Genomic DNA, 115,343 nt, shown 5'->3' with positions numbered 1-115,343 from the left:
CAGTGCCACCGCGGCGATCAGCAGGTTCACGAACAGCGTCCAGCGCCAGTTCAGGTACTCGGTGAGCAGGCCGCCGACCAGCAGGCCCACGGCGCCGCCGGCGCCGGCCACCGCGCCGTACACGGCGAAGGCCCGGTTCCGCTCGGCCGGGTGGGTGAAGGTCGTGGTCAGCGCGGACAGCGCGGCCGGAGCCAGCAGCGCGCCGAACAGGCCTTGGAGCGCGCGGCCGGCGATCAGCACGCCGACGTTCGGCGCGATGCCCGCCAGCGCCGAGGCGATGGCGAACCCGACCAGGCCGCTGATCAGCGCGGTCCGGCGGCCGAACAGGTCGGCGAACCGGCCGCCGACCAGCAGCAGCGAGCCGAAGGCCAGGGCGTAGGCGGTGACGATCCACTGCCGGGAGTCGTTGGAGAATCCCAGGTCCTCCTGCGCCGACGGCAGCGCGATCGTCACGATCGTGGCGTCCAGCACCACCATCAGCTGGGCCAGACTCACCACCGCGAGGATCATCCACTCGTGCGGCACCCGGGGCCCGTACTCGGAGTCCTCCAAAGCCTGCTTACCGGCTTTGGAGGACTCGGTCGCGCTTTCCGGCTGGGGCATGTCGGTCCCCCTTCCTGAGCGAAGAAGATCATCCGTCCCGACGCTATGTCGCTCGTCGTCGCGCCGCGACCGGAAGCGATCAGCGTGCCCCGATCAGGTGTGCGTAAACGATGATGTTGTCGGAGTAGCCATTGCGCTGGTCATAGCGGCCGCCGCAGGTGATCAGCCGCAGCGCCGCGTAGCCGGTCGGGCCGTAGACGGCGCGGGTGGGGAACCGGTCCTTGGGCACCAGCGCGACCGCGTCGACCGTGAACACGGCGATCCGCCGGTCGGCCCGGGCCACCTCCACCGCGTCCCCGGGCCGCACGGCGCCGAGCGCGTAGAACGCGGCCCGGTTGTCCGGGACCTCGCGGGAGTCGACATGGCCGGTGATGACCGCCGGGCCGGCCTGCCCCGGGGCCGGTCCCCGGTTGTACCAGGCGGCCTTCAGCGCTTCCCCCGGCTGCGGCACCCCGACGCCGCCGCCCTGTCCCAGCCCCAGGGCCAGGACGTCGGCGTGGATGCCGACGCGTGCGATCGAGACCCGCGTCGGGCGCGAGAAGGCCAGCGGCGGGGCGTGGTGCGCGGTGGCGGGGACGGCGCGGGCGGCCCACGGCGGCGGCTGGGGCGGGGAAGCGGTGCCGGGGGTGGTGAGCGCCTGGTGGACGAAGACCGAGCCCACGAGGGAGGTCAGGACCGAGGCCGCTGCCAGGACGCGGCCTGGACGGCTGCGGCGGCCGGGGGTGGCCGGGGTCCTGACGGTCGGGGGCGGGCGGACAGCGGCTGTGCTGGTCGGGATCGCCACGACCGTGGCGGACTCCCCGCTCACTCGCGGGTGCCCGCTCGTCGTCGGCGGACGACGGACGCGGTGGCGAAGCCGATGCCGCTGAGGACGAAGGCTGTGCCCAGGGCGGCGTCGCCGATGCCGAGGTGGTCGGAGGCCGAGCCGTCGCCGGTGTCGGCGGCGCCGCGCGGGGCGACGCTCCCGGCGGCCTGGGCGGCGGCGACCACGTGGATGGTGGCGGTCACGGTGCCGCCGCAGTGCAGCGTCAGCGTGTAGGCGCCGCTGATCAGGTCGTCGCGGAGGGTGCCCTGGCCGTCGGGCCTGGTCGCCGTCATGGTGATCGGCGCGGTCAGGGCCGGGGAGGTCGCGGTGCCGGTGGCCGTGGGACAGCCGGCGGCGGAGGCGGAGACCCAGATCCGGCCGCCGGGGGCGGCGGGGTCCGGCTGGATCGTGGGGGTCGGCTTGGTGATGGTGGTCGAGCCCTGTGTCGCCGAGCCCTGTGCCGCCGAGCCCTGTGCTGCTGAATCCTGCGCTGCCGAGCCCTGTGTCGCCGAACTCCGCGCCACCGGGCCTCCAGTGCTCGCAGCACCCGGCGCGGCGGTTGTCCCGGGGCCCGTGACCGTGCCGGTGGACGCCGCCGCGACCGCCGGCCCCATCGCCACCGCCAGAGCCGTCACCGTCATCAGAATCCTCATGCGCTCCCTCATTCCAACCCCGCCAGCCAGGTGCGCAGCGTGTCCAGCACGAACGCCCGCGTCGGCTCGGCCTCGTTGAACAACTCGTGGTACGCCCCCGGGAACTCCGCGATCCGCGTGCTTCCCCTCGGCAGCGCCGCGCCGAAGCGGCGGGCCCCGGCCGCGTCGATCAGCCGGTCCGCGCCGGCGATCAGCACCAGCACCGGACAGGGCACCCGGCCCGCGTCCAGGACCGCGCGCTCGCCCTCGGTGAAGATGAAGCGGGCCAGGGCCGCGGAGATCCGGTCGTGGCAGAACGGGTCGGCGCGCAGCGCCGCCGCCACCGCCGGGTCGTGCGACAGGCCGTTCTTGGGCAGGCCGTTCGGGACGGTCAGCCCGCGCGGCAGCAGCTCCGCCGCCCGCAACGCGACGCCGCGGACCCCGTTCGGGCTCTGCCCCACCGCCGGCGACGACAGCACCACCGCCCGCGGGTGCACGCGGCCGCCGGTCAGGGCGCGCGCCACGACGCAGCCGCCGAGGCTGTGCCCGAGCACCAGCGGCGGCGGCGCGCCCCGGTCGTCGGCCCGGACTGCGGCGTCGAAGTCCTCGAACACCGTCGCCAGGTCGTCGACCAGGGCCGACGGCCGCCGGACGTGGCCGCGCGGGCCGTCGGAGCGGCCGAACCCGGCGTGGTCGTAGGCCCGGACCCGGTATCCCAGCTCCGTGAGGAACTCTGCGAGCGTGCGATAACGGCCGCTGTGCTCGCCGAGGCCGTGCACGAGCAGGATCGCGCCGCGCTGCGCGACGCCAGGTTCGGGCCTCCAGTCCCGGACGAACAGCTCCACGCCGTCCGGGGTCGCGGCCAGCCGCACTTCCTCGCGGACCGGTGTCAGGCGCGGCGGTGCCGACGGAATCGGGGCCAGGACAGGGGATACAGGGGACATCGTCATGAGAAGCGGCTCCTCAAAGACGGCGAGGACGCGAGGGCCGCTCGCTCCACCGCGACTCCACCACGGCTCCTGCATGGTGCGCGCCAAGGTGGAGAAAGGTTCCAGATATCGGTGGCTGGCCGCAGTCGGGCATCGCAAGGCTCCCATCGTCGCGCACCGGACATCGCGACCGTAACGCCGCAAAGACGGCGGCGCTCGGCGGGTGGTCCAGTGGGGCGGCGCGAACGAGCACGGACGGATCGGAAAAAGGGGCGGTGTGCGATGGGGGATCGGCGAACCCGGAGGCGGGTTCTCGGTCTGGCGCTGGTGACGGCGGCGAGCGTCGCGGCGCTGTCGACGGTGGCGGGGTGCGGCAAGAGCGCCGCGAAGACTCCGACCGCGCTGCGGCTGAGCATCGACAAGACGCAGGGGCTCGCGTACGAACCGGTCCACATCACGGTCCTCGGCGGAGCCCCGGGCTCCACGGTCACGGTGCGGGCGACGGCGGTCGACGACCGCGGCGTGCACTGGAGCAGCCAGGCCGACTTCCGCGCGGACGCCGCCGGGACGGTCGACCTCGCGGCGCAGGCCCCGGTCCGCGGCAGCTACGGCGGCGTGGACGCCATGGGGCTGTTCTGGTCGATGGACCCGCCGGCCGGGGACCCGTCCGAGAAGTTCCCGACGACCGGCTTCTCGGTGGACGTCACCGCGACGGACCAAGGCGCGACGACCACGCAGAGCGTGAAGCGCGTGTTCCAGGCGCCGGGGGAGACCGTCCAGGAGCTGACCGTCGCGCACGACGGCTTCGAAGGCCACCTGTTCCTGCCGCCGGGGCTCGTCAAGCCCACGCCGGCCCTGATCATGATCGGCGGCTCCGAGGGCGGCGAGTCGACCTACGGCGCGGCGATGCTCATGGCGGCGAAGGGCATCCCGGCGCTGTCGGTCGGCTATTTCGCCGTCACCGGCACGCCCCAGAACCTCCAGAGCATCCCGCTGGAGTACTTCGTCAAAGCCGCGACCTGGCTGGAGCAGCAGCCGCTGATCGACAAGCGCCACGTCCTGCTGTTCGGCGTCTCACGCGGCTCGGAGGCCGCTCTGCTGACCGCCCAGTACTACCCGGACCTGGTGCACGGCGCGGTCCTGATCGCGCCCAGCGCCGAGGTGTGGGGCGGCCTGCCCGACTCCGACGTCGCCTGGACCCGGGCCGGCGACCCCGTCGCCCCGCCCGGCGCCGACATCCCGGTGGACAAGGTCGACGGCCCGGTCCAGGCCTTCGCGGGCACCGACGACAAGCTCTGGACCGCGCCGGCCTGGGCCCGCCAGATCGACGACGAGCTGAACCGGGCCGGCGTCGCCCATCCGCACGCGGCGCACGTGTACCAGGACGCCGGGCACATGGTCGGCGCCATCCCGTACCTGCCGCTGCTGACCACGTACACGCTGAGCGGCCGGACGTTCCAGCTCGGCGGCACCCGCCAGGCCAACGCGGCGGCGCAGGCGCAGACCTGGAAGGCGGTCTTCGACCTGATGGCCGGGCTGTCGGGCCAGTCGGGCTAGCCGGGCTAGTCGGGCTTGCCGAACGTGCCGGGTCGGCAGGGCTGGCCGGGCCGTCGAGAAAGCGATGGCGGCCGGTGCGAACCGCTGCGCACCGGCTGCCGTCCGCCCGGCCTCACGCCGCGGCGAAGGCCTCCTCGATCACCTTCAGGCCGTCCTCCAGCAGCTCCTCGCCGATCACCAGCGACGGCAGGAACCGCAGCACGTTGCCGAAGGTGCCGCAGGTCAGGATCACCACGCCGGCGGCGTGGCAGCGCTTGGCGACGGCGCCGGCCAGCTCCGCGTCCGGCTCCTTGGTGCCCGGCTTGACCAGCTCGACGGCGATCATCGCGCCCCGGCCGCGGACCTCGCCGATCCGCGGGTCGGCGGCGGCGAGCCTGCCGAGGCGGTCCTTCATCACGGCCTCGATCTTGCGGGCCCGGCCGGCCAGGTCCTGCTCCTTCATGGTCTGCAGGGCGCCGAGCGCGCCTTCGCAGGCCACCGGGTTGCCGCCGTAGGTGCCGCCCAGGCCGCCGGGGCCGGCGGCGTCCATGATCTCGGCGCGGCCGGTGACCGCGGCCAGCGGCAGGCCGCCGGCGATGCCCTTGGCGGTGGTGATCAGGTCCGGGATCACGCCCTCGTGGTCCACCGCGAACCAGTCGCCGGTGCGGCAGAAGCCGGACTGGATCTCGTCGGCGATGAACACGATGCCCTGCTCGCGGCACCACTCGGCCAGGCCGGGCAGGAAGCCGTCCGGGGGCACGATGAAGCCGCCCTCGCCCTGGATCGGCTCGATCAGGACCGCCGCCACGTTGTGCGCGCCGACCTGCTTCTCGATCAGGGTCTTGGTCTGCGCCAGGGCCTCGGCGGCGGCCTGGTCCGGGCCGGTGGGCCAGCGGAACGGGTAGGCCATCGGCACCCGGTAGACCTCGGGGGCGAACGGGCCGAAGCCGTCCTTGTAGGGGGCGACCTTGGCGGTCAGGGCCATCGTCAGGTTGGTGCGGCCGTGGTAGCCGTGGTCGAAGACCACGACGGCCTGGCGCTTGGTGTACGCCCGGGCGATCTTGACCGCGTTCTCGACCGCCTCGGCGCCGGAGTTGAACAGCGCCGAGCGCTTCTCGAAGTCGCCGGGGGTGAGCTCGGCCAGCGCCTCGCAGACCGCGACGTAGGACTCGTACGGCGTGACCATGAAACAGGTGTGGGTGAACTTCGCCAGCTGCTCGGAGGCGTTGCGGACGACGTTGGTGTCGGCGTGCCCGACCGAGGTCACGGCGATGCCCGAGCCCAGGTCCAGCAGCTGGTTGCCGTCGGCGTCGAGCAGGATCGCGCCGTCGGCGTCGGTGACGAACACCGGCAGCGTGGTGGACACGCCGCGGGCGACCACCCGGTTGCGGCGCTCGAACAGCTCGCGGGACTTCGGGCCCGGGATCTCGGTGACGAGACGCCGTTCCTGCTTGAGCTCGGTCATGGTGCCTCCTGGCGGGGTAGTCGCGGTTCTTCCGCAGCCTAAGCGCGCCGTGCCGGAGCGGCACAGGACGCGGTGGCGGGTCCAGGTTCGGCGTTGGGCCGAATTGGCGAGTGCGGGGGCCGGCCGGGCTCCGCGCCGCTCCCTTTCGCCGAGTCGTAGTTCTGATACACAGAACGTGTGACGACTCAAGGCCAGGCCCCCGCCCCCGGACCTCTGCCGCCGGGCTGGTACGCCGATCCCGCGGGCCACCCGCAGCTGCGCTACTGGACCGGCACCAAGTGGACCGAGCGCACCCGGCCCGACGTGCAGGCCTGGGTCCACGGCCCGCGGCTGGTGGACGTGCCCGGAGTCTTCGCCTACGGCCGCGACCCGCGGCAGGCGGCGGCCGCGCGGGTCGGCCGCGAGTCCCGGCAGCGGGCTCTGCGTTACCTGATGTACGCCCCGCTGGCCCTGGTGGTGCTGGCGGTCCCGGCCGGCATCATCCTCACCTCGATCGGGCTGCACGGGTTCCCGCTCTGGGTCGTCTTCATCGTCCTGGTGCTGGGGGCCTGCGGCTGGGCCGGCGGCTGGGTGCCGGTCGGGCGGGTGCTGTGGGAGCAGCACGGCGACCGCTTCGGCGGCGCGGCCCGCCGGCGCAAGGCGCTGCCGCCGCCGAAGCCGGACATGTGGCGGGACCTGCGCAGCGCCGGGCACGTCGCCGCGGCCAGCCGCCTGGACGCCGCGGCCGACCACGGCGAGCTCACCGACGTGGACTACGTCCGGGTGACCCGGGTGATCCGGCAGGCGCAGGGCGACGACGACCGCCTGGCCGCGGCCGCCGCCGAGATCGAGGACGCCGGGGCGCACGCCTGGCTGCACGCCTCCGGCCAGCGCGACCTGCCGGCCCGGCTCGGCGAGCACGACCTGATGACCGGGCAGGTGCGCCTGGGCGTGGCCTCCAGGACGGGCAAGAACCCGGCCACCCACGCCGGCCAGACCTTCGCGCTGGACGCCGAGGTGCTGCGCACCTCGCTGCTGGTGATAGGGCCGCCCGGAAGCGGCAAGTCGCGCAGCTTCGCGCGTCCCATCGTGGAACTCCTCGGTTTGCAGACCCTGACCAACATGGCCTCGGTGGTGGTCATCGACCCGCGCGGCGACTACGCCCTGCCCGGCTTCTTCGACGTCGACATCGACCCCGGCAATCCCGAGTCGCCGTGGGGCTTCGACCTCTACGGCGGCGCCCGCAACCCGGCCGAGGCCGCCGACCGGCTGGCCGGCGCGCTGCTGCCGCCCGGTGTGGAGCCGGAGGCGGACGCCGCCGCGCACAACGCGCTGGACGCCGCGCTGAGCTGGTTCCGCGAGCGCGAGAGCCGCTACCCCACGCTGCGCGAGCTGATCGCCGAACTGGACCAGGGCGGCCCGCGGCTGCTGGTCGAGCGGCTCCGGCTGCTGGACCGGCCGGCCCTGGTCGACCTGTTCGACGGCCCGCCGGACCGGCGGTTCTCGATGCGCGAGATCGACAAGCCGCTGCGGGTCCGGATCGCGCTGCCCGAGGGCGCGCACCCGCAGGCCGCCCGGATCCTGGCCCGGCTGGCCGTGTCGCAGTTCGTCCAGACCGTCTCCGCGCCGGACGTCGACCGCTCGATCTTCAAGGGCCTGGTGGTCGACGACGCCGGGCGGTTCGTGGACGAGTACGTGGTGCAGGGCCTGCAACGGGCGCGCGCGGCCAACGCCGGCCTGATCCTGCTGGCCCAGTCGATGCGGGAGTTCCCCGAGGACCTGCGCGCGACCGTGTTCGCGAACACCGGGTGCAAGGCGGTCTTCGCCGGGATCGACCCGCAGGACGCCGCCTACATCGCGGATTTCTGGGGCAAGCAATGGGTTCCGGAGACCACGGTGACCACCGGGCAGGAGCACACCACCCGCTCGGGGACCATCACCGGCCCGCCGGAGCGGCGGCGCAGTGCGCAGTCCTTGGGGCGCAACACCAAGCGGCCCGGGCAGCTGCTGGCGCTGACCGGCGGGTCGTCGGTGGCGCATCAGCGCTCGGTGTCGACGCGGCCGGTGGAGCGGTACGTGTGGTCGCCGTCGGAGATCATCAATGAGATTCCGACCGGGCACGCCCTGATCTCGCTGGCCACGGCGGACGGCTTCCGGACGCCTCCGGTCCTGGTGGACCTGCGGGGATAGCCAGAGTCTTGACCACAATCGGCACGGCGACAGGCAGTAGCCGTACCAATGGTTCTCAGTACTCGATTTCAGGTTCGTAATCCATTTGTGATGAGGTGGTTATCGGTCGGCCTGAGGTCGGCTGGAATCTACTGATGGGGTTTTACCTATGAGCAAGAACCGTCCGCTGGCCGTCTCCGCCCTCATAGCATCGGCGATGGCCGCCGGCGCCGTCGCCGCGGCTCCGGCGATGGCCGCCGACACCGGCACGTCAACGGGGTCCAACGCAGGCACCACGAACTCGAACACCGCGAACTCGAACACCGCGAGCACGAACACCGCGACCACCAACGCCGCCCCGGTCCTGGACCGCGTCGGCGGCTCCGACCGCTACCTGACGGCGCTCAACGCCTCCCAGACCGCCTTCAAGGCCGGCGGCTCCGCCAAGGGCGTCGTCATCGCCCGCGGCGACCTCTACGTCGACGCCCTGGCCGGTACGCCGCTGGCCGCCAAGTCCGGCTCGGCGCTGCTGCTCACCGACTCCAAGTCGCTGACGCCCGGGGTGGCCGCCGAGATCAAGCGGGTGCTCGGCACCGGCGACGCGGCCAAGGGCAAGAAGATCACCATCCTCGGCGGCGAGGCCGCCATCACCCCGGCGGTCGAGAACCAGCTCAGGGCCCTGGGATACGGCGTGGAACGGATCGGCGGCTTCGACCGCTACGCCACCGCGCTGGACATCGCGCACTCCAGCACGCTGAACGCCAAGAACGCGATCGTCGCCACCGGCGCGAACTTCGCCGACGCCCTGTCGGCCGGCCCGCTGGCCGCCGCCGCGCCGGACTCGGCGATCGTGCTGTCCAACGGCACCACCGTCACCGACGCCGCCACCGCCGCGTTCATCAAGGGCGCCGGCACCGTCACCTCGGTCGGCACCCCGGCCGTGACCGCGGTGAACAAGCTGGGTGTCAAGGACACCGAGCTGGCCGGGGCGGACCGGTACGCCACCGCCGCCGCGGTGGCCACCAAGTCGATCCTGAAGGACAGCAGGACCGCGGTCGTGGCCAACGGCCTGACCAGCTTCGCGGACCCGCTGGTCGGCGGTGTCTTCGCGGCGTCCAACCACGGCGCGCTGCTGCTCACCGACCCGGCGCACCTGCCGCCGACCACCGCCGCCGCGCTGGTCGGGTTCTCCGCGCCGCTCCAGCACGTCACCATCTTCGGCGGCCTGCAGGCCGTGTCGCAGGGTGTGCAGACGCAGATCCAGCTCCTGCTGAACGGCGGCTACACGGTCTACATCGACCAGCTCAAGGCGGCCGTGGTCAAGGCCCAGGCCGATGTCGCCACCGCCCAGAAGGGCTACGACGGCACCGTCGCCGACACCGCCGCGCCGGGTGCCGCCCTGGTCGCCTTCGACACCGCCGTCGCGGGCGGGAGCGACAACGCGGTGAAGACCGCCGAGAAGCAGCTGTTCGACGGCGCGAAGGTCTCCACCGACGTCAAGGTCAAGACCGCCTACACCGGGTACGGCCAGGCGCTGGCCGCGTTCCAGGGCGCCGGCGCGCACCCGAGCCAGGCGATCGTGGACGCGCTGTCCGTCGCGCGCTGGAACCTGGAAGTGGCGATCGACGCGCCCAGCACCGACGCGGCGGTGACCAACGCCGCCGCCGCGCTGGACGCCGCGGTCAAGGCGACCAGCGACGCGACGATCACCGCCGCCGACGCCGCCTCCACCAAGGCCGCGCAGGGCTACGCGGTCGCGGTGAAGGCCGCGAGCGACAAGCTCACCGCCGCGCAGGCGGCCCTGGCCGCGGCGCAGAAGGCGCTCGCCGACGCTCAGGCCTGAGCTTCGCGAGTGCTCGGCCTTGAGCCCTGAGCTCTGGCCCCTGAGTCCCAGAGCTCCGGGTGCGCCGACGCGCTGACGCGTTGAGAAAACCCCTCGGCCCGGCGGTCCCCCCGCCGGGCCGAGGCATGCTCGAGCCCGGTTCCGCCCATCACGCGGAACCGGACCCCGGTTCGTTCAGCTGTGCTTCCAGGCCACGGAGAAGTTCCCCGCGGACGAGAGCGCGCCCGGCACCGCCTTGGTGGTGCTGCCGGTGGCCATGGTGATCTTGTCCGGCGAGAAGGACGACAGGGCCGCGCCGTTGGCCTTGGAGGCGCTGAAGTTCACGGTGCCGAACTTCGCCAGCGGCAGCACGCCGCTGCTGCTCGACGGCGCCTCGGCGATCACCTCGGCGGAGGCCAGCGCCGGATTGCTCAGCGTGGAGTGGATGGTGTGCGACCAGTTCTTGGTCTTGTCGGTCAGCACCAGCGTGAACTTGTTGCTGCCGTTGTAGGTGACCGAGGCCTGGAAGACGTCGCCGGGGGAGACCGGGTTGGAGAAGTTGACCGGGTAGGCCGGGTACATCTCGTACCAGGACGAGTACACCGCCCGGCCGCCGGAGCAGTCGGCCTCGGTGCCGGTCTGCTCGACCGAGTTGCTGCCGTCGCCGTCCAGGCCGACCCAGAACGACGAGTAGGTGGTCTGCGACCCGCAGCTCACCGCGGGCTGGGTCCAGGTCGCGCTGACCGAGGTGAAGCGGGCGCCGGTCGCGGCGTAGCCGGACCAGTTGCCGGAGGTGCTGTGGAACGGGTGGGAGAGCCCTTGCGCGCTGCCGTTGAACACCGCGGCGGAAGCCGGGGACGTCAGGACGGCCGCGGATATCGCTCCGGAGAACGCCAGCGCGGCCGAAGCCCATCGACGGGCAGAAGACATCCTGTGTCTCCAATCTCTGTGGGGTGAGATGGAGACTAGGAAAGGGTCCGACCCGTGTCTGCCCCAGAAATGGCAAAATCCTGATTCGCCGTGATGCGCGGTGGTTCGCCACCGCCCCGCCCGGTTTCGCACAGATCTTCTGATCCGGGTCCGGCGGCCGGCCGCGCGGGCGTCCGGCTCCGGCTCAGGACCAGCTCAGGACCAGCTCAGGGCCGGCTCAGGGCGGGTCCAGGCTGATGCGAGGACGGTTCAGGGCTGGTTCAGGTCTGACTGGGTGCCGACTCGGTGCTGATTCAGGGCTTGTTCCGGGGTGAGAACGACGCGAGCCCGCGCAGCATCAGGTCCAGCCCGAACTCGAACCGGCCGTCCGGGCCGCCGGACTCGAACATCGGGTCGGCCAGCGCCACCAGGTTCGGGAACACCGCGACCGGCAGGGACTTGATGTAGTCCTTCATCTGCCCGGCCCAGACCTCGATGTCCTCCCGGGAGCTGTCGCCGTGCTGGGAGAACCGGATGTCCTCCTCGAAGACGCTCGCCACCGTGTACAGCGAGAGCACGTCGCCGGCCCAGGCCGCCACGTGGTCCGGCAGGTCGCCGGCCCGCAGCACCGCCATGAAGCCCTCGACGATGCGCAGCCCGCTCGGGCCGAAGGGCACCTGGCCGAGCATGGCGCGGGCGATGCCCGGGTGCGCCTGGAGCACTCGCCGGGTGCCGCGCATCGTCTCGCGCACCTGCTCGACCCAGCGGTCGGGGTCCGGCTCGGGGAAGTCGACGCTGCCGAAGACCCGGTCGATGACCAGCTTCAGCAGCTCGTCCTTGTTGGCGACGTGCGCGTAGAGCGAGGCCGCCCCGGTGCCCAGCTCGGCGCCGAGCCGGCGCATCGACAGCCCGTCGTAGCCGTCGGTCTCCAGGACGTGCAACGCGGCCTCGACGATCGCCTCCTGGCTCAGCGGGGCGCGGGCCGGAGTCTTCGCCTTGCGGCTGCGCTCCCACGGGGGGACGGGCGCGTCCGGGACCTCGTTCGGGGCTTGTGCGTTCGCCATCAGGGTGGCTCTCCCTTCCTTCTCCCGAACACTGTACGCCTCTCGAACGCTGTTCGTAAGCACGAACGACGTTTGACACGAACGCCGTTCGAGGGTAGAACGGTGTTCGTAGAACGGCGAACGCTGTTCGACGGGCCGTTCTTCCGGCCCGGAGTTCGCGATATAGCTTGACATCGCGGCAACGAGATATATCGTAATCTCTGCCGAACGGTGTTCGCAGCCACGAACCACGTTCCACCCACACTGACGTTCCGCATGCCGTGCAGCTCCCGGAGGGGGATCTCCATGACCACCACGCTCGACGACACCAGCGACCACTCCGCCCAAGACCTGGCCAAGAACGCCGGTGCGCCACCGGACCCGGGCGGCCCGGCCGGGCCCGAAACCGGGCCCGAAACCGGGTCCAAGGCCAAGACCAAGCTCGCCAAGGCCGTCATCTTCGCGCTGTTCGCGATCATCGGCGCGGACATCATGGACCTGCTGGACACCACGATCATGAACATCGCGGGTCCGGTCCTCCAGAAGGACCTCGGCACCTCCACCTCGGCCCTGCAATGGATCGTCGCCGGCTACACCCTGACCTTCGCGGTCATGCTGACCACCGGCGGCCGCCTCGGCGACGTCTTCGGCCGCAAGCGGATGTTCCTGATCGGCATCGGCGGCTTCCTCGTCGGCTCGATCCTGTGCTCGCTGGCGCAGAACTCCGGCGAGCTGATCGGCGCGCGCATCCTCCAGGGCGGCTTCGCGGCCGTCATGATCCCGCAGGGCCTGGGCATGCTGCGGGCCATGGTGCCGAACGAGCAGATGGGCGCGGTGTTCGGCATCTTCGGCCCGATGATGGGCCTGGCCTCCACCCTCGGCCCGATCCTCGGCGGCTGGCTGGTCGGCGCCGACCTGTTCGGCCTGAGCTGGCGCGCGATCTTCCTGGTGAACGTGCCGATCGGCCTGGTGGCGCTGGTCGCCGGCGCCCGGGTGCTGCCCCACGACGACCACATCGAACAGGGGAACAAGGCCAAGCTCGACATCGTCGGCATGCTGCTGGCCACCGCCGGCATCATGATGCTGGTCTACCCGCTGGTCCAGGGCCGCGAGGCCGGCTGGCCGGCCTGGATGTTCGGCCTGATGGCCGCCTCGCTGCCCACCTTCGGGGTGTTCGCGCTGCACCAGCGCCGCCGCAACAGCGTCGGCCGCGACCCGTTCGTGGTGCCGACCCTGTTCCGCAAGCGCTCCTTCAACAGCGGCATCAGCGTGCTGTTCGCCTTCGGCGCGGCGATGAGCGGCATGTTCTTCGTCTACACCCTGTTCCTGCAGATCGGCCTCGGCTACAGCGCCCTGCACGCGGGTCTGACCATGGTGCCGCTGTCCGTCGGCATCATCATCTCCATGGGCATCTCGCAGGCCGTGATGCCGAAGATCGGCGAGCGGCGCACGCTCCAGACCGGCATGCTCGTGATGGCCGCCGGCACCGGCATCGCCTCCCTGCTGGTGCACAACTACGGCATCACCACGACCAGCTGGACCCTGATCGCGCCGCTGCTGGTCTCCGGCCTGGGCATGGGCATGATCTTCGGCCCGATCTTCGGCACCGTGCTGGGCGACCTGGAGGACCACGAGGTCGGCTCGGCCTCGGGCCTGCTGAACGCGGTCCAGCAGCTGGCCGGCGCCTTCGGGATCGCGGCCCTGGGCACCGTGTTCTTCGACAAGGCGGGGACGATGATGACCGCCGTCCCGGACGCCGCCACCCTGGTCTTCGGGATCAGCGCCGGGATCCTGGTGCTGGCCTGGGGCGCGGCCTTCTCGATGTCGAAGCAGTCCAAGGAAGCCGAGCACTGAGCTCGTCCCAGCAGCACTGAGCTTGCTCCAGCAGCACCGAGCTCGTTCCAGCAGCGCTGAGCTCGCTCTAGGGAAGCGGATCCGCTCTGAGAAGTCCGAGGAAGGCCTGGCCTTCCTCGGACTTCTCCCATTCCGCATGGCCGAGGAACCAGTCGCGATACGCGATCTCGGCGTTCTTCTCGCTGCCGCCGGGGACGACCGTCAAGAAGTAGTCGATCTCCGAGAGCTCGTACTCGGCGTGGGCGAGCGGGAACAGGGCGGGCAGCGCGGCCAACTCGGCGGCGGCTTCCGGCCGGCGGGCCCGGTAGGCATTGAGGAACCGCCGCACCTGGGCGTGCGGGATGTTCGCCGGGCCGCCGTCGCGGATCGACAGCCAGTCCACCGCGAACCGCTCCAAGGCGATGGCGACGTCGTGGACCGCCGTGGTGCGGTCGGCGAGGCCGAAGTCCAGCACGGTCGGGCTCCCGGCGCCGCGCCACAGCAGGTTCGCGCCGTGCCAGTCGTTGTGGGTCCACAGCGGTTCGAGACCGTCGAGCATCGGCAGCACGCGCTGATGCGCCGGAAGCAGGAGGCGTTCGACGTCGGACCGCCAGTCCCGGGCGGCCAGGAAGCCGCCGAGCAGGGGGCGGCGTGCGGCGAGGTGTTCGATCGCGGCGATCGGGTCGGCGCTGCCGAAGATCCCGAAGCCGGCGCTCAGGGGGCGGAAGGGCCGGGCCGGGGCGTCGTAGCCGACCGAGGCGGAGTGCAGATCGGCGAGCGCGGCGCCGGCGATCTCCGCGTGCGCCGCTTCCTTGTAAGGACACCAGGAGAAGGAGTCCTGGTAGAGGTCCTCGCCGTCGCCGAGCGCCTGGACCTCGTAGGTGAATTCGCCTTGAGCCCCGGCGGTCCAGGCATCGGGGACCGACACTCCGCGTTTGCGGACGTGGTCCATGAAGCCGTGCTCCTCGGCCAGGGCCTCGGGTGTCCGCAACGCCCGCGGCAGCCGCTTCACGATCAGCCGGCGGCCGTCGGCGGTCCGGATCCGCGCCGTCGTGGACAACGGACGCGGGCTGCGCCACTCGATCGCGGCGACCTCCTCGCCGAGCGCCGTCCCCACCTCGGCGAGCGTCAGACTCGGCCAGTCGCGCTGCACGACCGGCTCGGACCCCATGCCGAACACGAGGTCCTCGCCGCGGTCGCCGTCGCTCACGCCGGGCGCCTCCGGTCCAGCAGCACCAGGGCCCAGGTGGCGAGCGCGGCCGCCGCGAACGAGTACAGCGAGGCCGAGGCCCACCAGCCGGGGTGCACACCGATCCAGTCCTGGACGTGCGTCCAGATCCGCGCCCACCAGCTCACCGAGCCCGGGTTCAGCACCTGGTAGACCACGAACCCGACGGCCCACGGCAGCAGCATCGCCGGCCGGGCCGGCGAGCGCTCGGACAGGTCCCAGCGGCCCTCGCGGCCGCGGCCCAGGAAGTAGTCGACGCCGACCACCGCGGCCAGCGGGACGAACACCGAGCCGATCAGCCCCAGGAAGTTGGAGAACCCGCCGAGGTCGTGCACGAACAGCGCGATCACGGTGACCAGGGCGCCGACCGCGCCGGCCAGGACCCGCCGGTCCACCCGGGGCAGCAGGTTCTGCACCGACATCGCGGTGGAGTAGACGTTCGCGAAGGACTGGTCCGACTCGCGGAGCACCAGGACCAGGAAGAAGACCCAGCCGGCGGAGACGCCGAGCATGGTGTGGAAGACGTCGCCGTCCGGCCCGGCCTGGAGCAGCGCCACGATGCCGATCGCGTAGCACCAGAACTGCGTGATGCTGTAGCCGAGCACCGCCGCGCCGCCGGCCTGGCGGGCGTCGCGGGCGTGCCGCATGTAGTCCGCGGCCATCGGCAGGAACGACACCGACAGGGCCAGCGCGGCGTCCACCGCCGGGAAGAAGCCGCTCCAGGAGGTGCCGGTCTGGTGCGGGATCGGGTTCCGCAGCAGCTGCACCGTGAAGTAGAGCATGGACACGCCGACCGCGGCGGTCACGTATTTGCGCAGGATCCGCAGGATCGACAGGGGCCAGATCGCCATCGCCGTGCACAGCGCGCCGGCCGCCACCACGACCAGCGGCCGGGGTATCCGGCCGGTCATGGCGTCCACGCCCTGCACGATGACGGTGAGCTCGTACACGCCCCAGCCGATCAGCTGGAAGATGTTCGCCACGCTCGGCAGGAAGGACAGCCGGGTGCCGAACAGGCCGCGCAGCACGGCCATCGCCGGGGCTCCGGTCCGGGTGCCGACCACGCCGGCCAGCGCGGTCATCATCATCCCGGCCACCGTGCCCACGGCGATCGCCAGCAGCGAGGCGGGGATCGGCAGCGGGGAGTAGCCGATGGGGACCAGCACCACGGCGGCGCTGGAGAAGCCGATCAGGCTGACGCCGAGGTTCGCCCAGAACGCGGCCTGATCGCTGAAGGTGAGGGTGCGGGGCGCCTCGGTGGTGAGGCGCAGCGGCGCCTCGGCGGGGGCGGCGTTCGCCGGCGGGGTGGTCGTCGTCATGGCGTGCCCCATCGTACGGTCCCCGCCGCATCGCTGTTCGAGAGCGCTCACGCGCTGAACAGGCCGGACGGCGGCGGGGCCGTGCGACGTAGGCTTGGGCCGTGCCCCCCACGATCGCCTCCCTGCTCGCCGACCGCCCCCTCGGCCTGCGGTTGCTCACCGCCGAGGGCCTGGCCGGCGACACCGCGCGTGAGATCCGCTGGGTGCACACCACCGAGCTCAACGACCCGGCGCCGTTCCTTGAGGGCGGCGAGTTGCTGCTGACCACTGGCCTGCGCCTGGACGACCCGGGCTTCGACCTGGAGGCATTTCTGTCCGGCCTGGTCCGCGCAGGAGTGGCCGGACTGGGCTTCGGCGTCGGCCTGAACAACGCCACCGTGCCCGAACGCTTCGTCGCCGCCGCCGAGGACCACGGCCTGCCGGTGCTCGAAGTCCCCAAGGCCACACCCTTCATCGCGATCGCCAAGTCGGTCTCCAAGTCGCTCGCGGCCGAGGAGTACCGCGCCATCACCGAGGGCTACCGCACTCAGCAGGAGCTGGTGAAGTCGGCCCTGGCTGCCGAGCCGCAGCGGTCCCTGGTCCGGTCCCTGGTGCGCGGCCTGGGCCCGGACGCCTGGGCGGTGCTGTCCGCCGCCGACGGGACGGTGCTGCACAGCGCCGGTCCGACCCCCCGCAGTGTGGACCTCGCCCCGGAGCTGGCCCGCCTGCGCGGCCGCTCGCTCCCCAGCAGCTCCTCGATCCTCACCGACTCCGGGCACGTGGAGGTGCACGCCCTGGGCGCGGGCAAGCGCGTGATGGGCTTCCTGGCCGTCGGCCTGCTGGGCCGCACCACCGGTCCGGACATCACCGGGCGCCAGATCCTGGCCGTCGCGCTGACCCTGCTGACCCTCGGCGTCGAGCAGCCGACGAAGGACGGGACGGTCGCCGAGCTGACGCTGCGCCGCACGGTGGTGCGCCTGCTGCTCGGCGGCCACGTCGAGGCGGCGCGGGAGGCGGCGGGCGAACTGCGCGTGCCGCTGCCGGCCGAACCGGTGCGGATCGCGCGCGACTCGGTGCGCGAGGACGCGGCGCCGGACCGGATGTTCGTGCTCGAAGAGGAGGCCGAGCGGGTGCTGATCGCCTCGGCCGACTTCGAAGGCTTCACCGGCGGAGTGTCCGACGCGGTCGGCTATGCGGACTTCGGACGCGCCTACCGGCAGGCGGGCGAGGCACTGGCGACGGTGCGGCGGACCGGCCGCTCACCGGTCTACTTCGCCGAGGCCGGATCCGGCCTCACCGCTCTGTTCGGCGACCTGGCGGTCCGCGACTTCGCCGCCGGGGTGCTCCGCCCGCTGGCCGACGGGGACCGCTCGGCCCTGCTGCCGACACTGCGCGCCTGGCTCGCTCACAACGGCCAGTGGGACGCCGCCGCCGCCGAGCTGGGGGTGCACCGCCACACGGTGCGGGCCCGGATCGCGCGCGCCGGGGAACTGCTCGGCAAGGACCTGACCGCGTCCGACTCGGCGGACGCGCGGATGGAGCTGTGGCTGGCGTTGCGGGTGCGGGAAGGACAGTGATCGTTCGGCAGTGCGGGCAAAAGCGCACGGAGTCCCCGATGCTGGCGCGGTGGTGATGGTGGGGTGGTGATGGCGCGGCGGTCTGAGTTCGGCGGCGCGAGTTCCCATCTGCCGGTCCGGCGGTGCGGGCGAGAGCGCGCGGAGCTGGCACGAAGTCGCCACTGACCTGGCACAAAGCCGCCATCGAGGCTCCGGCGCGTCCGCCGTGACGCCGGTACCTGGCCGACCGGCGCGCAACCGGCTCCCGAATCACCCCCGACCGGGCGCCGTGCTGGCCCGAACGGCCTGCCCGCCACGTCCGACTGGCCATCGCGTACACCGCGCCGGCGATCGCCCCGACCTACCCTGTGTCCATGACTGAGCAGGCAACGCCGTTCTGGATCGGCTCCAAGCAGGCCACCGGCACCGACAGCTACGAGGTGTACTCGCCCTACGACGGCGCCCACGTCGCCACAGTCTCCATTCCCACCGAGGACCAGGTCGAGCAGGCGGTCGCGCTGGCCGCCGCGGCCGCCAAGGAGACCGCCGACCAGCCCGCGCACGTCCGCGCCGCCGCCCTGGACCACGTCTCGCGCCGCATCGGCGAGCGCGCCGACGAGATCGCGGCGCTCATCACCGCCGAGAACGGCAAGCCGCTGAAGTGGGCCAAGGCCGAGGTCGGTCGGGCCGTCTCGGTGTTCCGGTGGGCCGCCGAGGAGGCCCGCCGGTTCGGCGGCGAGGTGCAGCGGCTGGACACCGACGCCAACGCCACCGGCCGCACCGCGATCGTCCGGCGCTTCGCCCGCGGGCCGGTGCTGGGCATCGCGCCGTTCAACTTCCCGCTCAACCTGGTCGCGCACAAGGTGGCGCCGGCCATCGCGGTCGGCGCGCCGATCATCGTCAAGCCGGCCCCGGCCACCCCGCTGACCGCGCTGCTGCTCGGCGAGCTGCTCGCCGAGACCGACCTGCCGGCCGGCTCCTGGGCGGTGCTGCCGGTGCCGAACGACCGGATGGCCGCGCTCACCGCCGACCCGCGGCTGCCGGTGGTCAGCTTCACCGGCAGCGGACCGGTCGGGGCCATGATCGAGCAGGCCGTGCCGCACAAGCACGTCACGCTGGAGCTCGGCGGCAACGCCGCGGCCGTCGTCACCGCCGACTACGCCTCCGAGGCGGACCTGGACTGGGCCGCGCAGCGCATCGCCACCTTCGCCAACTACCAGGCCGGCCAGTCCTGCATCTCGGTGCAGCGGGTGTTCGCCGACCACGCGGTCCACGACCGGCTGCTGGAGAAGGTGGTCGCCGCCGTCGAGGCCCAGCGGACCGGCGACCCCTCCGACCCCGGCACCGACGTCGGCCCGATGATCAACGTCGCCGCCGCCGAGCGGGTCGAGGCCTGGGTCCAGGAGGCGGTCGGGGCCGGGGCCACGCTGCTCACCGGCGGCTCGCGGGACGGCGCCAGCTACGAGCCGACGGTCCTGGTCGGCGCTCCCGAGGACGCCAAGGTCATCACCGAGGAGGTGTTCGGCCCGGTGCTGGTGCTGCGCGCCTTCGACGGATTCGACGAGGCCGTCCGCCTGGTCAACGACTCGCAGTTCGGCCTGCAGGCCGGCGTTTTCACCCACGACCTGGCCACCGCGTTCCGTGCGCACCGGGATTTGGAGGTCGGCGGCGTCATCATCGGGGACGTTCCCAGCTTCCGGGCGGACCAGATGCCGTACGGTGGGGTCAAGGGTTCTGGCGTCGGCCGCGAAGGCGTCAAGAGCGCCATGGATGACTACACCTATGAGCGGGTGCTGGTGCTGACCGGGATCGCCTTGTAGATCCTCGGTTCCAGCCCGGCGCGCGCTCAGCCCTCTGATCCGACTCCCTCACCGGATCAGAGGGCTTAACCCTTTTCCGCGGCTGCTACAGCCCGGCGGCTTTGGCGTCCGCGCGCACGCCCTCCTGGATGGACGGGAACGCGGGCATCCAGCCGAGCTCCCGCTTCGCCTTGTCGTTGGCCATCAGGTAGCGCCCGGTCACGGCGGCATGGAGGTAGGGCATCGGCTTGGTCGTCCAGGCCGGCAGGGTCCGGGGCTTCTTCGTCCCGTAGTCCTCGGCGATCTCCAGCACGATGGCCGAGAACGGCACCGGGACGTCGTCGACGATGTTGTACGCCTCGCCGCCCCGGCCCCGCTCCAGCGCGGCGACGGTCGCGCTCGCGGCGTCCGCGAGATGGACGAAGGACGTCGTGCCCGCCTTCACGATCGGGAGCTTGCCCGCCTGGAGCAGGTCCACGTAGGCGTTGGTCGCCGGGCCGCCGTAGAAGAGGCCGTAGCGCAGCGCGATCCCGTCGATCCCGGGCTCGGAGAAGGCGATCTGCTCGTTGCGCAGCATCGCCTCGCCGTGCTCTGCGAAGCCCTTGCGCGGGGACGGTCCGAACGCCCTGTTCTCGGTGACCGGCACCGGGCCCAGGTCGCCGTAGCCGTAACCGAAGATCATCGACTGGGTCAGGAACCGCGTCGCGCCGACCGCCTTGGCCACGGCCATCAGGTTCTCGGTGCCGACGGTGCGCAGGACGTTGGTGGTGTGCATGTCCTTGTTGCGCAGCGGCGGCTTCTTCAGCGCTGTCAGCTGGCTGATGACGGCGTCGAAGTGTTGGCCGTGGACCGCGGCGAGCAACTGGTCGCGTCTCATCACGTCGGCCACGACGGCGGTGGCGCCCATCGCCTCGATGCTGCGCACGCCGCCCTGCGAGCGGGTGATGCCGACGACCTCGTGCCCGGCGTCGAGCAGGGCCGGAGCGAGGACGCTGCCGAAGACGCCGCTGGCGCCGGCGAGGAGGATACGCATGATCTGCTCCTTATGTCAGGTGAGCTACGGTTTCCCGTGTCTTCTGACCACAAGGACGGAGCCGTGCCGGGTCCTGTGACACGGCTCCGTGTGACCTGGGTCACGCCAGGTCGACCCTCCTGTCACCCCTCCAGCGCGCGGACTCCGTCGAGCTTGGAGGGGTTGGCCATGCCGAAGACGGTGCGGATCCGGCCGTCCTCGTCCAGGTCGAGCGTGTAGACGTAGAGCAGCTTGCCGTCGACGAACGCCACGATCGCCGGCGCGCCGTTGACGCCGCCGACGACGACCTCGATGCGCAGGTCGGCGCCCTCTTCGAGGAACTTGGAGTACTTCTCGACAATGCCGAGCAGGAACCGCGCGACGTGGTCCCGGCCCTCCACCGGCCGCCGGGCCGCGGTGACGAAGCCGCCGCCGTCGGCGATCAGCGTGATGTCCGGCGAGAGCAGCTCCAGCAGGGGCCTGATGTCGCCGCCGACGCAGGCGTTGAGGAAGCGGTCGGCGACGCTCTGCCGCTGCGCGTCGTCCATCGGGTAGCGCGGGCGCTTCTCGTGGACGTGCGTCCGGGCCCGGACCAGCAGCTGCCGCACGGCGGGCTCGCTGCGGTCCAGCATCGCGGCGATCTCGGCGAAGCTGTAGTCGAAGGCCTCGCGCAGCACGAACACCGCGCGCTCCAGCGGCGACAGGGTCTCCATCACCAGCAGCATCGCCAGCGAGACGGTGTCGTCCAGGACCACGCGGTCGGCGGCGTCCGGGGCGCTGTCCGCGCCGTCCCGGGTCAGCACCGGCTCCGGCAGCCACGGCCCGACGTAGGACTCCTTGCGGGTCTGGACCTTGCGCAGCTGGTCGATGGCCAGCCGGGTGGTGACCGTGACCAGGAAGGCCTTGGGGTCCTCGATCTTGGCGTAGTCCGAGCCGTTCCAGCGCAGCCACGCGTCCTGCACCACGTCCTCGGCGTCGCTCCAGCGGCCCAGCACCCGGTAGGCGACCGAGGTCAGCAGCCCGCGGTGCTGGTTGAAGACGTCGGCGGCGGCGGTGTCGTCCCGGGTCGGGAGGTCCTGGTCCACGGAAGGCAGCCTATTACCCGTGTCGATGGGCATGGACGCCTGGTGCCGCCTGCCCTACGGTGCGCGCATGCTGGCACAGGGAAAGATCGCGTTGGTGACCGGCGGCGGCAGCGGCATCGGCCGTGCCACCGCCGAGCTGTTCGCCGCCGAGGGCGCGGCGGCGGTCGTGGTGGTGGACGTCGCCGAGACCGGGGACCACTCCGGACCGGAGACGGTGGAGCTGGTGCGCAAGGCTGGCGGGACGGCGCTGTTCGTCCGCGCGGATGTCGCGGTGGAGGCGGAGGTCGAGGCCGCCGTGGCGCTGGCGGTCGCCGAGTTCGGGCGCCTGGACGCGGCCGTGAACTGCGCCGGCGTGGCCGGCAGCGGCGCGAAGATCGCGGACATGGAGCTGGCGGAATGGAACCGGGTCCTGGGGATCGACCTGACCGGCACCTTCCTGTCGTTGAAGCACGAGATCCGGGCGATGCTGCCGAACGGAGCGGGGACGGTCGTCAACATCGCCTCGGCCGCCGGCCTGGTGCCGGTGCCGTATCTGTCCCCGTACTGTTCCGCCAAGCACGGGGTGCTGGGGCTCACCAAGACCGCGGCGAAGGAGTACCGCAACGCCGGGCTGCGGATCAACGCGATCTGCCCTGGTGTGGTCGACACGCCGATGATCCGTGCCTCGGCCGCAGAACGGCCGGAGGTCGCCAAGCAGTCCCGGGATGCCGCCGGGGGAGTGGCGGCCGGGGGTGCGGCAGCCGGGGGTGTGGCAGCCAGGGGTGCGGCGGGCGGCGGGGCCTTCCTCGGGCAGCCGGAGCAGATCGCGTCGGCGGCGGTGTGGCTGTGCTCGGAGGCGGCGTCGTTCGTGAACGGGGAGTCGATGGTGGTCGACGGGGGAACGGTGACGCGGTAGGCGGGCCGGGGTTCGCCGGCCGGTAAGCCCACCGACCTACCGGTCGCGCGCTCTGTAGCGTGGGCGTATGCGTATCGATCTGCACGCCCACACCACTGCCTCCGACGGGACCTACGACCCGGCCGAACTGGTCCCGATGGCCGAGGCCGCGGGCCTGACGGTGGTGGCCATCACGGACCACGACGGTGTCGGCGGCTGGGCGGAGGCCCATCGGGCGCTGACCTACGGCCGGGAGGCCGGGGTCTGGTCCTCGATCCGGCACGTGGTGCCCGGCGTGGAGATCAGCTGCAAGATCCGCGACATCGGCCTGCACCTGCTCGGCTACCTCTTCGACCCCGAGGACGCCGCCCTGGACGCCGCTCTCGGCGACATCCGCGACTCCCGTACCCACCGCGCCGAGGCCATGGTGGCCAAAGCCCGCGAACTCGGCGCGCCGATCACCTGGGAGCGGGTCCAGGAGATCGCCGGCGACGGCGTCGTGGGCCGCCCGCACGTGGCCTCGGCCCTGGTCGAGGTCGGCGTGGTGGCCTCCGTCGACGACGCCTTCGGCCCCGACTGGCTCGGCGAGAACGGCCGCGCCCGCGTGGACAAGAACGACATGGACCCCTTCCGCGCGATCGACCTGGTCCGCGCCGCCGGCGGAGTGACGGTGATGGCCCACCCGCTGGCCTGGCGCCGCGGCCCGATCGTGACCGACGACGACATCGCCGCCTTCGCCGAAGCGGGCCTGACCGGCATCGAGATGAACCACCCGGACCACGGACCGAAGGAGCGCGACCAGGTCCGCGGGCTGGCGACCGAACTCGGCCTGCTCACCACGGGTTCTTCGGACTGGCACGGCTCCCGGAAGTCGACTCCGCTCGGCGCCGAGACCACGGATCCGGAGGTCTATGAGGAGCTGGTTTCGCGGGCGAGCGGTATCAAGCCGTTCTGAGTTCGAAGGTTCGGGAGCGCGGATCCCGAGGTGCACGGATTCCTAAGGTCTGGAAGGAACTGGTTTCGCGAGCGAGCAGCAGTTGGCTGTTCCGGGTCCAGGACTTCGGCAGCATCGATCCCGAGGTCTTGGACCAACTGGGTTCGCGGGTGAGCGGAAGTCGGCCGCTGTGGGTTCGGGAGCGCGGGCCTACGGATCCCGGGGGCTTTGGCGAGTTGGTTTTCGCGGGCCGACGCTTGGTGGCTGAATGGGTCGGAAGCGTTGGCGCGCGCGGGTTATGCGTGCCCGGTTAGCTGTTCTGGTTCCAGAAGTCTGTGAGGATCTGGGCGGTCAGGGCGGGGTTCTCGGCAGCCGGTGAGTGTGCGGCGTTCTCGATGAGGACCAGCTCTGTGGCGAGTCGCGTCGCCATTTCCTTCTGGAGCGCGACCGGCCAGGCGTCGTCGCCGACTCCGGCCGCCAGCAGGAGCGGGAGTCCGGCGGCGGCGAGTTCGTCGGTGCGGTCCGGGGCTTCGAGGATCGAGGTGCCCATGCCGATCAGCATTCCGAGGTCGTTCGCTTCGAAGCGGCGCTGTAAGAACGCGCGCACAGCGGGGTCGGGATGCTGTGGTGCTCCCTCGGCGGCGGCCAGCTTTTGTATCTCCACCCAGATCTGCGCCGTACTCAGGAACCCGGCCGCGGCCACCAGCAGCTTCGCCTGCTCGGCCGACCGTCCTGGCACCGCTGCCGGTCCGGAGTCGAAGATCGCCAGACTTCGCACGCGCTCGGGCAGGGCCAGCGCGTACTCCCGGGCCACCAGGCCGCCGAAGGAATGGCCGAGCACGTGCACTGCGTCGGCGTCGAGCCCGTCGATGACTTCGGCGAGGTCTTCGGACAAGCGCGCGAGTGTGTACGCGGCGGGGTCGTCGGGCCCGGCGGACTCGTTCTGTCCCCGCTGGTCGACGGCGATCGCCTCGAACCCGGCCTCCGCCAACGGTGCCAGCACCGCGATGAAGTCCTCCTTCGACCCGGTGTATCCGGGCACGAGCACCGCGACACCCCGCTGCGCGACGCCCGCCGGCGGCACCGCACGCAGCGCGGCGAGCGGACCGCCGGTGGTCGGCAGCTGTACCGCACTGGTGTGGGGCGGCAGGTCGACGAAGGGCGGGGTGCTCATGAACACGAGGGTAGTGGCCCGGGCTGGGCGGTGCTTGAGCTGCCCACTCCACGTCGTCGGGGTGAGGAGCCCCAGCACGCCACCGGCCCGGAACCTGGGTCAGGTTCCGGGCCGGTGGCGTGCGCGATCAGGAGTTGTAGTTACCGGTGGCGGCGACGCCGGTGGAGGTCAGGCCCGCGGTGTCGGCGAGGGTGCGCCGGCTCCGCTTCGGCTTCTCCGCCAGGTCGACGGTCGGCACCTCGGCGGCTTCCGCGGACTTGCGGGTCCGCGCGCGCTTCGGCTTCTCCGCCGGTGCCTCGACCGCGGCGATCACGGTCTCCGGCACGGTCTCGGTGACGGTCTTGGACCGGCCCCGCGCCCGCTTCGGCTGCTCGGCGTCCGCCGCCGGGTCGACGGCCTCGGTGTTCGTGGTTGCCCGGCTGCGCGTGCGCTTGGGCTTGTCCTCGGCCTCCACCTCGGTCACCGCACCCGCCTGCACGGCGTCGTCGGCGATCGTGGTCTCGGCGGTCAGAGCGGTCAGGCCGGTCTCGGCCCTGGCGCCGCTCCGCGACCGGCCGCGGGTCCGCTTCAGCGGCTCCGCCTCGGCCCCGGACACCGCGGTGTCCGCCGCTTCGACTGCGTCTTCAGCGACCGCGCCTTCGGCGCTCACGAACGCCGCCTCGGCCCTCGCGGCGCCGCCGCGCGTCCGACTCCGCGTCCGCTTCGGCCGCTCCGCGCCCTCACCGGCCCCGGCGCCGCCGGCGCCCGCCTCGCTGCGCGAGCCGCCCAACACCTCCGCGCCGAGTGCCTCGTCGCCCAGCGCCTCCGCGCCCAGCGCCTCGTCACCGAGCCGCTGCCCGCCGCGCGTCCGCACCCGATCGCGCTTCGCACGAGCCGGCCGCTCCGCGCGCTCGGACCGCTCGGACCGCTCCGGACGCTCCGGCCGCTGCGACGCACGGGCCCGCGTGCCCGCGCCGCGGCCGGTCTCGCCGAGGTCCTCGACCTCTTCGGCGGCCAGCCCGGCCCGGGTCTGCTGCGACTTCAGCAGCCGGCCCTTGGAGTCCGCCGGGATCCCGAGCTCCTCGAAGAACCACTCGGAGGTCGAGTAGGTCTCGCGGGGCTCGTGGTAGTCCAGACCGAGCGTCTTGTTGATCAGGTTCCAGCGCGGCACCTCGTCCCAGTCGACGAAGGTCACCGCGGTGCCGGAGGCGCCGGCCCGCGCGGTGCGGCCGATCCGGTGCAGATAGGTCTTGTCGTCCTCGGGGCACTGGAAGTTCACCACGTGGGTGACACCCTCCACGTCGATGCCCCGGGCCGCCACGTCGGTGGCCACCAGGACGTCGACCTTGCCGTTGCGGAAGGCGCGCAGCGCCTGCTCGCGGGCGCCCTGGCCGAGGTCGCCGTGCACCGCCGCGGCGGCGTAGCCGCGGTCGTCGAGCTCCTCGGCGACCTTGGCCGCGGTGCGCTTGGTGCGGCAGAACACCATGGTCAGGCCCCGGCCCTCGGCCTGGAGCATGCGGGCCAGCATCTCGGTCTTGTCCAGCGCGTGCGCGCGGTAGACGCGCTGCGTGATGTTGGCAACCGTGGTGCCGGAGTCGTGCGGGTCGGAGGCCCGGATGTGCGTCGGCTTGGTCATGTACTGCCGCGCCAGCGCGATGACCTGGCCCGGCATCGTGGCCGAGAACAGCAGCGTCTGGCGGTCGTTCGGGACGTGCTTCACGATCCGCTCGACGTCGGGCAGGAAGCCCAGGTCCAGCATCTCGTCGGCCTCGTCCAGGACCAGCATGCGCACGCCGGACAGGTCCAGGTGCCCCTGCTTGGCCAGGTCGAGCAGCCGGCCGGGGGTGCCGACGACCACATCGACGCCGGCCGACAGGGCGGCGATCTGCGGCTCGTAGGCGCGGCCGCCGTAGACGGACTGCACACGGGCGGCCATCACCTTGCCGGCCGCCGAGAGGTCCTCGGTGACCTGCACGGCCAGTTCGCGGGTCGGCTCGACCACCAGGCCGAGCGGGCGGCCCGGGGCGCCGGTGGGGGCCGCGGCGGCGGCCAGCTTGCGGCCGCCCCGGCCGCGGGTGCGGCGACCGCGGCCGGAGGGGCCGGCGGCGGGCGCGGCGGCGGCCTCGGCGGCCTCGGCGGCCTCGTCGGCGTCGGTGGCGTCAGTGGCGTCGGTGGTGCCGGCGGTGTCCACGGAGGCGGTGACGGTGCCGGACGGGGCGGCGGCCGCGGCGGTCGCCGTGCCGTCGGAGATCGCGGACTCCTCGGCGCGCGCGGTGGCGGCCGCGAGTTCGCGGACCATCCGCTGCAGCACCGGGATGCCGAAGGCCAGGGTCTTGCCGGTGCCGGTCTTGGCCTGGCCGATGACGTCGGCGCCGGTGAGCGCGACCGGGATGGTGGCGGCCTGGATCGGGAACGGGGTCACGATCCCGCCGGCCGCCAGGGCCTCGGCGATCCGCTCGTCCACGCCCAGGTCGCGGAAGGTCTGGCGGACGGGTTCGGGGGTCTGCGTGCCGGTCGTGCCGGGACGCTCGTCGGTGTCGGTGGTGACAGCGCTGATGATGTATGCCTCTTCTGTCGAGCGGCACTGCGCGAGGGGGGCAGCACGGTGCTATTGGTGCTGTTTGCGTACGTACTCGCGTCGACCCCAGCGATGAGACTTCTGGAGGAGCGAGCGAACCTCGCGGCTTTTGGGGGACTCGGAATGAGTCCGGAGTTGCCGCAGTTGGTCGGAGCCGATCGGGCCACCGACCGGGCATCCTGCTAGTCACAGTCAGTGTACCTGACGGAAAACACCTGAATAAACTGCCCTCATGACTTCTTCGGCGACCACCGAGTCCTACCGGACTGCCGTCACGGATCTGCTGGGGTTGGTGGCCTACGGGGAGCTCACCGCGTTCGAGCGGCTGGCCTCCGACTCCGGGCTGGCCCCCACCCTGGCCGGGAAGGCGCAGGTCGCGGGGATGGCGGCGGCGGAATTCGACCACTTCCGGAAGGTCCGCACCCGGCTGGAGGAGGTCGGCGCGGAGTCGACCGCGGCGATGGCGCCGTTCGTCGGGGCCGTCGACGACTTCCACGAGCACACGCGGCCCGCCGACTGGCTGGAATCGCTGGTCAAGGCCTATATCGGGGACACGCTGACGGCCGACTTCTACCGGGAGGCGGCGCGGTTCCTGGACGCCGACTCGCGCGCGGTCGTGGAGTCGGTGCTGGAGGACATGGGGCACGGCGCGTTCGTCGTGGAGCACGTGCGGGCCGCGATCGCCGCCGATCCGAAGGTCGCCGGGCGGCTGGCGCTGTGGGGCCGGCGGATCATGGGCGAGGCGCTGACCCAGGCCCAGCAGATCGCGACCCGGCGGCCGGCGCTGGCGGCGCTGCTGGCCGGGCTGCTGGTGGCGCCGGACGCGCCGGCGAACGACGACCTGGCGCGGGTGGGGGAGATGCTGACGCGCCTGGCCGAGGGGCACGGCGCGCGCATGGCGTCGCTCGGTTTGAGCGCTTGAGGTTCCGATCGGTTCCCGGCTCCGGTGCGCCGGGCCTCCCGGCAAGTGTGCGGGCGCTCGGGGCGGACGGTGTGCCGCTCGGGGCGCATGGTGCGCGGGATGCGCGGCCCGGCCCGTTCAGGACTCGCCGCGGGTCCGCTGCCAGCCGGTGATTGCCATAACCAGCAGCGCGGCCATGGCGACGCCGAGCAGGGTGGCGACGAACATGTGGCCGTCGCCGAGGATCGCGTGGATGACCGAGCCGCCGCCGACCGCGCCGACCACGCCCACCACCGCGGTCATCCAGGTCGCCATCGGGGTGCCGTCCTTGACGACGGCGCGGCCCAGGGCGCCGATGCCCAGCCCCAGGGCCGCCAGCCACAGCAGTGAGAAAAAGGACATGCGTCCCTTTTACCCCACCGTCAACTCCCGAACCGGGTCAGATCGCCCCGAACCCGACACGGCGGCCGGTGGGCTCGCCGAGCTCGATGTAGGCGATCTTCTCGGCCGGCACCAGGACCTTGCGGTCCTTGTCGTCGACCAGGATCAGCAGGCCGCCGTCCTTCAGCGCGGCGGCGATGGCCGCCTCGACGTCGGCGGCGGTCAGGTTGGACTCCAGGTTCAGCTCACGCGCGGAGTGCTGGATACCGATCTTGATTTCCACGAAGGCTTCTTCCTTAGGTGCTCGAAGCGGTGTGTGCCAGATGACTGGTGCCACTAGCCTGCCAGCTATCTAGACAGAATCCTTGCGCGGGAAGTTCCCGATGCCGCGCCACGCCAGCTGCGACACGATGCGCGCCGCGGCGTCGCGCGGGATGCGGCCGCCCTCGGTGGACAGCCAGTACCGGGCGGTGACGTGCGCCACCCCGGTCAGGCCGACGGCCAGCAGCATCGCCTCGTCGTCGGACAGCCCGGTGTCGGTGGCGATGACGTCGCGGATCGCCTCGGCGCACTCCTGGGTGACGCGGTGGGTGCGCTCGCGCACCGCCGCCTCGTTGTTCAGGTCGGACTCGAAGACCAGGCGGAAGGCGCCGCTCTCGTGCTCGACGTAGTCGAAGTAGGCGCCGATGGTGGCGGCCACCCGCAGCTTGTTGTCCGTGGTGGAGGCCAGTGCCGTGCGCACCTGGGTGACCAGCTGGTCGCAGTGCTTGTCCAGCAGGGCCAGGTAGAGCTCCAGTTTGCCCGGGAAGTGCTGGTACAGCACCGGCTTGCTGACCCCGGCGCGCTCGGCGATGTCGTCCATGGCGGCGGCGTGGTAGCCCTGGGCGACGAACACCTCCTCGGCGGCACCGAGGAGCTGGTTGCGGCGGGCACTCCGAGGCAGCCTTGCGGACCGCTGCCGGGACGTGGCGGCCTCTGCGTAGGCGGCGTCGGTCGTGGTCATGGTCAGCAGTCTACGCGCGGGTAGCTTGATCCGAACTGGTCGGTCGCGGGTCTCGGAGAATGGACCCCGCGTCCGGGAATCGAAGCGGCCGTGCGACGGTTGTCGTTGAATGCCGCGGATTACCCCCAGGCGCTTCGAAGACATCTCCGGGAGACGTTGTGAGCAACCTACCCCCGCTGGTCGAGCCGGCCGCGGACCTGAGCGTGGAAGAGGTGCGCCGCTACTCGCGCCACCTGATCATCCCCGACGTCGGCATGGCCGGCCAGAAGCGCCTGAAGAACGCCAAGGTGCTGTGCGTGGGCGCCGGCGGCCTGGGCTCGCCGGCCCTGCTGTACCTGGCCGCGGCCGGCGTGGGCACGCTGGGCATCGTCGAGTTCGACGTGGTCGACGAGTCGAACCTGCAGCGCCAGATCATCCACGGGCAGAGCGACATCGGCCGGTCCAAGGCCGAGTCGGCGCGCGACTCGGTCAAGGAGATCAACCCGCTGGTGCAGGTGAACCTGCACGAGGAGCGGCTGGACTCGACCAACGTGATGGAGCTGTTCGCGCAGTACGACCTGATCGTCGACGGCACGGACAACTTCGCCACCCGGTACCTGGTCAACGACGCCTGTGTGCTGCTGAACAAGCCGTACGTCTGGGGCTCGATCTACCGCTTCGACGGCCAGGCGTCGGTCTTCTGGTCCGAGTACGGACCGTGCTACCGCTGCCTGTACCCCGAGCCCCCGCCGCCGGGCATGGTCCCGAGCTGCGCCGAGGGCGGCGTGCTGGGCGTGCTGTGCGCCTCCATCGGCTCGATCCAGGTCACCGAGGCCATCAAGCTGCTGGCCGGCATCGGCGAGCCGCTGGTCGGCCGGCTGATGATCTACGACGCCCTGGAGATGACCTACCGCACGGTGAAGGTCCGCAAGGACCCCGACTGCGCGGTCTGCGGCGAGCACCCGACCGTCACCGAGCTGATCGACTACGAGGCCTTCTGCGGCGCCATCTCCGAGGAGGCGGCGGACGCGGCGAAGGACTCCACGATCACCGTCACCCAGCTGAAGGAGTGGCTGGACACCGACGAGAAGATCCAGCTGATCGACGTCCGCGAGCCGAACGAGTACGAGATCGTCAACATCCCGGGCGCGACGCTGATCCCCAAGGGCGAGTTCCTGATGGGCGGCGCCCTGGAGAAGCTGGACCCGACCAAGCGCATCGTCCTGCACTGCAAGAGCGGCGTCCGCTCGGCCGAGGCCCTGGCCGTCGTGCACGCGGCGGGGTACAAGGACGCGGTGCACGTCGGCGGCGGCGTGCTGGCGTGGGTGAACCAGATCGAGCCGGAGAAGCCCAGCTACTGAGCTTCGCCGCAGCGCGTTCATCGATGTGAGCGGAATCGGCCGCCGCCCCGGACCGGGGCGGCGGCCGATCGGCTTTTCACGACTCCGGTTCTCTACAGCTCCCCGCGCCGCGTCATGTAGTTGTACGCCAGCCAGCCCGGCAGCACCGGCAGCCAGAACGTCATCAGGCGGAACAGCAGCACTGCCGTCGTCGCCAGGCCGGTGTCGAGGCGGCCGAAGGTGGTCAGGGACAGCGTCAGGGCCGCCTCCACGCCGCCGACGCCGCCCGGGGTCGGGACGACGGAGCCGGCGGCCTGGGCGGTCAGGAAGATGACGGCCACCGTGGCGAAGTTGATCTTGGCGGCGTGGTCGTCGGTGGCGGCGGCCTGGATGGAGGCCCACAGGGCGAAGATGTAGAGCAGGGAGAGCAGTACCGTGCCGCCGAGGCCGGCGGCCAGCTTCAGGGGGTTCTGGGCGACCTCGATCAGGCGGGGGAGGGCGCCGGCCACCAGGGGGCGCAGGCGGTTGACCGCGAAGTGGCGGAGCTGGGGGATGGTGCCGATGAGCAGCACCAGCAGGGCCAGGGCCAGGATGATGGCGATCAGGGTGGCGCTGGAGGCGTGGGAGCCGCCGCCGCTGTTGTCGCCGGAGCTGCCGGCGATCACGCCGAAGACCAGGATCAGCAGCAGGTGCTGGACTAGGCCCACGACCTGCTGGGCGCCGACGGCGGTCACCGCCGCGCGGGTCGGCAGGCCGGTGCGTTGCAGGTAGCGGGTGTTCACCGCGACGCCGCCCACCGCGGCCGGGGCGACCAGGGTCACGAAGGAGGCCGCGACCTGGGACAGGATCGTGCGGCCCCAGCGCAGCTGCTCGGGGACGAAGCCGTCGAGGGCCATCGCCGCCGCCGCGTAGGTGCCGACCGAGGCCAGGGCCGCGGCGCCGGTCCACCACCAGTTCACCGCGGTCAGGCTGGACCAGGAGCGGTTGGTCGCGATCAGGGCGTAGGCGGCGAAGGACAGGCCGACCACCGAGAACAAGGTCCGGGGGCTGAACCTCTCCAGCTTCACCGGCTCCGGCTCCACCGAGGGGTGCAGGGCCTGCACCGCCTCCTGGATGTTGCGCAGCAGGCCCTTGGACTTCTTCAGCGCGGTGCGGGTGTTGCGGGTCAGGATCACCGGCTGCAGCATCGGCAGCGCGGCCGCGACGTCGTCCTCGCCGAGCCGGTCCACCGCCGCGGCCACCGAGCGTTCGTAGCCGAAGTGCAGGCTCATCACGGTGAGCATCTCGGCGGTGTCCAGGCGGCGGGACAGGGTGCCGGCCGCCACCTCGCCGAGGCGCAGGTCGGTCAGCCACGGCCGGCCGCCGCCGTCGACCAGGAAGGCGTTCGCCGACAGCCGGCGGTGCGCCAGCTGGTGCTCGTGCAGTTCGGCCAGCATCTCCCACATGTCGTCGAGCAGGCCGTCGGTCAGCTCGGCCGGGTCCAGCTGGTCCAGGGTGCGGGCCGGGATCAGCTCGTAGGCCAGCATCCCGGTGTCCGGGCCCAGGTCGCGCACGGCCAGCAGGCGCGGGGTGCGGATCTCGGCGGCGGTCACCGAGTACGACATCAGCGCCTCCTGCTCCAGCATCCGGCGCAGCGAGAGCAGGTTGCGGCGCTGGGCCGGGCCGCGCAGGCGCAGCCGGCGGTAGAGGCGGTAGACCAGGCCGGCCGCCTGCTGGTCGCGGTCCAGCACGATCACGTCGAGGTCGCCGTGCTCGCGGGTGGCCACCCGGTAGCGCCGCACCTCCTCGACGTCCGGCACCCGGCGGCAGGACAGCGGGCCCAGCCCGGCCGAGGTCAGGGCGGCGCAGACGGCCTCGCCGGTGGGCCGGTCGTTGATCACGCCGCGGGCCCAGCGCCAGCCGGAGGCGACCAGGCGGCCCAGCAGCACCGTCTCGGCCAGGCTGATCAGCGTGGCGTCGCCCTGGATCAGGGTGACGACGCCGTAGGCGACCAGCGCGATCCAGGTCGCGGTCTGGAAGTTGTGCCGGTTCCCGAAGCCGATGATCGTCAGATAGGCGACGACCGTCGTGAGGTAGATGTGGAACGCCGCGGTGTTGCCCGCGGCGTTGGTCGGGAGGGTCAGCGCCTCCCTGATCGCGCTGGGGGCGTGCGGCGAGGACACCAGCGCGTTCAGGCCGACCGCGGCCAGGTAGGCCATCGCGGCGGCCAGCACCGAGTCCACCACGCGCCGCGTGTCGCGCCGGAAAAGCCGGTCGATCGCCAGCACGATGGGAACCACCGCCAGCAGAACCGACGTCACCCCCAGTACCAGCCCCAGGGGCAGCTTCTGGTCGGCGGACAGTTTGGAGATGTCCGACTCGGCGCCTCGGGTGGTGCCGCCGGCGACCATCCCGATACCGAGGAACAGCAGCATGAACACGAAGCTGGCCACGGCCCGCAGCAGGTCGGCCGGTCGGCGTATGCGCCGCGGCTCGGGCGGCTCGTCGATGACCGGGGTGCGGCCGGGCGGCGGGACCGAGGCCCCGGGGGAGCTGGGGGAGCCGGGGTTGCCCGGCGGTCCGGGCGTCCCGGGCGGGCCTGGCGGCCCCGGGGGTCCCGGCAGCTCGGAGAGCCGGGACCGGCCCGGCCTGGACCGTCGCGGGCGGGTCGGCTCCGGACCGGCCGCTTCCAGGTTCGCCGTCTCCCGGCCCGACGCCTCGGGGCCGGCTCCGGACCCGGCCGCCGGTTCGGAAGACCCGGGCGCGGGCAGGCCGACGGCCGGCGTGACGGCCCCGACCGGGCCCGGTCGGGCCGGTGAGGCGGTGCCGGGCTCCCCTGCCACTGTCCACCTGTCTTCTGGTCTTGTGTTCATGTGTTGCGCCCTGCCGGACACAAGGACGATAGTCCCTGGCGCCCGGTGCATGCGGCGACTGTGGTTGATCGTCCCACGACGGGGTCGCCGCGAGCGCGCGGGATTACATCGACGGGAGTGATGGAAGTGGTCAAACCACCCGAACTGCCTCCGTACGTGGAGCGGGTGTTCGACGTCGTCGACCGGATTCCGCCGGGGCGGGTGATGGCCTACGGCGACATCGCCGAGTACCTCGGGGCCGGCGGCCCCCGTCAGGTCGGCACCGCCATGGCCCGCTACGGCGGCGAGGTCGCCTGGTGGCGGGTGGTGCGCAGCGACGGCGCCTTCCTGCCCCGCCACGAGCGGGAGGCGCTGGCGAACTACCGCGAGGAGGGAACCCCGCTGCGGCCGGCCGGCGACCGCGTCGACATGGCCCGGGCCCGCTGGTGGCCGCCGGAGGGGGAGAACCCGGAGGGCCCTCCAGCCGGCTTCGAGGCCGGGTGAGGCCGCGGACCACCGGCGTGACGCACATGACAGAAAGCCCGGGGGCGGTACTCAGTCCCCGTCCCCGGGCGCCACGAGCCCGGTCTCGTAGGCGACCACCACGGCCTGGGCCCGGTCCCGCAGCGACAGCTTGGTGAAGATGTGCGCGACGTGGGTCTTCACCGTCGCCTCGGACAGCACCAGCTCCCCGGCCAGTTCGGCATTGGACCGGCCGCGTCCCATCAGGGTCAGGATCTCCCGCTCCCGGGGGGTCAGCGCCGCCAGGTCGCGGTGGACCGCCGGGGTCCGCGGTCCGGCCCCGGTTCCCGTTCCAGCTCCGGCTCCGGTACCGGCCTCGGCCGGCGCGGCGAACTTCTCGACCAGCCGCCGGGTGATCGACGGCGCCAGCAGCGCGTCGCCGGTGTCGACCAGGCGGACGCTCGCCACCAGGTGCTCCGGCGTCACGTCCTTCAGCAGGAAGCCCGACGCCCCGGCGGCCAGCGCGTCGTAGACGTACTCGTCGAGGTCGAACGTGGTCAGCATCAGGATCCGGCAGTCCGGGCCGGCGGCCAGGATCCGGCGGGCCGCCTCCAGCCCGTCCAGGTTCGGCATGCGGATGTCCATCAGCACCACGTCGGGCCGCAGCCGGGCGGCCGCCTCGACGGCTTCCAGGCCGTCGGCCGCCTCACCGACCACCTCGAGGCCGTTCGCGGTCAGGATCATGCGGAAGCCGGTGCGGACCAGGGCCTGGTCGTCGGCTATCAGGACACGGGGATTCATCGGGCACCAGTGACGCGCAGCGTCTCCTCGGCGGGCGGCGGTGTGCGACGGGCGGGCGCGTCCAGCGGAATCTTCGCGCGGACCCGGAACCCGCCTCCGAGCCGGCGGCGGGCGTCCAGGTCGCCGCCGTAGACCGCGGCCCGCTCCCGCAGCCCCAGGAGGCCGCGGCCGGTGCCGAGTCCGGACCCGCCGGAGTCCCTCGATCCGCCGGAGTGCCTCGACCCGCCGGACTCCGCGGCCCCGAGCGCCTGCAACGTGCCGGTGCCCGCGGTCAGCACCTCGATCCGCAAGTAGCGCTCGTCGTAGCGCACGGTCAGCTCGGCGCTCGCGCCGCCGTGCTTCAACGCGTTGGTCAGCGCCTCCTGCACGATCCGGTACGCCGTCGCGTCGATCCCGCCGGGCAGCGGCCGCGGCTCGCCGGAGATGCGCACCTCCACCGGCAGGCCGGCGAAGGCGATCTTGTCGACCAGCGCCGACAGCCGCGCCATCGTCGGCTGCGGCGTCAGGCCGGAACCCTCCTCGTCGCGGCCGTCGGGGGCCGGGGCCAGCACTCCCAGCAGGTGGCGCAGCTCGGTCATCGTCGCGCGCCCCGCGCCTTCGACGGCGAGCAGCGCGGTCTCGGCCTCGTCCGCCCCCGCCGGACCGCCGATGCTCCCGGCGCCGCCGGCCTCGCCGGCGTCCCCCGGGCCGCCCGAGGCCGCCGCTCCCGCGGCCAGGACCTGGCGCGCGGCTCCCGCCTGGATCAGCATCATGCTGACATTGTGGCTGACGATGTCGTGCAGCTCGCGCGCGATCCGCGCGCGCTCGGCGTCCACGGCGGTCTGCGCCACGGCCTCCCGCTCCTTCTCCAGCAGCCAGCCGCGCTCCTCCAGGGAGCGGGCATGGCGCCGCCGCTCGCGCCGCAGCTCCACCGTCGCCCATGCCGCCGTGCCGCAGGCCGCGGCCAGCGCCCCCACCAACAGCCAAAGCATGACTACATCCCCAGGATGAGAGGCCTCGACGATTACCACCACGGACCGATGAGCGGCCGTGGATCCTCACCTTACGTTGATCACATGACCTCCACCGAGCCCGTCGTCCGCCTCGACGCCGTCCGCAAAGACTTCGGCGACACCGCCGCCCTCGACGGCGTCACCCTGCACATCGCGCCCGGCGAGGCCGTCGCCGTGATGGGCCCGTCCGGCTGCGGCAAGTCGACGCTGCTGAACCTGGTCGCCGGGCTGGACCGGCCGAGCTCGGGGCGGGTCGAGGTGCACGGCGAGGACCTGGGCCGGCTCTCCGAGACCGGGCTGGCGCTGTTCCGCCGCCGCCGGATCGGGATGATCTTCCAGTTCTTCAACCTCATCGACGACCTGCCGGCGGTGGACAACGTCGCGCTGGCCGCGCAGCTCACCGGCACCCCGGCCGGCCAGGCCCGGCGGCGCGCGCTGGAGCTGCTGGGCGAACTCGGCGTCGCCGACCGCGCCGACGCCTACCCCCAGCGGCTGTCCGGCGGCGAGCGCCAGCGGGTCGCGGTGGCCCGGGCCCTGATGAACCGGCCGGCGCTGCTGCTGGCCGACGAACCGACCGGGGCGCTGGACAGCCGCTCCGGCGAGCAGGTGATGGACCTGCTGATCGACCTCAACCAGCTCGGGCAGACCCTGCTGATGGTGACCCACGACCCGCGCCTGGCCACCCGCTGCGCCAGCCGCCTGGTCGAGGTCGCCGACGGCCGGATCGTGGCCGAGCGCGCGCTGGAAAGGGCCGCGTGAACGCCATGAAGCCGTTCCGGATGTCCGGGTCCCTCCGGTTCGCCAAGGGACCGGTGTGGCGCGCGTCCCGCGCCATCGTGAAGCGCCGCAAGGTGCAGACCGTGGTCATCGGCCTGGTGGTCTGCGTGTCCGCGCTGAGCGCGGTGCTCGGCGTCGGCCTGCTCCAGGCCTCGACCGGGCCGTTCGAGCAGGCCTTCGGGCGGGAGCACGGAGCGCACGCCGTGGCCTCGTTCGACGTCGCGAAGGCTTCCGAGGCCCGGCTGGCGGCCTCCGGGCACGCCGCCGGGGTCACCGCTTCCGCCGGGCCGTTCCAGGCCGCGTCGGCCTCGCTGGTGCTGGGGCCGGGCGACGACCGCGGGCTGGCCATGACCGTGGTCGGCCGTCCGGACCCGAAGGCCGGCGACGTGGACCGGGTGAACCTCTGGCACGGCCGGTGGGCCCAGGCGCCGGGCGAGATCGTGATCGACCTGCCGCCCGGCGAGCAGCTGCCGCCGCTGGAATCGGGGCAGAGCCCGGACCAGAGCTCGAACCAGAGCTCGAACCAGGGCGCGAACCAGAGCGCGAACCAGAGCGCGAACCAAAGCTCGAACCAGAGCTCCGGCCAAGGCCCGGCCCCGGTCCCCGACCGAGGTGCGAACAGCGTCCGGACCGTCACCGGCCCCGGACTGCCGACCTTCACCATCGTCGGCTACGCCTACTCGGTCTCCCACTCCGCCGACGCGTGGGTCGCGCCGAGCCAGATCGCGGCGCTGCACCCCGACCACTGGCAGATGCTCTACCGCTTCCAGCAGGCCGACACCGACGACCAGGTGAAGGCCGACCTGGCGCGGGCCACCGCGGACCTGCCGGCCGGCGCCCTCACCGGGTTCCAGTCCTGGCGCACCACCCGCGCCTCGATGCTGGCCAAGCTGGAAGCGCTGCTGCCGATGCTGGTGGCGTTCGGCGCGCTGGCGCTGTCGGTGGCCGTGCTGATCGTGCTGAACGTGGTCAGCGGCGCCGTGGTGGCCGGCTACCGGGACATCGGGGTCTACAAGACCATCGGCTTCACCCCGCGCCAGGTGGTGAACGTGTTCGTGGCGACCATGGCGGTCCCGGCCGTGGCCGGCACCGTGATCGGGATTCCGCTGGGCAACCTGGTCGGGCAACCGTTGCTGGCCAAGGCCTTCGCCTCCCTCGGCGGACAGCAGAGCATCACCCTGTCGGCGAATCTCGCCTGCCTGCTCGGGGTGCCGCTGCTGGTCGGCGTGGCGGCCTGGATCCCGGCCCGGCGCGCGGCGGGGCTGTCGGCCAACGCGGCGATCTCCGCGGGTTCGGCGCCCAGGCGCGGCCGTGGCCTGCGGATCCAGCGGAAGCTGGCCGGTACGCGGCTGCCGCGCCCGGTGAGCATGGGCCTGGGCCTGCCGTTCGCCCGTCCGGCCCGCAGCTTCCTGACCCTCGCGGCGGTGCTGCTCGGCGTGACCACCGTGGTCTTCGCCAACGGCCTGGCCCGCGCCATGACCGGCGTGACCGCGGCCTCCGACCGCATCGGCGCGGTGACGTTCGACGTCGGGCACGACCCGCAGACCGGAACCGCCGCGGACTCGGCGGCGTTCGGGCAGGCCATGCGCGCCACGCCGGGCGTGGCCGCGGTGGCCGGCCGCAGCATGGACCTGGTCCAGGCGGCCGGGATGACCACCGCGGTCAACACCCTTTATTACGACGGCGATTCCGGCCGGATGGGCTGGGCCATGGTGAAGGGGCACTGGCTGAACGGGCCGAACCAGATCGTGGCCCCGGCCCGCTTCCTGAACCGGCACCACCTGGCGGTCGGCCAGACGCTGACCCTCCAGCTGAACGGTCGCAGCGCGACGGCCGCCATCGTCGGCGAGGTGGTCACCGGCGGCGACTCCAGCATGTACGCGGACTGGAGCACGCTCCAGCAGCTGTCGCCGGGCCGCCGGCCCGACGCGTTCGAGGTGCACGCCGCCGACGGCGCCGACCGCCAGGCGCTGGCCGCGAAGCTGCACGCCCTCGATCCGGCCTGGTCGGTGACGGTGCGCGACTACGGCGACCCGAACGCCGAGCTGCGGATCTTCTCCACCATCATCACCGTGGTGCTCAGCCTGGTCGCGGCGCTGGGAGTGTTCAACACCGTGCTCCTCAACACCCGGGAGCGGCGCCGGGACCTGGGCATGCTGAAGTCGGTCGGCATGACCCCGCGCCAGGTGGTGGCGATGATCGTGACCTCGATGGGGCTGTTGGGCCTGGTCGGCGGCGTCATCGGCATGCCGCTGGGCTACCTGCTCTACCGGGTGGTGGTGCCGATGATGGAGCGGGCGCAGGGCATGGATCTACCGGCCGGCCTGGCCGATGTGTACTCGGCGCCGCTGCTGGCCTGGCTGTTCCTCGCCGGCGTGGGGATCGCGGTGCTCGGCGCGTTCGTGCCGGCGAGGTCCGCGGCGCGGCTGTCGATCTCGGAGGTGCTGCGGAGCGAGTAGCCTTCCTCCCTTGACAACAGAGGCCGGATCGCCGGTCGGATGAACGGCGGAGGACCCGTGGGTGACATCCCACGGGTTCCTTTGCCTGAATGCGGCCGTGACAGTCGGTGGTCTGTGTTGTCATAGAGGACCGTGGTGTATCAGCCGGGTATACCCGTTGGCGAAGGATTCGAAACCTTGTTCGACGTGCAGACTCCGCCACTGGTCAGCGGTCCTCCGCTGGACCCGGCGCAGCGCCGCGTCGTCGAACACGCGTCCGGTCCGCTGCTCGTGCTCGCCGGTCCCGGGACCGGCAAGACCCACACGCTGGTCGAGGCCGTCGTCGCGCTTGTGTCCGATAGCGGCTCCGCCGCGGGCCGACCCGGGCAGCGCCGAATTCTGCGGCCGGACCAGGTCCTGGTCCTCACCTTCAGCCGGAAGGCCGCCACGGAGCTGCGCGACCGCATCGGCCGCCGCCTCCCGAACAGCGGCGTCGCGCCGCTGGCGACCACCTTCCACTCCTTCTGTTACGCCCTGGTCCGCCGGTTCCAGGACCCGGAGTTGTTCACCGAGCCGATCCGGCTGCTGTCCGGCCCCGAACAGGACGTGTTCGTCCGCGACCTGGTGGCCGGCAGCATCGACGTCGGGATAGGCGGCGGCCAGCTCGGCGAGCGCATCCACTGGCCGCAGGACCTGCGCGCCGCGCTGGGTACGCGCGGCTTCGCCGAGGAGCTGCGGACCGTGCTCGCCCGGGCCCGGGAACTCGGCCTGGACCCGACCGAGCTGGCCCGGGCCGCCCGGCGCGCCGAGCGCGGCGACTGGTACGCCGCCTCGGCCTTCTTCGAGGAGTACCTCGACGTGCTCGACGTCCAGGGCGTCCTGGACTACGGCGAGCTGGTGCACCGGGCCGTGCTGCTCGCCGGGCAGGACGACGTGCGGCGCGAACTGCGGCACGACTTCCGCGCGGTGTTCGTGGACGAGTACCAGGACACCGACCCCTCCCAGGTCCGGCTGTTGCAGGCGCTCGCCGGCGACGGCGCCGACCTGGTCGTGTTCGGCGACCCGGACCAGTCGATCTACCAGTTCCGCGGCGCCGACGTCCGCGGCATCCTGGACTTCCCCGAGTCCTTCCGCCGCCTGGACGGCTCGCCGGCCGACACCGCCGTGCTGCGCACCTCGCGCCGCTGCGGGCCCGCGCTGCTGCGAGCCTCCCGCGAGCTGACCCGGCGGATGCCGATCCCGCTGCTGCCGGTCGACAAGGTGCGCGAGCACCGCGACCTCGAAGCCCGCGGCCCCGAGGCGGACGGCGAGCCGGTCGAGGGCTCGATCCACGTCTTCACCTTCCCGACCCCGAACACCGAGCTCGACAACATCGTCGACATGGTGCGGCGCGCGCACCTGGAAGACGGCATCCCCTGGGACGAGATCGCCGTGCTGGTCCGCTCCGCCACCCGCTCGATCCCGGCCCTGCGGCGCGCGCTGATCACGAACGGCGTCCCGGTCGACACCTCCGGCGACGAGCTGCCGCTGGCCGCCGAGCCCGCGGTCGCGGTGCTGCTCCAGGCGCTGCGGGTGGCGGACAGCGAGCACGCGCTGACCCCGGAGGTCGCGCGCTCCCTACTGTCCGGCCCGCTCGGCGGCATGGACGCGTTCGAACTCCGCAAGCTGGCCCGCGCGCTGCGCGCCGAGGAGCGGGTGGCGAACCAGAACGCCGTCGCCGCCGAGCCGCGCGAGGTGACCGACGCCACCGTCACCGGCGTCCGCCCCAGCGAGGTGCTGCTGCGCGAGGCGCTGGCCGAGCCCGCGCGCCTGATCGCCATGGACGAGGACGTCGCCCGGCCCGCGCACCGGCTCGGCATGCTGCTGCTGCGGACCCGCCAGATCCTGCGCGGCGGCGGTTCGGTGGAGCAGGCGCTGTGGCACCTGTGGCGCGGCGGCGAGGATCCGACGACCCGTAACCGGTGGCCCGAGCGGCTGGAGCGCGCCGCGCAGCGCGGCGGCAGCACCGGCCGCGCCGCCGACCGGGACCTGGACGCCGTGTGCGTGCTGTTCGACTACGCCGCGCGCGCCGAGGACCGCGCCACCGGCCGCGGCGTCCGCAACTTCATCGCCGACCTGGAGGCCCAGGAACTCGCCGGCGACACCATGGCCGCGCAGTCCTCGCGCGGCGGCGCGGTCCGGCTGATGAGCGCCCACAAGTCCAAGGGCCTGCAATGGCGCTTCGTGATCGTGGCCGGGGTGCAGGACGGCCTGTGGCCGGACCTGCGGATGCGCGGCTCGCTGCTCCAGGCCGACCTGATCGGCCGCCACGGCCTGCGCTCCCCGGAGGACATCCCGACGGCGTCGACGCTCCTGGCCGAGGAACGCCGGCTGTTCTACGTGGCCGCCACCCGGGCCCGCGAGCGGCTGGTGGTCTGCGCCGTCGACAGCGCGCTGATCGGCGACGACGCGGCGGCCGAGGCGCCGTCGCGGTTCGTGTACGAGCTCGGCGTCGACGTGCAGCCGCTGCCCGGGCTGCGCAAGCGGGCCCTGGCGATCCCGGCCCTGGTCGCCGACCTGCGCCGGGCCCTGACCGACCCCAAGAGCTCCGACCAGCTGCGGCAGGCCGCCGCCGAGCGGCTGGCGCGGCTGGCCGACGCGCAGGCCGGGGACGGCCGGCCGCTGGTGCCGTCGGCGCACCCGGACAAGTGGTGGGGCCTGCTCGCCGACACCGACTCCGAGCAGCCGGTGCGCGACCCCGACAAGCCGCTGCTGCTGTCCGCCAGCCAGGTCGCGGCCATAGACGAGTGCTCCCTGCGGTGGTTCCTGGACCACGAGGCGGCCGCGCACGAGCAGAAGACCGTCGCGCTCGGCTTCGGCAACGTGGTGCACGTGCTGGCCGACGAGGTGGCCAAGGGCGACACCCCGGCGCGGCTGGACGTGCTGATGGAGCGGCTGGACCGGGTCTGGGACCGGCTGTCGTTCGAGGCCGAGTGGCAGTCGCCGCAGCAGAAGGCCGAGGCGCGCGCGGCGCTGGAGCGGTTCCTGGCCTGGCACGTCACCGACCGCGGCCGGCTGCTGCACTCCTCGGAGCAGGACTTCGACGTGCGCATCGACGTGGAGGAGTTCCAGCTGCGGATAAGGGGCTCCTTCGACCGGGTGGAGACCGACGAGGCCGGGCTGGTCTACGTCGTGGACTTCAAGACCGGCAAGAACGTCCCGACCAAGAACGAGGCGCAGGAGCACCCGCAGCTGGCGGTCTACCAGCTGGCGGTGCGGGAGGGCGCTATCAAGGGCGTCTCGAACGAGTCCGGCGGTGCCGAGCTGGTGTTCCTGCGCGAGGGCGACGCCGCGGGCCTGCCGAAGACCGCCGACCAGTCCCCGGCGCCGGAGGGCCCCGGCGACACCCCGATCGAGAAGAAGCTGGCCACGATGGCGGCGCGGGTGCTGGACGAGAACTTCGCCGCCTACGGCGAGAAGCAGTGCGGCACCTGCGTGTTCCGCAAGTGCTGCCCGAAACAGCCCGAGGGAAAGCAACTCCTTTGATCCGGGACACCGAAGATCTCAAAGCACTGCTCGGGGTTCCGTACACGGAAGAACAGCTCGAAGCCATCACCGCGCCGCTGGAGCCGGCCGTCATCGTGGCCGGCGCCGGGTCGGGGAAGACCACCGTCATGGCCGCACGCGTGGTGTGGCTGGTCGGGACCGGGCAGGTCGGGCCGCACCAGGTGCTGGGGCTGACGTTCACCAACAAGGCGGCCGCCGAGCTGGCCGAGCGGATCCGCAAGGCGCTGCGCAAGCTGGAGGACGAGGAGCTCGACGACCCGGCGAACGAGGCCGAGGAGTCGGTGGGGGAGCCGACGGTCTCCACCTACCACGCCTACGCCGACCGGCTGATCAAGGAGCACGGCCTGCGGCTGGGCCTGGAGCCCTCGGCCCGGCTGCTCGCCGACGCCACGCGCTACCAGCTCGCGGTCACCGCGGTGCGAGGTCCCAAAGAGCTGCGCTACTTCAAGGGCAAGGTGGCCGACCTCGCCGACAAGGTGCTGGCCCTGGACGGCGAGCTCAGTGAGCACCTGGTGTCCCCGGCCGAGCTGCGCGAGCACGAGGAGGCGTTCATCGGGCAGGCCGAGTCGTTCCGGGACCCCCGCAACGGCAAGGCCAAGCGCGGCTACACCGACTTCCTGAAGGCCGCCGAGATCGCCAAGCAGCGGATCGAGCTGTCGGAGCTGGTCGAGCGCTACCGGGACCTGAAGCTGCGGCGCGACCTGATCGACTTCGGCGACCAGATGGTGCTGGGCGCGCGGCTCGCCGAGGAGCGGCCCGAGGTCGGAACGATCGAGCGCGAGAAGTACAAGGTGGTGCTGCTCGACGAGTATCAGGACACGTCGGTGGCGCAGCGGCGGATGCTGGTCGGGCTGTTCGGCGGCGGGCACCCGGTGACGGCGGTCGGCGACCCGTGCCAGTCCATCTACGGCTGGCGCGGCGCGTCGGTGGCGAACCTGGACGACTTCCCGGAGCACTTCGCGCGCGCCGACGGCGCCCGTTCGCGCGGCTACGCGCTGACCGAGAACCGGCGCAGCGGCGGACGGCTGCTGGAGTTCGCGAACGTGGTGTCGGAGCCGCTGCGGCAGAAGCACACCGGGGTGCGGCAGCTGCGGCCCTCGGCGGAGAAGGCCGACAAGGGCTGGACCCGGATCGGGCTGCTGGAGACCGCCGAGGACGAGGTGAAGTGGGTCGCGCGGATGGTCGCCGACGCCCACTACCGGGGCGGGATCGCGCTGCGGGAGATCGCGGTGCTGGTCCGCAAGGGCAACCAGATCCCGCCGCTGTACGAGGAGATGCACGCGCAGGGCCTGCCGGTGGAGGTGGTCGGGCTGTCCGGGCTCGTGCACCTGCCGGAGGTGGCGGACCTGATCGCGATGCTGGACGTGCTCGACGAGCCGATCGCCAACGCCTCGCTGGTGCGGCTGCTGACCGGGCCGCGCTGGCGGATCGGGCCGCGGGACCTGGCGCTGCTCGGGATGCGGGCCCGCGAGCTGGTGCGGGACCCGGCCGAGTACGCCGACCGGACCGGCCGGGACCGGCTGGCCGAGGCGGTCGCCGGCTCGGACCCGACCGAGGTGGTGTCGCTGTCCGACGCGATCGCCGACCCGGGCCCGGACCTGCCGTTCTCGCCGGAGGCGCGGGTCCGGTTCGCGCGCTTCGCCTCCGAGATCAGGATCCTGCGGCGCCGGCTGTCCGAGCCGGTGCTCGACGTGCTGCACCGGGTGATCTCGGCGACCGGCCTGGACGTGGAGGTGGCGGCCTCGCCGAAGCTGGTGGCGCAGCGCTCGGCCGAGACGCTGGCGGCGTTCCTGGGCCGGGCCGCGGACTTCCAGGACCTGGAGGGCGACCAGTCGGTGACGGCCTTCCGGGCGTACCTGCGGGCGGCCGAGCGGCACGAGCGCGGGATCGACGCCTCGCTGCCGTCGCAGGGCGACTCGGTGAAGCTGCTGACCATGCACAAGTCGAAGGGCCTGGAGTGGGACGCGGTCTTCGTGCCGCACCTGGCCGGGGGCGGGCAGAAGCCGCGCGAGTCGTGGGTCGGCTCGGGCGCGGTGCTGCCGTACCCGTTGCGCGGCGACGCCGAGCACCTGCCGCGGTTGGACGACTCCGGCAACACGGCGGCCTTCAAGTCCTTCAAGGAGCAGGCCAAGGAGTACGAGTCCTGGGAGGATCTGCGGCTGGAGTACGTGACGGTGACCCGGCCGCGCTACGACCTGGTGGCCTCCGGGCACTGGTGGGGCCCCACGCAGAAGCGGCGGCGCGGCCCGGACACCTGGCTGGCCGGGCTGCACGAGCACTGCCAGGACGGCCACGGCGAGGTGGTGGCCTGGGCCGCCGAGCCGGAGCCGGAGGCGGTGAACCCGAGCCTGGGCGCGATCGAGGCGCGGTGGCCGGTGCTGCCGGACGCCGAGGCGGCCGAGCGGCGGCGGGTCGGGGCCGAGATGGTGGTCGGCGCGCTGTGGCGGCGGCAGGCGGCGTCAGTGCCGCGTCAGGGTGGGGACGCGGATACGGATACGGACGCGGGCGCGGGCGCGGACGTGGTGTCGGGGGCGGTGGTGGTGGACGCCGGGGCCGGCCTCCCCGCCCAGCGGGCCGCCGATCAGCAGGCCGCCGATCAGCAAGCTGTCGATCAGCTGGCCGCCGATCAGCTGGCCGCCGAGGCTGCCGCCTCCGCCGAGGACCGCGCGGCCATGGCGTCCTGGGACCGCGACCTCGAAGCCCTGCTGGAGGAGCTTCGGCGGGGCACCTCGGTCCAGCGGCAGGCGCCGCTGCCGCCGTCGATGTCCGCCTCGCAGCTGCTGCGCTACCGCACCGATCCGGCGGCGTTCCGGCGCGAGCTGGCGCGGCCGATGCCGCAGCGGCCGGCGCCGTCGGCCCGGCTGGGCACCAAGTTCCACGCGTGGATCGAGTCGCTGTTCGGCCAGCAGGCGCTGTTCGAGTACGAGGACCTGCCCGGCGCGGCCGACGAGGACATCGACGACGAGGTGGATCTCAAGGAGCTGCAGGACGCGTTCCTGCGGACCCCGTGGGCCGCCTCTGTTCCGGCTGCGGTTGAACAGCCGTTCCAAGTCGTTCTCGCGGGCCGGGTGGTGCGCGGGCGCATCGATGCCGTATATAAGACTGCTGACGGTTGGGAAGTCGTCGACTGGAAGACCTCGCGCGGGCACGACGCCGATCCGGTGCAGCTGGCCGTCTATCGGCTGGCCTGGGCCGAGATGCGCGGGGTGGCGCCGGAGGCGGTCTCGGCCGCGTTCGTGTACGTGCGCGACGGCCAGACCGTGCGCCCGACGGACCTGCCGGGCCGGGCGGAGCTCGAGGAGCTTTTCTCCGAGGGCTGAGAAAGCAGCCGGTCACACGTTGTTCAATCAGGGGTCGCACCCCCCGCGTTGAAAGCGCTTTCCGTAAACCCGTACCTTGATTCCATGCCTTCGCAGTCCAGGGGAATACATCAGAGACGGAACATAGCCGTGACAGCTGCGGCCATGGTCGCGGCCACCGGTATGACAGCTTGTTCCAGCAGCACCTCGACGACGCCCGCCGCGGCGGGCGCGTCGAAGACCTTCACGTACTGGTCCATGTGGAAGGACAACGAGCCACAGGCGAAGGTCATCCAGGAAGCGTTGGCGAAGTACAAGGCGGAGACCGGCGTCACGGTCACCGTCGAGTGGCACGGCCGCACGGTGCTGGACGACGTGGCGGCCGCGATCAAGGCCGGCAAGCCGGTTCCGGACCTGTCCGACGGCAGCATCAACACCATCCTCGGCGCCGCCGCGAACGGCGTGCCCGTCGCCGATCTGACCCCCGTGTACCAGCAGCCCGTGCCGGGGGAGAACCAGAACCTGGGCGACGTCGTGCCGGACAAGTACCTCCCGCTGCTCAGCGACGGCACCGGCGCGGTCGTGATGGTGCCCTACGAGGTGGCCTCCGAGGCGGTTTTCTACGACAAGACCAAGCAGCCGCAGCTGGGCGTCAACCCGCCCCGCACCTGGGACGACTTCATGAAGCTCCTGGACTCGGTGAAGGCCAAGGGGCAGACGCCGCTGGCGCTGGACCCCATCCCCGGCAACTGCGCCTACTGGGTCGAGTGGATGTTCGAGCGCGAGATCGGTCCGGGCCAGTTCAAGCGCACGGCCGAGGAGCGGGACTCCAGCCTGAACGACGGGGAGAGCCGCTGGGACGACAGCCGGCTGCTGGACGGCGCCCGCAAGCTGGAGACCCTGGTCAAGGGCGGCTACTTCGCGTCCGGCTACGCCACCGAGGACACCGGCGCGAACAGCACGCACGCCAAGGACCAGCAGAACGCCTGGGCGCAGGACAAGGCCGCATTGATCCTGGGCGGCACCTGGACGCCCAGCGAGACCCAGCGGACCGACGACGTGGACAGCTTCGTCTTCCCGTCGATGCCGGACCAGGGCGGGGTGCGCTCGGACAACTCCGCGGGCGTGAACTTCTTCGGCTTCGCCGTTCCCAAGGCCGGCAAGGACTCCGCGGCCGCGGAGAAGTTCGTCCTCTACTTCATGGCCAAGGACCGGCTCGCCGCGATCTCCACCGAGGCCGGCAACATGACGCCGCGCACCGACATCAAGGCGCCGCAGGTGCTGGCCTCGGTGCAGCTGGCGCTCACCAACCGCACGGTGTTCCCGGACCAGGACGCGCTGATGCGCGACGACTCCAAGTGGTACACCACGGTGTTTCAGAAAAACTCGGTCGATTTCATGACCGGGAAGCTGACCGCGCCGCAGTTCATCGCCAAGCTGAAGGCGGACTCCGGTACCTTCTGGCAGGGCATGGCGCCGACCGACTGACCCCGGGGCGGGTACGGGCCGGACGGGCGGGGCGGTCCGCCGTCCGGCCGGGCCTTGGGGCCGCGCCCGGACCGGGTTACCCTGGGTCGGTGACATATCACACGACACTCGACGGCGCGGTCGCGGCGGCCGCCGCGGCGGCCGGACCCTACGGTTCCTGGAGCGCCGCCCGCCGGCGCGACCTGCTCCACGCCTGCGCCGACGCCCTGGAGGCGGCGCGGGCCGAACTCGTCGACCTGGCGCGGACCGAGACCGCGCTCACCGCGGAACGGCTCGACGGCGAGGTCACCCGCACCACCGGCCAGCTGCGGCTGTACGGCGACCACGTCGCGGCCGGCCGCCACCTGTCCGGCCGCACCTCCCCGGGCGCGGCCCCGGGCGGCGCGGACGTGTGGACGGTCGACGTCCCGCTGGGCCCGGTCGCGGTCTTCGCCGCCTCCAACTTCCCGTTCGCCTTCGGCGTCCCCGGCGGCGACACCGCGTCGGCCCTGGCCGCCGGCTGCCCGGTGGTCGTGAAGGGCCACCCGGCGCAGCCCCGGCTGTCGCGGCGGATCGCCGAGGTGCTGGCCGGGGCCGTCGCCGGCGCGGACGCCCCGGACGGCACGTTCGGCTTCCTGGACGCGGAGTCCGCCGGCGGCGACCCGGCCCGGCTCGGCATCGAGCTGGTGCGGCATCCGGCGATCAAGGCTGTCGGGTTCACCGGCTCCTTCGGCGGTGGCCGGGCCCTGATGGACGCCGCCGCCGCGCGGCCCGAGCCGATCCCGGTCTACGCGGAGATGGGCAGCGTGAACCCGGTGTTCGTGCTCCCGGACGCGATCGCGGACGAGGCCGGCCGGGAGAAGTGGGCCACGGCGCTGGCCGCCGCGGTCACCGGCTCGGGCGGGCAGCTGTGCACCAAGCCCGGCGTGGTGTTCGTGCCGGAGACCGACGACGGCGAGGCGCTCGCCGACCTCACCATGTTCCGGATCGCCGACACCGCTCCGATCCCGATGCTCACCGAGGGCATGGCCGCCGCGCACCGGACGTGGAGCGCGAAGACCGCCGAGGCCGGTGCGCCGGCCCGCGGAGAGTCCGCCGTGCCGGACGGGACGGAGCCCGACGCCCGCGCCGGCTATCCGTTCGCGGTGCAGATCACCGCGAAGGATTTCGAGGGCGACTACCGCGAGGAGCACTTCGGCCCGGCGGCCGTCCTCGTGCGCGCCGATCCGGCGGACTACCCGGCGCTCGCCGACTCGCTGGAGGGGCAGCTGACCGCGACGGTCATCGCCGACGACGCCAGTGCGGCCGACCGCGCCGCCGCCCGCGCGCTGCTGCCGAGCCTGGTCGCCAAGGCCGGGCGGGTGGTCTGGAACGGCGTGCCGACCGGGGTGGCGGTGGTCGAGGCGATGCAGCACGGCGGTCCGTGGCCGGCCACCTCGGCGGGGTGGAGCACATCGGTCGGGACCGAGGCGATCCGGCGGTTCACGCGCCCGGTGGCGTTGCAGGGCGTGCCCGCCGACCTGGTGGGTTGAGCGGCCCGCCGGGGCGGACGGCGATGAAGGGTCCTGGTAGGCGCCGGAACCATCCGGCGCTTACTACACCCGCGCCCCGGGCAGGGGTTCCCCCGGTCCGGGGCGGAATGATCGTCGGACCTGCGGCAGAGTAAGGTCTCAGGCATGACTTCTCCTTCGGACAAGGCCGTCCGTCCGTATGTCGTCGAGCACGCCGACGAGTTCTTCGCGGAGCTCACCGAGTGGCTGCGCATCCCGTCGATCTCCTCCGATCCGGCCAGTGCGCCGGAGGTGCGGCGGTCGGCCGAGTGGCTGGCGGCGAAGCTGCGGGAGGTCGGGTTCCCGACCGTGGAGATCTGGGAGACCGCCGGCGGTGCCGGCCTGCCGACGGTGTTCGCCGAGTGGCCGTCCGGGGACGAGGGCGCGCCGACCGTGGCCGTCTACGGCCACCACGACGTGCAGCCGGTGACGCCGCTGGAGCTGTGGGACACCCCGCCCTTCGAGCCCACGGTCAAGGGCGAGCGGCTGTACGCCCGAGGCGCCGCCGATGACAAGGGGCAGCTGGCCTTCCACCTGCTGGGTCTGCGCGCGCACCTGGCCGCTACCGGCCGCACCGCCCCGGCCGTGAACCTGAAGGTCATCGCCGAGGGCGAGGAGGAGTCCGGCTCCCCGAACTTCCGGGCCCTGCTGGACGAGCGCGCCGACCGGGTCAAGGCCGACGTCGTCGTGGTCTCCGACACCGGCATGTGGGACCGCGAGACCCCGTCCACCTGCACCGGCATGCGCGGCATGATTACCGGCCAGGTCGACCTGCGGGGTCCGGCCAACGACGTGCACTCCGGGTCCTTCGGCGGCGCGATCCCGAACCCGCTGACCGAGCTGGTGCGCCTGCTGGCCCGGGTCCACGACGACGACAAGCGGGTCACCGTTCCCGGGTTCTACGACGGCGTCGTCGAGCTCACCGACACCGACCGCGCGCTGTTCGCCAAGCTGCCGTTCGACGAGCAGGCCTGGCTGGCCAACGCCAAGTCCTCGGCCGCCGTCGGCGAGGCCGGGTTCACCACCCTGGAGCGGGTGTGGGCGCGGCCGACCTTCGAGCTGAACGGCTTCTGGGGCGGGCACACCGGCCCCGGGCACAAGACCATCGTCCCGGCCGCCGCGCACGCCAAGATCTCGATGCGGCTGGTGGCCGGGCAGGCGCCGCTGGACGTGGCCAGGAAGTTCGAGGACTGGTTCCGGGCCGCCGTCCCGGCCGGGCTGACCGGGTCGGTGCACTGGGAGTCCGACGGGGTGAAGCCCTGCATGACGCCGCTGGACCACCCGGCGGTGCAGGCGGTCACCCGTTCCCTGGGCAAGGCCTTCGGCGAGCCGGAGATCCCGCGCGAGGTGCTGTTCACCCGCGAGGGCGGCTCGGGGCCGGAGGCCGACCTGCAGGAGGTCGTCGACGCGCCGGTGGTGTTCCTCGGGGTGTCGCTGCCGTCGGACGGCTGGCACTCGCCGAACGAGAGCATGACGATGCCGCTGCTGCTCAAGGGCGCCGAGGCCGCCGCCTATCTGTGGTCGGACCTGGCCGAGCAGGGCTGAGCGGGCCGGGGCGGGGCGAGGAGGACACGGCGATGAGCGAGCAGGCACGGTACTTCGAGGGCGAGCTCGGACGGATGCTGCTGGCCCGGTCCGTCGTGGACCGGGCCGCCGAGCGGCGCGGCGACGAGGAGTGGCTGGCGGCGGCCTGGGCCGACCCCGGCACCCGGGTGTTCGGGGTCGACGACTCCCGGGCCGAGGCGGTGCTCGACCCGCGGGCCGGGCTGGTGTTCCGGGACGGCGCGTTCTTCGACGCCCGCCACCCCGGCGCCGAGCGGTTCTTCCTGGGCGTGGCCGAGGGCGTGGCGTACTTCGCGGTGGGCGTCGGCGCGCCGGGCCCGGACGGGGAGCCCACGGCCTCCACCGCCGGCTCGGCGTCCACCCCGGGCGTGGCGCTGACCTCGCCCCGGCCGCCGGAGGCCGAGCACGTGCCGGCGCTGGGCGAGCTGCGGCACGTCCGCGAGATCGCGGCGCTGCTGCCGGACCGCGACGGCGGGCTGCTGGCGCATGCGGTCGGGCTGGACAACTGGCACCGCACGCACCGGTTCTGCGGCGTGTGCGGGCATCCGACCCGGACGGTCTCGGCCGGCTCGGTCCGCAGGTGCGACCAGTGCGGCACCGACCACTTCCCGCGCACCGACCCGGCGGTGATCATGGCCGTCACCGACCCCGACGACCGGCTGCTGCTGGCCCGCAACGCGTCCTGGCCGCCGAACCGGGCCTCGGTGCTCGCCGGCTTCGTCGAGCCCGGCGAGACGCTGGAGGCGGCGGTGGCGCGGGAGTGCGAGGAGGAGGCCGGGCTGCGCGTCACCTCGGTGCGCTACCTCGGCAGCCAGCCCTGGCCGCTGCCGCGCTCGCTGATGCTGGGCTTCACCGCGACCGTCGACGACCCGGAGCTGAGGCTGGACGGCACCGAGCTGCACTGGGGCCGGTGGTACAGCCGCGCGGAGCTCAAGGAGGCGGTGAGCACCGGCGACCTGCTGATGCTGCCGCTGGAGATCTCGATCTCCCGGCGGCTGATCAACCACTGGTACGGCGGCGACCCGGCGGCGGGCTGAGGGGCGGAAAGACGAGCGAGTCAGGCTCCTTGCAGAGAACCAGTTGGTAGGGTCGGGGCGTCGAAGGGAGGGGAGGGAGCGCCATGCTGATACGCCCGCGAGGACAGCGGTGGGACAACGCCCGAGTGGTTTCGACGCTTCTGGCGCTGGCCGCCGCGGTCGCGCTGTTGGCCGGCTGCGCCGAGAGCGGTGTGGTGGGGCAGTCCTCCGACTCCGCGGACATCGTGGGCTCGGTGCTGAACCCGGCCAAGCAGCCGACCGCGTCCGGCGGCGCCCGCCAGGGCCGGGACGGCGGCCTGACCGGCACCTCCCTGCCGTCCTTCGACAACGCGCCGCTGCCCAGCCCGGTGGCGGCCCGGCAGATCGCCGGGCCGTACACGAACAAGGCCGGGGCGGTGACCGGCAAGCTGTTCTTCTACCGGTCCGGCGACCAGAACTCGGGCAACTACTACGTGTGCTCCGGCACCGTGATCAAGAGCAAGAACCGCAGCCTGGTCTGGACCGCGGGGCACTGCGTCCACGACGGCAAGGGCGGCACCTGGCACCTGGGCATGGTCTTCGTCCCGGCCTTCGACAACAGCGCCGGCGACCCCAACGTCGACCCCTCCGACCTGTCCCAGTACGCCCCGCTCGGCACCTTCGCCGCGGTCCACGTCTGGACCTCCCCGGAATGGGTGAAGACCGGCGACGAGCACGGCGGCGACCTGGCCCACGACTACGCGGTGATCGAGGTCGGCCGCAACGACGACGGCCAGACCCTGGACGACGCGGTGGAGTCCGCGGGCGCCAAGCCGGTCCCGGTCTGGTTCAACGCCCCCACCGGCCAGGACAAGGCCCCGGCGATGACCATCCGCGGCTACCCGGCGGCCGAGCCCTTCAACGGCATGGCCCAGTGGGGCTGCTCGGCCAACGTGGTCCAGCTGCTGAACGTGACCGAACTGGGGCCGGACGCGAAGGAGTACCGCGCCGGCTGCGACCTGACCGGCGGCGCCTCCGGCGGCGGCTGGTTCGCCCGCGGACCGGGCCAGACCGGCGACGACGTGTCGCTGGTGACGAACACGTCGGTGGGCAGCGCGCACAATGCGCACGGGGGCAACTGGCTGGCCGGGCCGTACTTGGACGCCAAGGCGAAGCAGTTGTTCAATATCGCGGACGGTTCGGCGGCCCCGTAGGCGGGTTACTTGCCGGCGGATTTGGTGCTGGTGTCAGTGCTGGTGCTGGTGCTGGTGCTGGTGCTGGTGCCGGTGTCAGTGCCGGTCGCGGTCGGCTTCGCCGGCGCCGGCGTCGACCTGGGCGCCACCGACGACCCGACCGGGCAGGCGGGCCGCGCGACGTGCGAATGCGTGGTCGCGATACCGACCACGATGAGAGTGATCAGAATCCCCGCGGCCTTGGTCATCATGGTTCTGATGTAGCCCGCCCGGGCGCGGTCCTCACGCGCGGCGCCGATACGCCACTCGAAGGTGGGTGGAACAGGAAAACGGGCCGGGCCGCCGCTACCGGAAGTTCCCCAAAGGCGAGCCGCTCGGGCCTCCGGCCGACGAGCCGGAGGCCCGAGCGGACACGGCTGCCGCGCGGGTGGGAGATCAACCCGCGAGCGCTGCCTTCACCTGGGCCAGGCTCGGGTTGGTCATGGCGACCAGCTCGCCGCCGCCGAGCGGCTTGACGACCACCGTCGGGACGGTCTGGTTGCCGCCGTTGACGGACATCACATAATCGGCGGCCTCGGGGACCTGCTCGATGTCGACCTCGGCGAATCCGATGCCCTCGCGCTCGAGCTGGCTCTTGAGCCGGCGGCAGTAGCCGCACCAGGTCGTCGAGTACATCGTGATCTGGTCGTTCATCTTCCACTTCCTGTCGGCTGTCGGGGAGCGTCCGCCGTGTGCAACGGTGGCGGGGCCCCGATTCTTCCGCACCGGGAAGCGGGGTGTGTCGGGGGATTCTGAGAGCATGGGCGAATGGCGCAGACTCCGCCGGCCGCCGGCCTTCCTCCCGCAGCGCTGCTCGACGCGCTCGATCCCGAGCAGCGGGCGGTCGCCGAGGCGCTGCACGGGCCGGTGTGCGTGCTGGCCGGGGCCGGGACGGGCAAGACGCGGGCCATCACGTACCGCATCGCGTACGGCGTCGGCACCGGGGAGTACATCCCCTCGCAGGTGCTGGCCGTCACCTTCACCCAGCGGGCGGCCGGGGAGATGCGGGGGCGGCTGCGGCAGCTGGGGGCCGGAGGGGTGCAGGCGCGGACCTTCCACGCCGCGGCGCTGCGGCAGTTGCAGTACTTCTGGCCGAAGGCGGTCGGGGGTCCCACGCCGCAGCTGATCGAGTCGAAGATCCCGCTGGTGGCGGAGGCGGTGCGGCGGTTGCGGCTGCACGCCGAGCGGGCCGAGCTGCGGGACCTGGCCGGGGAGATCGAGTGGGCCAAGTCCACGCAGATCGTGGCCGACGACTACGCCGGGGCCGCCGCCAAGGCGCTGCGCACCCCGCCGCGGGACGCCGCCGAGGTGGCCAAGGTCTACGCCGAGTACGAGAGCGCCAAGCGGGACCGGAACGCCATCGACTTCGAGGACGTGCTGCTGCTCACCATCGGCATCATGGAGGACCGCCCGGACATCGCCGCGACGGTGCGCAACCAGTACCGGTACTTCACCGTCGACGAGTACCAGGACGTCAACCCGCTCCAGCAGCGGCTGCTGGACTGCTGGCTCGGCGACCGGGCCGACGTCTGCGTGGTCGGCGACGCCAGCCAGACCATCTACTCCTTCACCGGCGCCGACCCCCGCTACCTGCTGGACTTCGCCGACCGCCACGACGACCCGACCATGGTCAAGCTGGTCCGCGACTACCGCTCCACGCCCCAGGTCGTGGCCCTGGCCAACGCCCTGCTGGACCGGGCCGAGGGCCGCGCCGCCAAGGCCCGGGTGCAGCTGATCGCGCAGCGCGCCGACGGGCCGCGCCCGAAGTTCGCCGAGTACGCCGACGCCGAGACCGAGGCCCGGGAGGTGTCCCGCGAGATCAAGAAGCTGGTCGACGCCGGGACCAAGCTGTCCGAGATCGCGGTGCTCTACCGGATCAACGCCCAGTCCGAGGAGTACGAGCAGGCCCTCAGCGACGCCGGCGTGCCGTACATACTGCGCGGCGTCGAGCGCTTCTTCGAGCGCCCCGAGGTCCGCGAGGCGATCCAGGTCTGGCTGCGCGGCGCCGCCAAGGCCCGCTCCGACCACGCCGCGGACACGCTGCCGGGCTTCGGCGGTCCCGGCGGTCCCGGCGGCGGTCCAGGCGGCCCGGGCGGTTCCGGCGGCTCCGCCGACCCCGGCACCGCCCCCGGCGAAGACCTCGCCGCCGAGGTCCGCGCCATCTTCTCCAGCCACGGCTGGAGTCCGCAGTCCCCCAAGGGCGCCGGCCGCCTGCGCGAACGCTGGGAGTCGCTGGCCGCGCTGGTCGCCCTGGCCGAGGAGTACGGCCGCACCCACCCCGACGCCGGCCTCGACCGGTTCAGCGCCGAGCTGCGCGAGCGCGCCGACGCCCAGCACGCCCCCACCGTCGAGGGCGTGACCCTGTCGACCTTCCACGCCGCCAAGGGCCTGGAGTGGGACGCGGTCTTCCTGGTCGGCATGACCGAGGGCATGATGCCGATCACCTACGCCGAGACCCCCGAGCAGATCGAGGAGGAGCGGCGCCTGCTCTACGTCGGCGTCACCCGCGCCCGCGAGCGGCTCATCCTGTCCTGGGCGCTGGCCCGCTCCCCGGGCGGCCGCGCCAACCGCAGCCCGTCGCGCTTCCTGGACGGCCTGCGCGGCGGCGTCGGCCGCGACTCCCGCGAGGGCGCGGCGGGCGGGGTCATAAGGGGCGGCGGCGCCGGACGGCGGCGCGGTACCGGCGGCCCGGGCTCCCGCTCCGGTGATGGTGACGGCGACGGCACCGGAAGCCGCCTGCGCCGGGTCGCCGACCCGATCGTCTGCCGGTCGTGCCACAAGGCCCTGATCGACCCGGCGGAGCGCAAGATGGGCCGCTGCGAGGACTGCCCGAGCACCCTGGACCCGGAGCTGTACGAGACGCTGCGCGAGTGGCGCTCGGCCCGGGCCAAGGAGCAGAAGCTGCCCGCCTACTGCGTGTTCACCGACGCGACGTTGATCGCCATCGGCGAGGCGCGGCCGGCGACGCCCGCGGCGCTGACGAAGATCGCCGGCGTGGGGAAGGCGAAGCAGGACCGCTACGGGGCCGAGGTGCTGGAGCTGATCGCGGCGTCGGACGGGGCGAGGACCTCCGAGGCCTGAGACGGCCTCACGAGTCCGGCCTCACAAGTCCGGCCCCACAAGCACAGCCCCACAAGCACAGCCCCACAAGCACAGCCTCACAGGTTCGGACAAGCGGCCGCGATCTGCTCCAACAGCGCGTCCTCGAACCCGCTCATCCTCCCCGACTGCGGATCGAACGCCTCCAGCGCGGCGTCCGACGGCGTCGACGTCACGAACCGCTGGTCGGTCGGCACCACCGCCACCGGCGACGCATAGCTCAGCCACAGCGTGGCCGTGGCGGCCCCGCCACGGATGGCCAGGAAGTTCCCGAACGCGGTGCAGTCGGTGATCCGGTCGGTGACCGCCACGTCCACGCCCTCGTTGCCGATCGGCTGGGTCGAGTGCAGGTCGGTCTCGGCGGAGACGCCCGGCACCTGCGGAGGCGACGCCGGAGGGGTGACCGCCTGCACCGAGCCGGGGGTCCCCGCGACGTGGACCGTGTACCGCACCACCGGGTTGTCCGGGCCGGCGCCGGTCGACGGGTTCTTGACCGTGAGGCCCACGGGCATCCGCGCCAGGACGCTGCCGCACAGGTGATAGAAGTTCTTGGTGACGTAGGAGCCGATGAGGTAGGTGCCGGTCTGGCCGGCGCCGCTGGGCGGTTCGTCGAACGCTCCGCCGGTGAACGTCAGCGGGAGCTCCGTCGGGTCGCCGGCCGGCCGGCCGTGGTCGGCCAGGGTGTGGACGGACAGCGTGACCCCGCTGGGGGTCTGCGGCAGGTCGGCGGCCGTGCACTGGACCGCGACCCGGGTGGTGAGCGCCACCGAGGCGCCCGGCTTCACCGTCGCGGTCGGGGCCGGCGTCACGACCCGCACCCCCGGCTGCCGGACCGTCACGCCGGTGATCTCGACCGGCAGCGCGCCGTCGTTGCGCAGGCCGATGGTGAGGTCGGTGGCCAGCGGGGCGGCGAAGCTGTCCGGTACGGACACCCCGTCGCGGGCGCCGGTGCCGGCGTAGGTCAGCGAGGCGCCGCCGCCCAGCAGGTGCAGCAGCAGCCGGTCCTGCACCCGGGCCTGGTCCCGGTGCAGGTCGACGCGGTGCACCGCGACGCCCGCGGCCCCGGCCCCGGCGGCCAGGGCCAGCGCCAGGGCGCCGGCCCGGAGCAGCCGCTGCCGGCGCTGCGGATCGGCGCCGTCCGGGTCGTCCGGGTCACCCCCGAGCGGTGTGCCCGCGCGCAGCCGCCGGGCGGCGGCGGCCAGCCTGCCCAGTGCGGAGGGCCGGTCCCGGTCCCTGGATCCGGCCGCCGGACCCGGCAGCGGCCGCGGCAGCGGATCGAGCAGTTCCTCGTCGGACTCGACCAGGTCGGTCATCCGCACACCGCCTTGATCTGTCGGGAGGCGTCGCCGGCCAGGTGCAGCGAGCCGGTCATCAGCTGGTCGGGGGAGATCGGCAGCGAGGCGCCGGAGGCCGGGTCGTCGACCTGGAGCAGCGCCTCGGCCAGGGTCGCGACGTTGATCCGGCCGCCGAGGCCGGCCTGCACCGAGCCGCAGTCGCGGACTTCCACCGTCAGCCGCACCTGCTCGGTCTGCCCGGGCGCGATGTCCAGCCGCGCCGGCAGCCACGTGGTGTGCAGCGCCGGGTCCTGGATGTAGCCGGCGTCGACGCGGGTGGACAGCGTCAGCGGGTTCTGCGTGGTGTTCCGGACGTCGACCGCCAGCGTGAAGGACTTGTTCGCGGCCGGGGTCACCACCTTGTCGTAGGTGAGCACCAGCCCCGCGGAGCCCCGCTCGGGATCGTTCTGGGCCGGATCGGCGAGATCCCGCTCGCGCACCTGCTGCTCCCGGTCGGTCTCCCACTGCGAGCAGGCCCCGGCGTCGGCGGTGACGATCTGCGGGGTCGGCTCGAAGCCGCTGCCGAGGAAGGTCAGGCTGCCGTTCTCGCCGTGCAGCAGGGAGTCCACCGTGATCCGGGTCGCCAGGGTCACGGTGCGCTCGTCGCCGTTGCCGTCCAGCACCTTCACGTCCAGCGCCGGGAACGGCATGGCGGAGGAGCCGTTGACGCCGCGCCCGCCGGCGCCGAAGTTCCCGGTCTGCACCCCCATCACCACCATCGGGCAGAACAGCCGGACGGTGAGCGTGATCCTGGCCGTCGCCCCGGCGGCGATCCGCGGCGAGCCGCCGGCCGCCGGCTTCCAGCCGGTGCTGGACATCAGCGTCCCGGCGTCGAAGCCGACGGAGGCCACGGTCACCGCGGTCGGGCTGTTGTTGGCGAGCTCGACCACGTACTGCGCGGTGGCCGAGGTGTTCGCGGCGTCGTACCGGGCGGCCGCCGGATCCCCGTCCACCACCGAGTCCACGGCCAGCGCGACCACGGCGGCCCGGTCGGCGGCCCCGGCCACGCCGTCGAACCAGGCGGTGCAGGCGGCGCCGATGGCGGCGGCCAGCAGCAGGGAGACCGCGACCGCGCCGATCCGCCGGCGCGCACCGCGCAGCCGCGCCGCACCGGCGCGCAGCGCCAGTACCCGGTCCCGCAGGCCGGGGGCCGGTTCCCGGGGTCCGGCCCGGTCGGCGCCGTCGGGGAACGGATCGTCGTCGTCGATCCATTCGAAGACTTCCTCGCCGTCCTCGACCGGTCCGAAGACGTCCTCGTCGTCCCGGCCCTGCGGCCCGCCGCCGACGGCGTGTGGGTTCGCGTCCATCCCGCCCTGTTTCCCTCGCGTTCCCTCGCGTGCCGCCGGGTGCGCCCGCCTCGGTCCCATCCTGGCAGGCAGTTTTTCAGAAAGTTAGCGTGAAAGGGGTGACAGTGGGGTTTGCTTCTGACACGATGGTCAGCGTCGAGGTTGGGGGCAACTATGTCGACCAGAACGCGGGGGCACGGGGTTCGAAAGTCCGACCCACAGGGCATCACCGCAGGTCAAAAATAGTTTGCGGCCCTGAACAGGGATCACCTAACCTTCCGATGCGGGCGAGAGATCGCCGGCCGCACCACTGTGTGTCAACTTAATAAGCAATCATCAGACGAGATCGTGCGGAGCCGACTGCCATCGGCACCAGCCGCACCGAGACGAAGTGAGGAGGCGAGTCCCGTGGAAACCATGACCACCGTCGTGTTCGGCACGCAGGCGAACTATTGCCCTGCGCCGCTGTTCCGTGTTGTCGGCGGGGCGGTCGTCCCCTCTTACCGTCCGGTGTCCGGGCAGGAGTGCTCCGGCTTCGGCGACGTCGTCCTGCCGGTGGTGTCCGTCTCCGGCGTGTTGGTGACCGGCGCGGCCCAGGCCTTGAGCCTGCGCGGGATCGCCGGTGCCGTCGCCGGTGCCCCGGGCGCCGTCCTGACCGCCGAGCGTCCGGTCCGCCCGGGCCTGGCGGCGCGGGGTCTGGCGGCGCGGGGTCTGGCCGAGCAGCGCGCGGCCCTCCTGGCGCAAGTCGACGGCGACGAGCACGGCACCACCAGCTTCACCGACAGCAGCAGCGACCAGAACAACGGCTCGAAGCCGATGACCCCGTGGGGTTACCGCAGCTCGAGTCCACCCGGATGAGGAACTCTCTTCAGCCGGCAGGACTTGAGGCCGCGGAACCCGTAAAGGGATCCGCGGCCTTCGTGTTTCAGCACGACAGTACGGCCCGGCGCGGCGACCCCGCGGCGGGAGCGGTACCGCAAGACCCGGCCTGAAGAACTCATGCCGGGAAGACATCTCCTGATGAGGTGACTCACAGTGCAGAACGTGTTCGACACCGCAGTCGAGCAGACCGACATCGCGACCCTTCCCTGCCGCGCCTACGACCCCGAGGTCTTCTTCGCGGAGAACCCGGCCGACGTGGAGTTCGCGAAGGCGATCTGCGTCGAGTGCCCGGTGAAGTCGGCGTGTCTGGCCGGCGCGCTGGAGCGGCGTGAGCCGTGGGGCGTGTGGGGCGGCGAGCTGTTCGTGCAGGGCGCGATCGTGGCGCGCAAGCGGCCGCGGGGCCGTCCGCGCAAGGACGCGGCCCTGGTCGAGGCCCGGATCGCCGCGGACGCGGCCGCCGCGGTCGAGGCCGCCAAGCTGGTGGCGATCCCGGCATGAACACCCGAGGTCTGAGCCGTCAGCGGCTGATCCGGCCGGCCCACCGGCCCGGCACGGCCACCGATGGCGGAGAAGTTCAGCGCGACAGAACCGCGAAGCAGTACCCGAAGAAGATTTCAGCGACCGCCGAGACCGGCGATCCCACGAGGAGTTTCCAGATGCTATTCCAGTACGAAGAAGCCGCACGATACCGATCACAGGAGCTGCGCGACGAGGCCGAGCGCGTGCGCTTCGCCAAGGAGGCGAGCCGCCTGCGCCGGCAGGGCGAGCGCGGTGCGCGCCGGGCCCGGCGCGGGCTGGCGGGTTTGTTCCTGAACTGAGGACGCGAGCGTCCGCGGTCCGGACCGCGCAGCACTGAATCACGCCGGAGGGGCCGGTTCCCAGTGGGGAGCCGGTCCCTCCGGCATTCGGCCTTCCCGGCCTTCGGCATCCCTGCCCCGGCGTCTCCCGCCGGGCCCGCGAGCCAGGTCCGCGCCACTCCCGCGCCGGGCCGGCGCCGGGACGAAGCAGATGGACAGCCTGTTGTCTCAGAAAACTGATTAAACGTAGAGTCGTCCCGCCGCAGCTGTGGGTAACCTCGGTGAGTGAGGTGCCCGGGTCGTCGAAGTGACGGGGGACGTGCATGCCCGAGCACCGTGTGATCGAGGACGGGGTCCCGGCCCCGCGGCCGGCCGACGGCTGGTGGATCCTCGGCCTGGCGGCCGATCCGGCCCCCGGGGACCCGGAGGCCGCGCATCTGCTGGCGACGCGGTTGCACGAGGCCGCCGACGCGCTGGACGGGCTGGTCAAGGTCCTGAGCGAGGCGCGGGCCGACGCCGGCGCCGCGTACCGGCGGGCGCGGTCGGCGCTGGCCACCGCCGGCCTGACCGACGAGGACCTGCACGGCGTCGCGGGGTTCGAGGGTGCGGGCTACGCCGCCGAGATCCGCGGCATCCTGATGGCGGCCCAGCGGCGGCACCGGCTCGCGCCGGACGACACCGGGTTCGCGCCGCCGCGTCCGTCCGCTGCCGCCGAGCCGGGCGCCAACCACCGTGCTGCTCCGCTGAGCAACGCCTACCAGCAGGCGTTGGACGCCCTGGTCCAGGGCCACGACCGCGCGACGGCCGCCGCCGAGGCCTACGACGCCGCGATGGCGCGCTGCGCGCGGGCGCTGAAGCGGGTCTCGGAAGTCGCGGTCCCCGCCGTCGGGCCCTCGGAGGCGGTCGGCACCGCCGGGCGGCGGTTCGCCGCGCCCGGCCGGAGCGGGACGGACCGGCGCGCCGCCCGGATCGGGTTCGAGGCCGCCGAGGGCGCGAGCGCGGCCAAGGCCTGGCAGGCGGCCAAGTCCAGTCCGGCGGCGCCGGACTCGGTCGGGGTGCTCTTGCAGACCGGGGCGAGACTGGCCGCGCACCGGGGCGACCCGGCGTACTTGAAGGGCTTCGCCGACGCCTCGCCGGACGGGATCACGGCCTTCCAGGGCCTGGCGGCCGTCGACGCCGACCTGCTGAACCGGATCCGGCTGGCGGAGGCGGTGGGCCAGCCGGACTGCCCGCGGGCGCTGAAGGATCTCCATGCGGGCCTGGACCAGGGCTTCGACTCCGTTGTCCCGGCCCGGGACGTCTATCTGCTCGGGTTCGACACCGCCGGAGGCGGCCACGTCGCCGTCTCCTTCGGCAATCCCGACACCGCCGCCACCACCACGATGTACCTGCCCGGACCGGCGGCGACCCTGGACGGCGCGCGGGGCGACCTGGCCCGGGTCCAGCGCCACCACGCCGAGGCCGACTCCGGGGCGGTCGGCTCGCGAGCCTCGGTCTACTACCTGGGCCCGGCCGCCACGACGCGGTTCCCGGCGTCCGGCCAGCGCGCCGGCGGCCCCGGCTTCGCGGCGTTCGTCAACGCGCTGAACGCGCAGCACCACGGGCCGACGAACGTGGTGATCAGCCGCCTCGGCCGGCCGGCGTGAGCTGTCCGCGGCCGGTCCGCGCGCGACCGGCGCGGCGACCGGACCAGCTCGAACCAGCCACCACGCCGTCCGCCACTGCCTGACCGACTGCTTCCTGACCGGCTGCTTCCCGACCGGCTACTTCCGGACCGGCTGCTTCCGGATCGGCTACTTCCGGACCGGAGAAACGCTCAGCGACATGCCGACCAGCCCGCGCGAGCGGGTGGCGATCTTGTCGGCGATGCCGAGCAGGACCTTCGCCGCCGGGGAGTCCGGGTCGGAGGCGGTGATCGGCTGACCGTTGTCCCCGCCCTCGCGCAGCCGCACATCGATCGGGATCTGGCCGAGCATCGGGACCTGGGTGCCGGTGGCCCGGGTCAGGGCCTCGGCCACGGTCTGCCCGCCGCCGCTGCCGAAGACGTCCACCTGCTCGCCGCAGTGCGGGCAGGGCATCCAGGACATGTTCTCGATCACGCCGGTGATGCGCTGCCGGGTCTGCACCGCGATGGTGCCGGCCCGCTCGGCCACCTCGGCCGCCGCCTGCTGCGGGGTGGTGACCACCAGGATCTCGGCGTTGGGGACCAGCTGGGCCACCGAGATCGCGATGTCGCCGGTGCCCGGGGGCAGGTCCAGCAGCAGCACGTCCAGGTCGCCCCAGTACACGTCGCCCAGGAACTGCTGGATCGCGCGGTGCAGCATCGGCCCGCGCCACACCACCGGGGAGTTGCCGGGGGTGAACATGCCGATGGAGATGACCTTCACGCCGCTGGGCGCGGTGGGCGCCAGGATCATGTCGTCGATCGGCGTGGGCGGCTCGGTGACGCCGAGCATGCGCGGGATCGAGTGGCCGTAGATGTCGGCGTCCACCACGCCCACCTTCAGGCCCTTGGCGGCCAGCGCGGCGGCCAGGTTGACGGTGACCGAGGACTTGCCGACGCCGCCCTTGCCGGAGGCGACGGCGTAGACCCGGGTCAGGCTGCCGGCCTGGGCGAACGGGATCTCCCGGTCCACCTGCCCGCCGCGCAGCTTGGTCTTCAGCGCCTCGCGCTGCTCCGAGCTCATCACGTCCAGCTCGACCTCGACCGCGGTGACGCCGGCGATCGCGGCGACCTCGCGCTGGATGTCGCCGGTCAGCCGGTCCTTCATCGGACAGCCGGCCACGGTGAGGAAGATGGCGACCCGCACGGCGCCGTCGGCGGCCACGTGGACCGATTTGACCATGTCCAACTCGGTGATGGACCGGTGGATCTCAGGGTCCTGGACCTTCGAGAGCGCCTTGTGGATGGCGTCCTCCGTGATCCCGTGTTCGACGGCGATACTCATAGGGTCGATGCTACGTCTTCCCGCGCGCGGCACTGAGTGTCAAGGGCTATGCCCTGCGTCACGCGGCACGGCTGAAAACCCGCGCCATCTTGTCGACCTGACACTCCATCTCATTACGCGATGGAGGGCCCGGGACACGGCGTGCAAGGTCTACACTGAGCCGGGTACAGCCCACATCACAGCGTCGTGGATCCGGGCGAATTCACCTCCTGACCTGCGTGAAGGAACTGCTGTCATGACGAAGCCTGTGGTGTCTGAAAAGCCCGTCGTGCTGATCGCCGAGGAGCTGTCGCCGGCGACCGTCGACGCGCTCGGCCCCGATTTCGAGATCCGGAACTGCAACGGCGCCGACCGCGCCGAGCTGCTCGCCGCGCTGCCCGAGGCCGACGCCCTGCTGGTGCGCTCGGCGACGCAGGTGGACGCCGAGGCGCTGGCCGTGGCCGGCCGGCTGAAAGTCGTGGCCCGGGCCGGCGTCGGGCTGGACAACGTCGACGTCGGCGCCGCCACCAAGGCCGGCGTGATGGTCGTCAACGCCCCCACCTCCAACATCACCTCGGCCGCCGAGCTGGCCATCGCGCTGCTGCTGGCCACCGCCCGGCACATCCCGCGGGCCAACGCCTCGCTGAAGTCCGGCAAGTGGGAGCGCAGCAAGTTCACCGGGGTGGAGCTGGACGACAAGGTCGTCGGCATCATCGGCTTCGGCCGGATCGGCCAGCTGGTGGCGCAGCGCCTGGCGCCGTTCGGCGTGCGCCTGCTGGCCTACGACCCCTACGTGCAGCCGGCCCGCGCCGGGCAGCTGGGCGCCAAGGTGGTCGGCCTGGACGAGCTGCTGGCCGAGTCCGACTTCATCACCGTGCACCTGCCCAAGACCCCGGAGACCGTGGGCCTGATCGGCGAGGAGGCGCTGGCCAAGGTCAAGCCGGGGGTCCGGATCGTGAACGCGGCCCGCGGCGGCATCGTCGACGAGGCCGCGCTGGCCATCGCGATCAAGGAGGGCCGGGTCGGCGGCGCCGGCATCGACGTGTTCGTCACCGAGCCGTGCACCGAGTCCCCGCTGTTCGACCTGGACCAGGTGGTCGTCACCCCGCACCTGGGCGCCTCCACCGACGAGGCCCAGGAGAAGGCCGGCGTCGCGGTGGCCAAGTCGGTCCGCCTGGCGCTGGCCGGCGAGCTGGTCCCGGACGCGGTCAACGTCCAGGGCGGCACCATCGCCGAGGACGTCCGCCCGGGCCTGCCGCTGGCCGAGCGCCTGGGCCGGGTGTTCACCGCCCTGGCCGGCGCCGCGCCGACCCAGCTCGACGTGATCGTCCGCGGCGAGATCACCCAGCACGACGTGAAGGTGCTGGAGCTGGCCGCGCTCAAGGGCGTGTTCGCCGACGTCGTCGAGCACTCGGTGTCCTACGTCAACGCCCCGCTGCTGGCCACCGAGCGCGGCATGGAGGTCCGCCTCACCACCAGCTCCGAGAGCCCGGACTACCGCAACATGACCACGGTCCGCGGCGTGCTGGCCGACGGCTCGGTGGTCTCGGTCTCCGGCACCGTCTCCGGCCCCCGCCTGGTGGAGAAGATCGTCGAGGTCGACGGCTTCCAGCTCGACGTCACCATCGCCGAGCACCTGCTGTTCCTGCGCTACACCGACCGCCCCGGCGTCGTCGGCCAGCTCGGCGGCATCCTCGGCGCGGCCGGGATCAACATCGGCGGCATGCAGGTCGCCCGCGCCGCCAAGGGCGGCGAGGCGCTGGTGGCGCTGACGATCGACTCGGTGGCGCCGGCCGGCCTGCTGGAGGAGATCAAGGCCGCGATCGGCGCGACCGCGGTGCACAACATCTCGCTGGAGAACTGATCCCGCCGGCGAATCGATCCGGTCGGGGGACCGGCGCAGGGTACTGAGTACCGAGCGCCGGTCCGCCGAAAAGCGGCCCCGCCTGCCAAGGCGGGGCCGCTCCTGCTTTCCAAGGGTCACGCGGGCTTGCGACCCCAGGCCGTGACCAGTGTCAGCGACAGATCCACCGCCTCGGGGTCCTTCAACAGCCGCCGCGCCTCCCGGTAGACCTCCTCGTCCAGCTCCATCCGCGGCCACAGCTGGTCCCACGTCCGCAGCCAGAAGTCGTTCGCCGCCGTCCCGGCCCGCAGCATCGGCGTCGAGGCGTCCACCGCCACCTCGGTCAGGCCCAGGTCGCGCAGGCGGCCGACGTAGTCGCGGGCGAAGTGGAAGTCCGTGCCCAGCGTGGTGTTCAGCATCCGGCGCATCGCCGCGAAGGTCTGGCGCAGGGCCGGGTGCGGCGACGAGTGCGTCGCGAAGTCCACGTGGTCGCCGACGATCAGCCGGCCGCCGGGGCGGACCCAGGACGCCAGCCGGGCCAGCAGCTCCGCGCGCTGCGGGAGGTGCATCAGCAGGATGCGGCAGTGGACCAGGTCGAACCGGCCGTCCGCGCCGCGCCCCGCGCCGCCCGGGGCCGCGCCGTCGTTCAGTACCTCCTCCAGTACCTCCTCGCTCAGCACGTCGGCCGCCAGCGGCTCCAGGTTCGACGGGTTCTCGTAGGTCCGGAGCAGCCGGGTGTCCCGGTCCAGCGCCGTCACCGCGCCGTCCGGCCCGACCCGGGCGGCCAGCCAGCGCGCCACGTGGCCCGGGCCGGTCCCGACGTCCAGGCAGCGCCATCCGGGGGACACCCCGAGCGCGGTCAGGCAGCGGACGGTGTCGGGGCCGTGCATGGCCGCCAACGCGGACAGGCGGGGGAGCTCGGTGGCGACGCGTTCGGGCTTGAAAAGGCGGTCGCCGTAACGCTCGCGGGCCGGGGCCAGGCTCATACCCCCAGATTCTCCGCCGGACCCGGTGAAACGGCACGCCGATGCCGAAGCGGGCATGGCGGGGCGAAGAAGACGGTCTCACATCGTAAGAACATCGGGTCGCGGCGCAGACAAGATTTACTTGGATGTCCTAGTGTTTTGCTTGCGCCGCAGGCCACCCTTACCGCGGCAGTCTCGCTGTACTCCGGCACCCTTCGGAGTCGTCCTCCCCTCAAGACGACAATCCGCTTCTGTTCTTCCTGTCTGGAGTCCTGCCATGACCCGTACCCGCCGCCCCCGTCCCGCTTCCGCCGGCCCGGCCTCCGAGGCCGCCAAGGCCGCGCGCGAGGCGCTGCAGGAAGCGCTGGACCGCCGCAGCCGCTGAGCCGGCGCCGTCCGCATGCTGAACGCTCATCGCTTGCCCACTGAGACACGGATTACCGTAGGACCATGACCGCACCCTCCTCCATCCGGCTGGCCGTGATCCCCGGCGACGGCATCGGCGTCGAGGTCACCGCCGAGGCCCTCAAGGTCTTGCAGGCCGCGCTGCCCCAGGACGTCAAGGTGGAGGGCACCGAGTACGACCTCGGGGCCCGCCGCTACCACGCCACCGGGGAGACCCTCCCGGACGAGGTGCTGGCCGAGCTCAAGGGCTACGACGCGATCCTGCTCGGCGCGATCGGCGACCCGAGCGTGCCCTCCGGGGTGCTGGAGCGCGGGCTGCTGCTCAAGCTCCGCTTCGCCTTCGACCACCACGTGAACCTGCGGCCGTCCCGCCTGTTCCCGGGGGTCCAGGGTCCGCTGCGGGCGCCCGGCGAGATCGACTTCGTCGTGGTCCGCGAGGGCACCGAGGGCCCGTACACCGGCAACGGCGGCAGCATCCGGCAGGGCACCGAGCACGAGGTGGCCACCGAGGTCAGCCTGAACACCGCCTACGGCATCGAGCGCGTGGTGCGCGACGCCTTCGCCCGGGCCCAGGCCCGGCCCCGCAAGAAGCTGACGCTGGTCCACAAGACCAACGTGCTGGTCTTCGCCGGCTCGCTGTGGAGCCGGGTCTTCACCGCGGTGGCCGCGGAGTTCCCCGAGGTCGCCACCGACTACCTGCACGTCGACGCCGCCACCATCTTCCTGGCCACGCAGCCGGAGCGGTTCGACGTCATCGTCACCGACAACCTGTTCGGCGACATCATCACCGACCTCGCCGCCGCGGTCACCGGCGGCATCGGCCTGGCGGCGTCCGGGAACCTGGACGTCACCGGCACCTTCCCGTCGATGTTCGAGCCCGTGCACGGCTCGGCCCCGGACATCGCCGGCCAGGGCAAGGCGGACCCGACCGCGGCGGTGCTCTCCGCGGCCCTGCTCCTGGACCACCTCGGACGGACGAAGGCGCTGCCCGCGCTGTCCGAGGCCGCGCGCGCGATCGAGGCCGCGGTCGAAAGCGACCTGGCCGAGCGCGTGGCCGACCCGACGCCGCGGACGACCTCCGAGATCGGCGACGCGCTGGCGGCGAAGGCAGCCGCCTGACCCACCGACGCTCCACCATCAGAATTCCGGTCCGGCTCGGCGACGTCACGTCGCCGAGCCGACGTGCAAGTGCGGCACAGAACGCGGGCGGGCCGGTCACCGGGCCGCCGGCCGGCCGGCGGCCGGCCCGCGCGGACTATGCCGCGCTCGACGAGGTATGCCTTGCCGCGCTCCTGAGGTAACGTCTCAGATAATGGGATTGTCCCCGGGAGGGGCGCTGCGAGCTGCGCACCTCGGCCGCACACCGGGCCCGAGCAGGCCGTCGAGGCCGTCAAGGAGGACGCGCGATGTCATCGACCATCGAACTCAAGCCCAGCAGTACCCCCAAGTCCGCCGAGGAGCGCGAGGCCCTGAAGGCGGTCGGCGGTTTCGGCCAGATCTTCACCGACCACATGGTGACGATCCGCTACACCGAGGGCCAGGGGTGGCACGACGCCGTGCTGGAGCCCTACGGTCCGGTGAGCCTGGACCCGGCGGCCTCGGTCTTCCACTACGGCCAGGAGATCTTCGAGGGGCTGAAGGCCTTCCGCACCGCCGACGGCCAGATCGTCTCCTTCCGCCCGGAGGCCAACGCCGCGCGGTTCAACCGCAGCGCCCGCCGGATGGCGATGGCGGAGCTGCCCGAGGAGCTGTTCCTGGCCGCGATCGACGCGCTGGTGAGCACCGACCAGGAGTGGGTGCCCGAGGCCGAGGGCCACAGCCTGTACCTGCGGCCGTTCATGTTCGCCACGCAGGTCGGCCTGGGCGTGAACTCGCCGAGCAAGGAATACCTGTTCATGCTGATCGCCGGTCCCGCCGGCTCCTACTTCGCCGGCGGCGTCCGGCCGGTGACGGTGTGGCTGACCGAGGACTACGTGCGCGCGGTCAAGGGCGGCACCGGCGAGGCCAAGTGCGGCGGCAACTACGCGGCCAGCTTCCTGGCCCAGGCCCAGGCCGTGGAGCAGGGCTGCGACCAGGTGGTGTGGCTCGACGGCGCCGAGCACAAGTACGTCGAGGAGATGGGCAGCAACAACCTGTACTTCGTGTACGGCAGCGGCGCCGACGCCCGGCTGATGACACCGGCGCTGACCGGCTCCCTGCTGCCCGGCATCACCCGCGACTCGCTGCTCACCGTGGCCGCCGACCTCGGCATCCCGGCCACCGAGGGCACGATCACCGTGGACCAGTGGCGCGACGGCGTGGCGAGCGGTGAGATCACCGAGGTGTTCGGCTGCGGCACCGCCGCGGTCGTGACCCCGCTGGGCAAGGTCAAGGGCAAGGACGGCGAGTTCACCATCGGCGACGGCCAGGCCGGACCGGTGACCCTGCGGATCCGCGAGGCGCTGCTCGGCATCCAGACCGGCAAGGCGCCCGACCTGCACCACTGGCTGCGCAAGATCGCCTGAGGCGGCCGCCGCGGCGACTGCGGGCCCGCTCCGTGGAGCGGGCCCGCTTGAGTGTCGCCTTTGAATCGCCGCCCGCCGTCGGGCATGGTCGGGGAGTGACAGACACCGCGGTCGGCGGCACGCCCCGGCGTTCGCTGTGGCACCACCGGGACTTCCTGCTGCTGTGGAGCGGTCAGGCGGTCAGCGAGCTCGGCAGCGCGATCACCGTGCTGGCCGTGCCCCTGGCCGCCGTGGTGCTGCTGGAGTCCAGCACCTTCCAGGTGGGCCTGCTCACCGCGATGAGCACCCTGCCCTTCCTGCTGGTGGCGCTGCCCGCGGGCGCGCTGGTGGACCGGGCCGCCAAGCACCGGCTGATGATGTGGTGCGATCTGGGCCGGCTGCTGCTGCTCGGCTCGGTGCCCCTGGCCACGCTGCCCGGCCTGCACCTGACCTATCTCCACCTGCTGGTGGTGGCGCTGCTCACCGGGGTGCTGACCGTGTTCTTCGACGTCGCCTATCAGAGCTATCTGCCGGTCCTGCTGGCGAAGGAGGACCTGGTCGACGGCAACGGCAAGCTCGGCACCACCGCGGCGTTCGCGCAGTTCGCCGGGCCCGCGGTCGGCGGCCTCCTGGTCGGGGCGCTCGGGGCCGCGCGCTCGCTGATCGCCGACGCTGGCACCTACGCCGTCTCCGCGGTGACGCTGTTCCTGATCCGGACCCCCGAGTCGCCGCCGCATCCGAGCCATCGGGAGCGCCGGATCCGGGACGACATCAAGGAAGGGCTGCACTTCGTCGTCAAGCACCCGATCCTGCGGCGGATCGTGGCGTGCACCGGCACCGCGAACCTGTTCAACGCCATGATGCTGGCCGTCGAGATGCCCTTCATGGTCCGGGTGCTGGGCCTGCGGCCCGGCGGCGTCGGGCTGGTGCTGACCCTCGGCGCGCTGGGCGGCATCGCCGGCGGCCTGATCGCCAAGCCGTTGGCCACCCGGTACGGCAGCGCCCGGATCATCTGGCTCGCGCCGCTGGTGATCGGGCTGCCGACGTTCCTGGCGCCGCTGGCCACGCCGGGCTGGGGCGTCCTGCTCTACGCCGCCGGGCTGGCGTTCTACGGGATGGGGGCGGTGGTCTACAACGTCGCGCAGGTCTCCTACCGGCAGGCCATCACGCCGCACGCGCTGCTCGGCCGGATGAACGCCAGCGTCCGGTTCATCGTCTGGGGCACCATGCCGCTGGGCGCGCTGCTCGGCGGCGCGCTGGGCACCTGGTTCGGGCTGCGGGCCGTGGTGTGGATCGCGGTGTTCGGCAGCTACGCGGCGGTGCTGTGGGTGGTCTTCTCGCCGCTGCGCACCCTGCTCGACGTTCCGACACCCGATCCCGGATGACGAGACACACTGTCCCGGCCCGGTCGGCTGTGGCAGGGTAGGGGCCATGCAGCAGCAGCCGCAGATTATTACGGCGTGCGCGCAGGCACCGGAGCCGTCCTGAACGACGGCCCACCGCCAGCGCGCAGACCTCTCGTGGACTCCACGAGGGGTTTTCTGTTTTTCGAACGCTTTGAAGCCGAGGAGCCCCGCCGCATGTCCGTGACCGACGATTTCCACGTCTACGACACCACCCTGCGCGACGGCACGCAGCAGGAGGGCCTGTCCCTCGCCGTCGCCGACAAGCTCGCGATCGCGCGGCACCTGGACGCCCTCGGCGTCGGCTTCATCGAGGGGGGATGGCCGGGGGCCGTCCCGAAGGACACAGAGTTCTTCCGGCGGGCTCGGACCGAGCTCGACCTGAAGCACGCGCAGCTCGCGGCGTTCGGGGCGACCCGCCGGGCCGGCGCGAAGGCCGCCGACGATCCTTTGGTGGCCGCGCTGCGGGAGTCCGGGGCGCCCGTCGTCACGCTGGTGGCCAAAAGCCATGTCCGGCATGTCGAACTGGCGCTCCGGACCACCTTGGCGGAGAACCTGGCGATGATCCAGGACACGGTCTCCCACCTGCGGGCCGAGGGGCAGCGGGTGTTCCTGGACGCCGAGCACTTCTTCGACGGCTACCGGGCCGACGCCGCCTACGCCCTGGAGTGCCTGCGCACCGCCGCCGAGGCCGGGGCCGACGTGGTCGTGCTGTGCGACACCAACGGCGGCATGCTGCCGCCCCAGCTCGCCGACATCGTGCACGAGGTGCGCGAGGCCACCGCGGCCCGGATCGGCATCCACACCCACGACGACGCCTCCTGCGCGGTGGCCAACGCGCTGGCCGCGGTCGACGCCGGCGCCACCCACGTGCAGGGCACGGCCAACGGCTACGGCGAGCGCTCGGGCAACGCGAACCTGTTCAGCGTGGTCGCCAACCTCCAGCTCAAGCTGGGCCGCGAGGTGATCCCGCCGGCCGGGCTGGCCGAGATGACCCGGATCGCGCACGCCGTCTCCGAGGTCACCAACCTGGCGCCGAACCCGCAGCAGCCCTACGTCGGCGTGTCGGCGTTCGCGCACAAGGCCGGGCTGCACGCCTCGGCGGTCCGCGTCGACCCGGACCTGTACCAGCACATCGACCCGCAGCTGGTCGGCAACGACATGCGGATGCTGGTCTCGGAGATGGCCGGCCGGGCCTCGGTCGAGCTCAAGGGCAAGGAGCTGGGCTTCGACCTGTCGGCCGACCCCGGGACGCTGAGCCGGGTCACCAACCGGGTCAAGGAGCTGGAGGCCTGCGGCTACTCCTTCGAGGCCGCCGACGCCAGCTTCGAGCTGCTGCTGCGGGCCGAGCTCGGCGAGCCGGCCCGGTTCTTCGACGTGCTGTCCTGGCGCACCGTGGCCGACCAGCTGGCCGGCGGCGCCGTGGTGAACCAGGCCACGGTCAAGCTGCGGGTCAAGGGCGAGCCGGTGCTGGCCGCCGGCGAGGGCAACGGCCCGGTGAACGCGCTGGACATCGCGCTGCGCGCGGCGCTGGCCCAGGCCTATCCGGCGCTGGCCGGCCTGGAGCTGGTGGACTACAAGGTGCGGATCCTGACCGGCGACCACGGCACCGCCTCCCGGACCAGGGTGCTGATCACCACCAGCGACGGCGCCGCCGAGTGGGCCACGGTCGGGGTCGGGGAGAACGTCGTGGCGGCCTCGTGGCAGGCGCTGGTCGACGCGGTCACCTATGGACTGCTCGTGAAGGGGGAACCAGTTCTCTGACGGGGCTGGTGAGAAGTCCGCCGAACGGGGCGGAGATTGACCCGATCGGTGGTGATTCCGGCTCTCGTCCCGGTTATCTCCCGCTAATATGACGGTGCGTAAGGGGTCAGTGCCCTAGAGTCAGCCTTCCGTCGACGTCAGCGAGGGTTGGTGACGCACTGCCATGGGATGGGACAGGCGAGGGCCGATTCGGGGGCTGCCCGGGGTGCGCCTCCACAGCGCGCCGCCGGGCTATGCCGCCGCCGCCGTCCTGATCGCCGCGCACGCCACGCTGGCCGGCGCCGGGCTCGGCGGGCCGGCGCCGGCGCTGCTCGGGGACGCCGGCCTGACCGCCGCCGCCGGCCTGGCGGCGGCGGCCTGCATCGGGCGCACCATCCTGATGGTGCGCTTCTACCGCAGGGCCTGTTTCCGCTGCTACTCCTGGCTGCTGGCCGGGCTGTCCTGCCTGGCCGCGGCGGTCGGCAACGCGGTCTGGGCCTGGTACGAACTGGTGCTGGACGCCACCCCGCCCAGCCCCTCGGCGGCGGACTGGGCGTTCCTGTTCTTCGGGCCGCTGGCGCTGGCCGCCTTCGTCACCGCGCACGGCGAGGACGTGCGGCTGTCCACCCGGGTCCGGCTGCTGCTGGACACCACGCTGGTGGCCGGCTCGCTGTTCGTGGTGGCCTGGGTGCTGGCCCTGGCGCTGGCCATCGAGCGGGTGGACTCCCCGGTGCGCACCTTCCTGGTGCTCGGCTACCCGGCCTTCGACCTGGTGCTGGTCAGCCTGCTGCTGGCGCTGCGGGCCCGCACGCCGGGGGAGCGCGGCGGGATCGGCACCGGGGTCCGGGTCGGCTACCTGATGATCGTGGTCTGCGACTCGATCTTCACCATGCCGGCGGTCCGGGACGGCTACCGCTCCGGCGGGATCCTGGACACCGGCTGGTTCGCCGGGTACCTGGTGATCGCGACCGCGGCCTGGTACGGCGACGGCTTCCGGCCCGAGCGGGTGCGCCCGGCCGCCGCCGCCGTCGCCGTGCCGGCCCCGGCCCGCTGCGCCGCCGGCTGCTCGACGGCGCGGCCCGAGTGCGGGTCCGGGGCCGGCTGCGTGGGCGCGGCGGCCCCGGCGGTCACCGTGATCCCCGGCACCCTGGCCCGATCGGCCGAGCCGGCCCCGCCGGCCTGCTCCGCGCTGCGCACGGTGCGCGCCATACTGCCGTACCTGGCCGCCGCCTTCTGCCTGGCCGGCGTGCTGGCCGACGGCCTGGACACCAACCGGCGGATGGACCCGGTGGTGCTGATCGCCGGCGCTGCGGTGCTGGTGGCCCTGGTGGCCCGGCAGAGCCTGACCCTGTACGAGAACCAGCGGCTGACCGAGGACCTGCGCCGGGCCGCCGAGACCCTGCAGCACCACGCCTACCACGACCCGCTCACCGGCCTGGCCAACCGGGCGCTGCTCACCGACCGGCTGGAGCACGCGCTGACCCAGCGGCAGGCCGAGTGGGAGCCGGTGGCGGTGATCTTCCTGGACCTGGACGGCTTCAAGGGCGTCAACGACTCGGTCGGCCACGAGACCGGGGACCTGGTGCTGGTCGAGGCGGCCGGCCGGATCTCCGGCTCGCTGCGGGTCGGGGACACCGTGGCCCGGTTCGGCGGGGACGAGTTCGTGATCGTGCTGGAGGTCGGCACCACGGTCGGCGGCGCGCTGGTGGTCGCCGAGCGGATCCGCGGCCGGCTGTGTGAGGAGTACCGCATCGAGGAGCTCACCCACCGGCTCGGCGCCTCGATCGGCGTGGCCTTCTCCGAGCCCGGGGGCACCGCCTCCAACCTGCTGCGGCGGGCCGACGCGGCGATGTACCGGGCCAAGACCGGCGGGCGCAACCGGGTGGTCGCCGAACCGCTGGCGCAGGCCTGGGCGGTTTCGCATGGCGAGACCACGGCGATCAATGCTTGACACAAGTGCGGGGCCGGGGAGAGGGTTACCACCATGACGACACGAAAGTCGATTCTCGTACTTGACCGGCGCGTAGGCTGATTCTCGAAACCAGCCACGCGCCTCCCCTCGTTGAGCCTTCAGGCTCCGAGGGTTTTTTGTTGGCCAAGTACGAGTCCGGAAGAAGAGAGAAAGCCATGACAGACCGCAGTGATCAGCAGGCGATGTCCGGCGCCGCCTCGTTGATCCGCGCGCTCGAGGAGAGCGGGGTCGACACCGTCTTCGGAATCCCGGGCGGAGCCATCCTCCCGGCCTACGACCCGCTGTTGGACTCCACCCGGCTGCGCCACATCCTGGTCCGGCACGAGCAGGGCGCGGGTCACGCCGCCACCGGCTACGCGCAGGCCACCGGCCGGGTAGGCGTCTGCATGGCCACCTCCGGCCCCGGCGCCACCAACCTGGTCACGCCGATCGCCGACGCGCACATGGACTCGGTCCCGCTGGTGGCGATCACCGGCCAGGTGGCCAGCACGCACATCGGCACCGACGCCTTCCAGGAGGCGGACATCGTCGGCATCACGCTGCCGATCACCAAGCACAGCTTCCTGGTCTCCAAGGCCGACGAGATCGCCCGCACCGTCGCCGAGGCCTTCCACATCGCCGCCACCGGCCGCCCCGGCCCGGTGCTGATCGACATCACCAAGGACGCCCTGCAGTCGGCCACCTCCTTCTCCTGGCCGGTGGAGCTGAACCTGCCCGGCTACCGGCCGGTCTCCAAGCCGCACGCCAAGCAGGTGCGCGAGGCCGCGCGGATGCTCGCCGAGGCCAAGCGCCCGGTGCTGTACATCGGCGGCGGCGTGCTGAAGGCCCGGGCCACCACCGAGTTCCGGGTGCTGGCCGAGCTGACCGAGGCCCCGGTGGTGACCACCCTGATGGCCCGCGGCGCCTTCCCGGACAGCCACCCGCTGCACCTGGGGATGCCCGGGATGCACGGCACGGTGGCGGCGGTCACCGCGCTGCAGAAGGCCGACCTGATCGTGGCCCTGGGCACCCGCTTCGACGACCGGGTGACCGGCAAGCTGTCCAGCTTCGCGCCGAACGCCAAGGTGGTGCACGCCGACATCGACCCGGCCGAGATCTCCAAGAACCGGACCGCCGACGTGCCGATCGTGGGCGACTGCCGGGAGGTGATCGCCGACCTGGTGGTGGCGGTGCAGGCCGAGCACGCGGCCGGCCGGCGCGGCGACTACGCCGGCTGGTGGGAGCAGCTGAACGCCTGGCGGCGCACCTACCCGCTGGGCTACGAGCTGCCGGCCGACGGCTCGCTGGCGCCGCAGCAGGTGATCGAGCGGATCGGCCGGCTGTCCGGGCCGGACACGATCTTCACCGCCGGCGTGGGGCAGCACCAGATGTGGGCCTCGCAGTTCATCTCCTACGAGAACCCCTACACCTGGCTGAACTCCGGCGGCGCCGGCACCATGGGCTACGCGGTCCCGGCCGCGATGGGCGCCAAGGTCGGCATGCCGGACCGCACGGTCTGGGCGATCGACGGCGACGGCTGCTTCCAGATGACCAACCAGGAGCTGGCCACCTGCGCCATCAACGGCATCCCGATCAAGGTGGCGGTGATCAACAACGGCACCCTGGGCATGGTCCGGCAGTGGCAGACGCTGTTCTACGGCAAGCGCTACTCCAACACCGACCTGCACTCCCGCCGGATCCCGGACTTCGTGAAGCTGGCCGAGGCCTACGGCTGCGTGGGGCTGCGCTGCGAGTCGCCGGACGATCTGGACAAGACCATCGAGCAGGCCATGGCGGTCGACGACGCGCCGGTGGTGGTGGACTTCGTGGTGCACCAGGACGCGATGGTGTGGCCGATGGTCCCCGCCGGGGTGTCCAACGATGAGATCCTGGCGGCGCAGGACGTGCGCCCCGACTTCGGGGACGGCGAGGAATGAGCCGGCGGGCAGACCCCAGGTCCATCCAACACAGCGGCGACGGCGAGGAGTAAAGACTCATGTCACGGCACACCCTCTCCGTGCTGGTGGAGAACAAGCCCGGGGTCCTGACCCGGGTGGCCGGGCTGTTCGCCCGGCGCGACTTCAACATCGAGTCGCTGGCCGTCGGGCCGACCGAGCACGAGGACGTCTCCCGGATCACCCTGGTGGTGACCGTCGAGGAGCACCCGCTGGAGCAGGTCACCAAGCAGCTCAACAAGCTGGTGAACGTGCTCAAGATCGTCGAGCTGGACGCCGGCGCCAGCGTGCAGCGCGAGCTGCTGCTGGTCAAGGTCCGCTGCGACCAGGAGACCCGGGCCGAGGTGCTGGCCACCGTGCAGCTGTTCCGCGCCAAGGTGGTCGACGTGGCCACCGACGCGGTCACCGTGGAGGCCACCGGCAACCGCGAGAAGATCGAGGCGCTGCTGCGGGTCCTGGAGCCGTTCGGGATCAAGGAGCTGGTCCAGTCCGGCATGGTGGCCATCGGCCGCGGCTCGCGCTCCATCGCCGACCGGCCGCTGCGGGCGGCGAGCCCCGAGGACGTCCGGACCCACCACGAGGGCGGGTCCCACAGCACGCACAACGGCCACAGCGCCGCGCGCGACACCCACAACCGCACCCACAGAAAGCAAGTGAGCGACCACCATGGCTGAGATGTACTACGACGACGACGCGGACCTGAGCATCATCCAGGGCCGCAGTGTCGCGGTCCTGGGCTACGGGTCCCAGGGCCACGCGCACGCGCTGTCCCTGCGGGACTCCGGCGTGGACGTGCGCGTGGGACTTCCGGAGGGCTCCAAGTCCCGGCAGGCGGCCGAGGAGGCCGGGCTGCGCGTCGTCACCCCGTTCGAGGCCTGCGAAGAGGCCGACGTGATCATGGTGCTGGTGCCGGACCCGGTCCAGCGCCAGGTCTACGCCGAGGCCATCGAGCCGAACCTGGCCGAGGGCGACGCCCTGTTCTTCGGCCACGGCCTGAACATCCGCTACGGCTTCATCAAGCCCCCGCCCGGCGTCGACGTCTGCATGGTGGCCCCCAAGGGCCCCGGCCACCTGGTGCGCCGCCAGTTCACCGAGGGCCGCGGCGTGCCGTGCCTGATCGCGGTCGAGCAGGACGCCACCGGCAACGGCACCGCCCTGGCCCTGTCCTACGCCAAGGGCATCGGCGGCACCCGGGCCGGCGTCATCAAGACCACCTTCACCGAGGAGACCGAGACCGACCTGTTCGGCGAGCAGGCGGTGCTGTGCGGCGGCGCCGAGGCGCTGATCAAGGCCGGCTTCGAGACCCTGACCGAGGCCGGCTACCAGCCCGAGGTGGCCTACTTCGAGTGCCTGCACGAGCTCAAGCTGATCGTCGACCTGATGTACGAGGGCGGCCTGGAGAAGATGAACTGGTCGGTCTCGGAGACCGCCGAGTGGGGCGGCTACGTCACCGGCCCGCGCGTCATCACCGAGCAGACCAAGGCCACCATGAAGCAGGTGCTGGCCGAGATCCAGGACGGCACCTTCGCGAACAGCTGGATCGCGGAGTACGACGCCGGCCTGCCGAACTACAAGAAGTACGTCGAGGCCGAGGCCGCGCACCCGATCACCGGGACCGGCAAGCAGCTGCGCTCGATGATGTCCTGGATCCGCGAGGACTGATTCCGCGCCGGACCGGCGTGGAGAAGGCCGGCGCCGCACACCTGTGCGGCGCCGGCCTTCGGCGTTCCCAGGGGCCTGAAATCCCTCTTGTCACTCTTTCGCCACTTTCAATCTGAAGGTCGTGATTGTCGGGAATAGAGTGGCGAACGCGCTCCCAGCAGCGCGTTCGCCATCGTGTGTCCCGACAGGAGGAGAAAGATGGGCGTCAGCAGGAGGACACTCGCGCTGCGGACCGGTGCGATCGCGGCGGCGGTGGCGCTGGCCGCGAGTGCGTGCGGCAGCAGCAAGAGCAACGGCGGCGGATCCGGCTCCGGGTCCGGCGCCACCAGCGGCGGGGACAAGAACACGGTGAACTCCGCCAGCGTCAAGCAGGGCGGCAAGGTCACCTGGACCATCGAGAAGACGGTCCAGGACTGGAACCCGCTGACGTCCAACGGCAACACGTTCGACTACGCGCAGGTCACCAACGGCATCTACCCCACGGTCTACATCGGGCAGCCGGACTACTCGGTGAAGCTGAACACCGATCTGATGGACGGCGACCCGCAGGTCACCGACGCCACCGCCGACGCCCCGCAGAAGATCGTCTACAAGATCCAGCAGAACGCCAAGTGGTCCGACGGGACCCCGATCTCCGCCGACGACTTCGTCTACCTGTGGGAGGCGCAGAACGGCACCAACCCGAACGTCGACGCGGCCAGCACCACCGGGTACTCGCAGGTGGAGTCGGTGGTCGGCAGCGACAACGGCAAGACGGTGACCGTCACCTTCAAGAAGGGCGCGCCGTTCTCGGACTGGAAGTCGCTGTTCTCCTCACTGCTGCCCAGCCACATCGCCAAGCAGCACGGCGACGTCGCGGCCTCCTTCACCTGGCTGGACGCCAACCCGCCGACCGTCTCCGGCGGCCCGTTCCAGATCGCCCCGGGCGGGGTGTCGGCGGACAAGAGCCTGGTCAAGACCGTCCGCAACGCGCAGTACTACGGCAAGGCGGCGAACCTGGACGAGGTCGACTTCCGGGCCATCACCGACTCCGCGCAGGAGCCGACCGCGCTGGCCAACGGGGAGGTGGACGGCATCTATCCGCAGCCGCAGCTGGACCTGGTGAACCGGGTCAAGAACATCAGCGGCGTGGACTACCACATCAACCAGGGCCTGGTGTTCGAGCACATCGACCTGAACATGCGCAACACCGCGTTCGGCGGCCCGGCCGACGCCGACCAGACCGCGCCGGCCAAGGTCGCGCTGCGCCAGGCCATGTTCACCGCGTTCGACCGGCAGGGGCTGGTCAACCGGACCATCAAGCAGTTCGACGACCAGGCCAAGGTGCTGAACAACCGGATGCTGATGCCCGGCCAGCCCGGCTACCAGGACAACGTCACCAGCTCCTACCCGGAGGCCGGGGACCTGGCCAAGGCCAAGCAGATCCTGACCACGGCCGGCTACACCGGCGTGGGCACCGCGCTGGTCGACCCGTCCGGCAAGCCGGTGCCGGCCTTCAGCATGCGCTACACCGTCGGCAACCAGCTGCGCCAGGACACCAGCAACCTGTTCGCCCAGGCCATGAAGGAGCTGGGGATCACCGTCAACGTCAGCTCCACCGACGCCCTGGGCAAGACCCTGACCCAGTCCGACGCCCAGCACCAGTGGGACGTCATCGTCTTCGCCTGGGTGGCCACGCCGTTCCCGAACTCGTCGAACCAGCCCATCTACACCACCGCCAAGCAGGGCAGCCCGCAGAGCAACTACGGCTACTACAGCAACGCCAACGTCGACAAGTGGCTGGCCGACGCCGCCACCAACGCCGACGAGAAGGTCCGGGAGAGCGACCTGAACCAGGCCGACGCCCAGGTCACCAAGGACGCCTACACGCTGCCGCTGTACCAGAAGCCGACGATGATCGCCTACAAGAACACGCTGGGCAACGTGCGCGACAACGCCACGCAGATCGGCCCGACGTACAACATCCAGGAGTGGGGCTTCAAGTCCTAGTCCGCGCCGGCCGGCCGGGCCCCGCGCTCCGGCCGGCCGTCCCGGGCCCCGACGGCCCGCCCGGTGTCCACCCCTGACGAAGAAGGCCCGACATGCTCGCCTTCACCATCCGCCGCCTGCTGGTGTCCATCCCCATCCTGATCCTGTCCACGTTCCTGGTCTTCATGCTGGTGGCCTGGGGCGCGGACCCGCTGGGCGACTTCAAGTCCAAGAACCCGCCGCCCTCGCCGGCCCAGATCGCGGCCCGGGAGCACGAACTGGGCCTGGACCAGCCGCTGCTGACCCAGTACTGGAACTGGATCAAGGGTGTGCTGCACGGCGACTTCGGGCCGTCGGTGCAGGGGTCGGCGTTCAACATCAACGAGGAGCTGGGCCGCCGCACCTGGGTCACCTTCCGGCTGGTGATCTGCGCGATCATCATCGCGCTGATCCTGGCGGTGATCGTCGGTGTGATCACCGCGGTGAAGCAGTACAGCGTCGTGGACTACGTCGGGACCCTGGTCGGCTTCTTCTTCCTGTCGCTGCCGGTGTTCTGGTTCGCGATCCTGCTGAAGATCTGGGCCACCAACATCAACAACTCCCTGGGCACCAACATCAAGACCCTGGGGCCGCCCGGCGGCGAGTGGGGCGGCATCGGCTCCTGGGCCGGGTTCCTGGTGCTGCCCACCATCACGCTGGCGCTGAGCTCCTACGCCACCTGGGCCCGGTTCCAGCGGGCCTCGATGCTGGACGTGCTGAACAGCGACTACATGCGGCTGGCCCGGGCCAAGGGCCTGTCACCGCGCCGGGTCATGGTCCGGCACGGCCTGCGCACCGCGCTGATCCCGATGACCACCCAGGTCACCCTGGACGTCGCGGCCATCATGGGCGGCACGGTGATCACCGAGCAGATCTTCCAGTGGCAGGGCCTCGGGACGATGTTCCTCAACGGCATCCGGACCCAGGACACCAACGCGGTGCTGGCCTGGCTGCTCATCTCGGCGACCCTGGTGATCGTCTTCAACCTGATCGCGGACCTGCTCTACGCGGTGCTCGACCCGCGGATCCGGCTGTCGTAGGAGGGATGACCGATGCCTGAGAACCCCTTGCCCAGGGACGTCAACGACGAGCCGGCGGGCGACGGACGGCCGCCGGTGGACCGCAACGCCGAGTTCCTCGGGGACCAGGGCCAGCAGCCCGGCCTGATGATAGACGCCGTCACCCCGGGCGGCGAGGACATCCTGGTCGGCGGCGGGCCCGATCCGGACGCCGACCACGAGTTCTCGGTCGAGGCGCGCAGCCAGTGGCAGCTGGTGCTGCGCCGGTTCCGGCAGCACAAGCTGGCCGTGGCCTCGCTGTTCGTCCTGCTGCTGGTGGTGCTGTTCGCCTTCCTCGGGCCGGTGCTGTGGCACTACAAGCCGACCAAGTTCACCGACGACTTCTCGGTGCCGCCCTCGCTGAAGCACCCGTTCGGCACCGACAGCAACGGCGCGGACCACATGGCCCAGGTGATGGCCGGCACCCAGCTGTCGCTGAAGATCGCCTTCGCGGTGTCGATCACCGCCACCGTGTTCGGCTCGATCTACGGCGCGGTCTCCGGCTACTACCGGGGCATCACCGACACCCTGATGATGCGCCTGGTCGACCTGGTGCTGACCATTCCGGCGCTGGCCGTCGGCGCGCTGCTGGGCAAGCGGTTCGGCAGCAACTGGTGGCTGCTGGCCGCGGTGCTGGCCGCGCTGCTGTGGACCGGTTCGGCCCGGGTGGTGCGCGGCCAGGTGCTCTCGGTCCGGGAGAAGGAGTTCGTGGAGGCCGCGCGGGCGCTGGGCGCCAGCGACCGGCGGATCATCTTCCGGCACATCCTGCCCAACGTGGCCGGTCCGATCATCGTGCTGTTCACGCTGCTGGTGGCCACCGCGGTGCTGACCGAGACCGCGCTGAGCTATCTGGGCTTCGGCGTGCAGTTCCCGGACATCTCGCTGGGCTCGCTGATCACCGCCGGGGAGACCGCGGCCACCGGCGGGCGCGGCTGGCTGTTCTACTTCCCGGGCCTGTTCATCATCCTCATCGCGCTGACCGTGAACTTCATCGGCGACGGCCTGCGCGACGCCCTCGACCCGACGCAGACGAAGGCCCGCGCATGAGTGCTGAGAACTCCTCTCCCGCCTCCGGCCCGGGCTCCGGGCCCGGTTCCGGCGCTCCCGGTTCCGGTACCCCTGGTTCTGGCGGTGGCGGGGCGGTGCTGTCGGTCCGGGACCTGACCGTCACCTTCCCCAGCGACGCCGGCCCCGTGCAGGCCGTGCGCGGCGTGTCCTACGACCTGCGGCCCGGCGAGGTGCTGGGGATCGTCGGCGAGTCCGGCTCGGGCAAGTCGGTGACCTCGATGGCGGTGATGGGGCTGCTGCCCAAGACCGCGCGGACCACCGGCTCGGTGCGCTTCCGGGGCCGGGAGCTGCTCGGGCTGGCGGAGAAGGAGATGACCTCGGTCCGGGGCAAGAAGATCGCGATGATCTTCCAGGACCCGATGACCTCGCTGAACCCGGTCTACAAGATCGGCTGGCAGCTGTCCGAGGCGGTGCTGGCGCACAACGACGTCTCCAAGGAGGTGGCCCGCAAGCGGGCGCTGGACCTGCTGGAGATCGTCGGCATCCCGTCCCCGGACAAGCGGATCGACCAGTATCCGCACGAGTTCTCCGGCGGTATGCGGCAGCGCGTGGTGATCGCGATCGCGATGGCCAACGACCCGGACGTGATCATCGCCGACGAGCCCACCACCGCCCTGGACGTGACGGTGCAGGCCCAGGTGCTGGAGGCGCTGCGGGCGGCCCAGCACGAGACCGGCGCCGCGATGGTGCTGATCACCCACGACCTGGGAGTGGTGGCCGGGCAGGCGGACCGGGTGCTGGTGATGTACGCCGGCAAGCCGGTGGAGATCGGGCCCATCGACGGGATCTACTACCAGCCGCGGATGCCGTACACGGTCGGCCTGCTCGGCTCGCTGCCCCGGCTGGACCAGCGGACGCAGGAGAAGCTCACGCCGATCCCGGGCACCCCGCCGTCGGTGGTGAACCTGCCGCCGGGCTGCCCGTTCGCGCCGCGGTGCCCGCTGCGGACCGACATCTGCCTGGACCGGGAGCCGGCGCTGCTGCCGGTGCTCGGCGCCGAGCACCAGGCCGCCTGCCACCACAGCGACCTGCTGACGCACGCGGACGCGATGGACATCTTCAGCACCGACCCCAACGCGGCACCGGGCGCGGCGCCGACGGACGCGCCGCTCGCCGGGGGTCCGGCGGCGGCGGGCCTCGGATCGGCGACGGACGCGCCGCCCCTGGGAGGCCCGGGCGCCGAGGCGAGCCCCGGACCGGTGGGCGGACCGGGCTCCGACCCGGGCAGCACGTCGAGCACTGATCCGAGCACTGATCCGGGCGCTGATTCGAGCGCTGGTCCGAATGCTGCTTCGGGCGCTGGTCCGAATGCCGGTCCGGGCGCTGCTCCGGGCACCGCTCCGCCGCCCGGCCCGAAGCCCGATCCCGACCCCGATTCCCACCCCGGCCAGGACCCGCAGAGCGGAGCCGCGCAGTGAGCACCACGACCCCGAACCCGGCGCCGGCCCCGGTCCAGGACGCCGGCGGCACCCCGCTGCTGTCGGTCCGGAACCTGGTCAAGGAGTTCCCGATCCGCTCCTCGGGCCTGATCCGCAAACAGGTCGGGGTGGTGCAGGCGGTCTCGGACATCTCCTTCGACATCGCCGTCGGCGAGACCCTGGGCCTGGTCGGCGAGTCCGGCTGCGGCAAGTCGACGACCTCGCGCGCGGTCCTGCACCTGCAGCCCGCGACCTCCGGCACGGTCCTGTTCGACGGCGTGGACCTGACCGCGATCGGCAAGAACGAGCTGCGCCGCCTGCGCCGCGACATGCAGCTGGTGTTCCAGGACCCGTTCGCCAGCCTGGACCCGCGGATCACGGTCAACGAGATCATCGCCGAGCCGCTGCGCATCCACGGGCTGTACGGCGACCGGGGCGGCGGCCGCAAGAAGGTCGAGGACCTGATGGCCACCGTCGGCCTCAAGCCCGAGCACGGCAACCGCTACCCGCACGAGTTCTCCGGCGGCCAGCGCCAGCGCATCGGCATCGCCCGGGCCCTGGCCCTGCGCCCGCGGCTGCTGGTCCTGGACGAGCCGGTCTCGGCGCTCGACGTGTCCATCCAGGCCGGCGTGATCAACCTGCTGGAGGAGCTCCAGGACGAGCTGGGCCTGGCCTACCTGTTCGTGGCCCACGACCTGTCGGTGGTCCGCCACATCGCCGACCGGGTGGCCGTCATGTATCTGGGCAAGATCGTCGAGATCGGCCCGCGCGACGACCTGTTCGACCGGCCGCAGCACCCGTACACCCAGGCCCTGATCTCGGCGATCCCGATCCCCGACCCCCGGCGCGAGCGCAGCCGGGAGCGGATCCTGCTCCAGGGCGACGTGCCCTCCCCGGCCAATCCGCCGTCCGGCTGCCGGTTCCGCACCCGGTGCCCCAAGTTCCTGACCCTGACCGACGACCAGCAGCAGAAGTGCGTCACCGAGGAGCCGCCGCTGGTCGGGCGCGGGCCCGGCGGGATGGCGACGAGCGCGGACGCCGCGCACAAGGCGGCGTGCCACTACGCGGAGTCGCTGCGGGTGCTGTGAACGGGAGAAGGGTCCGGGCCGGGCGGCGGGAACACCGCCGCCCGGCCCGGACCCTTTGCCCGCCGGAGCGCTACTGCTGCACGATCCTCGTCGGCCGCACGCCGATCTTCACCCGGTCCGCGGCGTCGCCCGGGGTGACGGCGGTGCCGTCGTACCACTCGGACAGCGTCTGGTACATCGTGGCCTCGGGGTCGTCCTCGACCGTCTCGACGACGCCGCGGACCTCCATGTAGCCGTACGGGTTCTCCGGGTCGAGGAAGGCGATGGAGACCCGGGGCTCGTGGGCGATGTTCTTGTACTTCTGGCGATAGCTGGTGTGCGTGAACCACAGAAGCTCCCCGTCCCACTTGAACCACATGGGGTTCACCTGCGGGGCGCCGTCGGGGCGGACGGTGGCCAGATTGACCAGGACCGGCTTCTCCAGCAGGGCACGGGCCTTGTCGGAAATCTCAAGCGTCATGTGCGATCCCAACCTTTCATGCGGGTAGTGGCATTCCCGATCATCGGGCCTGCGCCGCGTAGGCGTCGATCTCAGCGGCCAATCGGTGCTTGGCCGCGGCGTCCAGGAACGAGGACCGGACCGCGTTCTTGGCCAGGTCGGCCACGCCCTGCTCGTCCAGGGCCAGCAGCTTGGCGGCGACCTCGTACTCGGTGTTCAGGTCGGTGCCGAACATCGGCGGATCGTCGCTGTTCACGGTGATGGACAGGCCCGCCTCGGCCATCCGGCGGACGGGGTGCTGGTCCAGGTCCGCGACCACGCCGGTGGCGATGTTCGAGGTCGGGCAGACCTCGATCGGGATCCGGTGCTCGCCCAGGTAGTCGATCAGCTCCGGGTCCTGGACCAGGGAGGTGCCGTGGCCGATGCGCTCGGCCTTGAGGTGGCGCAGCGCGTCCCAGACCGTCTCCGGCCCGGTCGACTCGCCGGCGTGCGGCACGCTGTGCAGCCCGAGAGCCAGGGCGCGCTCGAAGTACGGCGCGAACTGCGGCCGGGGCACGCCGATCTCCGGGCCGCCGAGGCCGAAGCCGACCAGGGCCTCCGGCTGCCGGGTCTCGATCAGCGCGATCGTCTCCTCGGCCGCCTCCAGCCCGGCCTCTCCGGGGATGTCGAAGATCCACTTCAGGGTGAGCCCGAAGTCGCGGAGCGCGGACTGCCGCGCGTCCTCGATCGCCTCCAGATACGCCATGCCGTCGATGCCCCGCCGGATGTGCGAGCGCGGGGTGCAGGTCAGCTCGGCGTACCGGATGTTCTGCGCGGCCATGTCCTGCGCCACGCCGTAGGTCAGGTCCCTGATGTCCTCGGGGGTCCGGATCAGGTCCACCACGTTCAGGTAGAGCTCGATGAAGTGCCGGAAGTCGGTGAAGGTGAAGTACTCGGCCAGGCGCTCCGGGTCGGCCGGGACGTCGGTCGCGCCCTCGTGGCGGGCCGCGAGGCCGGCGACGACGCGCGGTGACGCCGAGCCGACGTGGTGGACGTGGAGCTCGGCCTTGGGCAGGCCCTGGATGAAGTCGCGCATGCGCGCGATTCTGCCAAACCGCGCGCTGCCCCTCGCCGCCGCAGTTGGATCGCGGTGTCAGCTCCGCGCCGCCGCGGCCGGACCCCGCCGGGTGCTCAGTGCTCGCTCAACCGCAGCACCGCGTTGTCCCGGCCGGCCCCGAGCACCGACAGCACCACCCCGACCGCGGCGTAGGCGGCCAGCACCCAGATGGCGGTCCCCAGTCCTTGGGAGTGGAAGTACGCCACCCCGCGCACGGCGTTGGTGCCCTGGAAGTTCGGCAGCCAGGGCCCGATCTCCCGCCAGAACGTCGGGATCATGTTCCGCGGCCACGGACCGGCCGCCGAGGGATTGCCGAGGATCACGAAGATCGCGATGCCGATCCCGGTCCCGATCAGCCCCAGGAAGGTCTGGAGCCCGTTGGCGAACACCGAGACCGCGAACACCACCAGCGTCCCGATCAGGGCCTGGAGCCACCAGCTGCCGCCCAGGAAGCCCATGATCGTGTGCACGATCAGCGTTCCGCCGATCCCGCCGAGCACGCTGTACCCGGCCAGCAGCCCGATCCGCTCCAGCGCCACGCCGGGGCTGCTGCTTTTCATCCCGGCCATCAGCCCGACCAGCGTCGAGGCCAGGTAGCCGCCCACGGTCCAGGCGATGACCAGGTAGAACGGCACCAGTCCCGAGGGGTCCCCGCGGTGCGGCGGCACGACGTCCCGCAGCCGCAGCGTGTGCTGCTGGGCCTGCGCGGCCTGGGTGAACGCCAGCTGCATCGCCTGCGGCGCGGCCGGGCCGAGCGCGGTGGTGACCAGCAACTCGTCGACGGTCCCGGCAGTCGCCGGAACGTAGGCGCCGAGCACGTCGCGGTGCTGCACCGCGTGCTCGGCCTCGGCCGCGCCCGGCTCCGGCATGAGCGTGAACAACGGCCCGGCCTGGTCGGAGGTCTTCTGCAACTCCTCGACCACCGGCGCCGGCGCCACCACCCCGACCGGCATCCGGTGCGGCCGCTGCGGGCCGTGCATGGCGCCGGTGTAGGAGATGACGAAGGCCAGCTGCATGAGCAGCGCCATGAACAGGAAGAAGCCGATCCGCAGTTTCCGCCCGTACTCGTAGCGGTTCGAGTTGGCGGCTTGCAGGGCGGCACGGTTCATGCCGGGCGGATACCCGGAGTATCGGGCGGAATGCCGGGAATCTGCCGATCGGGTGGCGGCCCGGCTCCGGGGCCGTCTCCGGCTCTGCTCCAGGTCGCAGCTTCAAGCCCTGCTCAAGCTCAGCTCAAGCGCTGCTCAGGCCCTGCTTCCGCCCTTGCTTCAGGCGTTGCTTTCGGCCTCGCATCAGATCTTGCTTCCGCACTTGCTTCGGGCCTTGTTCCGGACCTTGCCTTCGGCCTTGCTTCCGACCTGCTCCAGGTATCTGCTTCCGGTTCTGCTCCCGGTACCTGCCTCAAGCCCTACTTCAAGCCCTGCTTCCGACTCTTCTTGCGGTCCTTCTGCTGGGACTTCGGCGGCTTCGGCGGCTTGGGCACCCCGCCGATCATCCTCGGCATCCGGCCCAGCGTGGTGGCCGGCGAGGGCAGGGGCGGCGCCGCCTCGGAGCCGCCGTCCGGCGCCACCGCGCCGCCGAGCGGGCGCATGCGCAGGATCGCGGACTCGCGGGCCCAGCGGCGCTGGTGGTCGTCGCCCTCGGCGAGGTTCAGGCGCTCGGCGTGCAGGGCCGCGGCCGCCGCGCCCCAGTCCGGGGTGCCGGGCACCACCAGCTCGACCTGGCTCAGCCAGCTGATCACCCGGCCGCCGTCGTCCTTGCTGCGCATCCCGACCTCGACCACCCGGCCGGGCACCGCCCACATCGGCAGCGGCTGCTCGGCGCCGCCGGCCACGATCGTCACCGCGCCGTCGTGCCACACGTGCCAGACCGCCTGCGGGCCGCTGCGCTCCGGGCCCTTCGCGGCCTCGGACAGGCCGGCCGGGCTGAGCCAGACCAGACCGGACTTGCGGGCCGCCTCCTCGATCAGGGCGGCGTCGAAGTCCGGCTCGGGGACCCAGGGCGCGTCGGGGGCGGCGGTGGCGGCGGGCTGCTCGGGCATGGCCGTAGCGTCTCATATCTTGTGCGGCGCGATCGCCTCCGTCGGCCACCCGGTCACGCATAGTCCGCACGTGCCGCGATCGGCGGCCCCGCGGCGGGGCCGCCGCCTTCCGCATGGTGAGCAGGGGAGTGACTCCCTTGCGTCCGCGATTACGCTGATAGCCGCTGACATGAGCGCGTTGCGGGACAGGGGCTTACACGTGACCGGAATACACAGGTGACCGCGGACAGTGTGGCGTCCGCCGGGGCGGCCGCGGCGTCGGCGATCCCGGTCCGGGTGTCCGCGGTCCACCGGCCGCCGAAGGCCGACATGGCGGTCCTCGGGGTCGCGGTCACGGCCGTCGGCACCTCCGGGCCGCTGATCGCCGCCGCCGCCGCGCCGGCCATGGCGATCGCCTTCTGGCGCAACGCCATAGCCACCGTGGTCTTCGCCCCGTACGTGCTGGCCAGGCGCGGGCTCCGCGCCGAGCTGCGCGGGCTGGGGGCGCGGACCACGCTGCTGGCGCTGGTGTCCGGACTGGTCCTGGGGGCGCACTTCGCGACCTGGACGCCGTCGGCGAAGCTGTCCTCGGTGGCGTCGGCGACGGCCTTCGCCGCGACCCAGCCGATCTTCGCCGCGATGGTGGCCCGGGCGCTGGGGCACCACGTGCCGCGCCGGGCCTGGGCCGGGATCGTGGTGGCGTTCGTCGGGGTGATCGTGCTGTCCGGGGTGGACTTCCACGCCTCGCTGCGGGCGTTCGAGGGGGACCTGCTGGCGCTGACCGCCGCCGCCTTCGCCGCCGTCTACATGTCGATCGGCCAGGAGGTGCGCAAGACCGCGAGCCTGCCGACCTACGCGCTGCTCTGCTACGGCGCCGCGTCGGTGTTCCTGATCGGCGCCGCGCTGGTCACCGGCTCCTCGCTGGTCGGCTTCAGCGGCAACGCGTGGGCGAAGATCGGCGCGCTGACCGTGCTCGCGCAGTTCCTCGGGCACACCCTGTTCAACCGGGTCGTGAAGACGACCAGCCCCACCGTCATCTCCACGGCCATCCTGCTGGAGGTGCCGATGGCGGCGGTGATCGCGGCGGTCTTCCTGCACCAGGTGCCGTCGGTGTGGGCGATTCCGGGGGCGGTGCTGATCCTCGCCGGACTGCTGCTCGTGGTCACCGGGAACCGGGGCGGCGCGGCGGACTGAGCGCGGGGGAGGATCCCCACAAAACCGGGCCTGGAAGTGGCGCGCGTCATGATGACGCCCTAGGTGACCCGCCAGTAACGTGACGGCTGTATCAAGCGGTCCGTACCCACTCCCGGGAGGGAACCCACCCATGTCCGAGTCCGCACGACCCCAGCGCCCGCGCCGCTCCTGCCTGGCCGTTCCCGGCTCCAACCCGCGCTTCCTGGAGAAGGCGCAGGGCCTGCCGGCCGACCAGGTGTTCCTGGACCTGGAGGACGCCTGCGCGCCGCTGGCCAAGCCCGAGGCCCGGCACACGATCGTGAAGTTCCTCAACGAGGGGGACTGGACCGGCAAGGCCCGCGTGGTGCGCGTCAACGACTGGACCACCGAGTGGACCTACCGCGACGTGGTGACGGTGGTCGAGGGGGCCGGGCCGAACCTGGACTGCATCATGCTGCCCAAGGTGCAGAACGCCGCCCAGGTGCAGGCGCTGGACCTGCTGCTCACCCAGATCGAGAAGACGATGGGCTTCGAGGTCGGGCGGATCGGGATCGAGGCCCAGATCGAGAACGCGGCCGGCCTGGTCAACGTCGACGAGATCGCGGCGGCCAGCCCCCGGCTGGAGACCATCATCTTCGGCCCGGCCGACTTCATGGCCTCGATCAACATGAAGTCGCTGGTGGTCGGCGCGCTGATCCCGGGCTACCCGGCGGACCCCTACCACTACATCCTGATGCGCATCCTGATGGCGGCGCGGATGCACAACCTCCAGGCCATCGACGGCCCGTTCCTGCAGATCCGGGACGTCGACGCCTTCCGCGAGGTCGCCGGGCGCTCGGCGGCGCTGGGCTTCGACGGCAAGTGGGTGCTGCACCCCGGGCAGGTCGAGGCGGCGAACGAGATCTACTCGCCCTCGCAGGAGGACTACGACCACGCCGAGCTGATCCTCGACGCCTACGACTACTGCACCTCCGAGGCCGGCGGGAAGAAGGGCTCGGCGATGCTGGGCGACGAGATGATCGACGAGGCCTCGCGCAAGATGGCGCTGGTCGTCGCGGGCAAGGGCCGCGCGGCCGGGATGGCCCGCACCACCTCCTTCGAAGTCCCGGAGGCCTGAGATGGGGCGGCTGGCGCAGACCGAGGGCCTCACCGACATCCAGCAGGAGATCCTGGCCACGGTCCGGACCTTCGTGGACAAGGAGATCATCCCGGTCGCGAACGACCTGGAGCACGCCGACGAGTATCCGGCGCAGATCGTCGAGGGCATGAAGGAGATGGGCCTGTTCGGGCTCATGATCCCCGAGGAGTACGGCGGCCTCGGCGAGTCGCTGCTGACCTACGCGCTGGTGGTCGAGGAGATCGCGCGCGGCTGGATGTCGGTGTCCGGGATCCTGAACACCCACTTCATCGTCGCCTACATGATCAAGCAGCACGGCACCGACGAGCAGAAGGCGCACTTCCTGCCGGCGATGGCCGATGGCGAGGTGCGCGCCGCCTTCTCGATGTCGGAGCCGGCCCTGGGCTCGGACGTCGCGGCGATCACGACCAAGGGCGTACCGTCCGCCGACGGCGCCGAGTACGTGATCAACGGCCAGAAGATGTGGCTGACCAACGGCGGCTCCTCCACCCTGGTCGCCCTGCTGGCCCGCACCGACCTGGGCGAGGCCGCGCCGCACAAGAACCTGACCACCTTCCTGGTGGAGAAGCCGGCCGGCTTCGGCGAGGTCGCGCCGGGCCTGACCGTCCCCGGCAAGATCCAGAAGATGGGCTACAAGGGCGTCGACACCACCGAGCTGGTGCTGTCCGACTACCGGATCCCCGCCGACCGGATCCTCGGCGGCGTGCCCGGCAAGGGCTTCGCCCACATGATGGACGGCGTCGAGGTCGGCCGGGTCAACGTCGCGGCCCGGGCCTGCGGCATCGCCGTCCGCGCCTTCGAGCTCGGCGCCGCCTACGCGCAGCAGCGCACCACCTTCGGCAAGCCGATCGCCCAGCACCAGGCCATCCAGTTCAAGCTGGCCGAGATGGGCGTCAAGGTCGAGGCCGCGCACGCGATGATGGTGCGCGCGGCCAAGGTCAAGGACTCCGGCCGCCGCAACGACCTCGAAGCCGGGATGGCGAAGTACCTCGCCGCCGAGTACTGCAAGGAGGTCGTCGAGGACTCCTTCCGGATCCACGGCGGCTACGGGTACTCGAAGGAGTACGAGATCGAGCGGCTGTACCGCGAAGCGCCGATGCTGCTGATCGGCGAGGGCACCGCGGAGATCCAGAAGATGATCATCGGGCGGCGGCTGCTGGAGGACTACAAGGCCAAGTAGGCCCCCGGCTCGGCCTTGCGCCGCCCCGCGCCGCCGCCGTGCGATCATGGCCGGGGGGCCTGCGGAAGGAGGCGCGGTCGTGAGGTTCGTGGACGATCGCGGGACGCTGCTGCACGTGGTGCGCGACGGCGGGACCGGGCCGGTGGTGCTGTTCGTCCAAGGGCTGGCCGGCGCCTGGTTCGAATGGGACCCGGTGGTGCCGCTGCTGTCCGGCGGGCACCGGCTCGTCCGCTTCGACCGGCCCGGGCTGGGCTGGTCGCAGGAGCAGACCGGACCCGACCGGTGGCCCGCGGCGCAGACCCTCGCCGGGGAGGCGGAGCGGCTGGGCCGGGTGCTCGACGGGGTCGGCCTCGGCGACGAGCGCGTCATCGTGGTCGCCCATTCCTACGGCGCCTTCCACGCCGAGGCGTTCGCCCGGCTGCACCCCGAGCGGATCGCCGGGGTCGTCTTCGTGGACGCGAGTGTGGAGCCTGACATCCGCCCGGCGGCCGGCACCCCGGGCCGCGGCGTGGCCCGGGCCGTCTCGCGCGGCACGCAGCTGCTCGGCCTGAACCAGGTGCTGGGTCCGGCGCTGCGGCGCCTGGTGTATCAGGCCGCGAGCACCACCCGCCGGGATCCGGACCCCGGAGCGGGCCGCGCCGTGTACCGGTCGAGCCGGGTGGCGCGGGCCGTTGCTAACGAGTTGGTGTCATATCGGGGCGTCGCGGTGGAGCTGCTGGAGCTCCGCTGCGAGCACCCGTTCCCAGAAGTGCTGGTGCAGGTGCTGGTGGGCACCGCGGGTGCGAGCGAGGGCGGATACGCGGCGCAGTGGCTCGAACGCCAGCGCGGATTCGCGGGGTTGTTTCCCGGTGCCGAAGTCGTAGAGTTGGCCGATGCCAAACACCTGATTGCCACGGACCGTCCGGACGCCGTCGCCACCGCCGTGCGCTCGCTGGGTTTTTGAGTGGTCGCTCCCGCTGCGGGGTCCGATTGCGGCAGGATGGTGCTTCGAGGCGGTTGATGAGCGCGAACGTATAGGGCGGGAAGCTAACAGTGGCGACTTACTACGTCATAGCGAGGATGGACGGGACACGCTTCGTAGGGCCGGACCACCACAAGGTCGACCTCTACGACGCCATAGAGCGGAACGTGACAACGTTCATCCCCTCGGCGTGGCAGGACCACGATCCACTCTCCATGGACGACGACGAGGCGTCGCCGAAGTCGGACGTCCCGGTGGGCCTGCTGGTGTATCCCGATCCGGCGCAGGCGGGCCTGGGCATCGCCGACGACATGACGCTGTCGCTGGGCATCGACGGCGGCTTCCGGATGTTCCAGCTGCAGGCGGTGCCGGCGCCGGAGCACTACACGCCGTCGAGCGCGGTCGGGGCCAAGGCCATCGTCACCCGGGAGTTCCTGGTGGTCGCCGAGGTGCCGGCCTGGTGGGCCTTCGGTCCGCACGGCCGCCACGTCAACGGCCTGATCACGGCCGTGTCGAACCTGGGACGCCAGCAGGTGGACCAGATCGGCGCCGGGATGGAGCGCACCGACGTCATCTTCGAGGTGGACCGCCGCGAGGTGCTGGACGCCGCGGACCTGGAGCTGATGCGCCACGACCGCGTCGGCGCCGCGCGGGTCGCGCGCGGCTACGCGCGGGCCGCCACCTATCGGGCCTGGGATCGCGACGCCGGCCTGTCGCGGGCCGCGTCGCTGATCGGCGACCTGGCGCACGCCACCGTGGTCGGCGACGTGCTCAGCGAGGAGCAGCTGGGGCTGCTGCTGAAGAAGCTGACGCCGCACATCTCCGAGGTGCTGCCGGCCGGCGAGATGGAGCCCTACGGGACCGTCGTCGTCGGCGACGACGACGAGGACTTCGAGGACTGACCGGCGCCGGGCGGGTCCGAGGCTTCGGGCCGGCTCGTCGCGGCTCGGATCAGCCCGGGCCCGGACCGGCGCGGAAGCCGCACCGGTTCAGCTCGGCGGCACCAGGCCTTCGGTCGGCGCGGCCGAAAGCTCCTGCTGAACCGGAACAGCGTCCTGAACCGGAACAGCGTCCTGAACCGGAACAGCGTCCTGGATCGGGACCGCGTCCTTGATCGGAATCGCGTCCTGGACCTGGATCGCGTCCTGCGTCGGGGCGGCCGTCGACTGATACTGCGGCGGCACCGCGTCCTGGACCGGGTACGGCGCGGGCGGCGGCATCGGCATCGGCGCGGGCATCGGGTAGCCGCCGGGGACCGGGCCGCCGTATCCGTACCCGTACTCGCCGTAGGGCGTCACTCCCTGCCAGCTCCGCGAGCCGGGGCCGCCGTACCAGTCGCCCTCGGCGTTGCGCAGCTTCTGCGTCCTGGTGATGGTCTGCACGTAGCAGATCGCCAGCACCGCGGCCACGATCAGCAGGGGCAGAGCGACCAACGCCGTGGTCGTCTGGGTCTGCATCGCCTCCAGATACGTGTGGGGGTCCCCGCCCTCGGCCTTGCGGACGTCGCTGTTCGTGCCGCTGACGCCGAACATCACGAACCAGCAGGCGACGAACGCCGCCCACCACCAGCCGGTGATGTAGCCGCCGCTGTTCACGTGCTTGCGCTGCCGTCCGGACATCGTGCCCTTGTAGACGTCGCGCGCCACCAGGCACGGGATGACCCACACCGCGAGCGGGATGAACCAGCCGCCGATCGACCAGCCCACGCTCATGGTGCCGTGGCCCGGGGCGTAGATCTCGGCGTTGTTGCGGGCGGCCCAGAACCAGCACATGAACACCACGATGGTGCCCAGGACCGTCAGTACCAGCAGGCCGTCGCCGGCCCGGACCAGCGAGTCCGAGGTGTCGGCGCTGTTCAGGTCGATCGAGACCGGATCGTTCAGGGCGGTGTCCAGCAGCGAGGCCCGCCAGCTCAGTGCGCCGATGCTCAGCAGGGCGAACAGCACGTCCAGGCCGAGCAGGACCGACACGGCGGTGCCCAGGCCGCCGACCGAGGTCTTGACCGGCCGCACCGGCTGGTGGAACCCGTATCCGTAAGGCGGCGGCTGGCTGTAGCCGGCGGCATGCGTCCCATACACGCGGGGCATCCCATCAGGGCTCGAGCCCGCCGTCAAGAACGTGGCGGACCTCACCGCCGCGCGTACTACTGACCGGTAGCCCTGTGCGCGAAGATGACAGCGGCAGCGCCGACCGGTGGAGGCGGCGACCGGGTGAAGGGATCCGTTCATGCAGTTCGGCCGGTACTACGAGGAGTTCGAGGTCGGTGCGGTGTACAAGCACTGGCCGGGCAAGACCGTCACCGAGTACGACGACCATCTGTTCTGCCTGCTCACCATGAACCACCACCCGCTGCACCTGGACGCGAACTACGCCGAGCAGACCACCGACTTCAAGCGCAACGTCGTCGTCGGCAACTACATCTACTCGCTGCTGCTGGGCATGTCGGTGCCGGACGTCTCCGGCAAGGCGATCGCGAACCTGGAGGTCGAGTCGCTGCGGCACATCGCGCCGACCTTCCACGGCGACACCATCTACGGCGAGACCGAGGTCCTGGACAAGACCGAGTCCCGGTCCAAGGACGACCGGGGCGTGGTCCACGTCGAGACCAAGGGCTACAAGCAGGACGGCACGGTGGTCTGCGTGTTCCGCCGCAAGGTGATGGTGCCCAAGCGCTCCTACGGCGACGCCCGGGGCGGCGAGCAGCCCGGGCGTCCGGTCCCGGCGGCGTAGCGCCGCGCCCGGGCGGGTCCGGGTCGGGCCGGGGCGGCACACCCCGCCCCACCTCGGCCCGCCGCCGCCATCCGGGTGACGGGGCTTGACGGATCGCCGCCCACCGGAGGACCGTCAGTCTCTATGAAGGCCGAGCCCAGCTGCCCACGCTGTGGGGGCCGGGTGCGCGCACCCGGACTGCTGTCCGCGACCTGGCAATGCGACCTGCACGGCAGCGTGCAGCCGCTGCAGCCGGTTCAGCCGCCGACGGCGAAGGACCTCGCCGAGGCCGCGGCGAACAGCCAGGTCCCGATGTGGATGCCCTGGCCGCTGCCCACCGGCTGGGAGTTCACCGGCGTGGTGCACGCCGGGGACGAGGCCGGCGCCCGGGCCACCGCGGTGGCCTGCGCCGGGCCCAACCCGTTCGGCGGCCTCGGGGAGCTGATGCTGATCGCCGAGGAGATGGGGATCGGCCTCGGGGCCCGGCTGGCCGGCATCGAGGGCCCGGACCCCGGCGAGATCTTCGAGGAGACCGCCGCGCACGCCAAGCTGTACGCGGCCGGCCGCTCCACCTCCATGTGGTGCGTCCCGGACACCGGGGACCGCGCGGTGTTCCTCGGCGAGGCCGGCGGCCTGTGGCTGTGGGCCGTGCTGTGGCCGCACGACGCCGCCCACCTGATGTACGACGACCTGGTGCTGACCGACCTGCGCGACGCCACCGGCGAGATGGACTGGATGCCGGTCGGCGGGCTGTCGGCCCGGCTGCTGGACATGTAGCGGGGCGTCGGCGACCGGGCCGGGTCACCGGTGCGGGGCGGAACCGGGCACGTCGGCGTGAACCTTGCGCGTGAACCCTGCGCATGAACCTTGCGCGTGAACCTTGTGTGAGCGCCGGTTCGCGGCCGCCGGAGGCCCGCCGCCGGTGGGCCAGAATGTGGCTGTGACCCACACTCCCCGCGACATCATCCTGCTCGGCTCGACCGGCTCCATCGGCACCCAGACCCTGGACCTGGTGGCCCGCAACCCCGACCGGTTCCGGGTGGTCGGCCTGGCGGCCGGCGGCGGCAACCCCGCGCTGCTCGCCGAGCAGGCGCTGGCCACCGGGGCCCGCACGGTCGCGGTCGCGAAGGGCAGTGCCGCGCAGGACCTGAACCTCGCCTTCTACGCCGCCGCGCAGCAGCGCGGGTACTCGGCCGGGGAGTTCAAGGTCCCGGAGATCCTGGCCGGGCCGGGGGCCGCCGCCGAACTGGCCGCGCGCCCGGCGGACATCGTGCTGAACGCGATCGACGGCGCGGCCGGCCTGACCGCCACGCTGGCCGCCCTGGACGCCGGCCGGATCCTGGCGCTGGCCAACAAGGAGTCGCTGATCATCGGCGGGGACCTGGTCACCCGGCGGGCCAAGCCGGGGCAGATCGTGGCCGTGGACTCCGAGCACTCGGCGCTCGCGCAGGCGCTGCGCGGGGGCGCGAAGGAGGAGGTCGACAAGCTCGTCGTCACCGCCTCCGGCGGCCCGTTCCGGGGCCGGAGCCGGGAGCAGCTGTGGGACGTGTCCCCCGAACAGGCGCTGGCCCACCCGACCTGGAGCATGGGCCCGCTGGTCACCTGCAACTCCGCGACCCTGGTGAACAAGGGCCTGGAGGTGATCGAGGCGCATCTGCTGTTCGACGTGCCCTTCGAGCGCATCGAGGTGGTGGTGCACCCGCAGTCGATCGTGCACTCGATGGTGCAGTTCGTGGACGGCTCGACGCTGGCCCAGGCCAGTCCGCCGGACATGCGGATGGCCATCTCGCTGGCCCTGGGCTGGCCGCACCGGGTGCCGGACGCGGCCCCGGCGATGGACTGGACCAAGGCCTCCACCTGGGAGTTCTTCCCGCTGGACGACGCGGCGTTCCCGGCGGTGCGGCTGGCCAAGCAGGTCGGTGCAACCGGCGGTACCGCTCCGGCCGTCTTCAACGGGGCCAACGAGGAGTGCGTGGGCGCCTTCCTGGGCGGCCGCCTCCGCTTCCCGGCGATCGTCGATACCATCGAACGGGTGGTCGCCGAACACGCCGGTTCAGCGAGCTCTCAGGGTGGGGACCTTACCCTGGAGGCCGTTCTGGAGGCGGACGCCTGGGCACGTGCGCGGGCACGTGAACTCACGGCCGGCTGAGAACGTGGAAGCAGGCATACCGTGCCGACGACGTTAGGTGGATAAGTGGGCCCGCTAGGCATCATCCTGTTCATCCTGGCGATCGTCGGATCGATCATGCTGCACGAGGCCGGGCACATGGTGTGCGCCCGCAAGGCCGGCGGCAAGGTGACCGAGTTCTTCGTCGGGTTCGGGCCGCGGCTGTGGTCGTTCCGCCGGGGCGAGACCGAGTACGGCGTGAAGGCCGTCCCGGCCGGCGGCTACGTCAAGATCATCGGAATGACGGACCTGGAGCCGATCGATCCCGAGGACGAGCCCCGCGCCTTCTACCGCAAGCCGCTGGGCTGGCGGCTGCTGACGCTGTCGGCCGGCTCGATCACGCACTTCCTGATCGCCCTGACGCTGCTGCTGCTGGTCCCGCTGACCTGGGGCGTGAAGTCGCAGGACCTGTCCGGCACGGTCGGCGCGGTGACCCAGTGCCTGCGGACCACGGCCGGGGAGTGCACGGCGGCCGACGCCCCGAGCCCGGCCAAGGCGGCCGGCCTGCGCGACGGGGACAAGATCGTCGCGGTCGACGGCGTGGCGGTCGGCGGCTGGCAGGACGTCGTGGACCAACTGCACAAGAACCAGCCGTCGCTGGGCTCGAACAGCCAGCCGACCGGCGCCCCGCGCCCGGTGCAGGTCACCTACGTGCGGGACGGGCAGCGGCAGACGACCAGCATCACCCCGGCCGTCGGCAACGTCTCGGTCGACCCGGCGAAGGTGCAGCTCGGCCTGATGATCGGGATCCAGGCCCCGCGCCTGGCCTACACCCACCCCGGGTTCCTCAACGAGGTCGGCAACGGCTTCACCACCTTCGGCTCGTTCGCCAAGGGCTCGGTGACCGGCCTGATCGACATCCCGGCCTCGATCCCCAAGCTGTTCCAGGCCACCACCAGCGACAAGCCCCGCGACACCAGCTCCCCGGTGGGCCCGATCGGCATGGCCAGCCTGTCCGGCGGCGTGATCGAGAACGAGGGCTACGGCGGCTTCCTGTACTTCGTCGCCAGCATCAACATGTTCATCGGCATCTTCAACCTGCTGCCGCTGCTGCCGCTGGACGGCGGCCACATCGCGATCGCGCTGTACGAGGCCGGGCGCCGCAAGGTGGCCAAGCTGGCCGGCCGTCCGGACCCGGGCCGGGTGGACCTGAACAAGCTGATGCCGGCCGCGTTCACCTTCCTGGTGCTGTTCGTCGGCCTGTCGCTGCTGCTGATGGCCGCGGACATCACGAACCCGCTGAAGTTCCCCAGCTGAGCCCCGGGCGCCACCCGGCGCTCCCGGGCGCTCCCCGGCACGACCGATGCGCGGCGGATCCGACGGATCCGCCGCGCATCCGCACCTTGTCCGGAAGCTGTGCTGGTCCTGCTGGTTCGCCAGGGAACGCCAGGTTTGCCGATCAGCCCCGCGCAAGGCTGTGACCTGCGCCACTGTGGCGCCGGTGAAGGCCAGGTGAAAATCTTCCGGGGGCGTTCGGGGCCGCCCCCGGAGTGCCGTAGCGTAATGGGTGAGCAGAAGACCATCCACGGAACGGTGAGACCTTGACCGCCATCGCGCTGGGCATGCCCGCACTCCCGACCAAGCCTCTGGCCATCCGTCGCAAGTCCCGCCAGATCATGGTGGGGAACGTCCCGGTCGGCGGCGACGCGCCGGTGTCCGTGCAGTCGATGACCACCACGCTCACCAGCGACGTGAACGCCACGCTCCAGCAGATCGCGCAGCTCACCGCGGCCGGCTGCCAGATCGTGCGGGTCGCGGTGCCGTCGCAGGACGACGCCGACGCGCTGCCGGCGATCGCCCGCAAGTCGCAGATCCCGGTGATCGCCGACATCCACTTCCAGCCCAAGTACGTCTTCGCCGCGATCGACGCCGGCTGCGCCGCGGTGCGGGTGAACCCGGGCAACATCAAGGCCTTCGACGACAAGGTCGGCGAGATCGCCAAGGCGGCCAAGGCGGCCGGCGTGCCGATCCGGATCGGCGTGAACGCCGGCTCCCTGGACAAGCGGCTGTACGAGAAGTACGGCAAGGCCACCGCCGAGGCCCTGGTGGAGTCGGCGCTGTGGGAGTGCTCGCTGTTCGAGGAGCACGACTTCCGCGACATCAAGATCTCGGTCAAGCACAACGACCCGGTGGTGATGATCAACGCCTACCGGCTGCTGGCCGAGCGCTGCGACTACCCGCTGCACCTGGGCGTCACCGAGGCCGGCCCGGCGTTCCAGGGCACCATCAAGTCCGCGGTCGCCTTCGGCGCCCTGCTGGCCGAGGGCATCGGCGACACCATCCGGGTCTCGCTGTCCGCCCCGCCGGTGGAGGAGGTCAAGGTCGGCATCCAGATCCTGGAGTCGCTGAACCTGCGCCAGCGCGGCCTGGAGATCGTCTCCTGCCCGTCCTGCGGGCGCGCCCAGGTCGACGTCTACAAGCTCGCCGACCAGGTGAGCGCGGCGCTGGACGGCCTGAAGATCCCGCTGCGGGTGGCGGTCATGGGCTGCGTGGTGAACGGCCCCGGCGAGGCCCGCGAGGCCGACCTGGGCGTGGCCTCCGGCAACGGCAAGGGCCAGATCTTCGTCCGCGGCGAGGTCATCAAGACCGTGCCGGAGGCGCAGATCGTCGAGACCCTGATCGAGGAGGCCTTCAAGCTGGCCGGCGAGATGGGCATCGAGATCGACGCCGAGACCGGCGAGATCATCGAGACCGTGAGCGCGGGCCTGTAGGACCGCGGACCGGGGTGCCCGCGCCGTTCCGTTACGGGATTCCGGCGAAGCTCCCTATTCTGGTCCTCAGAGCCATGGAGAGCTCCACGGTCACGGCTGCGCACCGAAAGGACGCATCGTCGGTGCGCGGTCGCCTCCGCGTCGTACAGTGAACTGGTGATCGTGCGATGAGCGTTTTGTCGAGGGTCCGCGGGACGGGCACCCGGACCCTGGGCGCGGCCGATCTGGCCGACGTCCAGGGCGTGCTGGCGCGCGACCCCGTGGCGAACGTCTTCGTGGCCTCCCGGGTCGAGGCCTCCGGGCTCGACGCCTGGCGGATGGGCGGCGAACTGTGGGGCTACCACGTCAACGGCCGCCTGGAGTCGGTGTGCTACTCCGGGGCGAACCTGGTCCCGGTCGAGGCCGGCCCGGACGCCGTCCGCGCCTTCGCCGAGCGGGCCCGCCGCCAGGGCCGCCGCTGCTCCTCGATCGTCGGGCCGGCCCAGAGCGCGGTCGCGCTCTGGGACCAGCTGCGGCCGTCCTGGGGCCCGGCCCGCGAGGTCCGGGCCGACCAGCCGCTGATGGTGATCCGCGGCTCCTCGCCGACGGTGGAGCCGGACTTCCGGGTCAAGCCGGTGACGCCGGACCAGATCGACCTGCTGCTGCCGGCCTGCATAGCGATGTTCACCGAGGAGGTCGGCGTCTCGCCGCTGGGCGACGACAACGGCAACTCCTACCGGGCCCGGGTCTCCGAACTCGTGCACGCCGGGCGCGCGTTCGCCTGGATCGAGGACGGCCACGTGGTGTTCAAGGCCGAGATCGGCGCGGTGACCAGCCAGGCCTGCCAGATCCAGGGCGTGTGGACGCACCCGGCGCTGCGCGGTCGCGGGATCGCCGGGGTCGGGATGGCCGCCGTGGTCGAGTACGCGCTGCGGGACTTCGCCTCGGTGGTGAGTCTGTACGTGAACGACTACAACGCTCCGGCGCGCGCCGTCTACCGGCGGGTGGGTTTTGAGGAAGTCGGCGCTTTCGCGTCGATTCTGTTCTAAATGTCCTGAGCTTTGTTCCAGCCGCCACAGTGTTGGGAATCCTCTGATGGGCGATTCCCGACACCGAGGGGGTGTTCATGCCCGAGGAGTACTCCGGGCCGGACGACGAGGCCGAGATCGAGGAACAGCCGACCTACGCCGCCCGGATCCGGGCGCGATTGCGCTTCCGGCAGCTGAGCGCGCTGGTGGCCTGGTCGATGTCGGTGGCGCTGGCCGGGGTGGCGATCGCGATCGCGATGATCTGGGTGCATCCGGAGCCGGGGCAGTGGCGCGAGTTCTTCCTCAATGTCACCGGCGAGGTCGGCGGCGGCCTGGCGGTGGCGTTCTTCCTGTCGCCGGTGTTCCTGGCCATCCGGTCGTTCGCGAACGAGAAGTTCGGCACCATCGCCGAGTACGCGCCGATGGCCGGCTACGAGCGCTTCCCGTACCTGAAGTTCATCGAGCGCCTGGAACGCTGCGACGACCTGGTGCGGATCATGGACACGTCCAGCAACATCCTCGACGTCACCACCGCCGAGGGCGACGAGGTCGACGAGCGGCACCGCTGCGTCACGGCACTGACGAACGTGCTCTCCGGCGACAACGAGGTCCGGGTCGAGATCCTGCTGCTGGACCCGACCTCCGACGCGGCCCGGCAGCGCAGCGCGGATCTGCGGGGCGAGGGCATCGACATCGCGGCCGGGGTGGGCCGCAACCTGGCCCTGCTGAACGGCGTCCGGCACCGCCTCCCCGAAGGCGCGCGCATGAAGCTGCTGGTGAAGCTGTACAACGCGACGCCGGCCTGTGCCTACTACCGCGTCGACGACCGGGCCTCCATCGCGTTCTACTCCCTGCGCACCGCCTCCGAGCAGGGCGCGCACGTCGACGTCGCGATGAAGGAGAAGCTCGGGAAGATCGTCAACGACCACTTCCGCGACATCCGCGCCGATCCCGAGAGCATCGACATGCTCGACTACCTGTACGGCACGCTGGTCGTCGGTCGGCGCAAGGAACACGTCGCGTGGATCGAACAGGACGACCGGCTCTACATCGCGCTGGCGTCGACGCGGGAGAACCCGGTCGCGTGGACGGCGGCGCCGAGCGCGGGCGGCGGAATCATCGCGCGGTTGCAGACCTACCGGCACGAGGACCGCGAGTACCGCGCGATGCGGCTGCTGCCCTGGGCCGAGTGCGGGGCGCTCGGGGTACTGATGGAGGAGAAGTACGGGGTCGAGTTCCAGGTGGTGTTCGAGCTGGCGCCGGTGGCCGGGGAGGTCGGCGGTGAGGGCGGCAGTGAAGGCGGCAGCGAGGCCGGCAGCGAGGGCGGTGTGGCGGTGCTGCCCGGACAGGTGGCGGCGCCCTGATAGGCGGCCGTCTTTGCGGGCGGGCGCACGGCTTTGGCCCGCGACGCGTGGTCGCGAGCCAAAGCCCTGCGCCGCCGGCTCAGACCTCTGCGTGCTGCTTCTCGTGGGCGAGGAGCGTGGCCTTGCATTCGAGGCCATAGAGGAAGTTCTTGCTGGAGCCGTCGCTGCGGACGATGCGGTGGCAGGGCACGAACAGTGCGATCGGGTTCGAGGCGCAGGCCGAGCCGGCGGCGCGGACCGCGTTCGGGTTGCCGGCGGTGGCGGCGAGTTGGGTGTAGCTGATCGTGCGGCCCGGCTCGACGGTCCGCATGGCGTCCCAGGCCCTGGTCCGGAAGGGGCCGGTGGCGCGGTAGGCGATGGTGACGTCGTCGATCGCGCCGAGGTCGCCGTCGAAGTAGGCGTGGACCTTCTTCGAGACGTCCTCGTGCGGCCCGGGCTCCGGCACCGCGGTGCCGAGCAGGCCCGCGAGGAACGCCGGGTCGTCGGTGAAGCCGGCGGCGTGGACGGTGTCCTCGGCGTCGGCGACCACGGTGAACGGGCCCGCCGGGGTGGCGATGGTGGCGTAGGTCAAGGTGCTCACTGGGTGTTCCCTTCGCTGGTGGTGGAAGCCCACAGGTGGAGTGCGGCGTAGGCGCGCCAGGGGCGCCAGGCCTCGGCGTGGGCGAGGAGCGCCTTCTCGGTGCCGGGCAGGCCCAGCGCCTCGGCCTGGCGCCGCAGCACGAGGTCGCCGACCGGGAAGGCGTCCGGGTCCCCGAACACGCGCAGCGCGATGTAGTCGGCGGTCCACGGCCCGATGCCGGACAGCGCCAGCAGCCTGGCCCGGGCCTCGGCGCGGTCCACGCCCCGGTCCAGCACCAGGTCGCCGGACGCGACCGCGGCGGCCAGCGTGCGGAGCGTGGCGGTGGTGCGCCGGGTCAGGCCCAGGCCCTCGTAGTCGCCCTCGGCGAGGGTCTCCGCCCGGGGGAACGGAAGGAGGGGTGCTCGATTGTCGATAAAGTGACCGACGGAATCAGGGTTCGAGTCCGCGGGCGGTTCGGGCACTGGCGCCGCCTCCGATGGGGGCACGGCCGCCTCCACCGCCACCAGTGCCGCCTCCGGCACCAGCGCCGCCTCCGCCGCCAGTTCCACCGCGGTGAAGCGCTGGACCAGGCGGGCCGTCAGGGTGCGGGCCGCGGCCACGCTGATCTGCTGGCCCAGGACCGCGCGGACCGCGATCTCGAAGCCGTCGACCGCGCCCGGGACGCGCAGCCCCGGGCGGGCCGCGACCAGCGGGGCCAGCGCCGGGTCGGTGCTCAGGGCGGCGGCCACCTGGGCCGGGTCGGCGTCGAGGTCGAGCAGGTCGCGGCACCGGCGGACGGCCACCGCCACGTCGCGCAGGTCCTCCACCGACAGCCGGGCGTGGATCACGCCCGCGTCGTCGCGCAGCTCCACCTGGCCAGTGCCGTGCGGCAGGCGCAGCGCCCGGCGGTAGACCGCGTCCGGGCCGGTCCCGGCCACCTCGTCGACGCCGGGCACGGCGCGGTCGCCGAACCAGCCGAGCAGGGCGCCGAAGTCGAACGGAGCGCGGTAGCCCAGGCGCAGGGTCAGGGCGCCGTCGCCGTCCACGGCGCTGCCGACCAGCTCGGCGGCCGCCGCGCCGCTGCCGAAGCGGGTGCGGATGTCGCTCGGAGTGGCGCCGAAGGCCTCCCGGACTGAGTCGTTGAACTGGCGGATCGAGCCGTAGCCGGCCGCGAAGGCGATGTCCGAGACCGGCAGCGACGTCGACTCCAGCAGCAGCCGCGCGGTCTGCGCGCGCCGGGAGCGGGCCAGCGTCAACGGGCCCACGCCGAGCTCGGCGACCAGGACCCGGTGCAGGTGGCGCTGGCTCACCGCGAGCGTCCGGGCCAGCTCGGCGACGCCGTCGAGCTGGTCGGCGGCGCCGTCGGCGATCAGCCGCAGCGCGCGGCCGGCCAGGTCGGCGCGCACGTTCCAGTCCGGCGAGCCCGGCACCTTGTCCGGGCGGCAGCGGCGGCAGGTGCGGAAGCCGGCGGCCTCCGCGGCGGCGGCCACCCGGAAGAACCGCACGTTCTCCGGCTTCGGCGTGCGGGCCGGGCAGATCGGGCGGCAGTAGATGCCGGTGGTGGTCACGCCGGTGAAGAATCGGCCGTCGAAGCGGGTGTCGCGGCTGGTCACGGCGCGGTAGTAGGTGTCGAAGTCGTCCTGCAGTTCGGAACCGCGGCGCGGAGCGCCTCCCTGCGGGTCGGTGGTCGGGTGAGGGGCTGGCCTGGACATACCTCGAGTCTGCCGCACTGGCGGCAATCGGACTGGCGGGATTCGGACCTGACCGTCCGTGGCGCCGGCCGTGCCGCCGTCGGCGGCGCTCTCAGCGGCGCGGGTGCCCCGCCGTGAACGCCTGTTCCCGCCAGTACAGGAACGCCGACTCCGGGTCCCCGGTGTACGCCCACGGCACCCGCACCGCATGCGACCCGATGGCGTCGAACAACGCCCGGGTCTCGTCCGTGTCCACCCGGCCCGAGTGCACCATGGCGTGCAGCAGGTAGTTCCGGTCCAGGTCGGCCTGCGCGTGCGGCACCGTCGCCGACGCCCGCCAGCTGCGCAGGACCTGGTCGACGTCGGTCGACACCAGCCGCCGCCCCCAGTGCCCGTGCGGCGACGGCCGCGTCGGCGGTCCGACGCCGACCGTCGTCGCCCGGTAGACCTCGGCGTGCCCGACCAGCGGCAGCACCGCCAACGGCGACCCGGTAGGCGCCTCCGCGGCCAGCCAGTAGGCGAAGTCGTACATGTCGGCGTGCGATCCGCACCAGGCCGCGAACAGATACGTCAGCGCCTCGTGGTGGCCGTCGCGGTGGAAGGCGTCCCGGGCGCGCATCTCCTGCCACCGGCGCCAGAAGCCGTCCCTCCCGGCCTGCCCCGTCCGCCGCCCGCGGTCGGCGGCGCGCGCCAGCGTCAGCATGATCGCCCACGGCGTCGGATCCGAGGGGGCCATCTCGGCGGCGTGCTCGCACAACCCCTGCGCCTCGGCGGCGGTCTCCAGGAATCCGGCGGCGCCGGACTGCGCCCCGCGCAGCGCGCGCACCGTCTCCACCTGGGCCCGCAGCAGCGCGGCGTCCGGATTCACCGGCTCCAGCACCTGCCACCGCTCCACCCACGAGGAGTTGGCCACCGCCTCGGCCAGCACCCGCACCCGGTGGCTGCGCCGGTCCCACCGCGGACCGGTCCCGCCGCGGCGGGTCTCGGCCAGCACCTCCCGCGCCGGACCCCACTCCCCGGACGCCAGCGCGTCCCGCGCCTCGGCCAAGGCGAGGTCGCCGAGCGCCGGGTCCAGGGTGACCCGGAGGACGTCGTTCCGCGTCTTCGCCGCCATACTTCCGCACGGTAGCGGCCTGACAGGTGATTCGGGAGGGGCAATCTGAGGGGCTTCGCGGCGATATCCCTCCGGTAATCGGCGAGCGATCTTGCCGGAGCCGGATATCCTCGCAGGGCAGAAGCACCATCGGACCGAGCCCCAAGGAGCACTCCCGTGATCTGGCGTATGTCGTCGCTGTTCCTGCGAACCCTGCGCGAGGACCCGGCGGACGCCGAGGTCCCGAGCCACAAGCTCCTGGTGCGCGGCGGGTACGTCCGCCGCGTGGCTCCCGGCATCTACTCCTGGCTGCCGCTGGGCAAGCAGGTGCTGGAGAACGTGACCCGCGTCGTCCGCGAAGAGATGGACCGCATGGGCGGCCAGGAGGTCCAGTTCCCCGCGCTGCTGCCCCGCGAGTACTACGAGGCCACCGGCCGCTGGACCGAGTACGGCGACAACCTGTTCCGGCTCCAGGACCGCCGCGGCAACGACTACCTCCTCGGCCCGACCCACGAGGAGATGTTCACCGACATGGTCAAGGGCGAGGTCTCGTCCTACAAGGACCTGCCGGTCACGCTCTACCAGATCCAGACCAAGTACCGGGACGAGGCGCGGCCCCGCGCCGGCATCCTGCGCGGCCGCGAGTTCCTCATGAAGGACTCGTACTCCTTCGACTTGGACGACGAGGGCCTGAAGCACTCCTACGCGCAGCACCGCGACGCCTACATCCGCACCTTCGAGCGGCTGGGCATCACGTACAAGATCGTCTCGGCGATGTCCGGCGCGATGGGCGGCTCGGCCTCCGAGGAGTTCCTGGCCACGGCGCCCACCGGCGAGGACACCTACGTGGCCTGTCGCAACTGTGGCTACGCGGCCAATGTCGAGGCCGTCGAGACCGCGCCCGGCGCGCCTCAGGACCCGAACTCGCACCCCGCGCTCCAGGTGCTGGACACCCCCGACACGCCGACCATCGACTCGCTGGTCGAGGTGGTCAACGGCCTTGGCATCGCTATCGAGGCCAAGGACACGCTGAAGAACGTCGTGGTCAAGGTCAGTTACCCGGGCGTGAAGGGCTACAAGGTCCTGATCGTCGGCCTGCCCGGCGACCGTGAGGTCGACCTCAAGCGCCTGGAGGCCTCGGTCGCGCCCGGCGAGGTCGAGCTGTTCGAGGCCGAGGACTTCGCCCAGCACCCCAAGCTCGTCCGCGGCTACATCGGCCCGGTCGGGCTGAAGGAGGCCGGCTACGACTACCTGGTCGACCCCCGGGTCGCGGTCGGCACCGCCTGGGTCACCGGCGCCAACGAGGCCGGCAAGCACGTCGCTTATGCGGTGGCCGGCCGGGACTTCGACATCGAGGGCACCATCGAGGCCGCCGAGGTGCGGGCCGGCGACCTGTGCCCGCGCTGCGGCCACGAGCTGTCCATCGACCGCGGCATCGAGATCGGCCACATCTTCCAGCTCGGCCGCAAGTACGCCGACGTCGCCAAGCTCGACGTGCTGGGCAAGGACGGCAAGCCGGTCCGCGTCACCATGGGCAGCTACGGCATCGGCGTCTCGCGCGCGGTGGCGGTGCTCGCCGAGCAGCTGCACGACGAGCTCGGGCTGGTCTGGCCGCGCGAGGTGGCGCCCGCCGACGTGCACATCGTGGCGGCCGGCAAGGACGAGGCCATCTACGAGGCCGCGAACCGCTTCGCCGAGGAGCTCGGCGCGCGCGGCGTGCGGGTGCTGTACGACGACCGGATGGGCAGCGTCACGCCCGGCGTGAAGTTCAAGGACGCCGAGCTGATCGGCATCCCCACGATCGTCGTGGTCGGCCGCAACCTGGCCGACGGCGTGGTCGAGGTGCGGGACCGCAAGAGCGGCGAGAAGACCGAGGTCGCGACGGCGGACCTGGTCGAGCACGTCCACGCGGTGGTCAAGGGCTGAGGCCCGCCGCCGGCGGACTCGGTGCTCCCGCCGAGTCCGCCGGGCATCTCGTCGGATCATCAGTGCGACGCGCAATAATCGCCCCATGGAATCTCCGACGCCGGGCACCGTCATCGCCGAGCGCTACCGCCTGACCCAGCCTTTGGGGTCGGGCAGCAGCGCGGTGGTGTGGGAGGCGCACGACTCCAGCCTGGACCGCCCGGTCGCGGTGAAGCTGCTGCACGGCGGCGCGGCCACCCACCCGGCGGGCCGCGAGCAGCTGCGCCGCGAGGCGCTCGCGCTGGCGCGCCTGTCCCATCCGCGCGTGACCACCGTCTTCGACTACGTCGAGTGGCCGCAGCCCGACGGCAGCTTCCAGCCCGTCCTGGTCACCGAACTGCTGACCGGGCTCAACCTGGAGGAGCGGCTCGCGCAGGGCCCGCTGATGGAGAACGACGCGCGGGTGGCCTGCCAGCAGCTGGCCACCGCGCTGGAGGCCGCGCACAAGGCCGGGATCATCCACCGCGACCTCAAGCCCGGCAACGTCATGCTGCTCTCCGACGGCGTGAAGCTGCTGGACTTCGGCATCGCGCAGGCCTCCTCCGACACCGACGCCACCACCGGCGTGGTGATCGGGACGCCGTCCTGCATGGCGCCGGAGCAGCTGACCGGCCGCGGCGCGCTGCCGGCCTCGGACGTCTACGCGCTGGGCTGCGTGCTCTACTGGTGCATCGCCGGGCACGCGCCGTTCCAGGGCGTGACCGTGGACCAGGTGGTCCGCGGCCATCTGCACCTGCCGCCGCCCCCGCTGCCCGCCTACGGCCTGCCGCCGCAGATCCTCGGCCTCTACCGGCAGTGCATGGCCAAGAACCCGGCCGACCGGCCCACGGCCGCGACCGTGGCCGGCGTCCTGGAGCTGCGCAGCGCGGCCGCCACGGTGGGCGCTCCGGCGAGCGGCGCGGCCCCGGCCGGCGAGCGGCCGCCGGCCAACCGCACGATGGTGATGCAGGCCTACGACCCGCCGCCGCCCACCTACAAGGCGGAGCAGGAGCAGCAGCTCCCGTACATGGCGCGGCGCATGCGGATCCCGTCGCAGTCCGACGAGTCGGACGGCTATCCGGCGCAGCCGGTCTTCGACGCCCCTGCCCCGCGCCGCTACTCCTGGCTGGTGCTGGTGATGGTGGCGCTGCTGGTCGCGGTGATCGCGGCGGCCGGGACGGCGATCTTCATGAGCGGCCGGGACGCGGAGAAGAAGGCCACTTCCTCGCCGCCGCCCGGGATCACCGGATCGCCGGCCCCGAACACGCCGGCCTCGCTGCCGACCACGCCGCCGAGCGTGCCGGGCACGACGGCGGTCAGCCCGCCGGCGGCCGGCGGCCCGCCGACCGCCGATCCGAGCGCCGACCCGATCGGCTACCTGGAGGGGATGCGGCGGCAGATCGACGGTTTCATCGCCCAGGGGCCCGACACGATCGAGCCCAACACCGGGCGTGACCTGCAGAACTCGCTGGCCGACGTGGAACAGAGCGTCCAGGCCGGGCAGCCCGACTTCAAGGGCCACAAGCTGCGGGACGTCCAGAACAAGGTCGACGACCTGCTGTCGCGGATCGGCGACGACGAGGACCAGAAGAAGATCGGCCACACGGCGGCGCACACGCTGTCCGACGAGCTCCAGCAGGTCGGCGACGCCATCGACAGCCACGGCTGAGCGGGCACGGCGCGCCGACGGCGTCGAATGGCCCGTCGGCGCCGGCGACCCCCGATGCCTCCAGCGGCTCCAGCGGCTCCAGCCGTCGTCAAGGCGGCCCGGCCATCCTGACCGTCCCCCTGCGAGGACCGTTCCCGGGTCAGCTCCGTTCGGGCAGGCCCGGGAACGCCACCGACGTGCCGCGCCAGCGCACCGCGCGCACCGCGGCGTCGGTCAGCCATTCCAGCCCGGTGCGCCGCACGTCGCCCGACGAAGCCTGCACCACGTCCGCGTACGAGGCGCCGAGCCGCTCCTCCAACTGGGCCGCCAACCGGGTGGCGTCGGCGGCGCCGGCGACCGGGAACGGCAGCGCGTAGGCCGGTGCCGCCGCGACCGGCTTGTCGCCCTGTGCCTCGATCAGGCCGATGAGGATGTCGCGCCGGGCCCGGTGGGTGTCGAACGCGTTCCGCGCGGCGTCGCGCTGCGCGCCGGCGAGCCGGACCGTCAGGACCCCGTAGCCGTACACCGCCGCGTGCTCGTTCTCCAACGCGGCCTGGAGCGGGGTCACGCCGCGCCGCCCAGCAGCAGTGCGGCGTGGCCGGACTCGGAGGCGGCGACCGACGCCAGCAGCATCGCGGTGCCGCCGTCGGTGGCCAGGATGTCGGCCGTCCGGGCGGCGGCGGCGTCCTGTTCGGCCTTGACCAGCGCCGCGACCGCGGACTTCGCGTCCTGGGGCGCGGCCGGGGAGGTGGCCGCCGTGGAGGTGGCGGCGGTGCTCGTGGCAGTGCTCGTGGCGGTGGTGCTCGTGGCAGTGGCGGTGGTCGGGGCCGAGGTCGCGGAGGGCGTCGGCGTCGCGCCGCCCTGATAGCCGTCCCTTATCGCGGCGGCGTGCGAGGCGTGCTCGGCCCGGACGGCGGTGAGCTTGGCGGTCAGCGCGGTGTCGGCGGCGACGGCCGGCAGCGCCAGCGCCGCGTCGTACCGGGCCACCAGGTCCGCCTCGGCGGCCAGCGCGCGGTCCCGGACCGCGTCGGCGGGGGCGGAGGGCGGTGCGCCGGACCCGGCGCCGGCGGCCGGACTCCCGGACTTGGCCGGCGAACCGCAGGCACCCAGTAGCGTCACACCCGACGTCATCAACACCATGCGTCGCGTCAGTATCACCGGCACCCAGCTCACCGGCCAAAGTGTAGCGATTCCGGGTGCCGCCCCGACGGGAGCGCACCTCGGCGTGGAACGGATACTGTGTTGGCTACGAGTTGCCTACCAGCGACTGCTACGCACAGCGACAGCACCCCGAACGGCTACCGCACGACAACTGCACAAGGAGAACGATGAGCACCCCCCGAACCGGAGCGCCGGCGGACCGGTTGCAAGCGCTGCTGGAGCCGGCTGTCACCGCCGCCGGCTACGACCTGGAGGCCGTCCGCGTCTCGCAGGTGGCCCGGCGGCGCCGCGTCGAGGTGACAGTGGACGGCGACCAGGGCGTGTCGCTGGACGCCGTCTCCGACCTCACCAGGGTGGTCTCCGACGTGCTCGACGGCCCCGAGGGCGCCGCGGTGATGGGCGATCAGCCCTACCTGCTGGAGGTGAGCTCGCCGGGCACCGACCGGCCGCTGACCCTGCCCAAGCACTGGCGCCGGGCGAAGGGCCGTCTGGTCCGCTGCGTGCTGCGCAACGGCGGCGACGTCACCGGCCGGGTGCTCGACAGCGACGAGGACGGCGTCCTGCTGGAGGTCGCCGGGAAGAAGAAGGGCCAGACCGAGGAGCGCCGCCTGGCGTTCGCCGACGTCGCCAAGGCCCGGGTGGAGATTGAGTTCTCCCGCAAGGATGACGAGACTGACGACCTCGCCGCCAGCGGCGACGTCGACGGCGACTTCGAGGGCGATGACGACGGCGCGGCCGACGACATCGACCTCGCCGACGCCGACGAGGCCGAGGAGGGCTGAGGACCATGGACATCCCCACCAGTGCGCTGCGCGACCTGGAGAAGGACCGCGGGATCCCCTTCGAGAAGCTGGTCGAGGACATCGAGGCGGCCCTGCTGATCGCGTACAAGCGCACCGACGGCGCCAAGCCGCGGGCCCGGGTCCAGGTGGACCGGGCCAGCGGCCACGTCACGGTGTGGGCGGTGGAGGACATCGAGGACGGCACCACCCGCGAGTACGACGACACGCCGAACGAGTTCGGCCGCATCGCCTCCACCACCGCCAAGCAGGTGATCCTGCAGCGGCTGCGGGACCACGAGGACGAGCAGACCTTCGGCGAGTTCTCCGGCCGCAAGGGCGACCTGATCACCGGCGTCGTGCAGCAGGGCCGGGACCCGCGCGCGGTGCTGGTCAACATCGGCAAGATCGAGGGCACGCTGCCGGCCGCCGAGCAGGTGCCGGGCGAGGACTACCGGCACGGCGAGCGCGTCAAGTGCTACGTCGTCGACGTCCGCCGGGGCCAGCGCGGCCCGCAGGTGACGCTCTCGCGCACGCACCCGGACCTGGTGCGCAAGCTGTTCGCGCTGGAGGTCCCGGAGATCGCCGAGGGCGCGGTGGAGATCACCGCGATCGCCCGCGAGGCCGGGCACCGCACCAAGATCGCCGTCCGCTCGCACCGCGCCGGGGTCAACGCCAAGGGCGCCTGCATCGGCCCGATGGGGGCCCGGGTCCGCAACGTGATGGCCGAGCTGCACGGCGAGAAGATCGACATCGTGGACTGGTCCGACGACCCGGCCGAGATGGTCGGCAACGCGCTGTCCCCGGCCCGGGTGTCGAAGGTCCAGGTCGTGGATCTGGACCAGCGCAGCGCCCGGGTGATCGTGCCGGACTTCCAGCTGTCGCTGGCGATCGGCAAGGAAGGGCAGAACGCCCGGCTGGCGGCCCGGCTCACCGGCTGGCGGATCGACATCCGCTCCGACGCCGAGCAGCCCGAGGAGCAGTCCTGATCCCCAGCCGCGACGGGCGGGGCGCGAGACGCCGAAGCGAGTGAGGGCCTCCCGACCGGGAGGCCCTCACTCGTGGTTCAGCGCCTACAGCGCTTTGGTGGCCGCCTCGGCCACCGCCACGTCCTGCTCGACCAGCCCGCCGGCCACGCCGATCGCGCCGACGACGGCGCCGTCCGCCGTGGCCAGCGGCAGGCCGCCGCCGAAGGAGACCAGGCCGCCGTTGGTGGACTCGACGCCGTAGATCGGGCCGCCGGGCTGCGACATCTCGCCGATCATCGAGCTCGGCACCGGGAACAGGGCCGAGGTTCTGGCCTTGCGCAGGGCGACGTCCAGTGAGCCCAGCCAGGCTCCGTCCATCCGTTGGAAGGCGACCAGGTTCCCGGCCGGGTCGACGACCGCGATGTGCACGCGGACGCCCAGTTCCCGGGCGGTCTCCTGGCCGGCGGCGATGAGTCGGGAAGCGGTTTCGAGGTTCAGAGTGCTCATGGCGTCCAGGCTGGCCGCCGCGGCGGCGAGCAACCAGAGCCCGGACGTTCCTGGGGACGGCTGCCCCAGGAACGCGCGCCGCCGCGGTGCGATGCTGGTCCGGTGAGCAAGCTCGGAGAGTTCCTGAAGGCGAAACGCGCGGCGACGGCGCCGGAATCGGTGGGGCTGCGCGCGGTGGGCAACCCGCGGCGGGTGAGCGGACTGCGGCGCGAGGAGGTCGCGCAGCTGGCGGCGATGAGCGTCGACCACTACACGCGGCTGGAGCAGGGCCGGGTGACGACCGCCTCGGACAGCGTGCTGAACGGGATCGCCACCGCGCTGCGGCTGACCGAGGCCGAGCGCACCTACCTGGGCGTCCTGGCCCAGCCGCCGGCCCGCTGCCCGGGCCCGGCCTGTGCCGACCGCTCGGTCCATCCGCTGGTCCACGACCTGATCGGTGCGATGCGCGACGTCCCGGTCCTGGTCATCGACCCGCGCGGGGACATCGTGGCCTGGAATGAGCTCGCGGTCGCGCTCTACTTCGACTTCGCCGAGCTGCCGCCGCCGGAGCGGAACATGGTCCGGATGCTGTTCCTGGAACCGCGGGTCCGGGGCATGCACCGGAACTGGGACGAGGTCGCCACGGCCACCGTGGCCCGGACCCGGATGAGCGCCGGCCAGCTGGCCGGCGACCGGCGGATGGCGGAGCTGGTCGCCGAGCTGCTGGCCGCGGACCCCGAGTTCCGCCGCCTGTGGGGCGGGCACCAGGTGCTGGCCAACGACACCTTCCAGAAGCTGTTCGACCACCCCGTGGCCGGTCCGCTGGTCCTGGACTGGCAGGCGCTGGCCGTGGCCGCGGACCCGGACCTGACGCTGATCGTGTTCACCGCGCCGGCGGGATCGGCGTCCGCGGACTCGCTGCGGATGCTCGGGTCGTGGAGCTTGAGCCGGGAAGTCTGAGCCGGGAGTCCGAGCCGCTCAGCCCGCCGCGGCCGGAGCCGCCGCCGGAGCTTCGGCCGAGAGCTCGGCCAGCACTTCGGCGAGCCGGTCCATCGACTGCTCGATCCCGAAGTTCATCCCCGAGGACAGCGCGCCCTCGCGGGTCTCCAGCGAGGGGAACACCGAGCGCTGCGTCAGCCGGGTGCGCCCGTCCACCACGCTGAACCGGTGGATCTCCAGCGCCACCTCGCCCGGCACGCCCTCGTACTCGAAGGTCTGGACGATCAGCGTGTCCGGCTCCACGGTGTGGAACACGCCGTTGAACGTCGCCCGGGCCTCGCCCAGGTGTCCGCCGTGGTGGGTGTAGCGGTAGCGCCCTCCGGTGCGGGCGTCGTACTCCTCGATGTCGATCTCCAGGTCCCGCGGCCCGAGCCAGCGGGCCACCAGGCCGGGCTCGGTGAGGGCCCGGAACAGCTGGGCCGGGGTGGCGTCGAAGTCCCGGGTGACGTCCAGGAACGGGGTGCCCTCCGGGGCGTTGATCGTCGTCGCGTGGTCGGTCATCGTTCTTCCTCCAGTTCCAGGGTCTCCTGCTTCAGCGTCTCCAGCACCGCGTCCAGCCGGCGGAACCGGCCCTCGGCGGCCAGCCGGTAGCCGTCGATCCAGCCGGTGAGGGCTTCCAGGGCCGCCGGGTTCAGATGGCAGGGACGGCGCTGCCCGTCCCGGGTGCGGGTGATCAGGCCGGCGTCCTCCAGTACCCCGATGTGCCGGGAGACCGCCTGTTTGGTGATCGGGAACAGCTCGGCCAGCTCGTTCACCGTGGCCTCGCCGCGGGACAGCCGGGCCACGATCGCCCGGCGCACCCGGTCTCCCAGGGCCGCGAAGGCCCGGTCGAGGACGGCGTCGGGGTCCGCCCCGCCCGCCGGTCCCGGGACCGGGTCCGCCTCATTGTCAACCATTATTTTGATCAACCATCCCTTTAATCAACCGATGTGTTGACTATAGGTCGGCGCCGACGCGGCGTCAACCCGGGCCGGGCGGCCAGGTGGGGGGTCCGGGAGCGGCGGGAACGGCGTCCCCCGGGTAACCCGGAACCGCGGATGTGATCGGAGGCGCTAGACTGAGACGTGTCCAGCCAGACGGATGCTTCGGCATGCCCCGCCACACCGGTTCGCCCTGTTCCGGTGCGCACGTGTGTGGGGTGCCGGGCAAAAGCGGCGAAGACGGAACTGCTGCGCGTCGTGGCGGTCGAGGGCGCTGTCGTCCCCGATCCGTCCGGGCGGGCGCCCGGACGGGGGGCGCACCTTCACCCCGATCCGGGATGCCTGGCCCTCGCTGAGAAGCGGCGGGCGTTCCCGAGGGCGCTGCGCGTGGACGGTCCGTTGGAAACAACGGCGGTCCGGGCGTTGTTGGAAAGCAGCTGAAGCACGAATCCCGTCCGCGTCGGATGCGCGGTGCGGGGAGCCACAGTGAAGCACAGCCCAAGTACTAGTCGGAAGCGGGTCGAGTCAGGCGATGAGCACTCGATGAGCAGCAACACGCGATGAGTACGCCCATGCAGTAAACAGACGGTTCGCGGGACAGACGCGGGCCGAAGAAGGAGTGAAGTGGCCAAGGTCCGGGTCTATGAACTCGCCAAGGAGCTCGGAGTGGAGAGCAAGGTCGTCATGGCCAAGCTCCAAGATCTGGGTGAGTTCGTCCGTTCGGCGTCCTCCACCGTTGAGGCGCCGGTCGTCCGTAAACTGATCGACAGCATTCAGGCCGAGTCCGGCGGTGCCAGGAGTGGCGCCCCGAGGCCGGCCCCGGCGCAGTCCGCGCCCGCCGCCTCCGGCGGCGCCCCCGCCGCGCACCGTCCGGCGGCATCCTCGTCCTCCGCGCCGCGTCCCGGCGCCCCCAAGCCCGGCCCGCGTCCGGGCCCGGTCGCGCCGAAGCCCGGCCCG

The 115,343-nt window shown here is 72.2% G+C and carries 94 protein-coding genes and 3 pseudogenes (1 of these 97 running past the window's edge); 59 read left to right on the top strand and 38 right to left on the bottom strand.

Annotation, left to right across the window (positions count from 1 at the left end; genetic code table 11):
* The 4 genes from ABD481_RS17910 to ABD481_RS17895 all read right to left on the bottom strand — a co-directional run.
* Window positions 1-603: the beginning of an MFS transporter gene (locus ABD481_RS17910; protein WP_344666812.1), read on the bottom strand. 912 nt of this gene lie to the left of the window's left edge; only the first 603 of its 1,515 coding nucleotides appear in the window; the start codon lies at window positions 601-603; its stop codon lies off the left edge, out of view.
* Between the two features lie 79 nt (window positions 604-682).
* Window positions 683-1,411, bottom strand: coding sequence for a class F sortase (locus tag ABD481_RS17905; protein ID WP_344666811.1), 729 nt, complete (start codon window positions 1,409-1,411; stop codon window positions 683-685).
* Window positions 1,408-2,061, bottom strand: coding sequence for a hypothetical protein (locus ABD481_RS17900; RefSeq protein ID WP_344666810.1), 654 nt, complete (start codon window positions 2,059-2,061; stop codon window positions 1,408-1,410). The genes ABD481_RS17905 and ABD481_RS17900 overlap by 4 nt, the downstream gene beginning before the upstream one ends.
* Before the next feature lie 8 nt (window positions 2,062-2,069).
* Window positions 2,070-2,990, bottom strand: a complete 921-nt coding sequence (locus ABD481_RS17895) for an alpha/beta hydrolase (protein ID WP_344666809.1) — start codon at window positions 2,988-2,990, stop codon at window positions 2,070-2,072.
* Window positions 2,991-3,251: 261 nt separating this feature from the next.
* Between ABD481_RS17895 and ABD481_RS17890 the strand changes: the two genes are divergently transcribed.
* Window positions 3,252-4,526: an acyl-CoA thioesterase/BAAT N-terminal domain-containing protein gene (locus ABD481_RS17890; protein ID WP_344666808.1), complete on the top strand. Its 1,275-nt coding sequence runs from the start codon at window positions 3,252-3,254 to the stop codon at window positions 4,524-4,526.
* 112 nt (window positions 4,527-4,638) lie between these two features.
* Here the strand turns inward: ABD481_RS17890 and gabT are convergent, their stop codons facing one another.
* Entirely contained in the window at window positions 4,639-5,970 is a 1,332-nt protein-coding gene (gene gabT, locus ABD481_RS17885) for a 4-aminobutyrate--2-oxoglutarate transaminase (protein ID WP_344666807.1), read from the bottom strand.
* Window positions 5,971-6,147: 177 nt separating this feature from the next.
* Between gabT and ABD481_RS17880 the strand changes: the two genes are divergently transcribed.
* Together ABD481_RS17880 and ABD481_RS17875 are read left to right on the top strand one after the other, a co-directional pair.
* Window positions 6,148-8,139 carry a DUF2510 domain-containing protein gene (locus ABD481_RS17880; protein ID WP_344666806.1) on the top strand — a complete coding sequence of 664 codons (1,992 nt, stop codon included), beginning with the start codon at window positions 6,148-6,150 and terminating at the stop codon, window positions 8,137-8,139.
* Window positions 8,140-8,287: 148 nt separating this feature from the next.
* Window positions 8,288-9,961, top strand: coding sequence for a cell wall-binding repeat-containing protein (locus tag ABD481_RS17875; protein WP_344666805.1), 1,674 nt, complete (start codon window positions 8,288-8,290; stop codon window positions 9,959-9,961).
* A gap of 174 nt (window positions 9,962-10,135) precedes the next feature.
* Here the strand turns inward: ABD481_RS17875 and ABD481_RS17870 are convergent, their stop codons facing one another.
* The gene (locus tag ABD481_RS17870) at window positions 10,136-10,870 is read right to left on the bottom strand and encodes a G1 family glutamic endopeptidase (protein WP_344666804.1); all 735 of its coding nucleotides are present in this window, start codon (window positions 10,868-10,870) and stop codon (window positions 10,136-10,138) included.
* A 293-nt stretch (window positions 10,871-11,163) separates the two neighbouring features.
* On the bottom strand, window positions 11,164-11,913 hold the full coding sequence (locus ABD481_RS17865) for a TetR/AcrR family transcriptional regulator (RefSeq protein ID WP_344666803.1): 750 nt from the start codon (window positions 11,911-11,913) through the stop codon (window positions 11,164-11,166).
* A gap of 285 nt (window positions 11,914-12,198) precedes the next feature.
* Here ABD481_RS17865 and ABD481_RS17860 point away from each other — a divergent pair, with 285 nt between their 5' ends.
* Window positions 12,199-13,746, top strand: a complete 1,548-nt coding sequence (locus ABD481_RS17860) for an MFS transporter (protein ID WP_344666802.1) — start codon at window positions 12,199-12,201, stop codon at window positions 13,744-13,746.
* A gap of 67 nt (window positions 13,747-13,813) precedes the next feature.
* Here ABD481_RS17860 and ABD481_RS17855 read toward each other — a convergent pair whose 3' ends face one another.
* Together ABD481_RS17855 and ABD481_RS17850 are read right to left on the bottom strand one after the other, a co-directional pair.
* The gene (locus ABD481_RS17855; protein WP_344666801.1) at window positions 13,814-14,935 is read right to left on the bottom strand and encodes a phosphotransferase enzyme family protein; all 1,122 of its coding nucleotides are present in this window, start codon (window positions 14,933-14,935) and stop codon (window positions 13,814-13,816) included.
* Window positions 14,932-16,272, bottom strand: a complete 1,341-nt coding sequence (locus ABD481_RS17850) for a purine-cytosine permease family protein (protein WP_344666800.1) — start codon at window positions 16,270-16,272, stop codon at window positions 14,932-14,934. Before ABD481_RS17850 ends, ABD481_RS17855 begins: the two co-directional genes overlap by 4 nt.
* 101 nt (window positions 16,273-16,373) lie before the next feature.
* Between ABD481_RS17850 and ABD481_RS17845 the strand changes: the two genes are divergently transcribed.
* Complete coding sequence (locus ABD481_RS17845) at window positions 16,374-17,828, top strand: PucR family transcriptional regulator (RefSeq protein WP_344666799.1); 1,455 nt, start codon at window positions 16,374-16,376, stop codon at window positions 17,826-17,828.
* A 353-nt stretch (window positions 17,829-18,181) separates the two neighbouring features.
* Entirely contained in the window at window positions 18,182-19,627 is a 1,446-nt protein-coding gene (locus ABD481_RS17840) for an aldehyde dehydrogenase family protein (RefSeq protein WP_344666798.1), read from the top strand.
* Window positions 19,628-19,712: 85 nt separating this feature from the next.
* Here the strand turns inward: ABD481_RS17840 and ABD481_RS17835 are convergent, their stop codons facing one another.
* Complete coding sequence (locus ABD481_RS17835; protein WP_344666797.1) at window positions 19,713-20,639, bottom strand: NAD-dependent epimerase/dehydratase family protein; 927 nt, start codon at window positions 20,637-20,639, stop codon at window positions 19,713-19,715.
* A 122-nt stretch (window positions 20,640-20,761) separates the two neighbouring features.
* Window positions 20,762-21,703 (bottom strand): RNA polymerase sigma-70 factor, encoded by a 942-nt coding sequence (locus ABD481_RS17830; protein WP_344666796.1) that lies wholly within the window; start codon window positions 21,701-21,703, stop codon window positions 20,762-20,764.
* Window positions 21,704-21,770: 67 nt separating this feature from the next.
* On the opposite strand from ABD481_RS17830, the gene ABD481_RS17825 reads away from it, so the two are divergent.
* Window positions 21,771-22,598, top strand: coding sequence for an SDR family oxidoreductase (locus ABD481_RS17825; protein ID WP_344666795.1), 828 nt, complete (start codon window positions 21,771-21,773; stop codon window positions 22,596-22,598).
* Window positions 22,599-22,665: 67 nt separating this feature from the next.
* On the top strand, window positions 22,666-23,532 hold the full coding sequence (locus tag ABD481_RS17820; RefSeq protein WP_344666794.1) for a PHP domain-containing protein: 867 nt from the start codon (window positions 22,666-22,668) through the stop codon (window positions 23,530-23,532).
* Window positions 23,533-23,821: 289 nt separating this feature from the next.
* Here the strand turns inward: ABD481_RS17820 and ABD481_RS17815 are convergent, their stop codons facing one another.
* Complete coding sequence (locus ABD481_RS17815) at window positions 23,822-24,685, bottom strand: alpha/beta fold hydrolase (RefSeq protein ID WP_344666793.1); 864 nt, start codon at window positions 24,683-24,685, stop codon at window positions 23,822-23,824.
* 127 nt (window positions 24,686-24,812) lie between these two features.
* The gene (locus tag ABD481_RS17810) at window positions 24,813-27,128 is read right to left on the bottom strand and encodes a DEAD/DEAH box helicase (RefSeq protein WP_344666792.1); all 2,316 of its coding nucleotides are present in this window, start codon (window positions 27,126-27,128) and stop codon (window positions 24,813-24,815) included.
* A gap of 346 nt (window positions 27,129-27,474) precedes the next feature.
* Here ABD481_RS17810 and ABD481_RS17805 point away from each other — a divergent pair, with 346 nt between their 5' ends.
* Window positions 27,475-28,164 carry a ferritin-like fold-containing protein gene (locus ABD481_RS17805; protein WP_344666791.1) on the top strand — a complete coding sequence of 230 codons (690 nt, stop codon included), beginning with the start codon at window positions 27,475-27,477 and terminating at the stop codon, window positions 28,162-28,164.
* Window positions 28,165-28,281: 117 nt separating this feature from the next.
* Here the strand turns inward: ABD481_RS17805 and ABD481_RS17800 are convergent, their stop codons facing one another.
* From ABD481_RS17800 to ABD481_RS17790, 3 genes are all read right to left on the bottom strand, one after another.
* Window positions 28,282-28,545: a hypothetical protein gene (locus tag ABD481_RS17800; protein ID WP_344666790.1), complete on the bottom strand. Its 264-nt coding sequence runs from the start codon at window positions 28,543-28,545 to the stop codon at window positions 28,282-28,284.
* Window positions 28,546-28,582: 37 nt separating this feature from the next.
* Complete coding sequence (locus ABD481_RS17795; protein ID WP_344666789.1) at window positions 28,583-28,807, bottom strand: DUF3107 domain-containing protein; 225 nt, start codon at window positions 28,805-28,807, stop codon at window positions 28,583-28,585.
* A gap of 69 nt (window positions 28,808-28,876) precedes the next feature.
* On the bottom strand, window positions 28,877-29,527 hold the full coding sequence (locus tag ABD481_RS17790) for a TetR/AcrR family transcriptional regulator (protein ID WP_344666788.1): 651 nt from the start codon (window positions 29,525-29,527) through the stop codon (window positions 28,877-28,879).
* Between the two features lie 158 nt (window positions 29,528-29,685).
* On the opposite strand from ABD481_RS17790, the gene moeZ reads away from it, so the two are divergent.
* Window positions 29,686-30,867: an adenylyltransferase/sulfurtransferase MoeZ gene (moeZ, locus tag ABD481_RS17785; protein WP_344666787.1), complete on the top strand. Its 1,182-nt coding sequence runs from the start codon at window positions 29,686-29,688 to the stop codon at window positions 30,865-30,867.
* Window positions 30,868-30,959: 92 nt separating this feature from the next.
* Here moeZ and ABD481_RS17780 read toward each other — a convergent pair whose 3' ends face one another.
* A complete protein-coding gene (locus ABD481_RS17780; RefSeq protein WP_344666786.1) occupies window positions 30,960-33,668 on the bottom strand; it encodes a lysylphosphatidylglycerol synthase domain-containing protein in 2,709 nt (902 codons plus the stop codon).
* 150 nt (window positions 33,669-33,818) lie between these two features.
* Between ABD481_RS17780 and ABD481_RS17775 the strand changes: the two genes are divergently transcribed.
* On the top strand, window positions 33,819-34,181 hold the full coding sequence (locus tag ABD481_RS17775; RefSeq protein ID WP_344666785.1) for an MGMT family protein: 363 nt from the start codon (window positions 33,819-33,821) through the stop codon (window positions 34,179-34,181).
* A 51-nt stretch (window positions 34,182-34,232) separates the two neighbouring features.
* Here ABD481_RS17775 and ABD481_RS17770 read toward each other — a convergent pair whose 3' ends face one another.
* Both ABD481_RS17770 and ABD481_RS17765 read right to left on the bottom strand, forming a co-directional pair.
* Complete coding sequence (locus ABD481_RS17770; protein WP_344666784.1) at window positions 34,233-34,940, bottom strand: response regulator; 708 nt, start codon at window positions 34,938-34,940, stop codon at window positions 34,233-34,235.
* Window positions 34,937-35,911 carry a sensor histidine kinase gene (locus tag ABD481_RS17765; RefSeq protein WP_344666783.1) on the bottom strand — a complete coding sequence of 325 codons (975 nt, stop codon included), beginning with the start codon at window positions 35,909-35,911 and terminating at the stop codon, window positions 34,937-34,939. The genes ABD481_RS17770 and ABD481_RS17765 overlap by 4 nt, the downstream gene beginning before the upstream one ends.
* An 84-nt stretch (window positions 35,912-35,995) precedes the next feature.
* On the opposite strand from ABD481_RS17765, the gene ABD481_RS17760 reads away from it, so the two are divergent.
* The 4 genes from ABD481_RS17760 to ABD481_RS17745 all read left to right on the top strand — a co-directional run bounded on the left by ABD481_RS17760 (window position 35,996) and on the right by ABD481_RS17745 (window position 46,013).
* Complete coding sequence (locus ABD481_RS17760) at window positions 35,996-36,691, top strand: ABC transporter ATP-binding protein (protein ID WP_344666782.1); 696 nt, start codon at window positions 35,996-35,998, stop codon at window positions 36,689-36,691.
* 5 nt (window positions 36,692-36,696) lie between these two features.
* The gene (locus ABD481_RS17755; protein WP_344666849.1) at window positions 36,697-39,168 is read left to right on the top strand and encodes an ABC transporter permease; all 2,472 of its coding nucleotides are present in this window, start codon (window positions 36,697-36,699) and stop codon (window positions 39,166-39,168) included.
* Window positions 39,169-39,354: 186 nt separating this feature from the next.
* Window positions 39,355-42,672: an ATP-dependent helicase gene (locus ABD481_RS17750; protein WP_344666848.1), complete on the top strand. Its 3,318-nt coding sequence runs from the start codon at window positions 39,355-39,357 to the stop codon at window positions 42,670-42,672.
* Window positions 42,669-46,013, top strand: coding sequence for an ATP-dependent helicase (locus ABD481_RS17745; RefSeq protein ID WP_344666781.1), 3,345 nt, complete (start codon window positions 42,669-42,671; stop codon window positions 46,011-46,013). Before ABD481_RS17750 ends, ABD481_RS17745 begins: the two co-directional genes overlap by 4 nt.
* 110 nt (window positions 46,014-46,123) lie before the next feature.
* Here ABD481_RS17745 and ABD481_RS17740 read toward each other — a convergent pair whose 3' ends face one another.
* Window positions 46,124-46,285 (bottom strand): hypothetical protein, encoded by a 162-nt coding sequence (locus tag ABD481_RS17740; protein WP_344666780.1) that lies wholly within the window; start codon window positions 46,283-46,285, stop codon window positions 46,124-46,126.
* A gap of 10 nt (window positions 46,286-46,295) precedes the next feature.
* Between ABD481_RS17740 and ABD481_RS17735 the strand changes: the two genes are divergently transcribed.
* From ABD481_RS17735 to ABD481_RS17710, 6 genes are all read left to right on the top strand, one after another.
* Window positions 46,296-47,480, top strand: a complete 1,185-nt coding sequence (locus ABD481_RS17735; RefSeq protein WP_344666779.1) for an ABC transporter substrate-binding protein — start codon at window positions 46,296-46,298, stop codon at window positions 47,478-47,480.
* 89 nt (window positions 47,481-47,569) lie between these two features.
* A complete protein-coding gene (locus ABD481_RS17730) occupies window positions 47,570-48,991 on the top strand; it encodes an aldehyde dehydrogenase family protein (RefSeq protein WP_344666778.1) in 1,422 nt (473 codons plus the stop codon).
* Window positions 48,992-49,135: 144 nt separating this feature from the next.
* Complete coding sequence (locus ABD481_RS17725; RefSeq protein ID WP_344666777.1) at window positions 49,136-50,554, top strand: dipeptidase; 1,419 nt, start codon at window positions 49,136-49,138, stop codon at window positions 50,552-50,554.
* 32 nt (window positions 50,555-50,586) lie between these two features.
* Window positions 50,587-51,609 (top strand): NAD(+) diphosphatase, encoded by a 1,023-nt coding sequence (nudC, locus tag ABD481_RS17720; RefSeq protein WP_344666776.1) that lies wholly within the window; start codon window positions 50,587-50,589, stop codon window positions 51,607-51,609.
* An 83-nt stretch (window positions 51,610-51,692) separates the two neighbouring features.
* Complete coding sequence (locus tag ABD481_RS17715; RefSeq protein ID WP_344666775.1) at window positions 51,693-52,781, top strand: trypsin-like serine peptidase; 1,089 nt, start codon at window positions 51,693-51,695, stop codon at window positions 52,779-52,781.
* 9 nt (window positions 52,782-52,790) lie between these two features.
* On the top strand, window positions 52,791-53,024 hold the full coding sequence (locus ABD481_RS17710) for a hypothetical protein (protein WP_344666774.1): 234 nt from the start codon (window positions 52,791-52,793) through the stop codon (window positions 53,022-53,024).
* 171 nt (window positions 53,025-53,195) lie between these two features.
* On the opposite strand, the gene ABD481_RS17705 is transcribed toward ABD481_RS17710, so the two are convergent.
* Window positions 53,196-53,453: a mycoredoxin gene (locus ABD481_RS17705; protein ID WP_344666773.1), complete on the bottom strand. Its 258-nt coding sequence runs from the start codon at window positions 53,451-53,453 to the stop codon at window positions 53,196-53,198.
* A gap of 114 nt (window positions 53,454-53,567) precedes the next feature.
* Between ABD481_RS17705 and ABD481_RS17700 the strand changes: the two genes are divergently transcribed.
* Entirely contained in the window at window positions 53,568-55,880 is a 2,313-nt protein-coding gene (locus ABD481_RS17700; RefSeq protein ID WP_344666772.1) for an ATP-dependent DNA helicase UvrD2, read from the top strand.
* Between the two features lie 77 nt (window positions 55,881-55,957).
* Here the strand turns inward: ABD481_RS17700 and ABD481_RS17695 are convergent, their stop codons facing one another.
* Window positions 55,958-57,211 carry a hypothetical protein gene (locus tag ABD481_RS17695; RefSeq protein ID WP_344666771.1) on the bottom strand — a complete coding sequence of 418 codons (1,254 nt, stop codon included), beginning with the start codon at window positions 57,209-57,211 and terminating at the stop codon, window positions 55,958-55,960.
* Window positions 57,208-58,539, bottom strand: coding sequence for a hypothetical protein (locus tag ABD481_RS17690; RefSeq protein ID WP_344666770.1), 1,332 nt, complete (start codon window positions 58,537-58,539; stop codon window positions 57,208-57,210). Before ABD481_RS17690 ends, ABD481_RS17695 begins: the two co-directional genes overlap by 4 nt.
* 387 nt (window positions 58,540-58,926) lie before the next feature.
* Between ABD481_RS17690 and ABD481_RS17685 the strand changes: the two genes are divergently transcribed.
* The 4 genes and pseudogenes from ABD481_RS17685 (at window position 58,927) to ABD481_RS17670 (ending at window position 61,843) form a co-directional block, all read left to right on the top strand.
* Window positions 58,927-59,376 (top strand): hypothetical protein, encoded by a 450-nt coding sequence (locus ABD481_RS17685; RefSeq protein WP_344666769.1) that lies wholly within the window; start codon window positions 58,927-58,929, stop codon window positions 59,374-59,376.
* 177 nt (window positions 59,377-59,553) lie between these two features.
* Window positions 59,554-59,829: pseudogene (locus ABD481_RS17680) on the top strand (WhiB family transcriptional regulator); the annotation flags it as partial.
* Window positions 59,830-60,056: 227 nt separating this feature from the next.
* Window positions 60,057-60,218 carry a hypothetical protein gene (locus tag ABD481_RS17675; protein WP_344666768.1) on the top strand — a complete coding sequence of 54 codons (162 nt, stop codon included), beginning with the start codon at window positions 60,057-60,059 and terminating at the stop codon, window positions 60,216-60,218.
* Between the two features lie 302 nt (window positions 60,219-60,520).
* Window positions 60,521-61,843 (top strand): hypothetical protein, encoded by a 1,323-nt coding sequence (locus ABD481_RS17670; protein ID WP_344666767.1) that lies wholly within the window; start codon window positions 60,521-60,523, stop codon window positions 61,841-61,843.
* 147 nt (window positions 61,844-61,990) lie between these two features.
* Here the strand turns inward: ABD481_RS17670 and ABD481_RS17665 are convergent, their stop codons facing one another.
* Window positions 61,991-63,145: an Mrp/NBP35 family ATP-binding protein gene (locus tag ABD481_RS17665; RefSeq protein ID WP_344666766.1), complete on the bottom strand. Its 1,155-nt coding sequence runs from the start codon at window positions 63,143-63,145 to the stop codon at window positions 61,991-61,993.
* A gap of 235 nt (window positions 63,146-63,380) precedes the next feature.
* Between ABD481_RS17665 and serA the strand changes: the two genes are divergently transcribed.
* A complete protein-coding gene (gene serA, locus ABD481_RS17660; RefSeq protein ID WP_344666765.1) occupies window positions 63,381-64,988 on the top strand; it encodes a phosphoglycerate dehydrogenase in 1,608 nt (535 codons plus the stop codon).
* 116 nt (window positions 64,989-65,104) lie between these two features.
* Here serA and ABD481_RS17655 read toward each other — a convergent pair whose 3' ends face one another.
* Window positions 65,105-65,953, bottom strand: a complete 849-nt coding sequence (locus ABD481_RS17655) for a methyltransferase domain-containing protein (RefSeq protein ID WP_344666764.1) — start codon at window positions 65,951-65,953, stop codon at window positions 65,105-65,107.
* A gap of 429 nt (window positions 65,954-66,382) precedes the next feature.
* On the opposite strand from ABD481_RS17655, the gene ABD481_RS17650 reads away from it, so the two are divergent.
* The 13 genes and pseudogenes from ABD481_RS17650 to ABD481_RS17590 all read left to right on the top strand — a co-directional run bounded on the left by ABD481_RS17650 (window position 66,383) and on the right by ABD481_RS17590 (window position 84,173).
* Window positions 66,383-67,456: a 3-isopropylmalate dehydrogenase gene (locus ABD481_RS17650; RefSeq protein ID WP_344666763.1), complete on the top strand. Its 1,074-nt coding sequence runs from the start codon at window positions 66,383-66,385 to the stop codon at window positions 67,454-67,456.
* Window positions 67,457-67,743: 287 nt separating this feature from the next.
* A complete protein-coding gene (locus ABD481_RS17645; protein WP_344666762.1) occupies window positions 67,744-68,841 on the top strand; it encodes a branched-chain amino acid aminotransferase in 1,098 nt (365 codons plus the stop codon).
* Between the two features lie 95 nt (window positions 68,842-68,936).
* Complete coding sequence (locus tag ABD481_RS17640) at window positions 68,937-70,205, top strand: MFS transporter (RefSeq protein ID WP_344666761.1); 1,269 nt, start codon at window positions 68,937-68,939, stop codon at window positions 70,203-70,205.
* 195 nt (window positions 70,206-70,400) lie between these two features.
* Complete coding sequence (gene cimA / locus ABD481_RS17635; protein ID WP_344666760.1) at window positions 70,401-71,987, top strand: citramalate synthase; 1,587 nt, start codon at window positions 70,401-70,403, stop codon at window positions 71,985-71,987.
* A 205-nt stretch (window positions 71,988-72,192) separates the two neighbouring features.
* On the top strand, window positions 72,193-73,917 hold the full coding sequence (locus ABD481_RS17630) for a diguanylate cyclase (protein ID WP_344666759.1): 1,725 nt from the start codon (window positions 72,193-72,195) through the stop codon (window positions 73,915-73,917).
* A 140-nt stretch (window positions 73,918-74,057) separates the two neighbouring features.
* Entirely contained in the window at window positions 74,058-75,854 is a 1,797-nt protein-coding gene (locus ABD481_RS17625; protein WP_344666758.1) for an acetolactate synthase large subunit, read from the top strand.
* Between the two features lie 59 nt (window positions 75,855-75,913).
* Window positions 75,914-76,420: pseudogene (gene ilvN / locus ABD481_RS17620) on the top strand (acetolactate synthase small subunit); the annotation flags it as partial.
* A 118-nt stretch (window positions 76,421-76,538) separates the two neighbouring features.
* On the top strand, window positions 76,539-77,534 hold the full coding sequence (gene ilvC, locus ABD481_RS17615; protein WP_344666757.1) for a ketol-acid reductoisomerase: 996 nt from the start codon (window positions 76,539-76,541) through the stop codon (window positions 77,532-77,534).
* A 198-nt stretch (window positions 77,535-77,732) separates the two neighbouring features.
* Window positions 77,733-79,523: an ABC transporter family substrate-binding protein gene (locus ABD481_RS17610; RefSeq protein WP_344666756.1), complete on the top strand. Its 1,791-nt coding sequence runs from the start codon at window positions 77,733-77,735 to the stop codon at window positions 79,521-79,523.
* 92 nt (window positions 79,524-79,615) lie between these two features.
* On the top strand, window positions 79,616-80,581 hold the full coding sequence (locus ABD481_RS17605; RefSeq protein WP_344666755.1) for an ABC transporter permease: 966 nt from the start codon (window positions 79,616-79,618) through the stop codon (window positions 80,579-80,581).
* A 126-nt stretch (window positions 80,582-80,707) separates the two neighbouring features.
* A complete protein-coding gene (locus ABD481_RS17600) occupies window positions 80,708-81,646 on the top strand; it encodes an ABC transporter permease (RefSeq protein WP_425559207.1) in 939 nt (312 codons plus the stop codon).
* Window positions 81,643-82,731, top strand: a pseudogene (locus tag ABD481_RS17595) (ABC transporter ATP-binding protein); the annotation flags it as partial. The gene ABD481_RS17600 and the pseudogene ABD481_RS17595, both read left to right, overlap by 4 nt.
* A 350-nt stretch (window positions 82,732-83,081) precedes the next feature.
* Entirely contained in the window at window positions 83,082-84,173 is a 1,092-nt protein-coding gene (locus ABD481_RS17590) for an ABC transporter ATP-binding protein (RefSeq protein WP_344666753.1), read from the top strand.
* A 70-nt stretch (window positions 84,174-84,243) separates the two neighbouring features.
* Here ABD481_RS17590 and ABD481_RS17585 read toward each other — a convergent pair whose 3' ends face one another.
* From ABD481_RS17585 to ABD481_RS17570, 4 genes are all read right to left on the bottom strand, one after another.
* On the bottom strand, window positions 84,244-84,633 hold the full coding sequence (locus ABD481_RS17585; protein ID WP_344666752.1) for a PPOX class F420-dependent oxidoreductase: 390 nt from the start codon (window positions 84,631-84,633) through the stop codon (window positions 84,244-84,246).
* Window positions 84,634-84,673: 40 nt separating this feature from the next.
* Window positions 84,674-85,687 carry an adenosine deaminase gene (locus tag ABD481_RS17580; RefSeq protein WP_344666751.1) on the bottom strand — a complete coding sequence of 338 codons (1,014 nt, stop codon included), beginning with the start codon at window positions 85,685-85,687 and terminating at the stop codon, window positions 84,674-84,676.
* A gap of 95 nt (window positions 85,688-85,782) precedes the next feature.
* A complete protein-coding gene (locus ABD481_RS17575) occupies window positions 85,783-86,817 on the bottom strand; it encodes a DUF3533 domain-containing protein (protein WP_344666750.1) in 1,035 nt (344 codons plus the stop codon).
* Between the two features lie 299 nt (window positions 86,818-87,116).
* On the bottom strand, window positions 87,117-87,749 hold the full coding sequence (locus ABD481_RS17570; RefSeq protein ID WP_344666749.1) for a hypothetical protein: 633 nt from the start codon (window positions 87,747-87,749) through the stop codon (window positions 87,117-87,119).
* A 216-nt stretch (window positions 87,750-87,965) separates the two neighbouring features.
* Between ABD481_RS17570 and ABD481_RS17565 the strand changes: the two genes are divergently transcribed.
* The 5 genes from ABD481_RS17565 to ABD481_RS17545 all read left to right on the top strand — a co-directional run bounded on the left by ABD481_RS17565 (window position 87,966) and on the right by ABD481_RS17545 (window position 93,082).
* Entirely contained in the window at window positions 87,966-88,922 is a 957-nt protein-coding gene (locus ABD481_RS17565) for a DMT family transporter (protein ID WP_344666748.1), read from the top strand.
* A gap of 130 nt (window positions 88,923-89,052) precedes the next feature.
* Window positions 89,053-90,018 carry an HpcH/HpaI aldolase/citrate lyase family protein gene (locus ABD481_RS17560; protein WP_344666747.1) on the top strand — a complete coding sequence of 322 codons (966 nt, stop codon included), beginning with the start codon at window positions 89,053-89,055 and terminating at the stop codon, window positions 90,016-90,018.
* Between the two features lies 1 nt (window position 90,019).
* Window positions 90,020-91,219: an acyl-CoA dehydrogenase family protein gene (locus ABD481_RS17555; protein WP_344666746.1), complete on the top strand. Its 1,200-nt coding sequence runs from the start codon at window positions 90,020-90,022 to the stop codon at window positions 91,217-91,219.
* A 79-nt stretch (window positions 91,220-91,298) separates the two neighbouring features.
* Window positions 91,299-92,162 (top strand): alpha/beta fold hydrolase, encoded by an 864-nt coding sequence (locus tag ABD481_RS17550; RefSeq protein ID WP_344666745.1) that lies wholly within the window; start codon window positions 91,299-91,301, stop codon window positions 92,160-92,162.
* 116 nt (window positions 92,163-92,278) lie between these two features.
* A complete protein-coding gene (locus ABD481_RS17545) occupies window positions 92,279-93,082 on the top strand; it encodes a hypothetical protein (protein ID WP_344666744.1) in 804 nt (267 codons plus the stop codon).
* An 87-nt stretch (window positions 93,083-93,169) separates the two neighbouring features.
* Here the strand turns inward: ABD481_RS17545 and ABD481_RS17540 are convergent, their stop codons facing one another.
* Window positions 93,170-94,258 (bottom strand): DUF4328 domain-containing protein, encoded by a 1,089-nt coding sequence (locus tag ABD481_RS17540; RefSeq protein WP_344666743.1) that lies wholly within the window; start codon window positions 94,256-94,258, stop codon window positions 93,170-93,172.
* A 148-nt stretch (window positions 94,259-94,406) separates the two neighbouring features.
* Between ABD481_RS17540 and ABD481_RS17535 the strand changes: the two genes are divergently transcribed.
* The 7 genes from ABD481_RS17535 (at window position 94,407) to ABD481_RS17505 (ending at window position 102,138) form a co-directional block, all read left to right on the top strand.
* Window positions 94,407-94,910 (top strand): MaoC family dehydratase, encoded by a 504-nt coding sequence (locus ABD481_RS17535; RefSeq protein WP_344666742.1) that lies wholly within the window; start codon window positions 94,407-94,409, stop codon window positions 94,908-94,910.
* 123 nt (window positions 94,911-95,033) lie between these two features.
* Window positions 95,034-95,666, top strand: a complete 633-nt coding sequence (locus ABD481_RS17530) for a DUF6758 family protein (RefSeq protein ID WP_344666741.1) — start codon at window positions 95,034-95,036, stop codon at window positions 95,664-95,666.
* A gap of 163 nt (window positions 95,667-95,829) precedes the next feature.
* The gene (gene dxr, locus ABD481_RS17525) at window positions 95,830-97,038 is read left to right on the top strand and encodes a 1-deoxy-D-xylulose-5-phosphate reductoisomerase (protein ID WP_344666740.1); all 1,209 of its coding nucleotides are present in this window, start codon (window positions 95,830-95,832) and stop codon (window positions 97,036-97,038) included.
* 45 nt (window positions 97,039-97,083) lie between these two features.
* Window positions 97,084-98,313: a M50 family metallopeptidase gene (locus ABD481_RS17520; RefSeq protein ID WP_344666739.1), complete on the top strand. Its 1,230-nt coding sequence runs from the start codon at window positions 97,084-97,086 to the stop codon at window positions 98,311-98,313.
* A gap of 305 nt (window positions 98,314-98,618) precedes the next feature.
* Window positions 98,619-99,767 carry a flavodoxin-dependent (E)-4-hydroxy-3-methylbut-2-enyl-diphosphate synthase gene (gene ispG / locus ABD481_RS17515; RefSeq protein WP_344666847.1) on the top strand — a complete coding sequence of 383 codons (1,149 nt, stop codon included), beginning with the start codon at window positions 98,619-98,621 and terminating at the stop codon, window positions 99,765-99,767.
* Between the two features lie 167 nt (window positions 99,768-99,934).
* Entirely contained in the window at window positions 99,935-100,795 is an 861-nt protein-coding gene (locus tag ABD481_RS17510) for a GNAT family N-acetyltransferase (RefSeq protein ID WP_344666738.1), read from the top strand.
* 77 nt (window positions 100,796-100,872) lie between these two features.
* On the top strand, window positions 100,873-102,138 hold the full coding sequence (locus tag ABD481_RS17505; RefSeq protein WP_344666737.1) for a hypothetical protein: 1,266 nt from the start codon (window positions 100,873-100,875) through the stop codon (window positions 102,136-102,138).
* A 79-nt stretch (window positions 102,139-102,217) separates the two neighbouring features.
* On the opposite strand, the gene ABD481_RS17500 is transcribed toward ABD481_RS17505, so the two are convergent.
* The 3 genes from ABD481_RS17500 to ABD481_RS17490 form a co-directional block, all read right to left on the bottom strand.
* On the bottom strand, window positions 102,218-102,718 hold the full coding sequence (locus tag ABD481_RS17500; RefSeq protein WP_344666736.1) for a methylated-DNA--[protein]-cysteine S-methyltransferase: 501 nt from the start codon (window positions 102,716-102,718) through the stop codon (window positions 102,218-102,220).
* Window positions 102,715-104,409: a DNA-3-methyladenine glycosylase 2 family protein gene (locus tag ABD481_RS17495; RefSeq protein WP_425559203.1), complete on the bottom strand. Its 1,695-nt coding sequence runs from the start codon at window positions 104,407-104,409 to the stop codon at window positions 102,715-102,717. Before ABD481_RS17495 ends, ABD481_RS17500 begins: the two co-directional genes overlap by 4 nt.
* Window positions 104,410-104,500: 91 nt before the next feature.
* Window positions 104,501-105,502, bottom strand: a complete 1,002-nt coding sequence (locus ABD481_RS17490) for a hypothetical protein (protein WP_344666735.1) — start codon at window positions 105,500-105,502, stop codon at window positions 104,501-104,503.
* A 156-nt stretch (window positions 105,503-105,658) separates the two neighbouring features.
* Here ABD481_RS17490 and ABD481_RS17485 point away from each other — a divergent pair, with 156 nt between their 5' ends.
* Window positions 105,659-107,407 carry a proline--tRNA ligase gene (locus ABD481_RS17485; RefSeq protein ID WP_344666734.1) on the top strand — a complete coding sequence of 583 codons (1,749 nt, stop codon included), beginning with the start codon at window positions 105,659-105,661 and terminating at the stop codon, window positions 107,405-107,407.
* 85 nt (window positions 107,408-107,492) lie between these two features.
* A complete protein-coding gene (locus ABD481_RS17480) occupies window positions 107,493-109,094 on the top strand; it encodes a serine/threonine-protein kinase (protein ID WP_344666733.1) in 1,602 nt (533 codons plus the stop codon).
* A 139-nt stretch (window positions 109,095-109,233) separates the two neighbouring features.
* Here the strand turns inward: ABD481_RS17480 and ABD481_RS17475 are convergent, their stop codons facing one another.
* Both ABD481_RS17475 and ABD481_RS17470 read right to left on the bottom strand, forming a co-directional pair.
* Window positions 109,234-109,641 carry a ferritin-like domain-containing protein gene (locus ABD481_RS17475; protein WP_344666732.1) on the bottom strand — a complete coding sequence of 136 codons (408 nt, stop codon included), beginning with the start codon at window positions 109,639-109,641 and terminating at the stop codon, window positions 109,234-109,236.
* Window positions 109,638-110,246 carry a hypothetical protein gene (locus ABD481_RS17470; RefSeq protein ID WP_344666731.1) on the bottom strand — a complete coding sequence of 203 codons (609 nt, stop codon included), beginning with the start codon at window positions 110,244-110,246 and terminating at the stop codon, window positions 109,638-109,640. The genes ABD481_RS17475 and ABD481_RS17470 overlap by 4 nt, the downstream gene beginning before the upstream one ends.
* 155 nt (window positions 110,247-110,401) lie before the next feature.
* On the opposite strand from ABD481_RS17470, the gene rimP reads away from it, so the two are divergent.
* Together rimP and nusA are read left to right on the top strand one after the other, a co-directional pair.
* Entirely contained in the window at window positions 110,402-111,016 is a 615-nt protein-coding gene (gene rimP, locus ABD481_RS17465; RefSeq protein ID WP_344666730.1) for a ribosome maturation factor RimP, read from the top strand.
* A gap of 5 nt (window positions 111,017-111,021) precedes the next feature.
* Window positions 111,022-112,002, top strand: a complete 981-nt coding sequence (gene nusA, locus ABD481_RS17460) for a transcription termination factor NusA (protein ID WP_344666729.1) — start codon at window positions 111,022-111,024, stop codon at window positions 112,000-112,002.
* Window positions 112,003-112,086: 84 nt separating this feature from the next.
* Here the strand turns inward: nusA and ABD481_RS17455 are convergent, their stop codons facing one another.
* A complete protein-coding gene (locus ABD481_RS17455; protein ID WP_344666728.1) occupies window positions 112,087-112,488 on the bottom strand; it encodes a GlcG/HbpS family heme-binding protein in 402 nt (133 codons plus the stop codon).
* A gap of 102 nt (window positions 112,489-112,590) precedes the next feature.
* Between ABD481_RS17455 and ABD481_RS17450 the strand changes: the two genes are divergently transcribed.
* Window positions 112,591-113,427, top strand: a complete 837-nt coding sequence (locus ABD481_RS17450) for a helix-turn-helix transcriptional regulator (RefSeq protein WP_344666727.1) — start codon at window positions 112,591-112,593, stop codon at window positions 113,425-113,427.
* An 18-nt stretch (window positions 113,428-113,445) separates the two neighbouring features.
* Here ABD481_RS17450 and ABD481_RS17445 read toward each other — a convergent pair whose 3' ends face one another.
* Window positions 113,446-113,967, bottom strand: a complete 522-nt coding sequence (locus tag ABD481_RS17445) for an SRPBCC family protein (RefSeq protein ID WP_344666726.1) — start codon at window positions 113,965-113,967, stop codon at window positions 113,446-113,448.
* On the bottom strand, window positions 113,964-114,362 hold the full coding sequence (locus ABD481_RS17440) for an ArsR/SmtB family transcription factor (protein WP_344666725.1): 399 nt from the start codon (window positions 114,360-114,362) through the stop codon (window positions 113,964-113,966). The genes ABD481_RS17445 and ABD481_RS17440 overlap by 4 nt, the downstream gene beginning before the upstream one ends.
* A gap of 168 nt (window positions 114,363-114,530) precedes the next feature.
* Between ABD481_RS17440 and ABD481_RS17435 the strand changes: the two genes are divergently transcribed.
* Window positions 114,531-114,827, top strand: coding sequence for a YlxR family protein (locus tag ABD481_RS17435; protein ID WP_344666724.1), 297 nt, complete (start codon window positions 114,531-114,533; stop codon window positions 114,825-114,827).
* A gap of 183 nt (window positions 114,828-115,010) precedes the next feature.
* On the top strand, window positions 115,011-115,343 hold a 333-nt coding region (locus ABD481_RS17430), incomplete at its 3' end, for a translation initiation factor IF-2 N-terminal domain-containing protein (protein ID WP_344666723.1).

The organism is Catenulispora yoronensis (genome assembly GCF_039531695.1).
Lineage (GTDB): Bacteria > Actinomycetota > Actinomycetes > Streptomycetales > Catenulisporaceae > Catenulispora > Catenulispora yoronensis.
Note: the sequence above shows the minus strand (reverse complement) of the source record. Positions and strands in the feature narration are given on the sequence as shown.

Bases quoted from the DNA above. Each gene is read 5' to 3' on its own strand.
- ABD481_RS17900 (WP_344666810.1), bottom strand. From the start codon at position 2,061: ATGAGGATTCTGATGACGGTGACGGCTCTGGCGGTGGCGATGGGGCCG.
- ABD481_RS17895 (WP_344666809.1), bottom strand. From the start codon at position 2,990: ATGACGATGTCCCCTGTATCCCCTGTCCTGGCCCCGATTCCGTCGGCA.
- ABD481_RS17890 (WP_344666808.1), top strand. From the start codon at position 3,252: ATGGGGGATCGGCGAACCCGGAGGCGGGTTCTCGGTCTGGCGCTGGTG.
- gabT (WP_344666807.1), bottom strand. From the start codon at position 5,970: ATGACCGAGCTCAAGCAGGAACGGCGTCTCGTCACCGAGATCCCGGGC.
- ABD481_RS17875 (WP_344666805.1), top strand. From the start codon at position 8,288: ATGAGCAAGAACCGTCCGCTGGCCGTCTCCGCCCTCATAGCATCGGCG.
- ABD481_RS17870 (WP_344666804.1), bottom strand. From the start codon at position 10,870: ATGTCTTCTGCCCGTCGATGGGCTTCGGCCGCGCTGGCGTTCTCCGGA.
- ABD481_RS17865 (WP_344666803.1), bottom strand. From the start codon at position 11,913: ATGGCGAACGCACAAGCCCCGAACGAGGTCCCGGACGCGCCCGTCCCC.
- ABD481_RS17860 (WP_344666802.1), top strand. From the start codon at position 12,199: ATGACCACCACGCTCGACGACACCAGCGACCACTCCGCCCAAGACCTG.
- ABD481_RS17850 (WP_344666800.1), bottom strand. From the start codon at position 16,272: ATGACGACGACCACCCCGCCGGCGAACGCCGCCCCCGCCGAGGCGCCG.
- ABD481_RS17840 (WP_344666798.1), top strand. From the start codon at position 18,182: ATGACTGAGCAGGCAACGCCGTTCTGGATCGGCTCCAAGCAGGCCACC.
- ABD481_RS17835 (WP_344666797.1), bottom strand. From the start codon at position 20,639: ATGCGTATCCTCCTCGCCGGCGCCAGCGGCGTCTTCGGCAGCGTCCTC.
- ABD481_RS17825 (WP_344666795.1), top strand. From the start codon at position 21,771: ATGCTGGCACAGGGAAAGATCGCGTTGGTGACCGGCGGCGGCAGCGGC.
- ABD481_RS17820 (WP_344666794.1), top strand. From the start codon at position 22,666: ATGCGTATCGATCTGCACGCCCACACCACTGCCTCCGACGGGACCTAC.
- ABD481_RS17815 (WP_344666793.1), bottom strand. From the start codon at position 24,685: ATGAGCACCCCGCCCTTCGTCGACCTGCCGCCCCACACCAGTGCGGTA.
- ABD481_RS17805 (WP_344666791.1), top strand. From the start codon at position 27,475: ATGACTTCTTCGGCGACCACCGAGTCCTACCGGACTGCCGTCACGGAT.
- ABD481_RS17800 (WP_344666790.1), bottom strand. From the start codon at position 28,545: ATGTCCTTTTTCTCACTGCTGTGGCTGGCGGCCCTGGGGCTGGGCATC.
- ABD481_RS17790 (WP_344666788.1), bottom strand. From the start codon at position 29,527: ATGACCACGACCGACGCCGCCTACGCAGAGGCCGCCACGTCCCGGCAG.
- ABD481_RS17775 (WP_344666785.1), top strand. From the start codon at position 33,819: ATGGAAGTGGTCAAACCACCCGAACTGCCTCCGTACGTGGAGCGGGTG.
- ABD481_RS17770 (WP_344666784.1), bottom strand. From the start codon at position 34,940: ATGAATCCCCGTGTCCTGATAGCCGACGACCAGGCCCTGGTCCGCACC.
- ABD481_RS17765 (WP_344666783.1), bottom strand. From the start codon at position 35,911: ATGCTTTGGCTGTTGGTGGGGGCGCTGGCCGCGGCCTGCGGCACGGCG.
- ABD481_RS17760 (WP_344666782.1), top strand. From the start codon at position 35,996: ATGACCTCCACCGAGCCCGTCGTCCGCCTCGACGCCGTCCGCAAAGAC.
- ABD481_RS17755 (WP_344666849.1), top strand. From the start codon at position 36,697: ATGAAGCCGTTCCGGATGTCCGGGTCCCTCCGGTTCGCCAAGGGACCG.
- ABD481_RS17740 (WP_344666780.1), bottom strand. From the start codon at position 46,285: ATGACCTTCGCCTGTGGCTCGTTGTCCTTCCACATGGACCAGTACGTG.
- ABD481_RS17725 (WP_344666777.1), top strand. From the start codon at position 49,136: ATGACTTCTCCTTCGGACAAGGCCGTCCGTCCGTATGTCGTCGAGCAC.
- nudC (WP_344666776.1), top strand. From the start codon at position 50,587: ATGAGCGAGCAGGCACGGTACTTCGAGGGCGAGCTCGGACGGATGCTG.
- ABD481_RS17715 (WP_344666775.1), top strand. From the start codon at position 51,693: ATGCTGATACGCCCGCGAGGACAGCGGTGGGACAACGCCCGAGTGGTT.
- ABD481_RS17705 (WP_344666773.1), bottom strand. From the start codon at position 53,453: ATGAACGACCAGATCACGATGTACTCGACGACCTGGTGCGGCTACTGC.
- ABD481_RS17700 (WP_344666772.1), top strand. From the start codon at position 53,568: ATGGCGCAGACTCCGCCGGCCGCCGGCCTTCCTCCCGCAGCGCTGCTC.
- ABD481_RS17695 (WP_344666771.1), bottom strand. From the start codon at position 57,211: ATGACCGACCTGGTCGAGTCCGACGAGGAACTGCTCGATCCGCTGCCG.
- ABD481_RS17690 (WP_344666770.1), bottom strand. From the start codon at position 58,539: ATGGACGCGAACCCACACGCCGTCGGCGGCGGGCCGCAGGGCCGGGAC.
- ABD481_RS17675 (WP_344666768.1), top strand. From the start codon at position 60,057: ATGCTATTCCAGTACGAAGAAGCCGCACGATACCGATCACAGGAGCTG.
- ABD481_RS17670 (WP_344666767.1), top strand. From the start codon at position 60,521: ATGCCCGAGCACCGTGTGATCGAGGACGGGGTCCCGGCCCCGCGGCCG.
- ABD481_RS17665 (WP_344666766.1), bottom strand. From the start codon at position 63,145: ATGAGTATCGCCGTCGAACACGGGATCACGGAGGACGCCATCCACAAG.
- serA (WP_344666765.1), top strand. From the start codon at position 63,381: ATGACGAAGCCTGTGGTGTCTGAAAAGCCCGTCGTGCTGATCGCCGAG.
- ABD481_RS17655 (WP_344666764.1), bottom strand. From the start codon at position 65,953: ATGAGCCTGGCCCCGGCCCGCGAGCGTTACGGCGACCGCCTTTTCAAG.
- ABD481_RS17650 (WP_344666763.1), top strand. From the start codon at position 66,383: ATGACCGCACCCTCCTCCATCCGGCTGGCCGTGATCCCCGGCGACGGC.
- ABD481_RS17645 (WP_344666762.1), top strand. From the start codon at position 67,744: ATGTCATCGACCATCGAACTCAAGCCCAGCAGTACCCCCAAGTCCGCC.
- cimA (WP_344666760.1), top strand. From the start codon at position 70,401: ATGTCCGTGACCGACGATTTCCACGTCTACGACACCACCCTGCGCGAC.
- ilvC (WP_344666757.1), top strand. From the start codon at position 76,539: ATGGCTGAGATGTACTACGACGACGACGCGGACCTGAGCATCATCCAG.
- ABD481_RS17610 (WP_344666756.1), top strand. From the start codon at position 77,733: ATGGGCGTCAGCAGGAGGACACTCGCGCTGCGGACCGGTGCGATCGCG.
- ABD481_RS17605 (WP_344666755.1), top strand. From the start codon at position 79,616: ATGCTCGCCTTCACCATCCGCCGCCTGCTGGTGTCCATCCCCATCCTG.
- ABD481_RS17600 (WP_425559207.1), top strand. From the start codon at position 80,708: ATGATAGACGCCGTCACCCCGGGCGGCGAGGACATCCTGGTCGGCGGC.
- ABD481_RS17585 (WP_344666752.1), bottom strand. From the start codon at position 84,633: ATGACGCTTGAGATTTCCGACAAGGCCCGTGCCCTGCTGGAGAAGCCG.
- ABD481_RS17580 (WP_344666751.1), bottom strand. From the start codon at position 85,687: ATGCGCGACTTCATCCAGGGCCTGCCCAAGGCCGAGCTCCACGTCCAC.
- ABD481_RS17575 (WP_344666750.1), bottom strand. From the start codon at position 86,817: ATGAACCGTGCCGCCCTGCAAGCCGCCAACTCGAACCGCTACGAGTAC.
- ABD481_RS17570 (WP_344666749.1), bottom strand. From the start codon at position 87,749: ATGCCCGAGCAGCCCGCCGCCACCGCCGCCCCCGACGCGCCCTGGGTC.
- ABD481_RS17560 (WP_344666747.1), top strand. From the start codon at position 89,053: ATGTCCGAGTCCGCACGACCCCAGCGCCCGCGCCGCTCCTGCCTGGCC.
- ABD481_RS17555 (WP_344666746.1), top strand. From the start codon at position 90,020: ATGGGGCGGCTGGCGCAGACCGAGGGCCTCACCGACATCCAGCAGGAG.
- ABD481_RS17545 (WP_344666744.1), top strand. From the start codon at position 92,279: ATGGACGGGACACGCTTCGTAGGGCCGGACCACCACAAGGTCGACCTC.
- ABD481_RS17535 (WP_344666742.1), top strand. From the start codon at position 94,407: ATGCAGTTCGGCCGGTACTACGAGGAGTTCGAGGTCGGTGCGGTGTAC.
- ABD481_RS17530 (WP_344666741.1), top strand. From the start codon at position 95,034: ATGAAGGCCGAGCCCAGCTGCCCACGCTGTGGGGGCCGGGTGCGCGCA.
- ispG (WP_344666847.1), top strand. From the start codon at position 98,619: ATGCCCGCACTCCCGACCAAGCCTCTGGCCATCCGTCGCAAGTCCCGC.
- ABD481_RS17510 (WP_344666738.1), top strand. From the start codon at position 99,935: ATGAGCGTTTTGTCGAGGGTCCGCGGGACGGGCACCCGGACCCTGGGC.
- ABD481_RS17505 (WP_344666737.1), top strand. From the start codon at position 100,873: ATGCCCGAGGAGTACTCCGGGCCGGACGACGAGGCCGAGATCGAGGAA.
- ABD481_RS17495 (WP_425559203.1), bottom strand. From the start codon at position 104,409: ATGTCCAGGCCAGCCCCTCACCCGACCACCGACCCGCAGGGAGGCGCT.
- ABD481_RS17490 (WP_344666735.1), bottom strand. From the start codon at position 105,502: ATGGCGGCGAAGACGCGGAACGACGTCCTCCGGGTCACCCTGGACCCG.
- ABD481_RS17480 (WP_344666733.1), top strand. From the start codon at position 107,493: ATGGAATCTCCGACGCCGGGCACCGTCATCGCCGAGCGCTACCGCCTG.
- rimP (WP_344666730.1), top strand. From the start codon at position 110,402: ATGAGCACCCCCCGAACCGGAGCGCCGGCGGACCGGTTGCAAGCGCTG.
- nusA (WP_344666729.1), top strand. From the start codon at position 111,022: ATGGACATCCCCACCAGTGCGCTGCGCGACCTGGAGAAGGACCGCGGG.
- ABD481_RS17455 (WP_344666728.1), bottom strand. From the start codon at position 112,488: ATGAGCACTCTGAACCTCGAAACCGCTTCCCGACTCATCGCCGCCGGC.
- ABD481_RS17445 (WP_344666726.1), bottom strand. From the start codon at position 113,967: ATGACCGACCACGCGACGACGATCAACGCCCCGGAGGGCACCCCGTTC.
- ABD481_RS17440 (WP_344666725.1), bottom strand. From the start codon at position 114,362: ATGGTTGACAATGAGGCGGACCCGGTCCCGGGACCGGCGGGCGGGGCG.